This window comes from Actinoplanes sp. NPDC048796 (assembly GCF_040650035.1).
Lineage (GTDB): Bacteria > Actinomycetota > Actinomycetes > Mycobacteriales > Micromonosporaceae > Actinoplanes.
On sequence record NZ_JBEZGO010000003.1, the window covers coordinates 535,094 to 650,436 of the forward strand.

A 115,343-nucleotide genomic window follows, 5' to 3' on the forward strand; every position below is an offset into this window, starting at 1 on the left:
CGTCACCTGGCAGAAGAGCCGGCGCAGCAACCCCAGCGGCAACTGCGTCGAGGCTGCCGTTCTCTCGAACGGTGACGTGGCCATGCGCAACTCTCGGGACCCCGAGGGCCCGGCCCTGATCTACACCCCGGCCGAGATCGAGGCGTTCCTGGGCGGAGTTCGCGACGGCGACTTCGACAACCTGCTCGCCTGAGAACAGGTCAAAAAGACCAAAGACTAGAGGCGTACGAGACTGCAGCTCGTACGCCTCTAGTGTGAAACCCGAAAAAAGCCGTCAGGCCGGTCGGCCGATCTCGTGCAGCAGCTTGCCGAGGATCTCCGGCGTGTGGTTGGGCGGCTCGGCGTCGATGCAGACGCGCTCCATAGCCATCGCGTACTGGTCGACGTCCTCGCGCTTGTCCAGATAGATCGCGCTGGTCAGCTGCTCGACGTAGACGACGTCGGGCAGCTCCGGCTCGGGGAAGCGCAGGATCGCGAACGGCCCGCCCGCGGCCGCGTGACCGCCGGCGTGGAACGGAATGATCTGGAGCCGCACGTTCGGCTTCTTGGCCGCCTCGATCAGGAACTCGATCTGGGCCCGCATCACGTCGATGCCGCCGATCGGCCGGCGCAGCACCGCCTCGTCGATCACCGCCCAGAGCTGTGGCGCGTCGCCCGGCCGGTCGAGGATGGCCTGGCGCTGGCGACGGAGTTCGACCCGCCGGTCGATTTCCTCGGGCGTGACTCCCGCGTGGCCCAGCATGATGACGGCGCGGGCGTAGTCGGACGTCTGAAGCAGACCCGGAACGAACTGGATCTCGTATGTACGAATCAGCGTCGCCGCCGCCTCGAGGCCCAGATAGGACTGGAACCACCCGGGCATGACATCGCTGAACTGCTGCCACCAGCCGGGGTTGTTCGCCTGCCGCGCCAGCACGAGCAGCGATTCGCGCTCGGCGGCGTCCCTCACCCCGTACAGGGTCAGCAGGTCGTTGACGTCCCGCTCCTTGAAACTGACCCGGCCGAGCTCCATGCGACTGATCTTGGAGCCGGAGGCCCGGATCTCCCACCCGGCGTCCTCACGGGTGATCCCCTTGGCTTCGCGGAGCTTGCGCAACTGCGTGCCGAGCAGGATGCGCAGGACGGTAGGTCCGCCGGTCGGCGCCTCCTCCTGCTGCGTACCCGCGCTCACCTGACTCCTCGTCATAGCTGTGTGTGGGCTGCCGGCCGCAGTCCCCAAGCATCCTAAGGGGGAGATCTCCCCAGGCGAAACATCCCAAGCCTAATGCCCAGAGCATTCGCCCACTGCGGATGCACGTGCATCCGGCCTTGCGAACGCACCTGTCGGCGAGGATGATAGCTGACAGACACGCACCGATTGCTGACAGAGCGTGCTGAAAGTTCGGCTTCTCGGCCGATGCGGGGGTTCCAGGTGGTGATTACCACCCTGACGTCCGTGTCCCCGAGATCTGGGAGGGTCCACTCGATGTCCACGGCACCGACCGCTACCCCCACCATCGCCCCACCTCAGCGGGACCCGGCGGACGTCGCGCCCGCCGACAGCTACCACCCGTCCGACCGGGTGTGGGTCTACCGCGACGGCTGGCGCGCCGGAGTGATCGAGGCGGCCTCGCCTCGCGCGGTGACCGTCACCTACCGGCCCGGCGCCCACCTCGGCACCGGCGTCGACACGTTCACCGCCCCCTACGTGGCGGCTCGCTCGTCCGAGGACGCGGCGGTCGACCGCCGTCAGCCGTTCCCCGGCCGCGGCAGCCTGTACACCCAGTCCGGCCTTCCACTGCGCCACTCGGCCGCATGACCGGCGCGGTCACCGTGGCCGCGGTAGTCGGCCTGCTGAGTCTCCTGTCGGGCGTGTGGCTGGGCTGGCGCCTCCGCCAGACCAACAACCCGTGCCCCACATGCGGCGTCCCGCACGCCGCCACCACCTCCGGCGGTTCCTGAGCCGGCGGCACACTTCGAGCACTCGCCCGGCGGGCGAGTGCTCTTTCGTGTCACCCGACCGGGTCGATGTTGAAGTTGTCCCGGAAGACGTTGTCCGGGTCGTACTGCTTCTTCAGGGCCCGGAGCCGGGTGAGCGACTTCTCCGGCCACGCTTCGTGCACACGTTCGGGGCTCAGGTCGGTCTCGAACGAGAGATAGAGGCCCCGGAAGTGGGACGCCATCGCCGCCCATTTTTCGTCCAGTTTGTCCTTTGAGGACCCGAAAGCGACGACTGAGAAGTTAGCCGATCGGTGCGAATAGGCCGTGGCGTTCTCCGGTACGTCGGCGACCGCCCCACCGACCGAGCGCACCTGGAAGAAGTAGACGGTTCCCGAGGCCAGCAGGTCGGCCACCGCCTCGCAGAAGCCGGGCGTGAGGTGGTCGATGAGACCCGATCGGGCCACCGGCTCGCCCTGGCCCTCGTGGGTCGCGTCCGGCACGTTCATGACCCCGGCGTACGGCACCAACTGCACCTGCTGGTCGAGCAGCGGGGCGATCCGCGCGATCGGCGTGAACCGCTCGATGATGGTCTCCGGCTTCACGGCGTCCACCACCCCGTACACCTGGGCCAGCGATTGTCCCCGGCGCGGCGGTCCCATGATGAGGTTGGTCGTGACGTCGCGCGGCGCGGCCTCCATCGCCTCGCCCCACGCCCGCAGCAGCCCGGCCGGGTCCGACGCCTCGAACACGAACTGGCCGAAGCCGACATCACCGATCTCGTCCACCTGGAACTCGAAGGCGGTCACGATGCCGAAGTTGGCTCCGGCACCGCGTACGGCCCAGAAAAGCTCCTGATTCTCCTCGTCGCTGACCCGGACCCGGCTGCCGTCGGCGAGCACCATCTCCGCCGCCCGCACATGATCGATGGTCAGGCCGTGCTCGCGGGCCAGCCAGCCGATGCCACCGGCCGTGGCCAGGCCGCCCACCCCCACGCCGCCGTAGTCGCCACTGCTCAGCGCCCACCCGTGCGGCGCCAGCACCGCGGCCACGTCCTTCCAGCGGGCGCCGGCCTCGACCCGCACCAGGCGATGCTCGGCCGACAGGACGGTGATGTCGCGCATCGACGACAGGTCGATCACGATGCCACCGTCGTTCGTGGACCGTCCGCTGATGCCGTGCCCGCCGCTGCGTACCGCCAAGGGCACGTCCTGGTCACGGGCGAACGCCAGCGCCTCGACGACCTGCCCGGCGTCGCGCGGCTGGATCACCAGACCCGGCGAGCCGCCGCGCATGTAGGTGGAGCGCACCTTGGCGTACCCGAAATCGCCGGGCTCGACGGCCGAGAGCGAAGGCGGGAGACCGTCGTAGTCGATGTCGTCACGCCGCTGCGCGAGCACCGCGGCGCTGCGGACCGGCCCGGTCGTCACGCCGCCCCGGGCGCGTTCCCGGCCGACCGCCTCGCGCACCGCCGGGATCACCTCGGTCGCGAAGCGCTGCATCTCCTGCGGGTCGTCAGTGCCGAGGATGAAGGTCGCGATGCCGTTGTCCAGCGCCATCGGCACGAGCTCGCCGATCCACTCCTCCGGCGACTTCCCCGGCCCGCCGATGTTGAGCAGCCGCCGGATCTCCCGCGGATCACGACCGGCGCTTGTGGCCGCCTCGTCGATCAGCTCATTGCCGCGGGCGAGATCACCCGGCTTGAGGTACGAGAGGGACGGCAGCCAGCCGTCGGCCTTGGCACCCACCAGGCGCAACATCCGCGGTTTGTAGGCGCCCACCCAGATCGGCACCTCGTGCTCCGGCGCCGGCCCGCGCTTGGCCCCCGCCAGCTCGTAGTACGTACCGGCGTACCGCAAATGGTTGGTGTCGGCCTCGTTCCACAGCTCCCGGATGACGTCGATGGCCTCGCCGAGCTGCTCCACCGACTCGCCGGGCGACCGCCGGGGAAAGCCCATGGCCACCATCGCGTCCCAGAACGCTCCCGCGCCCAGGCCGAGGGCGAGCCGCCCGCCGGAGAGCAGGTCGAGGCTGGCGGCGGCGCGGGCCAGCACGGGCGCGGGCCGCATCGGCAGGTTGAGCACGTTGCCGGCCAGGTGGATGGTCTCCGTCTGAGCGGCCACCCAACTCAGCAGCGTCCACGTGTCCAGGAACGCCGGCTGGTACGGGTGGTCCTGGAACGTGACCAGGTCGAAGCCGAGCTGCTCACTGAGCTGCGCGCGAGCGACAGCGGCCCTGGGCGGATTGTTGACGGGCGTGATGAACGTCCCGAATTCGAGCGGGTGACCGTAATCCACATGTTGATCGTAGGTGTGCCGCGTGACGGAGCGTACGTTTTTGAGCACAGGGTGGTGGGTATCTATGCCGCCGTCCGGCATCCCCCCCGCGGAGGTGGTCTGGCGTGCTCGACCCCACTGACAAGGCCGCCTTCGACGGCATGGTGACCCAGCTGCGCGAGGTCGACCCGCGCTTCTGCCGGCGCGTGGACCGGATGAGCCGGCCCAAGCGCCGGCTCAAGACGGCCCTCGCGATTCTGTTGTGGACGGTGGCGCCGCTGTGCATCGTCTATGGCGGCTGGACCGGCCTGCTCCTGGCCGTCCTGGCCGTCGGCTACGGGACGTACCTGTTCAACCGGCGCAACGGCACCTCACCGGCGCCGATGTGGTGGACGGCGCCGCGGAAGCACGCTTAGCGCCACTTCTCCCCGGTAAGCCGCTCGTACACCTCGATGTACCTGTTACGGGTCGCTTCGACCACCTCGTCCGGAATTTCCGGACCGGGTTCGGTACGGTCCCAGTCCGTGTTGTGGGTGGCCCAGTCCCGCAGGAACTGCTTGTCGAGGTAGCGCTGCGTCCCACCCGGCTTCCACTCGTCGGCCGACCAGAACCGCGCGGCGTCCGGCGTGAGCAGTTCGTCGGCCAGCTTCAGCGACCCGTCCTTCGCGACCCCAAGCTCGATCTTGGTGTCCGCGATGATGATCCCCTTGGCCGCGGCGATCTCCGACCCCCGCCGGTACACCTCGAGCGTGATCCGCTTGAGCTCGGCGGCCCGCTCGGCGCCAAGCTTCGCCTCGACATCGGCGTACGTCATGAACTCGTCGTGCCCCTGCCCCGGCGGCACCTTGGTGGTGGGCGTGTAGATGGGCTCGGGCAGCTGAGACCCCTCGATGAGCCCCGGCGGCAGCTCAACACCGGAGACGGCGCCGTCCCGCTCGTACTCCTTGAGCCCCGACCCGGCGAGATAACCACGGGCGATGCACTCCACCATGACCATGTCGAGCCGCTCACACCGCACGGCCCGCCCGGCCCACTCAGCGGGCACATCGGTGGCGGAGATGATGTGGTTGGGCACGACATCAGCGAGCTGCTCAAACCACCAGAGCGACAGCTGGGTGAGGATCTTCCCCTTGTCCGGGATGGCGGTAGGCAGCACAACGTCATAAATCGAGATCCGGTCCGACGCCACCAGGAGGATGTCCTCCCCATCGGCATAGATCTCCCGGATCTTCCCCGAGTGCAACAGCTCCACGTGCTCCCCTTAGCCAAGACGGTGTGCCCTGCTCACGCTATCCGACCCAGTGAGGCCCCGATTGGCGACTGGGCGTCGGTCCGTGATCGTGCAAACTGTCGCGGTGCCAGACGAGCTCCCCGCGGGACTGTACGAGACGGTAGTCACCGATTCCCTTCTGACCGCACTTCAGGACCTAGACCCTCAACTCGTCAAGACAAAGGGACTTCGGCCCGCCGATGCCTCCGACCGCATTGCGCAGTTGATCGCGCGCCAGGTCCTCCGCGCCCTCGACACGGTGGGCCAGGACGAGCGCGTCGCGGTCGGGGTCGAGGTGGCGCAGTTGCTCACCGACGCGCTGAACGGTCGGCTACCGAAGGCCAACGTGAAGGCCGATCGGGCGACGGCTCCGGGGCAGGTGCTCACTGCCGTCGCGGAGTGGCGGCCGGATCGCTCGGAGCATGTACCGGCGTCACCGCTGATCCCTCTCCTCGACACCACCCTGCTGACCAACTCGCGAGGCGAGCCGACAGTGGGCAGCCAGGTGCTGCGCGAAATCGAGTCGGCCGACGCCATCGACGTCGTGATGGCGTTCGTCCGCAAGAGCGGCATCCGGCCCCTGCTGCCGTCTCTGCGTCGGCACACCGAGCGTGGTCGTCGGCTGCGAGTCCTCACCACCACCTACACCGGGTCAACCGAGGCGGCGGCACTGGACGAACTCGCCGACCTCGGCGCCGACATTCGCATCTCGTACGACACGACCACCACCCGCTTGCACGCGAAGGCCTGGCTGTTCCACCGGGACAGTAGCTTCAGCACCGCTTATGTCGGCTCCTCCAACCTCACCCATTCCGCGCAGACCGCCGGCATGGAGTGGAACGTTCGGGTATCGGCCGCCCGCAACCTCGACGTGATCGACAAGATCAGGGCGGTCTTCGACAGCTACTGGGCGAGCGCGGACTTCATTCCGTACGCCAAAGAGCAGTTCCAACGGTCGCTCGACCGGATGCGCCAATCCGACAAGGGCGACCAGTTCACCCTCAGCCCGGTCGAGATTCGCCTCGAACCGTTCCAGGAGCGCCTGCTGGAACTCGTTGAGCTGTCCCGAACGAACGGGCACCACCGCAATCTGCTCGTCTCGGCCACCGGCACCGGCAAGACCGTGATGGCCGCGATCGACTACGCCCGGCTCCGCCCGCGGTTGCCTCGGGCTCGGCTTCTCTTCGTCGCCCACCGCCAGGAGATCCTGAGCAAGAGTCGCGCCACCTTCCGGCACGCGTTGCGCGATCACGCCTTCGGCGAGTTGTGGGTGGGCAACGACCGGCCGAGCGCCTTCGACCACGTCTTCGCCTCGATCCAGAACCTCACCGAGAAACGCCTGGAGGTACTGGCCGAGGATCACTTCGACGTGATCATCGTCGATGAGTTCCACCATGCGGCGGCGCCGTCGTATGCGGCTCTGCTCGACAAGCTCAAGCCGCGGGAGCTGCTCGGCCTGACCGCCACCCCGGAACGGACCGACGGCCTACCGATTCTGCACTGGTTCGGCGACCGGATCGCGGCCGAGTTGCGCCTGTGGGACGCCATCGAACAGCACCGGCTCGCGCCCTTCATGTATTACGGCATCCATGACGGCATCGATCTGACCGACGTCCCGTGGCGGCGAGGGCAGGGTTACGACACCGAAGCGCTCACCGAGAAGTACATCGCCAACGGCTCCTGGGCTCGCCTGGTCTTCCAGCAGCTCGTCGACCACGTTGATGACGTCGCCACGGTCCGTTGCCTGGGCTTCTGCGTCAGCGTCGCGCATGCCCAGCACATGGCCGCGCAGTTCAAGGAAATCGGCCTTCGGGCGGTGGCCGTTTCCGGGAACACGCCAGCCGACGAGAGGGCGAAGGCGCTCACCGACTTGGAAGCCGGCAAGATCCAGGTCGTCTTCTCGGTGGACCTCTTCAATGAGGGCGTCGACATCCCGCTGGTGGACACGCTGCTGATGCTGCGGCCCACCGACAGTGCCACCCTGTTCCTGCAACAGCTCGGCCGCGGACTGCGCCTCGCTCCGGGGAAGAACTTCTGCACGGTGCTCGACTTCGTGGGGCAACACCGACGCGAATTCCGCTTCGACCGACGCTATCGGGCCCTTCTCGGCGGCACTCGTCTGGATCTTGAGCACGCCATCGAAGAGGGCTTCCCTTTCCTACCGCCCGGCTGTCACATGGAACTCGACAAGGTCGCGCAGGACATCGTGCTGCGGAATGTTCGCGAGGCGGTGCCGTCCAAGTGGCCGGCCAAGGTACAAGAACTGCGGGCCCTGCACCACGCCGGCGGTGAGGTCTCGCTCGCGCGCTACCTGCGCGAAACGGGCCTCGAGTTGCAGGACGTCTATGCCAGCAACCACACCTGGTCCGAGATGCTGGAGAACGCGGGTCTTCCGGTCCAGCCGGCCGGACCGCACGAGCAGCCGCTGCGCCGAGCCATTGGCCGCATGCTGCACGTGGACGACCGCAAGCGGTTGGACGGCTACCTCCCGTTCCTGGAGGAACGGCCCGAGGTAAGCACGATGAGCACGGCGGAGCGTCGACTGCTGCGCATGCTCGTCGCGAACCTCAGCAACCAGGTGCTGACCAAACACCAGTCCATGCAAGAGGCCGTGAACCTGGTTTGGGACCATCCCCAGGTGCTGGCCGAGGCCCGGGAACTGATAACCACGTTGCACGACGCGCCGGCCCACCTGTCCTACGACGCCCTGCCCGAGGTTCCGCTCCAAGTTCATAGCCGCTACACGCGCATCGAGATGCTGGCGGCGGTGCGGGATGACGCCGTCGCCAAGACCCCGGAGTGGCGTGAAGGGGTCTATGACGCCGCGGCGATCGGCGCCGATCTGCTGGCCTTCACCCTCGACAAGACCAGCGGGGATTTCTCGCCCACCACGCGCTACCGCGATTACGCGATCAGCCCGGAATTGATCCACTGGGAAAGTCAGTCGCTGACGTCGGCGGACAGTCCGACCGGCCGCCGCTATCAGCGGCATGCCTCGATGGACCGGCACATCCTGCTTTTCGCCCGCGAGAACACCGACGAGCGTGCGTTCTGGTTCCTGGGCCCTGCCACTTACGTCAGTCATGAGGGCGAGCGTCCGATGGCGGTGACCTGGAAGCTGGACATTCCCCTCTCCGGCGACCTGTTCGCGGCCTTCGCCGCAGCTGTCGCATAACGCAAGCGCCGCCCGGTCTCAGTTGCTGACCGGGCGGCGTTCGGAAGTGCTTAGGCGGGCTGCTCCGCCGGGCGGCGGAAGAGGACCAGGGACGGGGACAGGGTGTAGCCCTTGACTCGGATCAGGGCTACCGCGCCGGCCACCGCCGCGACTGTGGTTACGGCGCCGGCCAGGAGCAGGGACTCTCGGGGGCCGATCGTGTCGCAGAGCCAGCCCACCGCCGGGGCGCCGACCATGCCCGAGAGCGAGGACACCAGGCCCAGGGTGGCCAGGACTCGGCCTCGCATGTCCTCTCGGGTGTCGAGCTGGACTCGGGTCGAGACGACCGTGTCGAAGATGACGGCGCCGGCGGCGATGGGGAGGATCAGGGCGGCGAAGCCGAGCACGTTCGGGGCCAGGCCGGAGCAGAACTGCAGGACGCTGATGAAGAAGCCGGTGGCCAGGAGGACCCGCAGGGTGGAGCGGCCACTGCCGGCCAGGAGCAGGCCGCCGGCCACGGCGCCTACCGCGAAAACGGTCGAAAGGAAGCCGTACGAGCCGGACGAGCCGGACAGCGGGCCGGCGACCATGGCGGCCATCGAGACCTGGTAGTTGCGGCCCAGGGAGCCCAGGATGAAGGACAGGGCCAGGACGATGAGCACGGCGGGCTGGGACAGGACGTAGCGGAAGCCGGCCACGATGCCGCGCGCGGAGGCGGGGGCGACCGTCAAGGTGCGCATTTCGCCCGTACGCATCAGGCACAGCGCGCCGACGACCGCGAGGTACGACGCCGCGTTGATGGCGAACAGGGCCGACGGGCCGGTGATGCCGACCAGGACGCCGCCCAGGGCCATGCCGCCGATGCGGCCGGCCGAGCTGAGGACCGAGCCCAGGGCCAGGGCCGAGCCCAGCGACTCGGCGGGGACCAGGGCCGAGCCGAAGCGGCCCAGCATCGGGCCCTCGAAGGAGCTGATCACGCCGGAGAGCAGGGCCACGGCGTAGATGGTCCAGTTGGCGTGGCCGAACAGCAGGGCCACGGCCAGGAGGGCTCGCACCATCTGAAACGCCATCAGGAACGGGCGGGCCGGCAGGCGGTCGGCCAGGGCGCCACCCCAGCTGCCCAGCAGCAGCACGGGCAGGGCCTGCAGCATGACGACCAGGCCCATGGTGGCGGCCGAGCCGGTCGCGGACAGGATGAGCCAATTCAGCCCGAGCACCTGCATCCACGTGCCGCCCACCGAGACCAGGTCGGCAGCGGCCCAGAGACGGTAATTGCGCACTCGCAGCAGCGCGAACATCGGAGCCAAAGCGGCGGCACCTCCACAGGAAAGCGGCGCCGTCCCTCGGCGCCGCCTGCCTGTTCGGGAAGTGACCCCCGACCGCTTCGGCCTAATCGAGCCGCACTACCAACACGCAACCAGCGGAGTTGTAAACCCGGAGACTTCAGAGGTACGCGGTCACGGCCACCGCCGAAACCTGTTAGAACCCGCCCCAGCGACGGGGCAGCTGCAACGAAGGCTCCTCACCGGCCTCCGGCCGGTTCGTCACTCAGGGCGCAAGAACCGTCAAACGGTTCTTCGACACCGCAAAGACCCGCCCGTCCTTCACGATCTGAAACCCCTCCACGGTGCCGACCTGCGCCCCGGTCGCCGCGCTCAACACCGCCCCGCCGGTGTAGATCAGGCCGCCGGCCCGTACCGGCTGGCCGGCGACCGCGGGCAGCTGCCGCCACCACACCCGCCGGCCGGTGCTCATGTCGAGGGCTTCGACAGTGCGTTCGGCCGATCGGTACACGCGGCGGCCGTCGGTAGCGATCAGCGCGCTCTGCTTGCCCTCGGCCGTCCACAGCTGGGCGCCGTCGGAGGCGCGGACGGCCGTCAGCGCCGTACCGTCCGAAACGAGGAACCGGTCGGCCGCGGGGGTGGCGCTCTCGGCGTACCAAATGCGATTTTTGGTCCAGGACGCGACGCCCGAGGTGATCGTGACCGCCGTGGTCGTCTTGCCCTTGACCAGCAGCAAGCGGCCGTTCGCGGAGACCCCGGAGGCCTCGTAGAGGGCCTTGCGCCACACCTCACGGCCGTCCGTGGCGCGGTAGGCGACGGTCACCTGCTCGTCCGAGGGTGAACCGCCGGAGATCACGACCACGCCCTTGTCGACGACGAACGAGGCCACCGGCACCGGCGACGCGATCCGCCAGCGCACCCGCCCGGTCGCCACGTCGAGGCCCACGATCCGCCCGTTGGGGTCGCTCATCGACTGGCAGTCGGTGTTCGCGGCGACCAGCACGCCACCGGAGATCGCCATCGACGGGGTGCTCGAGTCATCCGGGTCGTCCCAGTCGAACCGCCAGGCGAGGCGCCCGGTCATCGCCCGATAGGACGAGATGCCCCTCTCGTCCGTGGCGATGACCGAGCCGTCGCCGCCGCCGCTGATCAGGGGCGCCGACGGGCCGCCGCACGCGCCCCCCTTCTCGCGCAGCGCGACCGACCACCGCGGGGCGAGCCCGCCGACGGTGCCGGCGTTGACGACGGATTCGCCCGGGTTGTAGAAGCTGTCCTCGGCGTCGTAGCCGGCGTGGTCCCAGCCGGCCGGGCCGGGCGCCGCAAGAGTCAGCGCCAGAAGCAAAGATGAACAAAAAGGACTAAACACCCAGACAACGTACGCGAAAAGGCGGCCCCGCCAGGCCGCCTTCCGGTTTCACGCTACTACCCGTTCATCAACTTGAGCATCTGCTGAATCTCGCCCTGCCGGGACTGCTTGACCCGCTCGCCGAACTTCTTGGCCTCGGCGTTCTGGCCGCCGGTGGCCTCGATCTTCGACATCTCCATCGCCTGGTGCTGATGAGCCAGGAAGAGGTTGAGGAACGCGGTGTCGAACTCGGACGCCTTCACCGTGCCCAGCGCCTTGATCTCCGCCGCACCCGTGCCGGGCAGGCCGCCGTGGTCGGCGTGCAAGCTGGCCGCGGTGTCGGCGGTGGTCTTGGCGCCCCAGCCGGCGAGCCACGACTGGATCATCGCGAGCTCGTCCTTCTCGGTGGCCTGGATGGCTTGGGCCAGCGTGCGCAGCTCGGGGTTCTGGGCCCGCTTGACGGCGGTCGAGGTCATCTCGAGCCCCTGCTTCTGGTGGTAGGCCAGCATCTGCAGGAACATCACATCGGTCTCGTTGTGCTCGTCGCCGGCCTTGATCTCGGCGACCGCCACGGCTTCACTCGTGGGCGCCGCCTTGCTTTCCGGCGCGGCCTTCTTGTCCGTTCCGCAGGCGCCGAGCAGCAGCGGCGCGACCAGGGCGGCGACGATCAGGCGGCGCTTCACAGCGGGAGCCAGAGGGCGAGGGTGTAGATCGACGGCTCCCAGCTGACGATCGACGTGTGCGACTGGCGGGTCTGGTAGCGCGTGCCCTTGTAGGTCACGACGTCACCCGTCTTGTAGGACACGCCGGGGGCCCACGCGGCCCCGCCGGCCGCCGGCGGAGCGGTCGTAGCGGTCGCCGTGGGAGCGGTCGTTCCGGGAGCGGTCGTCGGTGCCTTGGTAGGCGTGGTCGCAGTAGGCGCAGTTGTCGGGGCGCTGGTGGTGGGCGCCGTTGTCGGTGCCGTCGTGGGCGTCGATGAGGACGACCCGCCGATGTTCAGGTCCACGCAGTTGTAGAAGGCGTTCGCGGTGTCGGCGATGTTCCACACGGCGAGGACCTTCTGCCGGCCCGGGAACTTGGACAGGTCGACGGTGTGATTGACGACCGCCGCCGGCTGCGCGCCGCCGTCGTCGAACGTGGCGACCTTCGTCCCGCCGATGAAGTAGTCCCAGGTCGAGGTCTTGTGGCGCGCCGTCAGGACCCAGCTGAAGTTGACCGAGGAGCCGACGGCCTTGGCCGGCCAGTTCCGTGACTCGTCGGACAGCACCGAGAACTGGGACACCCCGCCATCGCACGACTTCAAGCCCTTCGGTCCCTCGACGGACTGGGGCTCGAACTGGATCTGCCCGCAGTTCGACACCGCCCCCGACGCGCACAGCGCCTGACGGCTGGGCGGCGAGGACACGTATCCGTGGGCCAGGGCGGGCGAGGCGACCGTCAGAGTCGCACCCGCCGTCATACCGAGGGCCAGCAGTGGGTAGGCGATCTTCCTGCGCATGTCAGCTCTCTCCGTCGAGGTCGTCCCGGCATTTACCGGCGGAACGCTATGAGGAGCTGCCATAACGGAGCCTTAAAGGCACCGGAAAGGATCATGAAACCGACACCCCGGCATCTGAGGCGCAGGAATCGATGGACATCGACGGCTAGTCGGATCGAGGACAGAGTCGGGCGGATGACAGCACTACCGTGAGTACGCATCACATTCACGGAGAGGAATGGTCGGTGTGCCAATCGCGGTGAGTCTCCAGGTTCCGTCCGTCCAAACGAATGCGATCAAGGACGGCGCGAAATACGGTGCGCCGATGACTACGAGCGCCAACTCCGTCATCGCCGCGATCGATGTCCGCCGTCCGGGCTTGAAACTCGCCAAGAAGCACTCGCTGATGTTCTTCGTCCAGGGCCACCACATCGCCCATTTCGACAGTCCGCTGTTCGACGAACCCATCACCGCCACCGACCGGGGTGTCTCAGTTCCCGATGCCGACGGCAGCCCGGCCGAGCAGCCGGACAGCGAGGGCCCGCTCAACACCATCGGCTACGTCATCGAGCGCTACAGCGCTCTGTCCCCGGCCGACCTTCGCACCCTCATCCAGTCATCGCAGCCGTGGCAGGCCGCGACCAAGCCGGGAGGCGGCGGGCGCATCGACCTGGACATCCTGCGTGACTGGTTCCGCCGCGACGACGAAACCAACGACCCCGACGACGAACGGCCCAACCAGGCCGAACGTGCCCAGGCCAACGAACTCTGGAAGACCCACAAGGCGCAGCAAGCCTCCTGACCTGCGAGGGAGCGGTATGGCCGAACCATATGGCCCGTGGCGGCTCGACGACTTCGAATCGAAGTTTGACGAGTGGAGTCGGACCGTTCCGCTCCCCGGCAAGGTTTACGCCGACATCGAAAGGTGGATCACTACTCGCACTGACCGCCCACGAGGCGACGCCGTCTTGGTCGACGGTGAGGAAGACGTATGGCTGGCCCCAGTGGCCTACCTCCCCGATCTGGACAGCGGTCTGCAGCGGGTCGTATGCGCCTATCGAATCATCGAGGTCGAGCATCGGATCGTGTGCGAGCTATTCGCGGTCCTGCCGACTTCGATCGGCGCGGAGGCGGACATGTGAGCAGCCACTGGGAGTTGAAAGAGTTCAAGGTGCTGTTTCCTCGCTGGCGTGACCTCAGCCAACCGAAACCTCCCGCCCACGTGGTGAAGCGCGTCGACATCTGGTGGCGTGGCCTCGAGTTCTCCCCTGATCGCCCGCGCGCTGACCGGGTCAGCCCGGACAGAGACCACGTCGGCAACCTGTGGTGGACATGGGTTCCGAACGGCGACTGGACTGATGAACAGAAACGCCGGTTCCGGGTCGTCTGCTATCTGCGAGTCTTCGAGAAGGATGATCCGCGGCAGATCGTCTGCGAAAAGTTCGAGACATGCGAGGCCGTATCGCCGCCGGCAGGAACCGTCGCCTGAGCACAGCCGCTGGTCAGCGAGGTACCGCGTGCCACCGAAAGACACACCCGGAATTGCCGCTTAGGGGACGAGGCGCCGGCCCCGATCGGGCGCCTGGAGGAAGATACCGACCCGGGCGCCGCCGAGCGGGCTGCGGGAGACCACGAGCTGACCGCCGACCTCCTCGGCTGCCCGTCGCACGATGTCCAGGCCCAGCCCGGTCGAGCCGGCCCCGCTCACCCCGCGCTGCACCGACCGTGACGGGTTGGCGATGCCCGGGCCGGCGTCGTCGACCAGCAGCCCGGCCGCCGAGACGCTGACCCGGAAGGCGGTGCCGTCCGGGGTGTGCGAGAAGACGTTGCCGAGGATCGCGTCGACCACGCCGATCAGCTCGCTGCGCGGGATCGTCACCATGACCGGCTCGTCGCCGCCGACCACCTCCCACGGCCGCTCCTGGTCCTCGGCCAGCACCGACCAGAAGGCGAGCCGGTCGGCCAGCACCTCGACCAGGTCGGTCTGTTCGCGGCCGCGCGCCTCCACCCCGAGCCGAGCTCCCTTGATGATCGCCTCAAGCTCCTCGTCCAACAGGTCGCAGGCCTGGCGCATGCGCTCGCCGATCGGGCCGGGCGGCATCGCTTCCGCGTCGAGGCGGAGCGCCGTCAACGGCGTACGCAATCGGTGTGAAAGATCCGCCGCCAGCTCGCGTTCCTTGTCCATGAGGCTGCGCAGGTCGTCGGCCATCGCGTTGAAGGCGGTGGCCGCCTCGCGCAGCTCCGGCGGACCGTCCGGCTCGACCCGGGTGCCGAGCTCGCCGCCACCGAGCCGCCGGGCCGAACCGGCCAGCTCCCGGGTCGCCCGCACCAGCCGGCTGCCGAGCCGGTCGGCCAGCAACGTCGAGCCCGCGACCAGCGCGATGGCCAGCCCGCCGAGCACGACCCAGGCCATCCAGACACCGCGGCGCATCTCGGAGTCGGGCACGTAGACCTCGACCACCACCGTGCGGCCGTCGGTGAGCACGGTCGGCTGGAGATAGGCCACGCCGTCCGGGGCCGGCGCGAGAACGGACTTCCGGTCCTGGGCGACGATCGAGATCTGCGCGTCCGACAGGTGGGAGAAGCCGATCGCCGCGACATCGGGCAGATGGACGGCCATCCGGCCGGCGCCGCCGGCCGTCGTGCTGGCCACCGCGTTGGTCAGCAACGTCGGGTCGGCGTCCACGCCGAGCACGGTGACCAGCGACGTCGCCTGCTGACGGGCGTCACTGACCGCCCGGTCGTGCGCGATCTGCTGAACGGCCACGGCCAGTGGCACGAGGAACGCCAGCGCGACCATCGAGGTGATGGCCAGGGCGAGCCGGTTGAGCGCCCACCTCATCGCGGATCGACCATCATCACGCCCACCCCGCGCACAGTGTGCAGGAAGCGCGGCTTGGCCGCGGTCTCGCCCAGCTTGCGGCGCAGCCAGGAGATGTGGACGTCGATCGTCTGCTCCTCGCCGATCCGGGCCTGGTTCCAGACCTCGTTCATCAGCTCCCGCCGGCTGATCACCTGCCCGACCCGCTCGGCCAGGTAGGCCAGCACGTCGAACTCGCGCCGGGTCAGCTGCAACGGCTGCCCGCCCAGCTCGGCCCGGCGCTGCCGCGGGTTGATCACCAGGTCGCCCACGGTGATCGCGCTCGGCTGCTCCTCGGCCTGGGTGCGGGCCCGGCGCAGCACGGCGGCGATCCGGGCCAGGATGTGCCCGCCCGAGAACGGCTTGGTCACGTAGTCGTCGGCGCCCGCGCTGAGCAGCTGGATGATGTCGGCCTCGGAGCGCCGGGCGGTCGCCACGATCACCGGCACGTCGGAGACCGACCGCATCATCCGCAACGCGTCGGTGCCGTCGATGTCGGGCAGGCCGAGATCGAGAATGACCAGGTCAGGACGCTCGTCGGTGACAATCTTGAGAGCATCGGTGGCCCGCCCGACCGGCCGTACGACGTGCCCCGCATCGGTCAGGGCCCGGGACAGCGCGGCCGTGATGATGCGGTCGTCCTCGACCAGCAGGATCAGCGCCATGGCGTACACCATAGGGGCAGGTGCGATTATGGTCGCCGTGCGATCTTCGGAGTGGACACCGATCGTGGGCTGGCTCGCCGCCACCGCCACAAGCATCGTGCTGGCCTCGGTGGCCCTGCTCCCGGTCCTGCGGACCACGGCGCCCGAGGACAGCGCGCTGGCCGCCCTGCCCGCAGCCGACGCGAGCAGCTTTCCGGCGCCGCTGCCCAGCGTGACCACACCTTCGCCGGCCGCCCCGTCGGCGGTCTCTCCGAGCACGGCCACGACCACGACGACGACCCGGCCGCGCCCGACAAAAACGACGAAGCCGACGGCCAAGCCGACGACCACCCCGCCGAAGACGACTACCACCACGACGACGCCCCCGACCACGACGGAGGACGGCTGGACGGTGACGACCGGCGCCGACGGCGTACGAACGTACGTCCGCTCCTTCAAGGTCGAAGGCGGTCAGGCCGTCATCCGGATGACCTCCGACGGCGTCGTCTCGCTGGTGACCGCGACCCCGGCCGACGGCTGGGCCGTCCAGAAGGTCCAGGACTCACCGGGAAACCTGGCCGTCTACTTCAACGAGACGAACCACAGCTTCATCATCCACGCCACGTGGTGGGACGACCGCCCGTTCGTCGAGGTCAGCGAAATCGGGTCTTAGCAGGGCATTTGTTGATTACGTGATCGCGTCGAGGGTAAGTGGGCTCCGAGACTGAAGGGAGCTCACTGATGACGACGCATACCGAGCAACAGCCCACCGCGCAGCTGGTCAGCCAGCTGAGCGAACAGGTGTCGACGCTCGTTCGGGACGAGTTGACGCTCGCCCGGATGGAGATGGTGGAGAAGGGCAAACGGGCCGGCACGGGCGCGGGACTGCTCGGCGGGGCCGGAGTCATAGCGCTGTACGGGGTGGGTGCCCTGCTGGTGACCATCGGCGCGCTGTTGGCGCTGGTCATGCCGGTCTGGGCGGCCGCGCTGATCGTGACCGTGGTGCTGTTCGGGGCGGCCGGGGTGGCCGCGCTGATCGGCAAGAAGCAGGTGCAGCAGGCGCTGCCGCCGGAGCCGAAGGCGGCCATGGAGAGCGGCAAGCGCGACGTCGAGGCGGTCAAGGAAGCGATCCGGGAGGGGCGGCACGCATGAGCGACACCAGGTCACGTGACGAGGTGAAGCGGGAGATCGCCGAGACGCGGGCGGAGCTGGCCGAGACGGCGGCCGCCCTGGCCGCCAAGGCCGACGTCAAAGCGCAGGCCAAGCGGGTCGCCGCCGAGAAGACCGAGCAGGTGAAGCAGGCCGCGGTCCGCGCCAAGGAGGCCGCCGCGGCGAAAGCGGGCGACGTGAAGCAGGCCGCCGCGGCGAAAGCCGACGACGTGAAGCAGGCCGCCGCGGCGAAAGCCGACGACGTGAAGCAGGCCGCCGCGGCGAAAGCTGACGACGTGAAGCAGGTAGCGGCGTCGACCGCCGGTGACGTGAAGGCCAAAGCGGCCGATGTGAAGGCCAAGGCCGCCGACGTCAAGCAGGCCGCCGCTGACAAGACTCAGCAGGTCAAGAGCGCGGCGATCGAGAAGACGCAGGAGATCAAGGGTGGCGACGCCGGCGGGGAGGGGCATCCGAAGCATGCCGCTCCCGCGACCGGCGTCGCGCACATCAAACAAACCACGGCGGAGACCGCAGCCCGTGTCGCCGAGGCCGCCGCCGAGACTAAGGAACAACTCACCACCCGTGAGCCGGGCAGTCGCCCGATCCCGCGCGCGGTGATCGCCGGGGTGGCCCTGGCGATCGCGGCGGCGGCGGGCACGATCGTGCGAGCCCGCCGCCGCAAGTAACGGCTAGGGAACCGCGTCCTGGGGGAAGTGCTCGAGCAGAGCCTCCTCCAGGACGCCGTTCATCATCCGGGCGTACGTCCCGGTCAGATGGAATCGATTGCGGTAAACCGTGACGTTTCCGATCACGGGGGTGCAGATCCTCGTGCAGAGCCAGGGCAGCACCGACACGTAGCCGGCGCCCGCCTCGCGCGCGGCCAGCGCCTCGGCCGCGTTCCAGACGCGGGCGGTCGCCGCCGTCCGGCTCGTGGCGCAGGCCGAGATGTCGGCGACGTTGGCGCTGAGGCACTCGGGGCCGCTCTGATCCAGTACGGGCGTGTCGCCGAGCACGACCACCTGGGCGGCCGACCGTCGCAGCGTGCGCAGGGTCGTGGCCAGGCCCGTCTGCCACTGTCCGGGCGTGACCAGCACGCCCCGGCCCCGCTTCTGCGAGAAGCTTCCGCTTGTCACGATCACCAGCTCCGGCCGTACCGAAGCAATCCTGGAAGCCACGAACGACCGGAACCGATCGCACTCGGCGAAAGGCCGGCTCTCCTGCTGGTTCCAGAAGGTGATGGCCGGGGCCGGACAGGCCGGCTTGCCGAACAGCTGAAGTCGCCAGTGCCGCCGTTCCGCGATTTCCGACAAGGCGGGCAGCCACATCCCGGCGTGCGAGTCGCCGTAGAGCACGACGTCGGTGGCGGCGGCCCGGTCACCGAACACGCACGGCTCGATCCGGTCCGCCGTGGGGCCGGCCTCGCACTTGTCATTGTCGAAGCCCAGGTCGGTCGGGGCCGTGGCCAGCGCCGGCGTGAGGTCGGCCGGCAGCGCGCGCAGGGCCGGCGCCTCGCGGACGGCGGCGAGCACGTGCGACAGCGCGATCCGCGGCGCGGGCGCCTCGGCCTGCCGCGGGCGGGGCGGCGGCGCGCCCGTACACCCGGCCAGAAGCACCACGGCGAGGGCGAGGATCGGCAGACGGTCAGTCCTGGACATGCGGGGCCGGCGCTCCTAGTCGAGGTTGGTACTCGTCACCCCGCCCGGTGTCGGCGGCCGGCGACGTGGACGTCTTCCACCCCGCCACCGCGAGCGGCGCCGCGACCAGCAGGAGGGCCAGGGCCAGGCTGAGCAGGTGCGAGCGCTTGAGGCGCCGGCTGCGGCGGATCGGGTCTTCGACGCAGAAGTACGTGACCACGGCCAGCGCCACGCTGAGCAGCACGAGCACGGCCCGCGTGCGCGCGGGCAGCGGCTCGCCGGCAGCCTGCTCGGCGATGATCAGGACCGGCCAGTGCCACAGATAGAGCGAATACGACAGCCGCCCCAGGAACATCATCGGGCGGCCGCCGAGCAGCGCGTCCCCGCGACCCGCGAGGACGAGGACCGTCGCTCCCACCGGCAGCACCGCGGCGTACCCCGGGAAAGCAGTTCGCTCGTCGAAGGTCAGAGCGGCGATCACGATGAGCGCGACACCGACAGCGGCCATCGAACCGGCGATCCGGTACGGAATGTGGCGCAGGCGCGGCGCGGCCAGCCCGAGCAGGCAACCGGCGGCGAGTTCCCACAAGCGGGTCACCGGCGAGAAGAAGGCCCAAGGGCCGGACTGCCCGATTGAGTACGCGAGGGAGAGCACCGCCGCGCCGACGAGCCAGTACGGAAGGGCCCACCGGAAGCCGAGCCAGAGCAGGAGTACGAGGGCCACCGGCCAGACCAGGTAGAACTGCTCCTCGACGGCCAGCGACCAGAAGTGCTGCACGGGAGACGGCGCGGACTGGGACGCGAGATAGTCGACGCCCCGGCTCGCGAAGCGGAAGTTCGAGGCGAAGAGGGCGGCCCAGGTGGCGTCCTCGGCGATCTCGTCGCCACGCAGGAAGCCGAGCCGGTGGTAGCCGGCGAGAACGACGGTGACCAGCACCAATCCGGCCGCCGGAAGCAGGCGCCGGCACCGCCGGGCGTAGAAGCCGACGAGCGAGATCCGCCCGGTCTCGGCGAGTTCACGCAGCATCAGCGAGGTGATCAGAAAACCGGAGATCACGAAGAAGACGTCGACACCGATGAAGCCACCACCGACGCCGGGCACGCCGGCGTGGAAGAGGACGACGAGGGCGACGGCGACCGCACGGAGGCCTTCGATGTCGGGCCGGAAAGACGTCGACCCGGCGGCCGCGGGGGCCGCCGGGTGGCTCACGCCGGTTCTGGTCTCCATCATCGGAGATGAGATTAGGGCGGCGAAACGGGCAAACGGCGCTTTTAATGACGAAACAGCTCGTTATGCGGAGCTTTCTCCGAACCGCCGACATTGCCGCCCCAGAGCTGCTACTAGGGTGTCGATCATGGCTGACGTCGAGGTGTTTCCGCTGGGTGAGGTGTCGGTGGCGCACGAGCCGGCCACCCCGGGCGAGGTGGTGGCGGGAAAGCCGACGCTGGGCACCACACCGATCACGACGCTCGGGGACACGGGCGTGGAGATCGGCATCTGGGAGATGAGCACGGGCGCGGTCCGCGACATCGAGGTGGACGAGGTGTTCGTCGTGCTCGAAGGGGCGGCGACGATCTCGGTCGAGGGGGCGGCGCCGGTCGCGGTCAAGCCCGGGGACCTGGTGCGGCTCAGCGCGGGCACGGCAACAGTGTGGGAAGTGACGTCGCCACTGCGGAAGTTGTACGTCGCCTAGCTCGTACCGCGACCCGGTGCGTCAGACGTAGGCGCAGCCGCTGGCGGGGGTGCCGGTCAGGGCGATCATGTCGTTCAGCTTGTCGCGGGCCTGGGTCAGTTCGGCGATCTGGGCGTCGATGCGGTCCCGTTCGGCGGCCAGGCGGGCTCGAGACTCCGGGGTGCTGACCTTGGCGTCTACGCACGGCAGCAGGTCGGCGATGGTTTTGCTGGTCAGGCCGGCCGAGTACAAATGCTGAATCAACTGGACGCGGTCGACCGCGGGCTCGGCGTAGTGCCGTTGGCCGCTCGGGCTTCGGCTGGACAGCAGCAGGCCCTGTTCCTCGTAGTAGCGCAGCGCGCGAACACTCACGCTCGCGCGCTGGGCAAGTTCACCGATTCGCACAGTGACTCCCATCGCCGTTCTTGCCTCTGACGTCAACGTCAGGTTCCAGCTCAACCATAGTAGGTAAACGGGGCAGTCGCCCTGGCCACGGGCGAACGTCGGTCTCGTCACGCAGGCACCGAAGCGAGGGACAAGCCGGACTCGTCGATCGCTTCGCGTCCGCGCCGCGGCGAGGTGGCGGGGGCGATCGTCACCGCGCTGTCGGCTTTGTCGGGGTTCGCTTCTGACGGGGCGGGCGCTTACGCGGCGCCGAGGCGCCGCATGGAACGTGACCAACGCCGCGCCTCGAAAATCACCGGCGGCTACGAAGCCCCGGAGGTCCCGCTGGTAACCGTCGTGCGAGCTGCGCTCGACGGTGTCGAGGAGAACCGGCTCGAGGTAGTCGTCGACGGCCGGCGCGCCCACCTCAAGGGCCGGCAAGGGAACGGACGGCCGGCCGACTGTCCATGCGAGACAGATAGCGCCGATCTGAGCATGGGCCTCTCCCATGTAACACACTGAAACAAATCGGGAAATGTTTCTGATACACGCAGTCAAGCGTGTCACTGTGATAGATGTCAATGTCTATGCTGCGGGTATGAGAGCGGGCCCGACCGTGCGGGACATCGCGGCCCACGCCGGTGTCTCCATCGCCACCGTCTCCCGGGTCCTCAACGACCAGGAGCATGTCGCGCCCGAGACCCGTGACCTCGTGCACCGGGCCGTCGAGCAGCTGGGCGGGCGTGGGCCGCGACGGCGTCCGGCCCGGGCCGGGGCCGTCTTCGTGCGCTGCCCCTACCTGCTCACCGACTACTTCGGACTCATCGTCTCCTCCATTGCCGAGACGCTCGATCTGCACGGTCGTCAGCTTGTGCTCAACGCCGGCGAGGCCGCCCAGCACAGTGAGGTTCTGCCCTCTCTCGCCGGTCGGCCCGGCGTCGGTGGCGCCATCGTCGTGCTGCCGCCGGAGCCCGGCGCGGAGCTGGTCGCCCTTCAGGCCGCCGGTTTCCCCTTTGTTGTCGTCGACCCGCGCGAGGCCGTTCCCCGCGACATCGCCGCCGTGTCGGCGGCCCACTTCGCCGGGGCCCGCAGCCTCACCGAACATCTGACCCGGCTCGGTCATCGCCGGATCGGCCTGCTCGCCGGTCCGGACAACTGGCTGGCCAGCAGCGCTCGGCGGGCCGGACACGTGTCCGCGCTGGCCGACGCCGGGGTGCTGCCCGACCCGGCTCTCGTCGTGCCCGGCGAGCCGACCGTCCAGTTCGGCTACGACGCCGCCCGTCATCTGCTCGACCGGCCCGATCGGCCCACCGCGCTGCTCGGCTTCAACGACAAGGTCGCCTCGGGAGCTCTCGCCGCTGCCGCCGGCTGCGGGCTCCGGGTCCCTGACGATCTGTCGATCGCCGGGTTCGACGACATCGACCTGGCTCAGGCCACCAGCCCGATGCTCACCACCGTGCGCCAGCCGCTGGCCGAGATGGGGCGGATCGCGGTCGGTCTTCTCGTACGGCTTCTCGACCGGCACCGGCTCGACGCGCTGCACGTCGAGCTGGCCACCGAGCTTGTCATTCGTGACTCGACCGGCCCGGTTCCCGCTGCTGCGGCGGGTCGCTGATCGCGCCCCACTGTGGAAGGGGCGGCGACGCCTCCAGGGCCCGGGGAGCCGGGACGACGGCCTCGGACGGCTCGGGCAACGGTTCCGCGGGCAGTGGTGTCATCGACACGCGGGGCAGCGTGACGATCGCCGGGTCGACCTCGACGGCCTGCACGACGGAGCCCGTTCCCTCGTTCTTGACGAGCACCATCGCGTACTCGGGAAGGTCCTGAAGCACGCGCGGCTCGATCGTGTACTCGTAGACCCTTTCGGCCGACGACGCGTCGTTCCAGTTCGTGCCCCGGGCGGTCGACTCGGTCTGGCTCCAGTTGCGGCTCTTGCTCCAGTTCGTGCTGCTGAAGCGGCGCAGGTGACGGCCGCCGAGGCGGGATCCGCGTTCGCCGCCCTTGCTCTCGCTTTCGCCGTACGTGTCGGCCAGGGTGTGGGTCTCCTCGCCGCCCAGCGAGCGGGTGAGCCGGCTCAGCACGAACTTGTGCCCGCGCCCGACGAACTCGGCCGCCTGCTGTGCCTCCTGGTGGTTGCCGAGGCGCATCAGCGCCACCTCGCCGCCGCCGATGGTGCGCAGCGAGTCGGCCCGCAGGTGGGCGAAGAACAGGACCAGCCGGATGCCGCGCCGCTCGCAGAGGGTGCTGAGCCGTTCCAGCGCCCGGTGGTGGATCTCGTCGGCGCCGAGCAGGATCAGCGAGCCGATCGGCGGCTCGGCGCGGCGCACCTGGCGGCCCAGCCACTGCACGGTCAGGTCTTTGAGCAGCTCGTTCTGGGCCTGGCCGCCCTCACCGCCGGCCACCAGGCAGGTGAGGTCGGCGACGCCCTCCGCGGCGCCGGCCGAGCCCATCTCCTCCAGGGGGTGCAGGAAGGCCTCGATCCGGCGGACGCGCGCCGGGTCGAACTGCAGGCTGAGCAACTGCTCGCGCTCCGACGGGGTGATCAGAGGCGAGGCGGGCCGGCCGGCGAGCACGCGCAGCGCGGCCAGCAGGCGGCCCATGGTCAGCCGGGGCGCGAGGATGGTGCTGACCTCGGTCAGCAGCAGCGCGTCCTGCGAGCGTTCGGCCCGGTTGCCCTCGGGCGCGTCGCCGTACATGGCCTCGACCAGGCCGTCGACCAGTTCGGCCGGGGTGAGGCCGGCGACCAGGTCGAACTCGGCCAGTTGCTCGGGCAGCACCAGCTCGCGTACCGAACGGTTGGTCGTCTCGGCCAGCCGGATCAGCTCGCCGCTGAGCGCCTCGCCGGTGAAGTCGGCCAGCACCATCCGGCCGCGGGTGGCCAGCAGCGACCCGCCGAAGACGGTGAGCACGGCCTCCCAGCCGTACATCGTGCCGCCGATGATGTCGACCCGGCGGGTGCCGGGTGACGGGCTGGCCGCCGACCATTCCGTACGGGCGTCGACCGCCTGCTGTTGCTGTTGGTCGTGCCACTGGCGGCGGCTGTCCCAGGCGGCGTGGTCACGCGCGTACTCGTCCTGGGCCTTCTGCCGTGCGGTCGCGACGGCCTTGCGGGCCCAGCCCGGCATGAGGGCGGCGATCACGGCCCCGGCGATGCCGGCCACGAAGGCGAGACCGGCGAACAGGAACACCACGGTCCGGGCGCTGTCGCTGTCGTCGCGCGCGAGGACGCCGCCGCAGCAGCCGATCAGCACCGCGAGCAGGAGTCCGGCGCCGATCGAGATCAGGACCCGCCGGGTCGTGCCGCGTTCCGCGCGGGCCAGCCGCTCGCCCAGCTCGGGCGGCAGCGGCGCGGGCTGCGGCGGTGGCTCGGTGAAGCGGCGCCGGTAGAGGTTACGGTCGCTGAAGAGCCACCCGAGACGCTCACCCTCGGTGGCCAGCCGGGGCAGCGGATCAACGTTCGTCATCTCACCATCCGCAGACGTGTGGTCGCTCGAATCAGTCAACCAGAGAAGAAGATGTACCCATGAAGTGGCTATTACTTCTCCTCCTCCTGATGATCGTTGCCGCCGTCGCCGCGCGGGTGCTGCTCAAACGGGCGGCCCAGGATTCCGGGGCGGCCATGCGACGGCGTTGCGTGCGGTGCCACGGCACCGGCTGGGTCGGCGGTGGTCCGCAACGGACGCTCGACTTCGACGGCCAGGGCTTTCGTGACGAGCACACCCCGGCGACCATGTGCGACGCCTGCGGCGGCACCGGTTTCGCCGGAAGTTGACGTACGCCGTAAGGCCGCACCCAGCAGGCCGAAACCCACCACCAGGACCGCCGGGCCGAGAACCCCCAACGGCACGAGCGGAAGCGCGAAGAAACCGGCGAACCCCGCCCCGACCAGAACCGGAACCCACCAGCGGACCAGACCGTCGCGCGCCGCGCCGACGGCGACCGCGATCAGCCCGAGCAGCGACAACACCATCCCGGGCAGCGCCCAGCCCAGCGTGAACAGCGGATAGCCGTCGGTCAGCGCCATGGCCCGGTCGGCGACCGGGTCGCCGAGCGCCTGCCGCGCCGCCAGGTCGGTGTAGTCGCCGAGCATCAGGGCGCTGAAATTGATCAGCGCGAGCACGGTGACGAAGGCCGCCGCCCGGGTGAACCGGGCGCCCCGCTCGGCCACCGCGATGACCGCCGGCACGAACAGCACCCACGCCAGATGCAGGAAGAACGCACTGGCCTGAGCCAGCGCCGGATGCTCGGCGAGGGCGTCGGCGGGCGGCACGGTCGCCATACCGACCGCGAACGACAGCGGGGCGGCGACCAGGCAGATCAGTCCGGCCCGGCGCGGGAACGACGTCTCGGAGCGCGCGAGCATCCGGCGGGCGGCCAGGCCGTACGCGACGACGAGCAGCACCGGGCCGGTCAGGCAGAGCGGCACCGGGGAGATCGCGAAGAGCAGGTAGAGCGCCGTGCCGGCCAGCGCCAGCCCCGCCGTCCACCAGTTGATCACCCGCGCCCGGGCCGCGGCCAGCGGCACCACGATCAGCGAGAGGGCCCAGCCCAGGATGCCGGGCACCTGCCAGCCCCACTGGGCCCAGGCGTAGGAACCGATCCGGTCGTCGTAGGCGGCCAGTTGGGCGTCGGTCAGCCCGGGCTGCTGTTCCAAGGCGAGCAGCCCGACGTCGAAGGCCATCAGACCCGAGAACGTCACCAGGCCGAGCAGCGTGGCCACCCAGCCGATCGCGGCCAGCACCGAGCCGCGTCCCCTGATCCGCAGCAGCAGCCCGATGAACCCGACCGCCAGCAGCACCCACGCCCAGTGCAGCAGGACCGCGTGCCACAGGGTCGCGTCCGGGTGCTGCCGGTAGACGCCGTACTGCTCGTCCTCGCCGAGCGCCGGGTCGACACCGGTCGCCACCGCGAGCGCGACCGGTGCCAGCACCAGGCACGCCGCTGTCGCCTTACGCCACATCGCTTTCTCCCCCTCTGTCGTCTGAGGAGGGACGCTACGAACGGCGGGCCGCGCGGTAACCCGTACCCAGAAGGAACTCGGGTCCGCCGCGTGGGGGACGGGTTGTCATCCTCGCGGCGGGTTCGGCACCGGCCGTGGCGGCCGTAGCGTCGACGCATGATCCTGCGCCGGCTGCGGCCGATGGACGCCGTGGTGGCCGGCGGCTTCGTGGCGTTCGCCCTGGCCGAGGAGTACTTCATCCGGATGCCCGGATGGTGGTGGCCGTGGCTGCTGGGCCTGTTCGCGGTGCTGATTCTCGTACGCCGGCTGTTTCCCCTGCTGACGATGCTGCCGCACGTGATCGGGCCGCTGCCGCTCTTCTACGAGCCGGCGACCATCGCGGGCGAGGCGACGGTCAACTTCCGGCTCTGGCAGCTGGTCGCCGAGATGATCGCCGCGTACACGGTGGGCCGCTGCGTGCCGCCGACCGGCCGCGACCGGCGCGGCCTGATCGGTGCCGGGCTCATGGCGGCGACGTTCGCCGTCTACCTCGTCTCCGATCCCGGCGACCCGATGGCCGCGATCTTCTTTCCCTTGGCGCCGTACGCCCTGGGGGTCGTCCTCGCGGTGCAGGCGCGCCGCACCGCCGACGCCGCGTCGGCCCGTGCGGCCGTCCGCGAACAGCTGGCCCGCGAGGCGGTCATGGAGGAACGGGTCCGCATCGCCCGGGAGCTGCACGACATGGTGGCCCACAGCGTGACGGTCATGGTGATCCAGGCCGGCGTGGTGCGGCGCCGCCTCGACGCCGGCCTGCCGGTGGACCGGGAACTGCTGCACACGATCGAGTCGTCCGGCCGGGACGCGGTCGGCGAGCTGCGCCGCACGCTGGGACTGTTGCGCGGCGAGGGCGCCGAGAACGCGGAGCCGCCGGCCGGCCTGGACCGGCTCGACGAGCTGGTCGCACAGGTGCGCGAGGCGGGCCTGACGGTGACGGTGAGACGGGAGGGGGAACCGGTGCCGATCCCGCCGGCGATCGACATGTCGGCCTACCGGATCGTGCAGGAGGCGCTGACCAACGTGCTGCGCCACGCGGGCCCGTCGCCGGTGACCGTGACCGTCTCCTTCCACCCGGACGGCCTGCACCTCGCCATCGTCGACGACGGCATCCGGGTCGCGCCGGCCGCGGCGGGGCACGGCCTGATCGGCATGCGGGAACGGGCCGCGCTGTTCGGCGGGGAGCTGAGCGCCGGGCCGCGGACGGCGGGTGGGTTCGCGGTGACCTGCCGGCTTCCGCTGCCGGTGGTGGCCCGGCGATGAGCATCACCGTGGTGATCGCCGACGACCAGCGGATGGTCCGGGCCGGGCTGCGCATGGTGATCGAGACCGAGCCGGACATGACAGTGGTGGGTGAGGCGGGCGACGGGGCCGAGGCGGTCGCGCTGGCCCGGCGGATCCGGCCCGACGTCGTCCTCATGGACATCGCCATGCCCCGGCAGGACGGGCTCGCCGCGACAAGCACACTGCTCGCGGCGCCCCAACCGCCTCGAGTGATCATGTTGACGACGTTCGACACCGACGAGAACCTCTACCGGGCGCTGCGGGCCGGTGCGAGCGGCTTCCTGCTCAAGGTCTCCTCCCCCGAGCACCTGATCACGGCGATCCGGGTCGTCGCGGGCGGCGAGGCCCTGCTCGACCCGGCGGTCACCACCCGGGTCATCTCGGCCTTCGCCGCGCAGCCGGGGCCGCGGGCGCCGGCCCAGCTCGACGGGCTCACGCCCCGCGAGGCCGAGGTGCTGCGGCTGGTGGCCCGGGGCCACTCGAACGCCGAGATCGCGGCCGCGCTCGCGGTCGGCGAGGCGACCGTGAAGACGCACGTGGCCCGGGTGCTGATGAAGCTCGGGCTGCGCGACCGCGTCCAGGCCGTCGTCTTCGCCTACGAGTCCGGGATAGTCCGGGCCGGCGGCCACGGCTGAGAACAATCCTCAGACCGGCCGGCCGGCGGCCGATCATCACACCATGCTTGCTGCGGACTCCTCGGTCGCCGGCTCCGGCGCCCTGCGGGCGACCTCGCTGGCCTTCGTCGAAGTCGACCGCGCCGGGGTGATCCGCGAGTGGAACCCGGCCGCGGAACGCCTCTTCGGCTGGTCCCGGCCCGAGGCGCTGGGCCGGTCGCTGGCCGACACCATCGTGCCGGCGCCGCTGCGGGCCGCGCACGCCGCCGGTTTCGCCCGGCGCCTGGTCGCGGGCGACGACGCCTGGCCGGGCATCCAGGTGCAGGTTCCGGCCTGCCACCGGGACGGCTCCGACCTGCTCGTCTCCATGGTGATCAACGCCGTCGACGACGGCTACTGCGCGTTCCTGTCCGACCGGACCGAGTGGCACCACGCCCAGCAGCAACTCCAGCGCACCACCACGCTGGTCAGCTCGATCCTCGAGCACACCTCGGCCATGATCTCGGCCAAGGACCTGGACGGGCGCTTCCTGTTCGTCAACGGGACGTACGAGCGCGTCTTCGGTCTTTCCGCCCCCGACCTGGTGGGCCGGCTCGACACCGACGTGCTGCCCGACGCCGTGGCGCTCGTCTGCCGCCGCCGCAACCAGCGGGTCGCGGCCACCGGCGAGGCGGTCACCGGCCTCGAGGAGGTGCCGTTCGGCGACGAGATCCGGCAGTACGTGGTCACCCGGTTCCCGCTGACCGACCCCGACGGATCGGTGTACGGGGTGTGCGCCATCGCCATCGACGACAGCGAACGCCGTCGCAGCGAGGCCGCCCTCGGCGAGAGCGAGCGCCGCTTTCGCGCGACCGTCAACCACGCGCCCGGCATGCTGTTCCAGTTCCAGGTCGCCCCCGGCGGCGGCGAGTCGTTCACCTTCGTCTCCGAGGGCTGCCGGGAGATCTACGGCCTCGACCCGCGCGCCGTGATGATCGACCCGTCGCTGATCACCGACATCATCGCCGAGGAGGACCGGGAGTCGTTCGTCCGCAGCGTGACCGAGACCGTGCTGACCCTTCAGCCGTGGCGGTGGCAGGGCAGCGTGATCCGCCACGACGGCGAACGGCGCTGGCTGCACGCGAACGCCCGCCCGCACCGCCGGGCCGACGGGACGACGGTCTGCGACGGCATGGTGGTCGACCGCACCGGGGACCGCCGCACCGAGATGGAGCTCGACGAACTCACCCGGCGCCTGGCCGTCGGCCGCTTCACGGTGACCACCGGCCTGGACGGCCGGCTCCTGGTCGTCGAGTCGACCGGCGAGGATCCTTTGTCGTACGACGGCATGGAAGCGGCCTGGGCCGAAGCGCTCGCCGGTCTCCCGGCCGACGCCGACCTGCCCGAGCACGGACTCTGGATCCGCCTGCGCCCGCGCGTCGCCCAGGGCCGCCTCCTGATCGACGGCACGTGCTTCCCGCTGGCCGCCCGGTGAGCGCTGCCCCCGCGTTGAACGCCGCCCACGCGTTGAACGCCGCCCACCCCGCGACGGCCGGCCACGCGATGAGCGAGGCCCACGAGGCGACGGCCGGGGGCGCGGTCAACGGCGTACGGCTGCCTCGCAAGCTTGGTGAGACCGCGGTGCCGATGGAGCCGGTGCCCGCCGGCACGCCGCTGGCCGAGATCGTGGCTCTGCTGCGCGACGACCCGGACCGCCCGGGTGTGCTGATCGACTCCCCGACCGGGCCGCGGCTGCTGAGCCGCAGCTCGCGGACGCTGCACGATCCCCTCGTGCTGCCCGCCGGGACCGACGTCGACCTGGCCGCCGAGGCCGCCCTGGCCCGCCCCGACGGCGAACGCGACGAACCGGTGGTGGTCCGCTGGCCCGACGACCGCTACGGCGTCGCGCCGGTGGTCGGCCTGCTCACGGCCATGGCCGGCCGCTACGCCCGGATGTCGCGGGCCGACCATCTCACCGGTCTGCCCAACCGCGCCACCCTGCTGGCCGAGGGGCGGCAACGGCTGGCCGCCGGGACGCTGGCCGCCGTCGTACACCTGGGCCTGGACCGGTTCCACGAAGTCAACGACATGCTCGGCCGGGACGGCGCCGACGCGCTGCTGCAGCGGGTCGCGGCCGCGCTGCGCGGCGCCTGCCGGCCGCAGGACCTGATCGCCCGGTACGAGGGCGACCAGTTCGTGGTGCTGCTGGCCCACCCCTCACCGGCGCCCGACCTGGCCCGGCTCGGCCGGCGGCTCACCGACGCCATCCGCGGCCCGCACACGATCGACGGCGTGCCGGTCAGCCTGGAGGCCAGTGTCGGCGTCGCCGACGCCGGCCACGGTGACATCTCCGTGGTGGGCCGCCGCGCCGCGGCGGCCATGCACAGCGCCAAGAAGGACCGCATCGGCGCCGTCCGGTGGACCGAGGACCTCGGTCTCGGCCAGCGCGCCGACCTGCGCCAGCTCACCGAGCTGCGGGCCGGCATCCGGGCCGGGCATCTGCTGTTGCAGTACCAGCCGCTGCACGGCGCGGGGTGCCGCACCGCCCGCGGCGCCGAGGCGCTGGTGCGCTGGCAGCACCCGCAGCGGGGCATGCTGCCGCCCGGCGTCTTCCTGCCCGACGCCGAACGCTCCGACGTAATCCTCGAGCTGACCGACTGGGTGCTGGCCGAGGCCATCCACCAGGCCGGCCTCTGGCACCGCCAGGGCCGGGGCCTGCCCGTGTCGGTGAACCTGTCCGCCGCGTACCTGGCTCAGGACCGGGCCGTGCCGACGATCCTGGCCCTGCTGCGCCTGGAAGGGCTGCCGGCGTCGCTGCTCACCGTGGAGATCACCGAGACGGCGGTGCTGACCCGGCCCGATCAGGCGGCGGCACGGCTGGCCGAGATCAGGGCGGCCGGCATCCGGGTCGCCATCGACGACTTCGGCACCGGGTACACGTCACTCGGGTTGCTGCCGGAACTGCCGATCGACGAGCTGAAGATCGACCGGTCGTTCGTGACCCGCATGCACGACTCGAAGCCGCACGCGGTGATCATCGATTCGGTGATCGCCATCGCCCGCGCGCTCAGCCTGACCGTGGTCGCCGAGGGCGTCGAGGACGAGCCGACCGCGGCCGCGCTGGCCGAAGCCGGCGTGGACCTTCTGCAGGGCTTCCACTTGGGACGGCCCGGACCGGCCGAGAGAGTTCATCCGATTTCTCGACTATCGCCGGTCCACACCCGGCAGTAACCTTTCCCTCCGGAGAACAACGGGTAACGAAGGGTCCGCGATGACCGCTGCTACGGTCGACGTCGAAACCAGCCCCGACGGCACGCTCGTCATCCAGCCCCACGGCGCTCTCGACGCCGAGGACGCGGTCGAGCTGCGCCGCACCCTGGTCCACGCCGTGCGCCACGTGCGGCCCCTGCGGCTCGTCCTCGACCTGCACGATGTTCCCGACATCGATCCGATCAACCTGGGCACCCTGGTCGCCACCTGCTTCCTCGGCGACGACCATCAGGTAGCGGTCTTCCTCGACCACACCAGCCCCGCCCTCGCCGACCGGCTCAGCGCGGCCGGCGTGGCCCATCACCGCCTGCGCGACGTGGGGGTCAGCCCAGCCGGTCGGGAGCGCCCAGCGGCGTGAACTCGAAGATGTCCGGCCAGGCCGGGGCGTAGAGCACGTCGTCGTCCCGCCGCTCGCACAGGCCGGTGGCCTCGAGCATCTGCCGGACGCCACCCCGCGCGTCGGTGACCTCGAAGCCGTGCCCGCCGCGCAGCGCCTTGGTGTAGCCCATGAGCAGGACCTCGATGCACTCGCTGCCGATCTCGTCGACGCCGGCCAGATCGACCACGACCCGGCCACGGCGCTTACGGGCGAACGCATCCCACAGCCACCGCCGCAGCTCACGGTGGGCCGCCTTGTCGAAAGAGCCGCTCAGGTGCAGGTACGTGGTGTTGCCGGCCTTGTCGGTGTCTCTCTCGATGGCACAGCGGAGGTCCGTCATGCACCCGGTGTACCCGCCCCAGGTAACCGCCCGCCGAATACCACGAGACCGTTCGGCGGTGCGATCCCAACCAGGCCGTTCACGGGGCGAAGCGGTAACCCATCGCCGGCTCGGTCAGCAGGTGGCGGGGGCGGGCCGGGTCGGTTTCCAGCTTGCGGCGCAGGCGGGCCATGTACTGGCGCAGGTAGTTGGTCTCGGTGCCGTACTGCGGGCCCCACACCCGCTGGAGCAGGTGGTACTGGCTGAGCAGCTTGCCGGGGTGGCGGGCCAGGTGTTCCAGCAGTTCCCATTCGCGCGGGGTCAGGCGTACCTCGTGGTCGCCGCCGGTCACGGTTCGGGTGGAGAAGTCCACGGTGTGGGCGCCGATGGTGATCACCGGGCCGGCCTCGTCGCCGGGCTGGGCGCGCCGGGTCACCGCGCGCATTCGGGCCAGCAGCTCGTCCACGCCGAACGGCTTGGTGATGTAGTCGTCGGCGCCGGCGTCCAGGGCCGCCACCTTGTCGGCGCTGCCGGCCCGGCCGGAGAGCACGATGATCGGTACGCCGGTCCAGCCTCGCAGGCCGCGGATCACCTCCACGCCCTCCATGTCGGGCAGGCCCAGGTCGAGGACCACCAGGTCCGGGCGGTGGTGGGCGGCGGCGTGCAGGGCCGAGGCGCCGTCGGGTGCGGTCTCCACCTCGTACCGCCGGGCCTTGAGGTTGATGCGCAGCGCCCGCACGATCTGCGGTTCGTCGTCGACCACGAGTACGCGGGTCATGAGCTCACCGGCAGGGAAAGGACCATGGTGAGGCCACCTCCAGGGGTCTCTTCGGGGGTGAGGCTGCCGCCCATCGCCTCGGTGAGGCCGCGGGACAGGGCCAGGCCGAGCCCGACGCCGGTGTGGTTGTCCCGGTCGCCGAGGCGCTGGAAGGGCAGGAAGACGTCGTTCCAGCGGTCCCGGGGGATGCCGGGTCCGTGGTCGATGACGCGGAGTTCGAGGGTGTCGCCGTACCGGCTCACGGTGATCACCGGCGGGTGCTCGGGCGGGCTGTAGCGCAGGGCGTTGGCGACCACGTTGACCAGCACGCGTTCGAGCAGGCCGGGGTCGGCCCGTACGGGCGGCACGTCGTCCGGGATGTGCAGGGTGACCCGGCGGCCGTCGGGGCCGAGGTCGTCCAGCGCGCGCGGGATGACCTCCTCGGCACCGACGTCGACGGTGCTGACGCCGAGCGCGCCGGCCTGGAGGCGGCTCATGTCGAGCAGGTTGGCCACCAGGCGGTCCAGCCGGTCCAGCGACTCGTCGGCGGTGACCAGCAGCTCGTGCCGGTCGTCCTCGTCGAAGTGGACCTCGTCGCTGAGCAGGCCCGCCACCGACGCCTTGGCCGAGGCCAGCGGGGTGCGCAGGTCGTGGCTGACCGCGGCCAGCAGCGCGGTCCGCATCCGGTCGGCCTCGGCCAGCGGTTTCGCCGCGGCCGCCTCGGCGCTGAGCCGTTCCTGGCGCAGCGCCACCGCGGCCTGGGCGGCGAACGCCTCGACCAGACGACGGTCGGAGGCCTCCAGCGGATGGCCTTTGAGCAGCATCGTGACGTGTTCGTCGGCCCGCACCTCGACGTCCGCCTCGGCCGAGCGGGTGCAGACCGGCGTGCCCACCTCGGCCGCCGGCTCGCCGTCGCTGAGCAGGGTCACCGAGTCGAAGCCGAACGTCTCGCGGACCCGTTCCAGCAGGGCCATCATCGGCCGCTCGCCACGGACCACGCTGCCGGCCACGGTGGACAGGATCTGGGCGTCGGCCGAGGCGGACGCGGCCTGCCGGGTCTTGCGGGCCGCGGTGTCGACCACCCAGCTCACCGCGAGCGCCACCACCACGAAGATGCCGAGAGCGAGCAGGTTGTCCCGCTCGGCGATGGTGAATTTCTTCAACGGCGGGGTGAAGAACCAGTTCAGGATCAGGGATCCGGCGACCGCGGCGAGCAGGGCGGGCCAGAGGCCGCCGATCAGCGAGACACCGATGACGGCGGCCAGGAAGAGCAGGATGTCGTTGGTCAGCGACAGGGACGGGCCGATGGTGAGCAGTACGGTCAGCGCGGGCAGCCCGGTCAGGACGGCGGCGAAACCCGCGATCTGCCGGGCCGGCGACAAGGCGACCGGCACGCGGGCCCGCCGGCGGCCCTGAGCGGCGCGCTCGTGCGACACCAGGTGCACGTCGATCGAGCCGGACTGGGCGATCGTGGTGGCGCCCACGCCGGAGGAGAAGATCTGGGCGAACCGTCCCCGGCTGCTGGCGCCCAGCACGATCTGGGTGGCGTTGACCGCCCCGGCGAACTCGAGCAGGGCCTGTGGCACGTCCGACCCGGCGACCTGGTGGTACGTGCCGCCCAGGGTCTCCACGAGCAGGCGCTGCTTGGCCAGCCGGGCCGGGTCGGCGCCGGCCAGCCCGTCGTTGCGGGTGACGTGGACGGCGAGCAGGTCGGTGCCCTTGTTGCGGGCGGCGATGCGGGCCGCCCGCCGGATCAGGGTGTCGCCCTCGGGGCCGCCGGTCAGCGCCACCACCACCCGCTCGCGGGTCTCCCAGGTCTTGTCGATGCCGTGCTCGGCGCGGTACTGGCCGAGCTGGTCGTCGACCTTGTCGGCCAGCCAGAGCAGGGCCAGTTCGCGCAGCGCGGTCAGGTTGCCGGTGCGGAAGTAGTTGCCGAGGGCCGCGTCGACCTTCTCGGGCTGGTAGATGTTGCCGTGCGCCATCCGCCGGCGCAGCGCCTCGGGCGTCATGTCGACCAGCTCGACCTGCTCGGCCGCGCGGACCACGGCGTCCGGCACGGTCTCCCGCTGCTCGACGCCGGTGATCTGGGCGACCACGTCGTTGAGCGATTCCAGATGCTGCACGTTGACGGTGGTCAGCACGCTGATGCCGGCGTCGAGCAGGGCCCGCACGTCCTGCCATCGCTTGGTGTGGGCCGAGCCGGGCACGTTGGTGTGCGCGTACTCGTCCACGACGGCCAGTTCGGGCTGGCGGGCCAGCACCGCGTCGAGGTCCAGCTCGGTGAACTCGGCGCCGCGGTAGGTGACCCGCTTGCGCGGGATCACGTCGAGGTCGCCGATCATCGCCGCGGTGTGCTTGCGGCCGTGCGTCTCGACCAGCGCGACCACGACGTCGGTGCCGCGCTCGGCCCGGCGGTGGGCCTCCTCGAGCATGGCGTAGGTCTTGCCGACGCCGGGCGCGGCGCCGAGATAGATCCGCAGTTCTCCACGCGCCATGGCGCCGCGCCTCCCCTCTCTACTTTCCGTCCAGGGCCAGGTTGAGCTCCAGGACGTTGACGGCCGGCTCGCCCAGGAAGCCCAGGGCGCGGCCCTCGGTGTGCTCCTCGATGAGCTTGTGCACCCGGACCGGCGACAGGTTGCGCTCGCGGGCGATGCGGGGCGCCTGCAGGTTCGCGTAGGCCACGCTGATGTCCGGGTCGAGGCCGCTGCCGCTGGCCGTGACGGCGTCGGCCGGGACGACCGGGTGGGCCGGGGCGTCGCCGCGGATCGGGGTGACGACGCCGCCCTCGGCCACGTAGTCCTGGCCGTCCTCGGCCGGCTCGACCGTGACGCCGTGGTAGGTGGCGACGAACGGCGTGCCGGTCTGGTTGACCGAGACGGCGCGGGTGACCGGGCCGGTCAGGCCGTCGCGGTAGAAGACGGCGAGTACGGCGCCGACACCGTCGGCGGTGCAGTACGGCCGGCTGCCGTCGACGTTCTCCAGCTTGCCGATGGCCAGACTGCGCGCGCAGACCTGGGTGAGGAGGCTCTTCGCATCAGCCGTGTCGACCACGCTCTCCGGGCCGAGGTTGCTGGCCGCGGTGGCCGTGGGGTCGTACCCGTCGGCGCCGGCCGCCGAGGGTCGGCTCTGGAAGTACTTCGGGACGGGGTTGCCGTCGGCGTCGGTGAACGACTGGCCGATGAGCGTGCTTCCGGCGCTCGTCAGAGAGCCGTTCGCTTTGCCGGAGAGGCCGGGCAGGTGCCCGACGGCAACGAAGGCCAGGGGGTACGCGAGTCCGAGGAGGACCGTGAGGACGAGCAGCGCGCGCAGCGCCGCGATGTGCTGTGAAAGCCAGGCAGGGAGTCGCATCTTGTCAGATCCCGGGGATGAACTGGATGAGGAGGTCGATGAGCTTGATGCCGAGGAACGGCACGATGACGCCGCCCAGGCCGTAGATCCACAGGTTGCGGCGCAGCAGCGCGCTCGCGCTCGACGGCCGGTAGCGCACGCCGCGCAGGGCCAGCGGGATCAGCGCCACGATGACCAGCGCGTTGAAGATGACCGCGGACAGGATGGCCGAGCCCGGCGAGTGCAGCCGCATGATGTTGAGGGCGTCGAGGCCCGGGTACACCGCCGCGAAGATCGCCGGGATGATCGCGAAGTACTTGGCGATGTCGTTGGCGATCGAGAACGTGGTCAGCGCGCCGCGGGTGATGAGCAGCTGCTTGCCGATCTCGACGATCTCGATGAGCTTGGTCGGGTCGGAGTCGAGGTCGACCATGTTGCCGGCCTCCTTCGCGGCCGACGTGCCGGTGTTCATGGCCACGCCGACGTCCGCCTGGGCCAGCGCGGGGGCGTCGTTGGTGCCGTCGCCGGTCATCGCGACCAGGCGGCCGCCCTCCTGCTCCTTCTTGATCAGCGCGAGCTTGTCCTCGGGCGTCGCCTCGGCCAGGAAGTCGTCGACGCCGGCCTCGGCGGCGATCGCGGCCGCGGTCCGCGGGTTGTCGCCCGTGATCATCACGGTCCGGATGCCCATCTTGCGCATCTCGTCGAAGCGGGCCCGCATGCCCGATTTCACGACGTCCTTGAGGTGGATGACGCCGAGGATCCGGTCCTTCTCGGCCACCACCAGCGGGGTGCCGCCGGAGGCGCTGATCCCGTCGACGATCTCGCTCACCTCGTCCGAGGAGTGCCCGACCCACTTGATCACGGCACCGGCGGCGCCCTTACGAATCTGCCGATTTCCGATGTCCACACCGCTCATCCGGGTCTGCGCGGTGAACGGCACGAACGTCGCGTCGGTCATCAGACCGGGCTCGCGCTCGCGCAGGCCGAAGTCGTTCTTGGCCAGGACGACGATCGAGCGGCCCTCCGGTGTCTCGTCGGCCAGGCTGGACAGCTGCGCGGCGTCGGCCAGTTCCCGCGCGGTGACCCCGTCGACCGGGACGAACTCGGACGCCTGGCGGTTGCCCAGGGTGATCGTGCCGGTCTTGTCGAGCAGCAGCGTGTTGACGTCGCCGGCCGCCTCGACCGCGCGGCCCGACATGGCCAGCACGTTGCGCTGCACCAGGCGGTCCATGCCGGCGATGCCGATGGCCGAGAGCAGCGCGCCGATCGTGGTCGGGATCAGGCAGACGATCAGCGAGACCAGCACGATGCCGGTGACACCGTGCGCGTTGATCGCGATGGTGTCCGGCGCCGCCGCCTGGTACGCCTTCGAGAAGATGGCCAGCGGCTGCAGCGTCACCACCGACAGCAGGAAGATGATGGTGAGCGCGGCCAGCAGGATGTTGAGCGCGATCTCGTTCGGCGTCTTCTGCCGGTTCGCGCCCTCGACCAGGGCGATCATCCGGTCGACGAAGCTCTCGCCCGGCTTCTGGGTGATCCGGACGACGATCCGGTCGGAGAGCACCTTGGTGCCGCCGGTGACGGCCGAGCGGTCGCCGCCCGACTCGCGGATCACCGGGGCCGACTCGCCGGTGATGGCCGACTCGTCGACGCTGGCGATGCCCTCGATGACGTCGCCGTCACCGGGGATCACCTGGCCGGCCTCGACCACCACGACGTCGCCCTGCTTGAGCTCGGTGGCCGCGATCTCACGGCCGTCTTTCAGGTAGGCGACGGTGTCCTGCTTGGCCGCGCGCAGGGCGGCCGCCTGCGCCTTGCCCCGGCCCTCGGCCACCGCCTCGGCCAGGTTGGCGAACACGACGGTCAGCCACAGCCAGACCGTGATGATCCAGGCCAGCACGCTGGGATCGGTGATGGCCAGAACGGTGGTGAAGACCGAGCCGACCTCGACGATGAACATGACCGGGTTGCGCCAGAGCGCGCGCGGATCGAGCTTGGCCAGCGCCTGCGGCAAGGAGCGCCACAACTGATTCGGGTCGAGCAGCCCACCGCGTACTGACGAAGGGGAAGGGGTTTTCGGAGGAGAGGCGAGCAAGGTCATGAGAGGCCCTCCGCGATGGGACCGAGAGCGAGAGCGGGCAGGAAGGTCAGCGCGACCAGCACGATCGTGACGCCGACGACCAGACCGACGAACAGGGGTTGGTGGGTGGGCAGGGTGCCCTCGGACTCCGGCACCGGCTTCTGCCGGGCCAGCGAGCCGGCCAGGGCCAGCACCAGGATGATCGGCAGGAAGCGGCCGAGCAGCATGGCCAGGCCGAGCGCGGTGTCCCACCACGGGGTGTTGACCGTGATGCCGGCGAAGGCGGAGCCGTTGTTGTTGCCGGCGCTCGTGAAGGCGTACAGGACCTCGGAAAGCCCGTGGGGTCCGGTGTTGAGCGCCGTGGAGTTGTTGCCGGTGGCGAACGCGGCCGCCGTGCCGATCAGCACGATCGCCGGCGTGACCAGGAAGTACAGCGACGCCAGCTTCATCTCGCGGGCACCGATCTTCTTACCGACGTATTCCGGCGTACGGCCGACCATGAGACCCGCCACGAAGACCGTGATCGTGGCCAGGATGAGCAGGCCGTACAGGCCGGCGCCGACACCGCCGGGGGCCACCTCGCCGAGCATCATGTTGACCAGCGGCATCATGCCGCCGAACGAGGTGTACGAGTCGAGGAACGAGTTCACCGCGCCGGTCGAGGTCAGCGTCGTGACCGCGCCGAACGCGGCCGAGTCGGGCACGCCGAACCGGACGTCCTTGCCCTCCATGGCGGCGCCCGCCGCCTGCGGGACCGTGCCGCCGCCGTGCACCTCGAAGCCGACGGTGAGCGCGATCGAGGCGATCGCCAGCACCGCCATGACGGCGACGATCGCGTAGCCCTGCCGGTTCTGGCCGACCATCCGGCCGAACACCCGGGGCATGGCGAACGGGATGCACAGGATCAGGAACAGCTGGATCCAGTTGGTCCAGGTGGCCGGGTTCTCGAACGGGTGGGCCGAGTTGGTGTTGTAGAAGCCGCCGCCGTTGGTGCCGAGCAGCTTGATGGCCTCCTGCGAGGCGACCGGGCCGCCGGTGATGTGCTGGGTGGCGCCGGTCAGCGTGGTGACGTCGGTGCCGCCGGACAGGTTCTGCACCACGCCGGCGATCATGAAGACCAGGGTGGCCAGTGCGGCGATCGGCAGCAGCACGCGCAACGTGATCCGGGTCAGGTCGACCCAGAAGTTGCCCAGGGCGTTCGTCCGGCGGGCGGCGAAGCCGCGGATCAGCGCGACCGCGACCGAGATGCCGACACCGGCCGAGACGAAGTTCTGCACCGACAGGCCGGCCATCTGAGCGAGGTGACCCATTGTCGACTCGCCGGAGTAGGCCTGCCAGTTGGTGTTGGTCACGAAGCTGACCGCGGTGTTCCAGGCGATGTGCGTGGGCACACCGTCGAAGCCGAGCGACAGCCAGATCCTGTCCTGCACCCGCAGGAACAGGTAGAGGAACAGGATCGAGACGGCCGAGAACGCGAGCACGCTGCGGGCGTAGACGCCCCAGGTCTGCTCGGTGTTGGGGTCGACGCCGACCAGGCGGTAGATGCCGCGCTCGACGACGCTGCTCTTGCGACCGGAGACGACCCGGTACAGGTGATCACCCAGTGGCCGGTACGCCGCGGCGACCGCGAGCACCAGCGTGATGACGAAAAGCCAGCCGGCCATCAGAACTTCTCCGGAAACAACAGGGCCGCCACGAGGAACCCGGCCAGGGCGACGGCGACGATGAGGCCGATGACGTTGACGGCGGTCACGAGCGTTCGACCGCCTTGATCAGCACGGTCAGCGCCGCGAACAGCACGACCGTGAGAACGACGAACCCGAGATCAGCCACGGGGTGACTCCTTGGACATGAGGGCTTAGGTGGTACGCGGTGAAGCGAACCGCGCCGGGAACCCCTCGTCATCGGCGTTGACGCGTTGCGTACGGCCGCCGGGGGTTTCTTCACGCGTTTTTGACGCGGCTGCGACCGGGGCCACAAAGAATCAGGGGGTCGCTCTCTGAGGTGGAGTTGTTTACGCTGCGTTCACCTGGGATCGATGCACTCCGATCAAAGGAGATCTCGAGATGCGCGAGCTGTTACCCCTGCTGGGCCACGGCCGGGACGCGAAGACCTGCCTCTACCGGTGCGGGAACGCGTGCGACCACCCCGCGCCCAACCAATCCGACAATGCGTATTTGGGCGACATCATCGACGCGGCGGTGAGCCGGCGCGGGTTGCTGGCCGCCGGTGGAGTCGGTGCGCTGGTGCTCGGCGTGGACGTATCGCCGGCGACCGCGGCCCCCGCGGCCCCTGCGGCGGCGGCCCCCACACCCGGGGGCGCCCTGACCTTCAAGCCCATTCCGCCCAACGAGCTCGACACCTTCATCGTGCCGAACGGATACGACCACGCGGTGGTCATCCGCTGGGGCGACCCGATCGTCGCCGGGGCGCCGGGCCTCGACGTCCATCACCAGACCGGCGAGACGCAGTCGAAGCAGTTCGGCTTCAACAACGACTTCCTCGGCGTGCTGCCCTTCCCCGGCCGCGACGACCGCGCCCTGCTGGTGTCGAACCACGAGTACACCAACGAGGAGCTGATGTTCCCCGGCTTCACCACCCAGGAGGCGCTCACCGTCGACCAGGTCCGGGCCGCGATGGCCGCGCACGGCATGTCGGTGGTCGAGCTGGAACGGGTCGGCGACACCGGGCAGTGGCGGCCGGTCCGGTCGAAGCGGCGCCCGTACAACAAGCGGATCACCATGCTGGCCACCGAGTTCCGGGCCGACGGGCCGGCGGCCGGCTCGCCGCTGCTGCGGACCGCGGCCGACCCGGCCGGGACCACGATCATCGGCACGCTCAACAACTGCGCCGGCGGGGTCACGCCGTGGGGCACGGTGCTGTCCGGCGAGGAGAACTTCAACCAGTACTTCGTGGGCGGCGACGCCGTTCCGGCGGCCGACAAGCCGTACCTCAATCGCTACGGCATTCTCACCACCGCGCGCTACCCGTCCGGATCGCGCCGCTGGGAGCGGGCGCAGGAACGCTTCGACCTGGCCAAGCACCCGCACGAGGCGAACCGGTTCGGCTGGATCGTCGAGGTCGACCCGTTCGACCCGGGCGCGAAGCCCCGCAAGCACACGGCGATGGGCCGCTTCAAGCACGAGGGCGCCAACGTCATCGTGGCCAAGTCCGGCCATGTCGTGGCCTACATGGGCGACGACGAGCGGTTCGAATACCTCTACAAGTTCGTCTCGGCCGGCAAGTACCGCAAGAACGACCGGCGGCACAACCTGACCCTGCTCGAATCGGGGACGCTGTACGTCGCCCAGCTCAGCGGGGACAGCCCGGCGGCCGAGATCGACGGCACCGGGAAGCTGCCCTCGGACGGCGCGTTCGACGGCACCGGTAGATGGATCAAGCTGGTTTCGGGCACCACCTCGTACGTACCGGGAATGACAGCGATCGAGGTGTTGACTTTCGCCCGTCTCGCCGGGGACGCGGTGAAGGCGACCAAGATGGACCGGCCCGAGGACGTCCAGCCCAGCCTGAAGACCGGCAAGATCTACGCCGCTCTCACCAACAACACCAACCGCGGCGTGGGTACGTATCCCGGTGTCGACGAGGCGAATCCGCGCGTGGCCAACAAGCACGGCCAGATCTTCGAGATCACCGAGGACGGCGGCGACCACACCGGGACCACCTTCACCTGGTCGCTGCCGATCGTCTGCGGCGACCCGGCCGACCCGTCCACCTACTTCGCCGGCTTCGACAAGACGAAGGTCTCGCCGATCTCCTGCCCCGACAACGTCGCCTTCGACAGCACCGGGAACCTGTGGATCGCCACCGACGGCAACGCGCTGGGCAGCAACGACGGGCTGTTCGCGACGCCGATCGAGGGCCCGTCGCGCGGGCACCTCAAGCAGTTCCTGACGGTACCGCCGGGCGCCGAGACGTGCGGCCCGTTCATCACCGGCGACGACCGGTCGGTCTTCGTCGCGGTACAGCACCCGGGTGAGGTCACCGGCGGCACGATCGACAACCCGGCATCGACCTGGCCCGATGGCGACTTCGCCAAACCGGCGGTCGTCGTCACCTGGCACCTCGATAACAGAGCTATCGGTAGTTAAGACGTTTACGCCGCGTTCACCCCGGACCGGTAGTCCGGGGTGAACGCCCTCTCCTACGTTTCGGGCAGCTCACCTATCGAGGAGATGAGATGCCTGATATTCGCCGTCGGTTGCTACCCCTGCTGGGGCACAGCGGCGGGAGCCGGGACGCCATGACGTGCCTCTACCGGTGCGGCAACGCGTGCGACCACCCGGCCCCGAACGAATCGGCCAACCAGTACCTCGGCGACGTCGTCAGCTCGGCCCTGAGCCGGCGGGGACTGCTCGCGGCCGGCGGCGCCGGCGCCCTCGTACTCGGCCTCAGCTCCAGCCCGGCAGTCGCGGCGGCCCCGGCAAGCGCCGCGCCTCTCGCTCATGGAAACCACGGCGGCGGCGTCAAGGCAGGGCCGCTGACCTTCAAGGCCATCCCGCCCAACCAGCTCGACACCCTGATCGTGCCCAACGGCTACGACTCGTCGGTCGTCATCCGCTGGGGCGACCCGGTCGTGCCCGGCGCCCCCGCGTTCGACCTGGCCCACCAGACGGCCAAGGCCCAGTCGAAGCAGTTCGGATACAACAACGACTTCGTCGGCGTCATCCCGATCGACGACGACCGGGCCCTGCTCGTGGTCAACCACGAGTACACCAACGAGGAGCTGATGTTCCCGGGCTTCACCAGCCTGGACGCGCTCTCGGTGGAGCAACTGAAGGTCGCCATCGCGGCGCACGGCCTCTCCGTGGTCGAGATCGAGCGGGTCGGCCACACCGGCCAGTGGCAGCCGGTCCGATCGAAGCGGCTGCGCTACAACCGCCGCATCACGGCCCTGGAGACCCCGTTCCGGCTCACCGGCCCGGCCGCCGGCACGCCGGCCCTGCGCACGGCCGCCGACCCGAAGGGCTACACGGTCATCGGCACGCTGAACAACTGCGCCGGTGGGGTCACGCCGTGGGGCACGGTGCTGTCCGGCGAGGAGAACTTCAACCAGTACTTCGTCGGCGGCGACGCGGTGCCCGAGGCCGACAAGGCGAAGCTCAACCGGTACGGCATCACCACCACCGCCCGCTACCCGAGCGGCTCCCGCAAATGGGACCGGGCTCAGGAGCGCTTCGACCTGGCCAAGCACCCGAACGAGGCGAACCGCTTCGGCTGGATCGTCGAGGTGGACCCGTTCAACCCGGACGCGCCGCCGCGCAAGCACACCGCGATGGGCCGGTTCAAGCACGAGGGCGCCAACGTCATCGTGGCGCGCTCGGGACACGTCGTGGCGTACATGGGCGACGACGAACGCTTCGACTACCTGTACAAGTTCGTATCCGCCGGCAAGTACAAGAAGAACGACCGGCGGCACAACCTGACGCTGCTCGAGTCGGGCACGCTCTACGTCGCCAAGGTGACCGGCGACAGCCCCGCCGGGGAGATCACCGCGCCGTTCGACGGCACCGGCACCTGGATCAAGCTGGTCTCGGGGAACACCTCGTACGTGCCCGGCATGACCGCGGCCGAGGTGCTGACCTTCACCCGCCTGGCCGGTGACAAGGTCGGCGCGACCAAGATGGACCGTCCCGAGGACGTCCAGCCCAGCCTCAAGACCGGCAAGATCTACGCGGCGATGACGAACAACACCAACCGGGGCGTCGGCTCGAACCCCGGCGTGGACGAGGCGAACCCGCGCGTGGCGAACAAGCACGGCCACATCTTCGAGCTGGTCGAATCCGGCAACGACCACACCGGCACCAGCTTCACGTGGTCGCTGCCGATCGTCTGCGGCGACCCGGCCGCCGCCGACACGTACTTCGGCGGATACGACAAGACGAAGGTCTCGCCGATCTCCTGCCCCGACAACGTGGCCTTCGACAGCGCCGGCAACCTGTGGATCTCGACGGACGGCAACGCGCTGGGCACCAACGACGGGCTGTTCGCGACCCCGATCGAGGGTGCTGAGCGGGGCGCCCTGAAGCAGTTCCTGACTGTGCCGCGCGGCGCCGAGACGTGCGGCCCGTTCATCACGGGCGACGACCGCTCGGTCTTCGTCGCGGTCCAGCACCCGGGCGAGATCAGCGGCGCCACCGTTGACAAGCCCGCCTCCACCTGGCCCGACGGCGACTACGCCAAGCCCGGCGTCGTCGTGACGTGGCGCCTCGACGGCGGCCCGGTCGGCAGCTGACGCCCGCCCCTCCCAAGGCACGCGACGCCACCGGCCCGGTGGCGTCGCGTCTTCATGCGGTCAGCGCTCGCCGCCCGAGTAGCGCACCACCTCGGTGACCAGGTGGGCGGTCGCGTCGTCGGTCAGGGCGTAGTACACCTGCCGCCCGCGGCGACGACGCCGGATCAGACGCGCGTCGAGCAGGAACCGCAGGTGGTGGGCGACCGCGGTGGGGTCGGCGGGCACGGCGGCGGCGATCTCGGGAGGACCGAGCTCGCCGCCACGCAGCAACACCAGGATCCGCAGCCGGTGTTCGTACGCCATCCCGCGCAGAACGGTCACCGCCCGCTCGAGAACGTCATCGTTCACGCCCGGCCCGGTCATGCGGCGGCCATTCCTCTCAGCGGGCGGGCGAGAAGCGAAGAGACGGCCAGGAGCAGGGTCGCGGTGAGAGCGATGCTCGCGCCCGCGGCGACGTTCCAGAGGTACGAGGCGTAAAGACCGCCCAGGCCACTCGCCACGGCGAACGCCACCGCCAAGGCCGTGATCACGGGCAGGCGCGCCGACCACAGGCGAGCCGCGGCGGCGGGGGCGACGATCAGGGCGACGGCCAGGATCGTCCCGACCGCGGGGACGATCGTGACCACGACCGCCTCGACGGTCAGCAGGAGTACGACGTCCCAGGCACCGACGGCCAGGCCGGCCGCCCGGGCGCCGCCGGGGTCGAAGCCCGCGAACGTCAACGGCCGGGCGCAGACCGCCAGCAGGGCCGCCACCGCCACCAGCATCGCCGCCGTGATCAGAATGTCCTGGTTGTTCACAGTGAGGATGGAGCCGACCAGCAGCGCCGACAGATCGCGGCTGAAGCCGCTCTGGGTAGCGATCAGTCCCGCACCCAGCGCGAAACCGGCCGAAAGCACCACCCCGGTGGCGGCCGCCGCGTTCTGGCCCGGCCGGCGGCTCAGGGCAGCCACACCCAGCGCCACCACCGCACCGGCCACGATGCCGCCGGCGAAGACGTTCACACCGATCAAAGACGCGGCCACGACGCCGGGAAAGGTGGCGTGGGTGAGCGCCATCGTGAAGAACGACAATCGGCGCACCACCACCTGCACGCCGATCAGGCCGGCCAGCGCCCCGGCCAGAACCACCTCGGCGATCGCCCGGTGCAGCGCGTCATCCCACCAGCTCACGCGGTGGCTCCCGCAGCGTGGACGGCATCGCATGGCGCTGAAACAGCGGGCGGCGCGTCATCCCACCAGCTCATGGGGTGAGTCCTTTCGGGTGGGCGGTGTCGCGCCGCGCGAAAGCGAGCGTCCGCGCGTGGGCAAGAAGCGGCGCAACGGCAGCAACAGGAGATAAGCCGCCACCAGCAGGAGGACGACGGCCGAGGCCGAGGTCAGGGCGATGCCGTGGTCGACCGACGCCGTCCAGCTGATCCACAGGCCGCCGTAGCCGGCCAGCAGGATCAGGACCGTGCCGATCACCGCCATCGCCGCCAGCCTCGCGGTGATCAGGCGGGCCGCCGCGGCCGGGATGATCAGCAGGGCGACGACCAGGATGGTGCCGACCGCTCGGACCGCCGCTACCACGACCAGCGCCACGATCACGTTGAGCCACAGGTCGAGCCAGAAGAGGCGATAGCCGGCCGCCGCCGCCGCGGCCGGGTCGAAGGTACGGAACAGCAGGGGCCGGGCCGCGATCGCCAGCATGGCCAGGATCACCGCCGCCAGCACCGCCGTCTCCACGATCTGGCGCGGCGTCACCGTCAGCAGGCGTCCGAACAAAAAGGACGTCAGGTCCGAGGTGTACGACGATTCGCGCGACACCAGCACCACGCCGATCGAGAACATCGCGGTCAGCACCACGGCCGTGGACGCGTCGTCGGAGAGCGCCCCGCTTCGCGTCAGCAGGGTCAGTACCACCGCGGTGAGCAGCCCCGCCACCAGGGCGCCGACGACCAGGCCCTCCACGCCGCCGGCCAGGAAGCCGATCACCACGCCGGGGAAGACCGTGTGGGTGAGCGCGTCCGAGACGAACGAGAGCCGGCGGGCGAACACGAACACGCCGACCGGGCCGCAGATCAGCGCCAGCAGCGCCAGCTCGGCCATCGCCCGGGCCATGAACGGCACAGTGAGGATCACGGCTCCACCAGGACCGTGCGGCCGTCCGGCAGGTCGATCGCGTGTCCGCCGTACGCCGAACGCAATTGATCCGCCGTCAGCACCTCGCCGGGCGGGCCGAAGGCCCATTGCCGGCCGTTGATCAGGCAGACCAGGTCGGCCACGTCGCGGGCCAGGGCGAGGTCGTGGGTGCTCAGCATCAGGGCCGTGCCGCCCTTCGTGAGTTCTCGCAAAACAGTCAGGATCGCCTCCTGACTGACCACGTCGACGCCGTTGAAGGGCTCGTCGAGCAGCAGCAGTTCGGGTTCGGCGGCCAGCGCGCGGGCCAGCAGCACCCGCTGCCGCTGACCGCCGGAGAGCAGCCCGAACCGGCGGCCGGCCTCGCCGGCCAGCCCGACCCGGTCCAGGGCATCCCGGGCGGCCCGCCGGTCGGCCGCCCGGGTGGGCCGCCACCAGCCGATCCGGCGGTAGCGGCCCATCAGCACGACCTGCGCGGCGGTGACCGGGAAGTCCGGGTCGAGGTCACCGACCTGCGGTACGTAGCCGCACCTGACGCGCGCCTGGCCCGGCGCGTCGCCGAACACTTGGGCCGTGCCGGCGAGCACTTCGGTGAGCCCCAGTACCGCCTTGATCAGGGTCGACTTGCCGGCGCCGTTGGGACCGGCCAGGGCGAGGCACTGCCCGGCCTCCAGCGACAGATCCACGTGGGTGAGGACCGGGGTGCCGCGGTAGCCGACGCTCGTGTCGGTGAAGCGGAGGACCATCTCAGCCGGCCAGCGCGTCCACGATGACCTTGGTGTTGTGCTCCTCGGCGCCGAGGTAGGTGCCGGTGGGCGTGCCCTGCTCGCCGAGGCTGTCGCCGTAAAGGGCGTCCTCGCCGCCGATCACCTTGACGCCGGCCTGCTGGGCGATCGCCTCGGCCGACTTCGGCGGGAGCGAGCTCTCGGTGAAGATGGCCTTGGTGCCGGTTGCCTTGATCTTGGCCACCAGGTCGGTGAGCTGCTGCGCGGAGAGCTCGGCCGACGTGTCCAGGCTGGGGATGACCGAGCCGACGAACTGCAGCTTGTAGCGGGCCACGTAGTAGCCGAAGGCGTCGTGATTGGTGACCAGCTTGCGGTCGGCCGCGGGCAGCTTGGCGAACGCCGCCTCGTTGTCGGCGTCCAGTTTGTCGAGCTTGGCGGAGTACGAGGTCAGGTTCTTGGCGTACGAGTCCGCGTCCTCCGGATCGGCCGCCGCGAGCGCCTTCTCGATGGTGGTAACCATGAGTTTGGCATTACGAGGGTCGTGCCAGATGTGCGGATCGTGCTCCTCACCCTCGGCATGCGCCTGTTCGCCCTCTTCCTCGTGGCCGCCCTCGCGCAGGGTGACGCCCTGGCTCGAGTCCACGACGGTGCCCTTGAACCCGGCCGAGGCGATGGTCTGGTCGAGCCACGACTCGAGGCCGACGCCGTTCTTGACGACGACCTTGGCCTCGCCGATGGCCTTGATGTCGGCCGGCGTCGGCTCGTACTCGTGCGGGTCCACATTGGGCTTGATGATCTGAGTGACGGTGACGTCGTCCCCGCCGATGTTGCGGACGAAGTCGGCCACCTCGGGGGTCGTCGCGACCACGGCGAGGGCGGAGCTGTCCGGCGCGGCCGCCGCTCCGTCGTCGGAGCCGCAGCCGGCCAGCGAGATCAGTGCCGCCGAGACAGCGAGAATTCCCAGTGCTTTCACGCTGCGAAACGGTAATCGTTTTCAACAATTATCGTCTAATGGCAAGATGCGGATGTCGCCACACGTCGATCAGACGGTGAACGTGAAGTACTGGTACGCCCCGTAGGTCGGGTAGTTGACGGTGTCGCCGGAGGTGCCGGTCAGGTAGGCCGCGCGAACCCGGTAGCGGACGCCGGCCGGGTGGGCGCCGGTCAGCGTGAAAACCGACTTGCCGGCCGAGGTCAGCGGCACGTCGAGCACCCGCCAGGTCTTCCAGGCGCCGCCCGAGGCCACCTCGAAGATCAAACGCTGCTTGCGCTTGGGGTACGGGGTCATGGTCGTGACGAAGTACGGGTGCACCGTCTTGCGGTAGTAGCGGTAGGACACCGTGCCGATCTTGGCGGTTTTGTACTGCCGTGACCCCTGAAGGGCGACCGCCACCTTCGTGTTGAGCACCGCGCCGGCCGTGGCCGGCAGGTACTTGGCGTCGCCGGCGAACTTGACCTGCACGGTGGTGGTCCGGGTCAGCTTCAGCGAGGCGGTGAGCGCCCCCTTGGCGTCGACGGTGGTCTTGCGGAGCAGGCGGGCGGGCTCGGTGCCGTACGGGTCGGCCCAGATCTCGACGACCCGGTTGGTCGCGGTGGCGCCGAGGCGGGCGGTGACCGTCACCGTCGTCCCGTACGCGCTGACCGTGCCGGCCGGGCTGAGGGTGAGCGACGGGCGGACCCGGACGACCGGCGGCGGCGCCGTGGTCGGAACCGTCTGCTCGGGGCCGTCGAGCACCCAGAGGCGCCACTCGGCCTTGTAGTTGTAGCCGAAGGTGAAGACGCGCTTCCCGCCCGGCTCCCAGACGACCTTTCCGGTCTGGTCGGGGACCGGCTTGTTCTCCGGCGCCGTGTTCGGCAGCTGAAACTCCTGGTCGGCGGTCTCCGAACCGGCCGGGTAGAGGGCCACGTCGGTCGTGCCGTCGCTGTTGTTGTAGCCGATCGCGATCCGGCCGTCGGTGTTGACGTCGATCGACGACGGGGTGCAGATCGTGTTGTCGTACCCGGCGACGCGCGCGTACGGGCTGGCGACCGGCGCCCGCCAGATCGGGCAGCCGACCCCGAAGCCGATCAGCGAGGCGCCGTCCGCGGTGACGGCGGCGTCCCGGACGAACGTGGCACTGGAGCTGGAGTTGGCCGTCAGCCTCTCCTTCGCCCCCGACACGTCGTAGACGGCGACCGCGCCGCCGGTCACGGCGTTGTTGGAGACGTCGGCCACGACCAGCGTGCCCGGGGCGCCCGGGGCGGTGAGCAGCTTCGGCGCGTCGTGGAACGCGGTGCGCTCGGCCGTGGCGTCGTGGAACGCCACCGAACCGCCGGCGACGTCGAAGGAGCCGAAGTTGCCTACGTAGCCGTTGTCGGCCGAGCCGTCGTAGCCGAACCACACCCGGCCGCCGGCCAGCGCCAGCGTGCGCGGGTACACCGTCGCGCCCAGCTCGTAGCGGCCGGTCTCGGCCAGCGTCTCGGAGTTGAGGGCGACGATCGCGTGCGCCTCGGCCACCGCCGCGTACAGCGTCCCCGAGTCGGCCGAGAGCGCGAGCCCGTCGACGCCCGGCAGTGCGGTCTTCGTCGTCTCGACCTTGCCCGCGTACGTGGTCCGCACGAGCTGCCCGGTGTTCTGGTCGCTGATCAGCAGCCGCTGACGCGTGGTGTCGACGGCGACGTCACTCACGATCGAGACCGGCAGCAGCGCGCCGCCGCCCAGCTCGGTGGAGGCCGAGGCGTCCAGGGTGCCCACGGCGACCGCGGCCGCGGCGGTGCCCAGGACCGTCACCGCGGTGAGGGCAGCACGAAGTTTGCGCATGAGGGTGCAACCTACGGCAGGTGATCAAATTTGGGCAGCCAGAGCGGCATGGCGGCCGTCGCGCCAGATGAGGCCGGCCTCGGCGAAGCCGGCGTCACGGGCGGCGGTCAGGTGCCATGAGACGTCGCCCGCGAAGTTGGCGGGAACGCGATCACGGAAGACGTCGGCCCGGGCGGCCATCAGGGGCCCGAACTCCTGAGCCTGGGACAGATCGTTCCACCACCGCACCCAGGCCATCTCGGCGGCGGCCTCGCCCGGGGCCGGGTCCATCGCCCGCATCACCGAGGGGAGGCCGTCGTCGGGCATGAGGTCGGCCACCACGAGCAGGCCGCCGGGAGCCAGCACGCGGCGGCACCGGCGGTAGAGGGCGCGGATCGCCGCCGGCGGCAGGTAGTGCACCGTCATCACCGAGGTGACCAGGTCGTGGCCGCCGCCGGCGTGCGCGGCCCACGACGCCGAGTCGAGGTCGGCTTCGATCACCGAGACGCCGGCCGCGCGGGCCAGCGAGAGCAGGACCGGGTCGAGGTCGACCATGGCGACGTCGCAGCCGGGCCAGCGGGCCGCCATGCGCTCGGCCAGCACGCCCGGCCCGCCGCCGAGGTCGAGGCAGCGCCGCGGAGAGCCGCCGCGGACCGCCTCGACCGTGGCGGCGATGGCCGACTCGAGGCCGGCCAGGCCGGGCACGAAGCCGGTCATCACCTCGTCCCACGTGCTGCGCCAGCGATCGGAGTGGAGCGCGGTCGACGGCATGGGACCCATCCTCGGCAGCTAACGGAAACGACACCCATTTCTATCAAACGGATGCCCCGTCAGCGGTCAAGCGCCGCCAGCGCGTCCAGCAGGCGGTCCACCTCCTCGACGGCGGTGTACGCGTGCAGACTCACCCGTACCGAAGAGGTCTTCTCGCCTTGCTCTCCTTGACAGTGACCGTCCGCGCGGACCAGAAGCCCCTCGCTCTCGAGGATGAAGCCCAGGTCGTTGGAGGAGATCTCACGGTGGCGAAATGTCACGATCCCCTGTCGGCGCTGCACCGGCGAGGCCGCCGTCAGGCTGGCCTGACACCCGAGCACTTCGTAGCAGGAGAGGCGGTCGAGGCCGTCGGTGAGCCGCGCGCCCAGGGCCCGGCTCCAGCGCGCGATGCGATCGAGGCCGGTCCGGTCGAGCCAGTCCATCGCGGCGGCCAGGCTCACGATGCCGCTCGTGTTCGGCGAACCCCGCCACCCGGCGGGCTGGAAGGCGGGGCCGCGCTTGTTGGCCGCCCAGACGGCACCGATGCCGGGCAGGGCCATCGCCTTGTGCCCGGAGAAGACGACGAAGTCGACGTCGAGCGGCGCCACCGACAGCGGCAGGTGACCGAATCCCTGAGCGGCGTCGAGGCAGATCGCCACCGACGGGCCCACCGCCCGGCGCAGGCGGTCGATGTTCATGTCGTTGCCGTAGACGTGGTGCACGTGAGTCGCGGCGATCAGCCGGGTCCGCGGGCCGATCATCCGGCGCAACCGGTCGAGGTCGTAGTCGTGCGCCTCGTCGTACGGCATAGCCCGGACGCCGACCCGCGAACCGGTAGCCGCCTCCAGCCAGGGCACGATGTTCGCGCTGTGATCGGCGAACGGCACGATGATCTCGTCACCGTCGCGCAGCTGAGGGGCCAGCCAGTCGCGGGCGACCGCCCGCAGGCCCTCGGTCGTCCCGCTGACGAAATGAACACCCGACTCATCGGATGAGTCGCCGAGGAACGCTCGCAGTTGACGGCCGGCGGCGGTGATCCGATCCGTGGTGCGGTTGGCCCACGGATAGGTGCCGCGGGCCGCGTTCGCGTTGCCGGTGGTCAGATAGTCCATCACCGCGTCCAGGACGGCCCGCGGTTTCTGCGAGGTCGCCGCACTGTCCAGGTAGGCCACCCCGGGATGAGCCAGGAGCTGCGGGAACTGGGCTCGCACCCCAGCGTGCCAGGGCAGCAGCTCGCGGATGGTTTCGGTGTCGCGTGACCGGATGCCGAGCATCAGTCACGCACCAGGGTGGCGCCGGCATCGCGCCAGGCGATGACACCGCCGGCCAGCGAGCGTGCGTACGGATGCCCCATCCGGGTCAGCAGTGCGGCGTACCGGGCCGACTTCTCGCCGACCGGGCAGACCAGCAGCACCGGCTGCCGCTGGCTGAACGGCAGTCCACCGTGGAGCAGTTCATCGAACACCTCGTCGACGATGTTGATCGAGCCGGCGATGTGCTGGGCCTGAAACGCGTACGGGCTGCGCAGGTCGACCACGAGGCCCGGCCAGCGCTGCGCCTCGGGCACGTCGATGGCCGGCGCGGCCGCCACCTCGGCCGCGGACAGCGAACGGTGGTCGTTGCGGCGGGCCGGCCGGCCGAACAGGGTGGGCCGCCGTTCCCGCAGGTAGCTGAGGTAGCTCTCCATCCGGTCGCAGACGATGAAGACGGCGGTGCGGCGCTCGGTCAACGACGAGTCGAGCGCTCTCAGATGGCGTACGGCCCCTTGATAGGCCCCGCCGCCGGTCGGCCCGGCAGGCGTGCCGCAGCGCCGGATCAGCGTGAGCATCCCGTCGATGGCCTCGTCGGCGCTGATCGTCTCGAGGCCGTCGTACACGTCGGGGTCGAACAGCCCCACCTCGTGCACCTCGTCGATCGTGCGAATGCCGGGGATGAAGTCGCTCTTGCGCGCGACCAGACCGATCACCCGTACGTCGGGATCGTGCTGCCGCAGCGCGCGGGCGACCCCGGTGGACGAGCCGGCCGTGCCCACGCAGGCGATGAAGTAGTCGGGGGCGCGGCCGTCCAGATCCTTCACGATCTCGGCGCCGGTGCCGGCGAAGTGGGCCTCGATGTTGTTGTCGTTGAAGTACTGGTCGGTGTGCACGTAGCCGCTGCCGTCGGCCGCGAGCGCCTGGTGCATGCGGGTCAGCGGGTCCTCGGTGTCGGCCGGGTCGAGGCATTCGGCCTGGCCCGGCAGTTCCTCGATCTCGGCCCCGAGCAGCAGCAGGAGATCTTTGACCTCCGGCACCTTCATCCGGTTGGTGATGCTCTTGAACGGCAGGCCGTGCAGGCCGGCCAGCATCGCGAGCGCCTTGGCCGTGTTGCCGCTGGAGAGCTCGACCACCGTGTCACCGCGCCGGACGGCGCCGTCCAGCAGGGGGCGGAGCATGGCCAGGGCGGCCCGGTCCTTGAGCGAGCCGAACGGGTTGAGCAGCTCCATCTTGGCGTACAGGTCGATGTGGCGAAGGCCGTGGACGGCCGGATCGACGCGTACCAGCGGGGTGTTGCCGATCGCCTCGGTCATGTCGTCGAGTCTCATGATTCCTCCGCGCGCGGGTGGACGGGCCAGTACTGCTCGTCGAGGCACCAGCGCCAGGCACCGCCGTCGCGGTAGACCGCCACCTTGCGGCCGATCGGCTGGTGCAGTGCCTGGGTGGCGCTGAAGTCCATGAAGTAGCCGGCGGTGTTCACGAAGGCCAGCAGGTCGCCGGGGCGGGGCGTGACCGGGAGGAACACCTGGCGACGGGTGATCAGGTCGGCTTCGAGGCAGAGGTTGCCGAGCAGATAGAAGGCTCCGGGCGGGCCTGGTTCGCCGGCACTGACGACCAGTGGATCCATCAGGACGCCGTGTTCCTCCAGGCTCACATCGCGGGCGTTGCAGTCGAGCCGCACCAGCGAGTCGCGCACGTCGAGCACCCGGGCCAGCACCAGGCCGCACTGGTCGAGCAGGGCCCGGCCGGGCTCGATGTCCAGCTCGTACATGGTGTCGAGCAACAGCGAACCGAGCGGGCGGCGCAGGGCCGGCGCGGGGGCGCCGAGGAGCTGGTCGAGATATCCGGCGCCGGAGACCGGCCGGTACGAGGGGTAGAGCCCCAGCACGCCGCGCAGCGTGCCGCCCTCGTTGCGCAGACCGTAGCCGTGCCCGTTCCAGGTCATCGGTTCGCGCCGGCCGAGGACGGCCTGGGCCAGCTCGGACGTGTACCGCTCCCACTGCGCGCCGTCGGCCAGGTAGTTGACGCCGAACCCGCCGCCGATGTCGACCGAGCGCACCTCCAGCCCGCGGGCCCGGCACTCCTCGAGGGCGGCCAGGCAGCCCTCGAGGGCGATCGCCTTCTCCGGCCACCCGATGGTGTCGAGGTGGTAGGCGACACCGACCGGCTCCAGCTCCTCGCGGTGCTTCTCCAGCAGGTCGAGCACGTCGCCGAGATCGCCGGCGGGCACGCCGAAGCGGCTGCGCCGGCTGATCACCTGGACGCCCTGCGAGGCGAACCCGGAGAGCCGGACCATCACCCGTACCCGCCGAAGCCGGTGCTCGGCGACCATGGCGGCCAGGTCGGTGAGCTCGCCGAGCGAGTCGGCGTTCACGATCACGCCGGTGCGCGCGGCCAGCCAGAGGAACTCCCGGTTCTTCGGGCCCGTGGCCATGATCCGTTCGGGCCCGAATCCGGCGCCGAGAGCGTGCTGCAATTCGGCCAGCGAGGCCACGTCGACGCCGGCCTCGGTGGCGGCCAGCCGGCGGAGCAGGGCGGCCGACCTGTTCGCCTTGTGCGCGAAGTAGACGCGGCCGCGCAACCGATGGTCGCGATAGGACTCGCGAAAAGCGTCGACATTCGCTTCGAGCAGGTCGGGCAGGACGATGTTGAGTGGTGATCCGAGCCCATCCACCAACTGCCTCAACAGCTCACCCTCGTCGAGAACGGATCGGGCGACGGGTTCGATTCTGGGGGTCAGATAGAGCGGATTCAGATCGGGCACAATGGCGACCTCCCGCTTGGCGGTTTTCCCAACCTAACCGATGATCGGAAGTCTTTCTATACCCGCAGTGATGAGTCAATCACTCATTCTTGTTTGCGCATGAATAAACTGAATTTGTCAATCCCTCTGTCGTTGATTGAGCACTGACATAAGCAATTGCGCATGTATCGGGGCCGCTAATCTTGCGCCGTGACCGGCCGACACGCGCACTCACCCGATCAGCTTCCCGGGGCGTCCCGGCGGGTCATCGTGGCCCTGCTCATCCCGGCCGCGATCGCCACCGGAATCGCGATGATCGTGCTCTGGCCGGCCCGCCCGGCGCCTCCGGCGGCCGAGAACAATCGCGTCGGGGCACGGTCACGGCGGTCGACGGCCAGGCGACGGTACGCCTCGACGACGGCCGCGAAATCACGGCGGAAGGCGCCGGGAATGTGCGCGCCGGCGACGACGTGGTTCTGCTGCACACGCCGAACGCGGTGCCGGGCGGCACCGATTACGCAATCGTCGACCGCCAGCGGAGCACGCCGATGATCTGGCTGCTCGCCCTCACGGCCGCGGTGATCCTGGCCTTCGGCCGATGGCGCGGGCTCCGGTCGCTCGCCGGCCTGGCCGTCAGCTTCGCGGTCCTGCTGCTCTTCATCATCCCGGCCATCCTCGACGGCTCGCCGCCGCTGCTGGTCGCCGTCGTCGGCGCCGCGGCCATCATGTTCGCCGCGCTCTATCTGACACACGGCGTCAGCACGCACACGTCGGTCGCCGTCGCGGGCACGCTGGCCAGCCTGGTCCTCACCGGCCTGCTCGGCGCCGGGTTCACCGCCGCCCTGCACCTGACCGGCGTCGCCACCGACGACGACGCGTTCCTGTCGGCCACGCTGGGCGGCATCGACATGCGCGGCCTGCTGCTGGCCGGGATCGTCATCGGCGCCCTTGGCGTGCTCGACGACGTCACGGTCACCCAGGCCGTGACGGTGGCCGAGATGTCCGCGAGCTCGTCCGGATGGCCGCTCTACCGGGCGGCGATCCGCGTCGGGCGGGCGCACGTCGGATCGGCGGTGAACACCATCGTTCTCGCGTACGCGGGCGCCTCGCTCCCGCTGTTGCTGCTGTTCTCCACCAGCACGCAGCCGGCCGGCGACCTGCTGACCGGCGAGCTCCTGGCCCAGGAGATCCTGCGCAGCGCGGTCGGCACGATCGGCCTGGTCGCCTCGGTGCCGCTCACCACGGCCCTCGCCGTCCTGGCGGCCGACCGCAGCCATCGCTTCACCTAGATGTCTTGCCGCGGCGCCGAGGCTCGCCCCAGGTGGCCAATTCCCGGAAAAAGACAGCGCTTCTGACGGCCGGCTCCCTGATCAGCGCGACACCGGCGGCGACCCGATCCGGGCGACGTCCCCACGATGACCAAGCTGATCGACGACGGGGCCGACGGCCCGATGACCGACTATCCCGACCGACTGCGCACGGTCCTCGCCGGAAAGGGGCTTCGGACTTCCTCGACCCACCCGGAGAACACCCTGCCGGCCTTCGCGCGTTCGCTGGCCCATCCGGCGATCTCGACGCTGGAGCTCGACACCGGTGTCACCCAGGACGGCCAGCTGGTGGTGCCGCATGACCGGGCGGTCAACGGCTCGCACTGCGCCGACGACCCCGCCGTCATGCGACGCGTGATCGATGTCGGCGTGGACGGGATCAGCAGCGACGACCCGGATCGGCTGATCAAGATGGCGATCGGCAACGGGTTGCGCTGAGATCGAGCCATGCGGAAACGAATTCTCGGCAACGGCCTGGAGGTCTCGGCGATCGGTTTCGGCGCGATGGGGATGAGCCAGGGCTACGGCTCGTCCCCGGACCGCGCCAAGATGATCACTCTGCTCCGGCGGGCGGTGGAGCGTGGCGTCACCCTTTTCGACACCGCTGAGGTCTACGGGCCGTACGTCAATGAAGAGCTGGTCGGCGAGGCGCTCGAGCCGGTGCGGGACCAGGTCGTGATCGCCACCAAGTTCGGCTTCGCGATCGGCGCTGACGGGGTGGACAGCCGCCCGGCGCACATCCGGGAGGTGGCCGAGGCGTCGCTCCGGCGGCTCCGGGTCGACACGATCGACCTGTTCTACCAGCACCGCGTCGACCCGTCGGTGCCGATCGAGGACGTGGCGGGCGCCGTCAAAGAGCTGATCGCGGAGGGCAAGGTACGGCATTTCGGCATGTCCGAGGCCGCGGCCGCGACGATCCGCCGTGCGCACGCGGTGCAGCCGGTGACCGCTCTGCAGAGTGAGTATTCGCTGTGGTGGCGGCGGCCGGAGACCGAGGTGTTCCCGACCCTGGAGGAGTTGGGCATCGGTTTCGTGCCGTTCAGCCCGCTCGGCCGCGGCTTCCTCACCGGCAAGATCGACGCCAGCACGTCGTTCGATCAATCGGACATGCGGCTCTCGCTTCCGCGTTTCTCGGCCGAGGCCCGCGCGGCCAACCAGGCGCTGGTCGACCAGCTCGGCGCGATCGCCGCCGGCAAGGGGGCGACGCCCGCGCAGATCGCGCTGGCCTGGCTCCTCGCCCAGAAGCCGTGGATCGTCCCGATCCCGGGCACCCGGCGGTTGGAGCGCCTGGAGGAGAACCTGGGCGGCGCGACCGTGGAGCTCACCGAGGGCGACCTCGAGGAGATCGAGGCCGCCCTGGCGAGGGTGGCGGTCGTGGGTGACCGCTACACCGAGAGCGCGGAGCGCAAGACGAACCTTTAGCGGTCGCTGATCAGCAGGCCGGGCACGACGGTCCGCCCGGTCCGGAACTCCGTGTAGGCCCATTGCTCGACGTCCGGCTGCGGGCCGACCGGGGTCAGCGTGACCTGGCCGTTCCCGCCGCGCTCGACCTGAGCCGGCGTGTTGATGGTGGCGTTGTGCCGGTCACCGCGCTGCGGGACGACGGTCACGCCGAGCTGGTAGGGAATCTCCGGCGTGTACGTCGACTGGGCGTGCACATAGGCCGTGTAGACGCCCGGCGGCGGGAAGAACCGTGCGATCCGCTCGTTGCTGTGCCAGAAGGCCCAGCTCCGCTCGACCAGTTTGCCGTCCTTGTAGAGGTAGAGGTCGAGGTTGATGTTCGGGTCGTCGGACGCGGTCTGCACGATGAGGCCGGCCGCACCGGGCGGCACGACGATCTTCGTGCCCTGCGTTCCGACCCCGCCGGGCGCGAAGGAGCCGCCGCTGACCGTCGTGCTGAGCTTCTTGCCGGCCCACTTGACCGGGGTATATCCGGTGGTACGGCCGGTCAGCGGACCGGTGAAGCCGGGCTCCAGGGATCCCTGGCCGAGTCCGCCCGTGCGGCCGAACTCGAGGCCGGTGTCGTCGTACGGCCGCGGCGTGAAGCCCCACGGCCGGGCGGCGACGGTGAGCCGCACGCGGTGCTTGTCACCGCGCAGGACCAGCGATCCCGTCGAGTAGCGGTCCCAGGTCGCGCTGCCCCGGGCCAGCGTGATGGTGACCGCAGCGGTCGCTCCCGGCCGTACCGTGAACGTGCGCGGGCTGATGGAGACGTCCATACCGGACAGGCCGTCGACGCCGGCCCGATAGGTCTCCGTACGGCCGCTGACGTTGGTGAATTTCCGGACGAGCCGCACCGGGTGCAGGCCGTCGTACTCGCGCAGCGCGATCGACGGCAGGTTGAGCTCCTTGCCGTCGGGCGCGGCGGCCGCGGCGAAGGCGGTCAGGGAGTCGGCGGACGGCTCGACCACCAGACCCGGATCCGAGGCCTTGGCGACCGCCGGCAGCCCGGAACCTTGCTGCAAGGGGCTGGTCGTGGCCTTGGTGTCACCCGCGGTGGTCCGCAGCGCGGAGGCCACCGCGCCGGGCGACCATCCCGGGTGCCGGGCCCGCAGCAGTGCGGCCATGCCGGCCACGTGCGGGGCCGCCATCGAGGTGCCGGAGTACGCGTCGAACAGCCGCCCGCCGGCCATCGGCGACACCGCCGCGACGACGTCGACGCCGTCCGCGACGAGATCCGGCTTCTGCAGTCCGGTGTGCACCTGGTCCGGTCCGTACGAGGAGAGTCCGGCCACGCTGGGCAGTCCGGCCAGGCTCGACCCGTCGCCGCCGGTCACCAGCGCCGCCGTGCCGTCGTCGCGGTGCGCCCACAGGTAGTTGAAGATCTGCCCGGCCTGCTCGGTGCTCCACAGGTAGACCGTGGGGAAGTCGTAGATGACGTTGAGCCGCGCGTTGCCGTTGGTCTGGAAGAGCACGACGCCCACGCCGCCCTTGGCCTTGACCTCCTCGACCGCCCCGGTCGCGCTGTCGAAGTCGCAGGCCACGATCTTGCCCTTGATCTTGGCCGCGTCGAGGCTGCCGCCGAGGCAGAACTGGGCGCCGTCCTCGACCGAGCCGGCCCGGTCGGCGAAGACGATCGGGGTCCGCTGCCGCGAGGGCAGCACGTCCATCGACGTACCGACGATCTTCGTGCCGTCGCCGAGGCGAACGGTCGCCTCGTTGGCCCGCTCGACCGCCGCGCCGACCGTGGTCACCCACGGCTCGGCGTTGCTGATCATGCCGGACCAGCCGTCGTTGCCGGCCGAGGCGGACACGAAGACCCCGGCCAGGTACGCGTTGAGGAACGCGTTCCCGATCGGGCTGTTGGCCTGGTAGTCGCCCATCGCGTTGCCGATGGAGTAGTTGATGACGTCCACGCCGTCGGCCACCGCGGCGTCGATCGCGGCGATGATGTCGGCGTCGGTGCCGGAGCCGCCCCACAGCGCCTTGTAGACGGCGATCTGCGCGTCCGGTGCCACCCCGGAGATCGGGCCGAGGTCACGCCCGAGCACCATCGCGTGCTTGACCGGCAGGCCCGCCGCGGTCGAGGCGGTGTGCGTGCCGTGTCCCTGCATGTCGCGGGCCGAGAGCACTTCGCCGTCGGGCAGCGATCCGGCCATGGCCAGCCAGCCGTCGGCGAAGTAGCGGGCGCCCACGATCTTGCCGTTGCACGCGGACGCCGGGAAGCCCTCGCCCACCTGGCAGGTGCCGTGCCATCCCTTCGGCGCGGGCATGGTCGCCGCGAACGACGCGCTCTCCGGCCAGATGCCGGTGTCGATCACGCCGACGACGACGCCGGAGCTCTTGCCGGGTTTCGCCGTGGGCGTGGCGGCCGCCGTCTTGCCGGTTCCGCCGAGGGACGCGGCCTCGGCCTTGACCATCTGCGCCTTGCTGACGGCGGCGACGCGCGGGTCCTTGGCCAGCGCGGTCGCCTGGGCTCCGGTCAGCTTCGCGGTGAAGCCGTTGAAGGCGGTCGTGTAGGTCTGCCGCGCGGTCACCCCGAGGTCGCCCAGCACGTCGCGCTGCGCCTCGCCGAGGTGCTTGCGATATCTCTCGGCCGCGGCCGAGTGGGGCTCGAGGTCCTGCCCGGCCGCCGGCCGGGTCGGGGCCAGACCGTCGACCCCTCCGGTGTACGACGTGACGGGCGCCTCCCGGAGACGGACCACGTACTGGCCGTCGGTGAGGGCGGCGGTCGCCGCGCCCGGGCGGAGGGCGGCACCGCCGGTGAGCGTCGCCGGGGTCCGTCCGTCGCGCAGAAGGCCGAGGTCGGGCAGGGGTGTGCCCGGTGCCGCCGCCCGCGCGGGCCCACCGAGACCGGTCACGGTCAGGGTGAGGGAAACGGTGAGCGCGGTCAGCGCTCTGAGGCTCGTGGCCACGAGTCTCCTTTCTCGGATGAGAGAGAAGGGTGTTGATGTGGCCGACAGTCCACTCTGAACCGGTTAAGCCCAGATACCTGGATCATTACGATTGCTTCACGCCGCACCGCATCGACCGAACGGTCCAGTACCGACCACCTGTGCCGGTACTGGCGCCATCGGTTCGGCCACAGTTGATCCACAGATGACGATCGTGTGCCTTACGCTTCGCGTACATAGACCACGGGGGTCCTCAATATGCACAAGGTTCGAGCCGTCCTGACGGCCGTGGCGGTCGCCTGCACCGCCGCCGTCACCGTCACCTCAGCCGCCAGTCCGGCCCTGGCCGGCCCGCCCGCCCTCAGCGGCGGCGTCGTCCTGCCGATCGACAATCCCAGCCGGGTCGTCGTCGATCCGATCCACAAGCGGGTGCTGGTCACCGACCCGAAAGCCGGCGAGGCGCTCTGGCTGTCCTACTTCGGCGGGGTGCAGAACCGCTACACCCTCGCTCCGGGCATCGAGGGCATCGCGCTCACGCCCGACTTCTCGACCGCGTACTTCGCCTCGTCGGGCTACTACAACTCGATCAGCGAATACGACATGGCGACCGGGTCCAACGAGGGCATCCATGTCCTCGACCCGTCACTGCGCGTGCGCACCGTCGCGGTGGCCGGCGGCCTCGTGTGGTTCGGTTACGACACCAAGGGCAAGGACTCGCCCGGCGGCTTCGGGTCGCTCGACCCGGCCACCGACAAGGTGACGCTGCACGACCTCCCGGCCGCCGTGCACGGCGCCCCCGAGCTGATCACCTCACCCGGCGCCCCGGACACCCTGGTCGTGGCCGACGTCTCCGGCAACGCCGAGACCAGCGGTAACCTCGCCGTCCTGGACGTGACCGGCGCCGGCCCGGCCGTCACGAGCAAGGGCAAGTTCAGCGACGGCCTGCTGCACGGGGTCGAAGTCTCGGCCGACGGCTCCACGCTGATCGGCTACGGATACGGCTGCCTGGTCTGGAAGGCGCCGATCGCCGACCCCGCCAAGCGGGCCCAGGCCTTCCACAACGGCTTCTGCGACACGGAGACGTCCGACGTCAACACCGACGGCCGGGTCGCCCTCGGATACAGCAACACCAACGGCACGACCGACGTGGCGATCTCGCCGGCCGGCTCCGAGCTTCCGGCCGAGCAGTTCCTGGCCCCGAACACCGACCGGGTCACGCACGTCACCTGGGAACCGGGCGGCGACCGGCTCTTCGTCCTCAGCCGCGGCGCCGACGCGGGCAACTCCGAGGTGCGGTTCTGGCCCCTCCACGGATCTCAGCCGAAATACACGACGCTGACCGCGACGGCTCCGGCGACCACTCCCGTGGGCGTGCCCCTGAAGATCACCGGCACCGTCGGCGTGCCCAGTGCCCCGGTCCGGCTCTACCGCACGGACGCGACCGCGCCCGGCAAGACCGAGGTCGACTTCGTTCAGGCCGACGCGGCCGGCCGCTTCACTCTGACCGACCGGCCCGACGCGGGCACGGTCAAGTACACCGTCTCGTACGCCGGCGACGACACGTACGCGCCGATCTCGACCACGCGCTCGGTCGTGGTGTCCCGCAACGCCACGGCGCTGTCGCTGAGCCCCAACAACACGGTGAACAACTACGGCTCCACGGTCACGGTGACCGCGCGCCTGGGCAAGACGTACTCCAACCGGACGCTGGAGATCTGGGCCGACCCGTACGGCACCGAGCCGCTTCGGCTGGTGCGCAAGACCGTGACGGACGCCAAGGGCAACCTGACCGCCAAGCTCAAGCTGACCCGCACCACCGCCGTGCAGGTCAAGTTCGCCGGTGACGCCCAGTACGCTCCGGCGTCGGCCCGCTCGGTGCTCAACACCCGGGCCGCCGTGAGCCTGCAGCCGTCGCGGCAGTACCGGACGGCCAAGGTCGGCTCGGTGACCTACCGCTTCTTCCGCAAGAAGGTGCACCCGTACTTCCTGACCACCATGACCCCGTACCCGGGCCGCAAGCAGCGGTTGACCCTCGAGGTCTACTCCGGCGGCAAGTGGAAGGCCTGGCGCGTGCTCAACCTGCCGCTCAACGCGGCCGGAAAGTCGGCCTTCACGCTGACCGGCACCCACGCCGTCGGCGCCAAGTACCGGGCCCGCACCGGCTATGTCACCAAGACCTCCGGTGACACGGTCAACTACACCAACTACAGCCCGTACTACTACTTCACCTTCACGAAGTGACGCGCATGAACAAGATCAGAGCAACCCTGACGGCGGCTGTGGTCGCCGGTACCGCCGCGGTCACCGTCGTCGGCGGCACCGGCCCGGCGGCCGCGGCGGCCGCACCCGTCGCTCTCGGCCCGGGCGCCTACGTGCCGATCAACGGCGTCGGTGACGTCGCCGTCGACCCGGTACGCAAGCGGGTCCTGGTCACCGACGCCACTACCAGCTCGCTGAACTCGCTGTCGTACTTCGGTGGCGTGCAGAAGACCGTGGCGGCCGGATGGAACGCCGGCGCGGTGACGCTCTCACCCGACTATTCGACCGTCTACGTCGCGTCGCCGGACGAGCACAAGATCACCGCCTTCGACGCGGCCACCCTGAGCACCAAGCGCACGTACGACCTGGGCGGCGAGGTGTGGACGCGCCACCTCGCCTTCACCAGCGGCAAGATCTGGTTCGCCTACGACGGCGGCATGGGCTCGCTCGACCCGGCCACCGGCGAGACGACCCTCTACGACCTCGACAACGACGCCTGGGTCGACCCGCTGCTGATCACCGCCAAGGGCGCACCGGGGACCCTGGTCGTCGCCAACGCCTGGCGCTACTCCGTTGGCAACGGCGACCTGTTCGTCTACGACGTGTCGAGCGGCGAGGCGGTCCTGAAGACCAAGGGCCGGTTCGGTGACGGCACGCTGCGCGATGCCGCGCTCACCCCGGACGGGTCGACGCTGATCGGCTTCGGCAACGAGTGCCCGATCTGGAAGGCGCCGGTCACCGACCCGGAGAAGCGCACCACGATCTACGACAACGGCATCTGCCGCCCCGACTCGATCGACATCAACGACGACGGACGGGTCGCGATCGGGTACGGCAACACGAACGGCGCGACCGATCTCGCGGTCTTCACCCCCGGCTCGCAGGCACCGGCCGAGCAGTACACGACCGATCCCGGCGAGGAGATCTGGTGGCCCGCCTGGGAGCCGGGCGGCAACCGGCTGTTCGGGGTCGGCAACCTCGGCAAGGACTGGCGCTTCCACGCGGTCCACGGCTCGGCGCCGGTCCGGTCCACGATCACGATCAGCGCACCGGCGATCGCCGCCCCCGGCCGTCCCGTCCAGGTCACCGGCAAGGTCAGCCAGCCCGGTGCGCGCGTCGAGCTCATCGTCGACGCGAACGCGCCCACCGACGTCTTCCACGCCGACACGGCCGTCGCCAACGCGTCCGGGCAGTTCACCCTGACCGACACCCGGCCCGAGACCGGCACGTACACCTATACCGTCGTCTACGCCGGAACCGACACGATCGCTCCGGCGTCGGCGAGGACGAGCATCACGGCGCAGAACACTCCCGAGCTCATGCTGCGGCCCAACAACACGGTCAGCAACTACGGCGCGACGGTCACCGTGACCGCGCACCTCGGCAAGACGTTCACCAACCGGGCGGTGCAGATCTGGGCCGACCCGTACGGCAGTGAGCCCGCCCGGCTGCTGCGGTGGACGAACGTCGACGCCAAGGGCAACCTGACGGCCTCGCTGAAACTGACCCGGACCACGGCGGTGCAGGTCAAGTTCCTCGGCGACAACCTGTACGCCGCGACGTCGGCCCGCTCGGTGCTCAACACCCGGGCCGCTGTCAGCCTTCTGCCGTCACGGCAGTACAAGGCCGCCAAGATCGGCTCGGTGCCCTACCGCTTCTACCGCAGGAACGTGCACCCGTACTTCCTGACCACCATGACCCCGTACCCGGGCCGCAAGCAGCGGTTGACCCTCGAGGTCTACTCCGGCGGCAAGTGGAAGGCCTGGCGCGTCCTCTACCTGCCGCTCAACGCGGCCGGAAAGTCGGCCTTCACGCTGACCGGCACCCACGCCGTCGGCGCCAAGTACCGGGCCCGCGCGGGCTACGTCACCACGTCGTCGGGTGACACGGTCAACTACACCAACTACAGCCCGTACTACTACTTCACCTTCACGAAGTAGCGGCCCAGGGGCCTTCAGGGTCGAGCCGCCGGAGCACCGCGAGGAGCTCCGGCGGCTCGACCCTCTCCGTCATGGTGGACAGTTCCGTCCAGGGCACCCACGCGTGCCGGTCGAGGTCGTTCTGTTCGTAATCCAGCAGGCCGTCACGGCGTACCACCGGCTCGTCGGCGGTGAAATGGGCCAGGAACCACTGCTCGGGCCCCCGATAGCGGCGGCCCTTCCACCGGGTGTCGCGGTGGACGTCGAGGCCGGGGCCGTCGACCTCGACCGTCAGGCCGGTCTCCTCCAGCAGTTCCCGCCGCGCCGTCTCGGCCGGCGTCTCACCCGGCTCGATGCCGCCGCCGGGCGGTTCCCACAGGTACGAGCCGTCGTACGGGTCCCGCCAGCGCATCAAAAGGATCCGGCCGCCCGCGTCGACACAGACGACGCGAGCGGCCGGACGGAACGGCGCTATCTCCACACAGGGGACGTTACTTGGTGACCTTCGCCGTGAAGGTCCTCGGCGCGGAGGAGTTGCCGGCCTTGTCGGCCGCCCAGTAGGTGACCTTCAGGGTTCCCTTCGCGACGCCCTTGACGCCGACGCTCCAGACGGCGCCCGCGCTCAGCGTGGTGTCGGTGAGCACCTTGGCCTTGGCCGCGGCCTGCGACTGCGACGCCGCCTTGACCCACTTGGCGCCGTTGAAGTAGTACCACTTGCCCGAGCGCTGCTGGATCAGCTTCGCCTGCACCTTGGCCACGCCCAGGCCCCGGTCGGCGGCGCGGCCGGAGACCTTGCCCCACGACGACGCCCGCTCGGCGTGATGCGGCGCGGTCAGGGTGGCCGACGGGGCGACCTTGTCGACAGTGACCTTGACCGAACCGGCCGTCACCGTGGTGCCGGTGCCCGCCACGTTCCACGGCGTGACCGTCACCTTGAAGGCGCCGCCCTTGGCGTAGGTGTGCCTCAGGACCGCGCCCTTGGCGGAGACGGTGGCCGTGGCCCCGTCGCCCCAGGCGACGACCAGCTTGGTCGCGCCGTTCACCGGGCCGACGGCGAGCGACGCCGACTGCCTGACCCAGATCGACGACGGCGCGAGCACCGTCCGGACCGGGGGTTGCGCCGACGCCCGGACCGTGGGAGCGCCCATGAACGTGGCCGCGGCGCTGTTGCCCGCCTCGTCCGTCAGCGCCACCGACACCGTGTACGTGCCGGCCTTGGCGTACCTGTGGGTCGCGGTCGTCGTGCCGGCGGCCAGGGTCTGCGGCACGCTGCCGTCGCCCCAGGTGACCACCCGCTTGATCGCGGACACGGCGCTGACGTCGTCGCTGAGCGCGATCTGGGTCAGCGTCGCCGACTGGCCGGCCCAGAGGGCGACGGCCGCCCCGTTGAGCGCGAACCGGCCGGTGGGCGCGGTCGCGTCGAGCACGCCCGCGGTGGAGCGCGGCTTCGGGTCGGCGGTGATCGGCGTGTACTTGGCGAAGTAGTTGACCAGCATGGTCAGGTCGTTGTCGCCGGTGGTCACCTTGTCGTCGCCCTTGCCGAGGGTGGCGAAGTTGTCGCCGCCCGCCGCCAGGAACGAGTTGCTGGTGACCCGGTACTCGCCGAGCGGGTCGAGGGTGACGCCGTTGAGCTTGAGGCTCGAGGCGATGATCCGCGAGTTCTGCGGCTTGTTCACGTCGTAGGAGTAGGTGAGCCCCTTCGACGAGCCCAGGTGCAGCACCGGGCGGGACGCCCCGGCCGGCTGCCACTGCTCCTCCAGCACCTGCTTGATCTCGGCGCCGGTGAGCGTCTGGGTCACCACGTCGTTGGCGAACGGCTGGACCGAGAACGCGTTGGCGTACGTGACCGTGCCGTCGGTGCCGTACTTGAGGTCCGCCCGCAGGCCGCCCGGGTTCATGAAGGCGATCTGCGCGCCGCCCCGGCCGGGAGCGCTGGTCTGGTCGAGCTGGACGTCGGCGATGAAGTTGCCCAGCACCGACTCGGCGCCACGGTCCTCGGCGCCGGCCGCCGTGTAGGCCCGGTTGATGTCCGCGGTGATCTTGCCGAGCGGCTGCTTGCCGAGCTCCTCGGCGGTCGCCTTGGCCTTGGTCACGATCTCCGCGACCGCGGCGTCGGCCGGGTAGCCGGTGACGTTGAGCAGCTCGGCCGTCGACTTGGTGACCGACTTGGTGGCCGGGTCGTAGGTCAGCACGGCCTTGCCGAGCTTGAGGCCGTAGTCCTCGGCCTGGATGACCGGACGGGTCCGGTCGGTGCCGGGAACCGGAACCTCGAAGGCGTACGGCTGGTGGGTGTGGCCGCTGAAGATGACGTCGATGTTCGCGTCGACCTTGGTGAAGTTCCCGAACACCGGGTCGTTCTGCAGCGCCTGGGCCGAGCCGATGTTGGCGGTGGCCGCGCCCTCGTGGGCGAGCAGCACCAGCACGTCGGCCTCGCCGTTGGCCTCGTTGCCGTCGGAGAGCTGCTTGGCCAGGGTGTTGGCCTCGGCGACCGGGTCGTGGAACTCGACGCCGGCGATGCCGTCCGGGCTGACCAGCGACCTGGTCTGCTCGGTGACGACGCCGATGTAGCCGACCTTGACGCCGCCGACCGTCTGCACGCTGTAGCCGGGCAGGACCCGCTGGCCGCCCTTGTAGACGTTCGCGGCCAGGTACGGGAACTGCGCCCGGTCCTCGACGCGGCCCAGCAGGTCGGCCAGGCCCTTGTCGAACTCGTGGTTGCCGACCGCCGAGACGGCCAGGCCGCCCGCGTTCAGCGCGTCGATCGTCGGGTTGTCGCCGTCGATGGCCGAGATGAAGGTGGACGCGCCGATGTTGTCACCGGCCGAGACCCACGCGGTGTTCGGGTTCTGCGCGCGCAGGGCGTTGACCATCCCGACCAGCTGGGCGGCGCCGCCGTTGCCGGCGGTCGGCTGCTCGAGCCGGCCGTGGAAGTCGTTAACGCTCAGCAGCTGGAGGTCGACCGGACCCTGCGTGGTCTTCAGGCCGATGACCACGGGGTCGTGGTCGCTGGCCCGATAGGGGTCCGGCGCGTAGAACGGCGCGTAGCCGTCGTACTCGTACGCGAAGGACTCACCCGAGTTGATGTTCCAGATGTCCACGCCGGTGACCCGCTTGGCCAGCGACGGCGTCGCGAGAGCGTGGTCGAGCGAGCCGGACTCGCCGCTGAAGACGTACGAGTTCTTGTCCGGAGCGAACGTGGAGTGCAGGTCGCTGTAGCCCGCGTCGTACAGGGCCCGCATCGGGTCCTCTTGCGTGTACGCGTTGAAGTCGCCCAGCAGCAGCACCTCGTCGCTGCCGCTGGAGGTCTTCAGCCCGTCGACGAACGTGGCCAGCGCCTTCGCCTGCCGGACCCGGTCGCCGTTGTACGCGCCCTGCCCGTCCCCGGTGTCGACGTTGTCGCCGGTCGGCGCGACCGACGCGCTCTTCGACTTGAGGTGGTTGGCGACCACGGTGAAGGTCGTCGACCCGGCCGTGAAGGTCTGCGCGATCGGCTCGCGGGCGTTGGCCCACACCGTCTCGTCGCTCAGCGACCGGGACGGGCCCTTGGCCGCCACCTTGGCCGGCTTGAAGATGATGGCCGTGGTGATGAAGTCCTGCTCGGCCGCGCCCGGCAGCTCGGCCGGCGAGCGCACGTAGTCCCACGTGCCCGCGCCGTCGGCCTCGTTCAGGGCGCCGACCAGGGTCTTGAGCGCCTTCTGGGGGTCGTTCGGCTCGAAGCGGACCGAGTTCTCGATCTCCATGAGCGCGACCACGTCGGCGTCGAGCGAGGTGATCGCCGAGACGATCTTGGCCTGCTGCTTGGCCAGCGCCGCCGCGTCGGTGGCGCCGCGGGCCTCGCCACCGAAGTGGACGAAGTAGTTCAGGACGTTGAAGCTGGCGACCTTGAGGTCGCCGCCGACGGCGGCCGGGGCGCTGGTCCGCGGGTTCGTGTCCTTGAACGTGGTGCGCGACGCCGCCGATGTGTCCGCGTCGACCGGGGTGGTCGGCTGGAGGCGCCAGTCGTTGAGGCTGTAGCCGAGCACGGCCGGCCCGAACTTCTCGACGGTGTCGCCGACCCGGACCGGGTCGTTCTTGGCGAGGTACGGCGGCGCGAGGCCGGCGCTCGACAGGTTGGTGCTCTTGCCGTCGTCGAGCAGGATCCGGGCGGCCTTGTTGCCGGCCTTCACCTTGGCGGCGGCGTCGGTGCCGGGCCGGGCCACGTCGGTCGGCACGCGGGCCGCCTCGTCGCCGGCGGCCAGGACGACCTCGCCGTACCGGTTGGTGTTGTAGACGTCGGAGACGGTGAAGGCGCCGACCGGGGCGACCAGCATGCCCTCGACCGACTCGCGGGCCGCGTCGTCCAGCGGGAGGCTCAGCGCGACCGGGGCCGGCAGCGGCGCGTTGCTCGCGCAGACCTGCACGTCGGCCTTGGCCGCGGTGGTGATCTCGGTGAGCCCGTTGAACTCGCTGACCGTGCCGGTGACCCGCACCAGGTCGCCGACGGCGACGGACGGGTGGACCGCGGTGTTGGTCGTGAAGTAGGCGAAGATCGCGTCCGAGGCGGTGCCCGCCTTGACCGCGCGGTCGCCGCCGCTGCCGGCCGTCTGGACGTAGACGCCGTTGTAGCCGCCGGTGCGGTGGTCGGCGGTGACGACACCCTCGACGGTGACCTTGGTGCCGGCCAGCTCGGAGGCCGTGCCGGTGCCCTGCACCTCGGCGATCTTGTTGGTGACCGCTGTGGTGCAGCCGGGCTGCGGCTCCTCCGGCTCCTGCGGCGTGGTCCCGTTCACGGTGCCGAACGAGCTGGTGGCCGGCCCCTGCCACGTGCCGTCGATCTTCTGCAGCGACTGGCCGACCGGGGTCGACGTGGTCTCGGCGACGCCGAGGTCGACGCTGGTCTGGCCGGCGGCCGGGCCGCCGGCCGCGGTCATCGTGCCCTCGTACGAGAGGAACTCGGCGACCGATCCGTCCGGCTTGACCAGGGCGACGCCGTCGGGGGCGCCGTTCTGGAGGCCGTCGGTGGGGTAGTTCTGGACGACCACGCCGGCCGCCGGGACGGCGCCGCTGAGCGTGGCGGTGTTGTAGACGGCGTTGTTGGCGCCGTTGTAGAGGGCGAGCTGCCAGCCGCTCAGGTCGAATCCGGCCGGAGCCTGGATCTCGATGGCCTCGCCGCTGTCGGTGCCGGCGTTGTCATAGTGGATCTCACTGATGTACGGCGTCACGTCGGCCGCGACGGCCGGTCCGGCCATCGTCAGGCCGAGCGCGGTGACGAGGCCGGTGGCGGCCACGCCGTGTCTATATCGACGCATAGAGATATGTCCTCCGATGGACGTTGATCCGTCGGAGATTATGGATCTCGAATGACGTTCAATTCTCTTTCAGGTAACGAATAGGCATTCCCGCAGGTAAAAGCATGGCCCCGCCTCGCCATGCGACGAAACGGGGCCTCGCTCTTCTTAACGATCCTTAATGGATCAGAACGGGCGGTTCGACAGCTCCCTCGCCGCTCTCGTTCTTCGCGATCCGCTTCTTCGGGAGGAAGGCGATCGGGATCAGCGTGGCCACGGTGAGAAGGAAGCCGACCCAGAACGTGGTGGCGAACGAGTCGGCCGCCCACTGCAGGCCCCGCTGAAGGATTTCCGGCGGCAGCGGGATCTTGGCGCCCTGCTGCACGGCGATGGCCGCACCGGCCTCGGTGATCGGCTCGCCGTTGTTCGGGTTGGTCAGGCCGGGGATCTCGGCCGAGCCGTTGAGCTGGCTGGTCAGGATCACCGACATGATCGCGGTACCGATCGAGCCGCCGATCTGCTGAAGGATGTTCACCAGCGTGGACCCGCGGGCCACCTCGGAGTGCGACAGCGTCCGCAGCGCCGACGTCATGATCGGCATCATGGTGCCGCCCATGCCGAGGCCCATCACGAACAGCGAGCCGCACAGCAGCACGTACGACGTGTCGGTGCCGACCTGGGTGAAGGTGAAGAAGCCGGCGGCGATCAGGGCCATCGCGAACGGGACAGTACGGCCCACCGGCACCTTGTCGGCCAGCATGCCGGCGATCGGCATGGTCAGCATCGCGCCCAGGCCCTGCGGCGCCATCAGCAGACCGGCGTTCAGCGTCGACTCACCGCGGACCTGCAGGAAGTAGCTCGGGAAGAGCAGACCGGCGCCCATGAACGCGATGACGAAGACGAACAGCGAGATGGTCGCGATCGTCAGGCTGCGGTTGCGGAACAGCCGCAGGTCGAGCAGCGGGTGGCGCGGCTTGAACGAGTAGAGGACGAAGCTGATCACCAGGAGCGCGCCGACGAGCATGGGCACCCACACCTTGGCGGCCGTGACGGTTCCGGTCTCCGGGAGCGACGAGACGCCGTACAGGAAAAGTGCCAGACCCGGCGACAGCATGAGCATGCCGACGAAGTCGAAGGACTCCGACGGGTGCGGCTCGTCCTTGGGCAGCACGACGAACGCGTAGACCAGCGCGATCGCGCCGATCGGGATGTTGATCAGGAAGACCCAGTGCCAGCTGGCCACGTCGATCAGCCAGCCGCCGAGGATCGGGCCGCCGATCGGGCCGAGCAGCATCGGAACGCCGAGCACGGCCATGAGCCGCCCGATCCGGTCCGGACCGGCCGCCCGCGTCATGATCGTCATGCCGATCGGCATGAGCATGCCGCCGCCGAGACCCTGCAGCACGCGGTAGCCGACCAGCTGCTCGATCGACCCGGCGGTCGCGCAGAGCGCCGAGCCGAGCGTGAACAGCAGCAGCGCCATCATGTAGAGCCGCTTGGTGCCGAACCGGTCGGCGGCCCAGCCGCTGAGCGGGATCACGGTGGCCAGGGCCAGCGTGTACCCCGTCATGGTCCACGCGACCTCGGCGTACGTCGCGTCGAACTCGGTCTGGAAGGTGGGCAGGGCGACGCTGACCACGGTGATGTCGAGAATCGACATGATCGCGCCGAGGACCACGACCCCGGCGATCTTCAACACATGAGCGTCAAGCTTGTTGGGTGGCGCGGCGGCTTGCTCTGTCACGGAAAACTCCAGGGTTGGCTTCCGGCATCAACGCGCTCGCAGGTCAGAAGGGCCGCGCGCGCTCAGCAGACGGCGATAGTTGCATTACACACCGATCAGCCGCATCAGGTTTTCAGCTTGTCAGTCTTCTGCCAGTCACCTGCGCGGGTGGCTGAGGAGCAGCGAAAACATCCCAGCTCAACGCATTGATCAACCTGAGAGCCGTGTCGAACGTCACTATCGGTGAGCCGCGGTCCCGGCGCCGGAAGAACCACCGGCGCAGGGTCTCTGGCGCGGGCCCTGGGCTGAGCCACGGGAACGATCGGGCGACCGTTCCCGCCGCTTCCGCCGAGTCAGATCAGCACTTCTGCCAGGCGACGTGGTACGTGGTCTCGATGTTGCCGTCGGTCGAGTCCATGGTCAGGAAACTGGTCGCCTTGGGGCTGGACCAGCCTCGATTGACCCGCAGCTCGGTGTTGATGTTCAGGTAGCGCTCCTCGCCGCACGGCAGGAACGACAGCGACTGGATGCCCACGCTGTCGCTGCGGACCCAGTCACCGTCGGCCGGCCCGGTGAAGTCGTGTTTGATGCGAGTGGACTGTCGCTCGCCCTGGAAGTAATAGTTCGCGCTCTCCGAACCGGTGGCGCCCTTCTCCAGGTGGACGTATCCGCGGTAGTCGGCGCTGGCGATGGCGTACGTGTACCCCTGTGGCACATGCACATCGAGGGCCAGCTGACAGTTCTTGCGGAAATCGGTGGGCTTGGTGTCCGGGCCCACCTGCGCGGTGAATTCGCTGTACGTGACGGTGAACGCTTTGCTGTCCGGCGACACCGTCACCTCGGCGCTGCCGAGGGGGCAGCCGGAGCCGTTGGCGGCCGCCACGTCGATGACCATGTCGTCGGCCGGGCCCGGCGCGGGCGCGGCGTGGGCGGGGGCGCCGGTCGCCACGAGCGAGGCGAGCAGGGTGGCTCCGGTGGTGAGTGCCTTCAGCATGCTGATCCTTCCCGAGTTTGCAGTGTTCCTTTTGCACGTTTGTGCAGGTGGAGGAGCAGCGAGGTGAAACAGCCACTTTCCGGCCGACCGGCCGAGGAGGTGGCCGCCCGTTCGGTTGACCCCGAAATGATCACCTCTCCACCACGGTGTGAATCCGCGTCGGCCGAACGGCCCCCGGGCGATCGGCTGACCAGTCTTGACCTGCGCGTTTGCGCTCCGCAGGTCGTCGCGCTTGACAGGCTCTTCGTAGCGACAGATGTCGCAAAGCTCACATAACGGCTGTCGCGCGGGTCTCTCCGAAGTGCACCGCCGACACGACGAACTCCCACGGGGAAAGGACCACCATGCTGAAGGCACTCACCACCGGAGCCCTCCTGTTCGCCTCTCTGACCGCGAGCGCGGCGGCGGCTCAGGCCGCACCGGCGCCGATCCCGAGCGACGACATGGTCATCGACGTAGCGGCCGCGAACGGCTCCGGTTGCCCCTGGGGCAGCGCCGACGTGACCGTCTCGCCCGACAACAAGGCGTTCACCGTCACGTACAGCCAATTCACCGCACAGACCGGCGCCGGCACCAAACCGACCGACTTCCGCAAGAACTGCCAGCTGGCCTTGAACGTGCACGTTCCGCAGGGCTACACGTACGCCATCGCCGGGGCCGACTACCGCGGTTTCGCCCACCTGGAGAAGGGCGCCTCGGGTACGCAGAGCGCGAACTACTACTTCCAGGGCGAACGACAGTCCACGCGCATCCGCCACAACTTCACCGGGCCGGCCGACGGTGACTGGGTCCGCAGCGACAGCGTCGGTATCCAGTCGTTGTCGTTCCTGCGGTGCGGTGACCAGCGCTACCTCAACGTCAACACCGAGCTGCGGGTGAGCCGGGGCTGGTCCAGCCCCAAGACGACCAGTTTCCTGACCATGGACTCGACCGACGGCAACATCGAGACCGTCTACCGCGTCGCCTGGAAGAAGTGCTGATCGACTCGTACGCCCGGTCGGTCGCCCTCCGCGCCGGCCGGGCTCCCCGGCCCGTCAGCCCTTGATGCAGCAGCCCTTGCAGACTTTCGGCTTGGGCAGGGTGAAGGCCAGGCAGCAGGTCTTGCGCTGAACCTCGAGCTCGCCGCCGGGGCCGGGAACCAGGTCGATCAGGCCGTCGACGCCCAGCGCGCGGTGCAGCCGCGCGATGTTGTCGGCGGACGGGCCCGGGATGACGTCGGCCGAGCGGAGGATGCCCTGGGCGACGCCGGAGCTCAGCGAGCCGAGCAGGGTGCGCTTGCCGAGGCGGACCCGGCCGTGGATGGCGTCCAGCAGCGGGGTCAGGTGGCTGTCGAGCAGCGAGGCCCGCAGCTCGGCCAGCAGGGCTTCCTCGTCCGCCACGACGTGGACGCCGGGGAGGCCGGCGATGGCGATCGGGTCGCCCGGCAGGACCGCGACGGGCGTGTCGGCGCGCAGGCCGAGGGTCACCAGCGGGCGTGCGTCGTTGAAGTGCACGAGGACGTTGTCGCCGGTGAGCAGCGGAACGCGGCGGGCGGAAGCCCAGCCGAGCACGGCCGGCAGCGCCAGCCAGTACGTGTACGCCTTCCAGGCCAGGGCCGCGGCGGCGTGCGGCTGGGCGTTCCAGCGGCGGCGGGCCGAGTCGAGGAGGGTGTCGAGATTTTCGGTGGCGAGAGTGGCGGCGGGAGTCCAGCCGGCCGGGTCGGTGACGACCAGATCGGGGGCGAGGCCGGGGATCTCGGTGCTCGTGCCGAACATGGCACGAAGGGTCGCGGTGACCGGAGCGAGGGGCCGGGGGACGGTGACGGAGCGTGTCACTCGGTGCAGGGCCGTCGTCACTGTGCGCTGCCCGCCGGCGGCGACGAGAGAGGAGCTGTCACCGCATTCACCTCGCTAAATCGAGTGGGCACCCCAGGGTCGAAACGACCCCGTCATGACGACCCACCGTACACCTCTAAGGGTAGCCTAACCAAGCCGAACTTTCGGACTAATACCCACAGCAAGGGTGGCCTAACGTTCGGCACCCATGTTGCCGGATTCGTCAAGATATCTGTCGGCAACGCGCTAGTAGCGCGATGCGGACACGCGCGGCGGCGACACTGAAATTCTCGTCGCGAAGGGGACATCGATGATGACCACCTCGCCCGTCGAGCGGGCCGCTGACCAATTCGTTACGGCGTTGGCGCACTGGCGGGTCGAGCGCGGGATGAGCAAGAAGCAACTCGCCGCGCGCATGGGGTTCGACCCCTCGTACGTGAGCCACGTGGAGGGGCGCCGACATAAGCCCACCGAGGACTTCGCCCGGCGTGCCGAGGCGGTCCTCGGTGCGGGCGGCGCCATCTGGGAACGCTTCCAGGAGTACGACCAGCTGCGCCACGCGCGCAGCACGGCGCTCCACCGCGATCCGCCCGTGCCCGTGCAGTGGCTCCCGCCCGGCACCGGCCTGATCGTGGAGCGCGAGGTCGCCGAGCTCACGTACGTGGACGGCACCTACCGCTGCCGCGTGCGCCGCGCGCTCTACAACGCGGGCTCCGAGCCGGTCACGCGGTACCTGGTGAAGATCGCCGTGGACCGCTATCCCAACGACCCCACCGGCTCCAACCGGCACCACCGCGAGCACCCGCTCTCGTTCGACGAGATGGCCCTGGTGGCCTGCGCCGGCGAGGGCGACGCGATCGAGCCGATGCAGTGGCGGGTCAAGCTCGACCGGGACGCGTCCAAGGAGGTCTGGCTGCTGTTCGCCAACGAGCGCGGCCAGTTCGCCCTCTACCCGGGCGAGCGCACCACGATCGAGTACGCGTACACGGTCGGCGTCGAGAAGTGGGGTCAGTGGTTCCAGCGGGCGGTTCGGCTGCCCACCCGGCGGCTGACCGTGCGGCTCGACTTCCCGGTGGCGTTCGACCCCCAGGTGTGGGGCGTCGAGACGTCGCTGGCGGCCGAGGTGCCGGTGCGGACCCCGATGGAACGGCACGACGAGGGCGAGCGGGCGGTCTTCGAGTGGTCGACCGACGCGCCACAGCTCAACGCCCGCTACCGGCTGGAGTGGCGGTTCCGGGGCGCGAACGCGCCGTCATACCCGGCCGTGGCCCCGGGCAACACCGGCAACGGCCACCGCCCGGCCCGCGACATCGGCATCGTGCAGCGCGGGTCGGAGCTGCTGCGGCAGCGGGCCCGGCACTTCCAGCTGCCCCGCGAGGAGGTCGAGGCGCACGAGACGGTCGACGCGCTGCTGAGCGCGCTGACCCGGCTCGAGCAGGTGCACGACTTCTCCAAGGGGGTCGGGCTGTCGGCGCCGCAGATCGGGCGTTCGGTGGCGGTCGCTGTCGTACGCCCGGGCGACGGCACGCCGGAACCGGTGGTGCTGATCAATCCGCGGGTGGTCGGCGAGACGACGGAACGCGACGAGCAGTACGAGGGATGTCTCTCGTTCTTCGACTACCGCGGGCTGGTCAAGCGGCCGCTGCGGATCGACGTCGAGCACGCCCGCTACGACGGCACCCGGGTGATCACCACGTTCGAGCGGGCGATGGCCCGGCTCGTAGCCCACGAGATCGACCACCTGGAGGGCCGGCTCTACGTCGACCGGATGAACGCCGAGTCCAACCTGGTGCCCGACTATCAGCGGCCATGGGCCTACTAGGCCATCTCCGAGAAGCTGTCGTACTTGATGCGGATCGAGGGGACCTGCTGCTCGGCCAGGGTCTTGAGGGTGGCCTTGACCATCGGGCCCGAGCCGGAGACGAAGAAGTCGTGCTCGTTCCACGGTCCGTACCGGGCCACGACGTCGGAGATCTGGCCCTGCTCGCCGGGGAAGGTCGGGTCGTCGCTGCACGCGGTCACCACCGAGAGCCAGGGATAGCGGGCGGCGAGCCGGTTGAGGTCGGGCAGGTCGTAGAGGTCCTCGCGGTTGCGCGCCCCGAAGAAGACGTGCACCCAGCGGGTCCGGTTGTATCGGGTCAGCTCCTCGAGCAGTGACTTGATCGGGGCGAGCCCGGTGCCGCCGGCGATGAAGACGGTGTCGCGGGTCGAGCGGCGGTCCAGGGTCATCGAGCCCATCGGCGCGGCCAGCCGGATCATGTCGCCGACCTCCAGCCGCCGGACGAGCGCGCTGGAGACCCAGCCGGCGCCCACGGCCCGTACGTGGAACTCGATCGTGTTGTCCCGGCGGGGCGCGTTCGCCACGGAGTAGGTGCGCCACAGCCGGGGCTGTATTCGGGGGCATTCGACACTGACGTACTGGCCGGCCCGGAACTCCAGCGGCTGCAGGGGCTGGACCGTGAAGACGGCGATGTCCTGCGCCCGGCGCTCGTGCGCCACCACCTCGGCGTACCAGTAAGGGGGGTTGGTGTCGGCCTCGGCGCCGCTGAGCATCTTCGAGGCGATGACCGCGTACGCGTCCGCCCACGCCTGGTCGTACTCGACGCTCCAGCTCTCACCGGCGTACTGCCGCATCGCCTCGATCAAAGCCCCGCCCACCACCTCGTAGTGCTCCGGTTCCACGTGGAACTTGCGGTGATCGCGGCCCAGGCCGCGCAGGTACGAATCGAACTTCTCCGGATCCTCGAGCGTCTGCACCGCGGTGACGATCGCGTTGAGAAGCCGGGAGCGCTGCATGTCCATGTGGACCGGAAAGAGATCCCTCAGCTCCGGGTGCGACAGGAACATCCGCGCGTAGAAGTAACCGGCGACCTTTTCCTGATGCTCCTCGATGAGGCTCCAGCTCTCCTTGAGCATTCGTCCGAGGTCTCCCATGGATTCAGGGTGGTCACAACAGTCGGATAGGCGACGCACGGAACGTGCGACTCATCTCCATTCACGCCGTGACCCTTGACCCGATAAGTCCGTTTAGGTGGTGCCTGGGACCATCGAACGAGTGAGTAGTTTTATCGCGTGACCCTTGATCAGCGGGCCGGCCGCAAGCTCCTGACCGGCGAGATCATCATCGTTCTGCTGCTGTCGCTGGGCCAGAGCGCGGTGTACGCCGTGGTGTCGCTCATCGCGAAGCTGACCGCCGGCAAGCCGCTGTCGTCCCAGGCGGCCGTGCTGAACGCGTCACAGTCGGCCCGGCCCTACCTCGACCTGACGTACCAGCTGCTGGGGATCTTCTTCGACCTGATTCCGGTCGCGCTGGCGCTGTATCTCCTGCTTCGGGACCATATTGCCGTACGCCGGACGCTCGGCCTGGGCTTCGACCGGCCGGCCTTCGACACCGGCTGGGGTTTCGGGCTGGCCGCCCTGATCGGCATCCCCGGCCTCGGCCTGGTCTACGTGGCCTCGGCGCTCGGCCTGAACGCGCAGATCGTGCCGGCCGCGCTGCAGCCCGTGTGGTGGGCCGTGCCGGTGCTGATCCTGTCGGCCGCCCAGAACGCCATCCTCGAAGAGGTCATCGTCGTCGGCTACCTGATGACCCGGCTCCGGCAGCTCCAGTTCTCCACGGTCTGGATCGTGGTCTGCTCGGCGGTGCTCCGCGGCTCGTACCACCTGTATCAGGGTTTCGGCGCCTTCGTCGGCAACGCGGTCATGGGCGTGATCTTCGCGTTGTTCTTCCTGCGCTTCAAACGGGTGATGCCGCTGATCGTCGCCCACACCCTGCTGGACGTGGTCGCGTTCGTCGGCTACACCCTGCTCCCCGACTCCTGGCTCAACTGGATCTAGCCGACTTGAAGTACTTGGCGGCCCGCGCCGCCGTCGCCTGAGCCGAAGAGGTGGTGGCCAGGAACGCGGCCAGCAGACTCGTACCCGGAAAGCGGCGATTCACGACCTTCACGGCCGCCCAGGCCGCCGTCTGAGCCGTGAGCATTCGCGCCAGACGCCAGAGCGGTTCTTTCGAGTCGTACGCGGGCCGGCGCGCCTCGGCCAGCGCGTCAACCGCCTCGGCCCGCGAGGCGTGCACCCGCCCGATCACGAGCAGATCAACCGCCCGCTCCTCATCCGTCGGATCCAGCCCGTGCGCCGCCGCGATGTGCAACGCCAGCTCGGCGTCGGTGAGCGCGGCCGCCCCGAGCAGAGCCACCGGCGCGTACGACCCGGCGACAGCCCCCAGAATCCCGGTCACACTGCCCCACCGCGTGAACTGCCGCGTAGCCAGCCGAACGAGAGCGTCGGTCCCCGCCGCCGGATAGGCCTCCCGGGTGCGCGCGGCCCACTCCTTCGCCCGGGGCCCCAGCGTCTGAACGGCCGCAATGGCCAGAAGTTCCGGCGCCCGAGCCGGATCGGCGATAAGCCCCGCCCACGGATCGGTCCGCTCAACCTTCGCCTGCCGTACGGGGTAAGCCACCTCACTACCCGCCACGACGGCCGCACCCTCAATCGGCGAAGCCACCACGGCCGGCTCCCGCGCCGGCGTTTCAGCCTCACTCCGCGGGACCGCGGTCTCGGCCTCAGTCCCGCCCGGAACAGGGCTGGCCGGCTCCTTCCACACGGTGGCTGCCGGCGCCTCCCGCCCAAACTCGGCAACCGACACAGTCGGCTCCTGCGGAATCAGCTCCTCCTGCACATGCTGACCCGACGCAGCCTTCCCCCGGTTGCGCACACCACCACCAGTCGCCGCCGTCTTCGCAGCCCGGCTCCGACGCGCTCGCGGCGGCCCAGCCTTCGAACCCACCGCGTCCACCGCCCCCGGCCCATCGGCCGAACCCGCTGCTTCCACCTTCTCAGCCGAGCCCACTCCCGCCGCCTGCGCATCCCCGGCTTCTACAGCTCGCGCATCCCCGGCTTCCTCAGCCTTGGAATCCTTGGCTTCCCCTGCTGCCGGCTCCTGTACCCGCACCCCGGCGCCCGCAGCCTTGAGCTCCTCCGCCGGAGCCTCGTCCACCACCGTGGGCGTCTCCGCTGAAACCGCGCCCGCCTCGGGCTTCTCCGCTGAAACGGCGCCCGCCTCGGGCTTCTCCGCTGAAGCCGCGCCCGCCGTCGCCGCCAAGGCCCCACTCGCCTCGGCCGCATTCGCGGTCCTATCGTTCGAGATCGGCGCCGCCTGCGACCGGCCAGGCGCCTGACGCGGCTTGCGTGGTGTGGCCTTGCGCACGGTCTGCTGGCCCTCGGCCGCAGGCTCATCGCGCGGAGCAGTCACGCGCTTACCCCTCGTACGAGAAGCGCCCTTAGCCGGCGGCCGACCCGCCCCCTCAGCCGGCGCAGACCCCCCAGACGGGTGATCTTCGGCACTGGGAGGCTGGAAGGTAACCGGCGGCGCCGCCTTGGCCGCCTTACGAGGAGCCCGAGCCACAGGCTTCTCCGGCGCCCCCGGTTCCCCGGTCGCACTGAACGAGGGCCGCGGGCTACGCGCTCGCGGCGACCGGCGAGGCTCACTGGGCGGGTTCTCCTCCATGCCGTGGGAGCCTAGCCCCAACGAGCACATTTCACCTGTTGACAACCTCTACGACCCACCCGGCGTGGCCCGCTTTGTGCGCCCCCACACCGGTCCGGTATTCTCAGGCGTCGGTAGCCCTACGGCTACCGGGGAGACTTCGCCTAGTCTGGTCTATGGCGCCGCACTGCTAATGCGGTTTGGGTTAACCGCCCATCCCGGGTTCGAATCCCGGAGTCTCCGCGTGTGAGGCCGGTGTGTATGCTGGTCGAGCACCAAGGCAAGCGCCCGTAGCTCAATGGATAGAGCATCTGACTACGGATCAGAAGGTTAGGGGTTCGAGTCCCTTCGGGCGCACAAGATTGAGATGGGTCTGAACTGCGGAAACGCGGGTCAGGCCCATTTTGCTGTCCGGCCTGTGCGGACGATGGGTGGCGTGTGGGTGACACATGGGGGTCGTCACCGTCCGTGACGGTGCGGGTGTTTGCGGGCTCGTGACCTGCGGCGGCGGCTCTTCTGATCAGGCTTATCGGCCGGGGTGGTGTGTTTTTCGACGCGCCCCGCGGGCCGATTCTTCGCCGCCTTCTCCTTAATCCGTTTCCGGGTGTGCCGGGCCGCCGCGAGGACCAACGCGGCAGTCGCGTCCGCGCAACGGCGCTGGGAATCGGGCAGCACGCTGGTGTAGGTGTCTGCGGTGACCACGATGCTGGAATGCCCGAGCAGATCCTGCAGCGTCTTCAAGTCGGCGCCGGCCTCATGCGCGAGGGACGCGGCGCCGTGCCGCAGGTCGTGCAACCGGACCGGGGGCAGCCCGGCCCGCTCGGTGAGTTTCCGGAATCGGGTGGTGGCGTAGTTCGGGTTGATCGGCAGGCCGTCCTTACGGCTGAACACATAGCCGGAGTCGATCCAGATCTTGTCGGCAGCGTGCCGGCGATCGCGGTGGTTGAGCTGCCGACTGCGGTGCGCGCGCAAGATGCTGACGGTGTGCTTATCCAGAGCGACGGCCCGGTGCCCGGCGGCGGTCTTGGGGTCGCCTTCGACGACGGTGTAGCCGGCGGTGGTGCGCTGCCGCTCAACGACCAGTAGCCCGCGGTCGAGGTCGACGGCCGCCCATTTGAGGCCGCAGAGCTCACCGCGGCGCAGACCACGCAGCGCGGCCAGCCACCAGAACGCGAACAACGAATCCTCGACGTTGGCCTCCAAGAAGGTGGCGAGCTGTTTCGCAGTCCACACCGCAACCGCCGGGTGTTCCCCGGTGAGTTCCCACTGCTCGACGCGGCCGTCGGTCCAGACCTGGGCATGTGGGCGCCGGTAGCCGGCGATCTCGATGTGCCGGGCCGGGTTCGATGCGATCAGCTCTTCGCGGACGGCCAGGTTCAACGCGGCACGCAGGGTGGTGCGCAGATGGTTCAGTGCCGACGGTGACTGTGGCAATCCTTTGGCGTTGGTGGTCTGCGCGATCTCGGCGAACACCGCCCGCAGCAGCGGCCCGTCGAGATCACTGAGCCGGTAGTGGCCGAGGCGGGGAATGAGCACCAGCTCGACGTCGCGGGTGTAGGCCAGCCGGGTCGTCAGCCGGATCCGGGTCCGGGTGTCCAGCCAGTGCCGCAGCCACCGTTCCAGGGTCCAGCCGTCACCACAACGCCGTGCGGCGCTGTCGGCCAGGCAGTCCTCACGGGCTTGCCGAGCGGCGTTCTGGGTGCGAAAGCCGCCCCGGCGGATCCGCTCGGAGCGGCCATACAGGTTCGGCGCCGAGCACTGGAAGTACCAGGAACCATGCCCACGCTCAGGCAGTCTGGGGCAGGTCTGCTCCAGCCGCTTGCCCTGCTGGTTGCGGCATCCACACCGTTTGAAGGTTTTGTTTGTACTGGCCATCGCACTGCCCTCCACGACCGATCCGGTACATCGAGCGTGATGGGCGCGAGCGGAAGTATGACTCCCTCGGCGGAGTGACACTGCAGCTGGCGGCCGCTATGGCGCAGTTTGGTTTCCGTCACGGCTGACTATGCTCAGGCCGCCGTTGGGGCGGGTCGGGCACACCGTTGATGCCGGCCTCGATGCCGGTCTTGCAGTAGACGCGGGACAGGTAGGTGACCACGGGCCGGGCTGAGATCAGCAGTTGGTCGACGATGGCGCGGTTGCTCGGCTCCGGGCCGTAGAAGCGACTTGAGGAAATCGCTGCGAGATTCACCCGACCTTCATCGCACGCGCCCCGCGGTGGTGGGACTGGAGTGCACCAGACGATCTCTGTGATCGTGCTGTGTAGGCGCTGAGACTCCCCTGTCGTTCGCCAGGCCGACGAAAAACTGGCTGATCGGACCGGTCTTCTCCGTCAATCAGACCGGCCACGGCCTGTTCGTCTGTACCGCCGGGCTGCACCTGATCTGCACCCTTTTAAGGGTTATCTCCGGGTGTGGAAGGTCGGGCATGTCTAGTCGCGGATTGCGGTCGGTCAAGGCGTTCACTGGCAACGGTGGTGCGCCATCCCCGCGGTTGTATACGTCGGTTCTGATCAGCGTTCTCGCGCTGGTGGCCACCTTGCTCAGCGCGCCGGCGTACGCGGCGACCGCGCCGACGGTGACCAATCCAGGCAGCCAGTACAGCGGTCTGAACGTCGCGCTGAACAAGACGATGGCCGCGACCGGCGGCACCTCCCCGTACACGTGGTCGGCCACGAACCTGCCCGCCGGCCTGGCCATCAACACCACGACCGGAGTCATCTCCGGCACACCGACCACAGCGGGGGCGTACTCGGCGAAGGTCACCGCCACCGACGCCGCCCGGCTGGCCGGGACGACGTCGTTCACCTGGACCATCGGCACCGCGCCGGTGGTGGTCAACCCGGGCACCCGGGCGAGTATCAGGGGCACGTCGGTGTCGCAGGCGATGTCGGCCAGCGGCGCGAAGACCCCGTACACCTGGTCCGCGACCGCCCTGCCGGCGGGTCTGACGATCAACGCCTCCACCGGGGCGATCTCCGGCGCCCCGACGACGGCCGGTTCGTACAACACCACGATCACCGCCACCGACGCCAACAAGATCCCGGGGTACGCGTCGTTCGTCTGGGACGTCGCCGCGACCGCGGTTGCGGTCACCAACCCTGGCACCCAGCAGGGCACCGTCGGGCAGGCCGCCACCCTGACCTTCGCCGCCGCCGGCGGCACCGCCCCCTATACCTGGGCGGCGACCGGGCTGCCCGCCGGTTTGACTCTCAACACTACGACCGGTGTCGTGTCCGGCACCCCGACCGCGGTGGCCACCTCCGCGGTCAGCCTCACTCTGACCGACAAGGTGAACCGGACCGCGACGGCGTCGTTCAGCTGGGTCACCGCCACCGCACCGAGCATCAAGAACCCCGGCACGCAGACCGCCGCGGTCGGCTCCGGCGTCTCCACGACGATGACCGCGACCGGCGGCACCACCCCTTACACGTGGGCCGCGACCGGTCTGCCGGCTGGGCTGTCGATCAACGCGTCCACCGGTGTCATCTCCGGCACGCCCACAACCACGGGCACGTTCTCGGCCACCGCCACCGCCACCGACTCGGGCAAGCGGGTCGGCACCGTCGCCTTCTCGTGGACGGTCGCGGCCGCGCTAACCGTCGTCGCTCCCGGCAACCGGCAGGTCATCGCCGGGCAAGCCACCACACTGAGCATGACGGCCGCCGGCGGCGCCGCCCCCTACACCTGGACGGCCACCGGCCTGCCCGCCGGGCTGAGCATCAGAGACAGCGGCGTCATCTCCGGTACCGCCCAGCAGGCCGGCAGCGCCACGGTGACCGTCACCGCCAGCGACGCCGGCAACCGCACCGCCAGCGCCTCCTTCACCCTGACCGTGATCGCCGCCCTGGCCGCCACCGAGCTGGGCGAGCAGCACGCGACGACCGACACCGGCACCACGATCACGCTCAAGGCCACCGGCGGCACCGCCGCTTACTCCTGGAGCGTCACCGGCCTGCCCGCTGGGCTCACCGCCGCCACGAACGGCACCATCACCGGCACGCCGCAGAACCCGGGCAGTTCCACGGTGACCGCCGTCGTCACCGACACCAGCGGGCAAAGCAGTACCACCCGCTTCACCCTTCAGGTCACCGGGCCGCTGACCGTCACCAACCCCGGCCCGCAAAACGGCAGCATCGACGACGACACCACCCTCACCCTGGCCGCGGCCGGCGGCACCAGTCCCTACACGTGGCGGGCGATCGGCCTGCCCGACGGGCTGAACCTGGACTCGAGCACCGGCGTCGTCGCCGGCACCCCGACCACCGCCGCCATCTGGTCGGCCACCATCACCGCCACCGACGCCCGAGGAAAAACCGACAGCCTGTCCTTCGACTGGACGATCACCAAGCCGGTCACCGTCGCGCGACCCGAGGTCCAGATCGGCGTCGCAAAGCAGAGCACCACCGTCGCGATGACCGCCACCGGCGGCACCGGCACCTACACCTGGACCGCCAAGAATCTGCCCGCCGGCCTGAGCATCAACGCCACCACCGGCAGCATCACCGGCACGATCACCACCGCCGGCACATTCACCGCCACGGTCACCGCCACGGATGCCGGCGGCCGCACCGGCAGCACCACAGCCACCTGGCGAGTACTCACCGCACCGGTCTCAGGTCCGGTGATGGAAGCCGGCGAGGTATCGACCGTAACCGACGACGGCGCGCTGTACGGGACCAGCGGTATCGCGCTGATCGGCGACTACGCCTACCTCAGCAAGGGCACCCAACTCGTCAAAGTCAACAAAACGTCTGGGGCCATCAGCGTTGTCGCCGGCGTCGCCGACACCAACAACTGCGTCAACGGCGCAACCGGTGACCAGGTCCACTTCGCCTCAAGCATTCATGTTCTCGGCACCGACGGCCGGTTCGTCTACGTCCTGGACTACTGCGGTGTCCGGCGCATCAACCCGGACAACGGCGCCACCGCCATTATCGGCGTTCCCCCCAACTACAACAGCGCAACCCTTGCCGGGCGGTGGCTTTACCTCAGCGCCGGCAACACCATCTGGCGCTACGACCTGACCGCCAGCAACGACTGGGTCTCTGCTGACACCGGGCTAACGCTCTCCAGCCGGACCAGCGCCATCGCCGCCGACGACACCTACGTCTACCAGCCCGACGGCAACGGCAGCCTCTACCGGATCAACCCCACTACCGGCGCCAACACCCTGATCAGCAGAACCCTGATCCGCAACGATGTCTCGGCTTTGACCTCCGTCGGGGACTATCTCTACGCCGCCTTTAAGGCGCCCGCCACACCCGGCACCGGCACGACGATCATCCGGATCGACAAGAACGACGGCAGCACCCGGCTGATCTCGCCCAACGGCATCGGCACCACCGCCCTGGCCGGCGTCACCGGCATCGCCAGCGACGGCACCAAGCTGTACCTCGCTGACAGCGGCCCCGAAGGTAACTGGCTTAAGACGCTGACCCCGGTCACCGCCCCTACTCCGGCTCCGCCGGCGTCGACGCCGGTCATGGAAGCCGGCTCGGTCACCACCGTGACCGACGACGGCGCGCTGTACGGGACGAGCGGTGTCGCCGTGATCGACGACTACGCCTACCTGAACAAAGGCACCCAACTCGTCAAAGTCAACAAACGGTCTGGGGACATCAGCGTTGTCGCGGGTGTCGCCAACACCAGCGACTGTGCCGACGGCGTCACCGGTGATCGGGTTCACTTCGATGCCCGGTACGGCGCTCAAGTACTCGGCTCGGACGGCCGATTCGTCTACGTCTATGACTACTGCGGTGTGCGCCGCGTCAACCCTGACACCGGCGCCACCATCACATTGAATGCAACCCCGGGCGGTTACGGAACCGTGGCCGGACGGTGGCTTTACCTCGCCGCCGGCACCACCATCTGGCGTTACGACCTGACCGCCGGCAATGGCTGGGCCTCCGCCTACACCGGGCTGACGCTGCCCGGCGGAATCAGCGCCATCGCCGCCGACGACACTTACGTCTACCAGCCCGACGGCGCCGGCAGCCTTTACCGGATCAACCCGACCACCGGCGCCCATACCCTGATCAGCAGCACTCTGATCCTTGCCCCTGTCACGGCTTTGACCTCCGTCGGGGACTACCTCTACGCCGCCTATGAGGCGCCCAGCACACCCGACACCGGCATGACGATCATCCGGATCGACAAGAAGGACGGCAGCAGCCGGCTGATCTCGCCCAGCGGCATCGGCACCACTGCCCTGGCCGGCGTCACCGGCATCGCCAGCGACGGCACCAAGCTCTACCTCGCCGACCGCGGCCCGGAAGGCACCTGGCTCAAAGCCCTCACCCCGATCGCCGCCCCCACCCCAGCCCCAGCACCGTCAGGCCCGGTCATGGAAGCCGGCTCGGTCACCACCGTGACCGACGATGGGGCGCTGGAGTGGGCCAGCGGGGTCGCGGTGATTGGCGGCTACGCCTACCTGAACAAAGGCACCCAACTCGTCAAAGTCAATAAGAGCTCCGGTGCAGTAGACGTCGTCACTGGTGTCGATGGCACCGCCGACTGCGCCGACGGCGCCACTGCTGACCGAGTCCACTTAGACCCACGCCGGCACGGCATTCGAGTAATCGGCACCGACGGGCGGTTCGTGTACCTGTTGGACAACTGCGGTGTCCGCCGCATCAACCCCGGTAACGGCGCCACCACCACCCTCCACGGAACCCCCGCCAACACCGGCTTCGGAACCGTAACCGGTCGATGGGTCTACGTCAGCGCCGGCGAAACCATTTGGCGCTACGACCTGCTCTCCGGTACCCGGTTCACCGCCGTGTCCACCGGCATCGCCCCCTACGGCGCGAACGGCGCCATCGCCGCCGACGACACCTACATCTACGCCTTCGACAGCAACGGCTACCTCTACCGGGTCAACCCGAACACCGGCGGCAACACCGTGATCACCAACTCGCTGGTCAAAGACACCTTCTATGCCGTGGTCTCCGCCGGCGACTACCTCTACGCCTCCTACAACACGCAAAGGAGCGGCTGGGCCGCTGCCACCACGATCATCCGAATCAGCAAGAACGACGGGAGCACCGCCTTCATCGCCGGTTCTGACCTGGTAGGACACGTCGACGGGCTCTACGGCAACGCCAGCTTCGAAGGCATCAACGGTCTGGCCTCCGATGGAAAGTTCTTGTTCGCCATGGACGGCCCATGGCTGCGGAAGGTCACCAAGGCGAAGATCCCGGTCGCTGCGGGTGGGCCGAGCCTGCCGGGCGAGACCATCGGCGGCGTCAACATGTCCGAGGTCGCCTATTGCAACTCCTGCTGGGGCGACCCGGTGCAAACCGACACCGGCGCGCTCGTCGAGCCAGCCACTGACCTGAACGTCAATGACCACGGCGGCACGTTCGCGATGTCGCGCAGCTACAGCTCCGAGGCGGCCGGCGCCAAGAGCGTGCTCGGCTACGGCTGGGCCTGGCCGTTCGGCATGAACGTCGTCCAGCCGGCCGCGAATACGGTCACGGTCAACCAGGAGAACGGCAGCACGGCGACGTTCACGCTGCAAGACGACGGCACCTACAAGGCGGCTCCCCGGGTGCTGGCCACCCTCGTCAAGAACAGCGACGGCACCTGGACGTTCACCCGCAAGAAGCAAGTCACCATGGTCTTCAACGCCGACGGGCACATCGTGCGGCAGGTAGGCCGCAACGGCCGCGCGGTGACCTACACCTACAACTCGGACGGGCAGCTCACCGCGGTCACGCTGGCTTCCGGGCGGGCGCTGACGTTCACCTACGACAGCGCCGGCTATCTCGAGACGGCGACGACCCCGTCCGGCGCCCGGGTGCTCTACACCCAGGACACCGCCGGCAACCTCACCTCGGTCACCGACCCCGAAGGAGCCGTCACCCGCTACGGCTACGACAGCGATCACCTGCTGACCACCATGACCAACCAGCGCGGCGCTGTCACCACCAACGTGTACGACGCCGACGGCCGAGTGGTGAAACAGACCCAGCCCCTCGACCAGGTGTGGCAGTTCGCCTACGAGGACGGCGATGCCGTGGGCACTTCCACGGTGACGGTCACCAAGCCGGGCGGCGCCAAGATCCTCGAGCAGTACGTCGACGGGCAGCTGCACTCCCAGACCCAGGCCTACGGCACCGACCAGGCGGCCACCACCACCTGGGAGTACAACTCGACCACCTCCCAGGCAATCCGCATCACCGGCCCGGACGGGCAGGCCGACGAGTACACCTACGACGCTGACGGCAACACGCTGACGCACACCGACCCGCTGCACCGCACCACGACCTGGACATACAACACCGACGGCGACCAGCTCTCCGAGCGGGCGCCAGATGGCAACACGACGCGCTCGACCTACGACGCCGGCGGCAACCTGCTCACCACCACCACGGCCACCGGCAAGGTGACCCGGCTGACCTACAACGCCGACAACACCCTCGCCTCGCGCACCACCGCCCAGGGCCGCAGCACCGCCTACGGTTACGACACCAACGGTGACCTGCTGACCGTGACCGACCCTATGCACCGGGTCATGTCCTACGGCTACGACCCCGACGGCCGCGTACGCACGGTCAAGAACGGCCTGGGTAAGACCGTCAGCACCACCCAGTTCGACAACACCGGCCGGATCACCTCGGTCACCGACGCTCTCAACAACGTCACCGGCTACACCTACTACGCCGACGGCACGCCGTACTCGACCAGCGACCCGCAGACCGGGCTCAAGAGCTACACCGAGTACGACCTCGCCGGCCGGATCATCAAAACCACCGACGCCAACGGCGCCCACACCGGCTACGCCTACAACGCAGCCGGACTGCTCGACACGGTCACCGACCCCAACGGCAACACCGTCGCCTACACCTACGACACGCTCGGCGACAAACTGACCGAGACCACCAGCGCGGGCACCACCACCTACCGCTACGACGCGGCCGGGCGGCTGCTGTCCACCACCAGCCCGGCCGGCAACACCACCACGACCGAATACGACGCGGCCGGCCAGATCACCAAGACGATCGACGCCAAGCAGAAGACCACGACCTACGCCTACGACGCCGCCGGCCGGCTCGCCACCCTCATCGACCCCGCCCAGCGCACCACCGCAACCACCTACACCGCCGACGGACGCCCGGCGACGATCACCAACCCCGACAACTCCACCATCGAGTACGCCTACTACGACGACGGCGGCCTCAAGTCCGTCACCAACCCCGACAAGGGCATCACCAGCTACACCTACAACGACGCCGGCCAGACCGCCTCCCGCACCCAGCCCGGCGCCATCACCACCACCTACGGCTACGACGCCACCGGCCAACCGACCACCACCACGCAAAACGACGGCTCCACCACCACCCGCGTCTACGACGCCGCCGGCCGCGTCAGCGACCTCACCTACAGCGACCCCAACACCGCCGCAGCGCACTACACGTACGACAAGAGCGGCCGCCGGACCAGCATGACCGACGGCACCGGAACCACCAGCTACACCTACGACAACACCGGCCGGCTCACCAGCACCCGCGACGGCGCCGGCAACACCGTCGGATACACCTACGACGCCGGCGGCCGCCTGACGACCCTGACCTACCCCGGCGGGCAAACCGTCACCTACACATACGACGGCGCCAACCGCATGACCTCAGCCCAAGACTGGGCCGGCAACCTCACCACGTTCGGCTGGACCAAGGACAGCGAACAGAACCTCGAGACGACCCCGAACGGCGTAACCAGCAACACCGGCTACGACCCCAACGGCGCCGTCACCAGCATCGACATCGCCAACGACTCCACCCAGGTGGGCCGCTTCACCTACACCTACGACGACGCCGGCCAGCTCACGGCCAGCGACAGCCCCATCGGCTCGCAGACCTACACCTACGACGCGCTCGGCCAGGTCGGCACCATCACCACCGCCACCGGCAGCGGCGCCAGCGGCAGCTACGGCGTCACCGCCAACGGCCTGCTCAAATCCCTGCCCGACGGCACCACCAACACCTACAACGCCGCCCAACAGCTCACCGGCACCACAAAGGCAACCGGCTCCGCGATCAGCTACGGCTACGACAAGCGGGGCAACCGGACCAGCAGCACCACCGCCGGCTCGACGAACACCAGTTACACCTTCGACCAGGCGAACCGGCTCACCGGCACGCAAGACACCAAGTCGAAGATCGGTTACACCTACAACGGCGACGGGCTGCGCACCAGCCGGACCCTCAACGGCAGCACCAGCACCTTCGTCTGGGCGACTAACGGCGGCATGCCGGTACTACTCGACGACGGCGCACACCGCTACCTGTACGGGCCCAATCTCACCCCATACGCCCAGGCCAGCCGCGACGGCACCACCGAATACCTGCACACCGACAACCTTGGCTCCGTCCGCCTCATCACCAACGCCGCTGGTACCACCGTGGGCACCAACACCTACGACACCTACGGCAACCGCACCCAGCACACAGGAACCGCCGACAGCGCCATCGGCTACACCGGCAACTGGACCGACCCCACCACCGGTGTCATCCACCTCCGCGCCCGCGACTACGACCCCACCACCGGCCAATTCCTGTCCATCGACCCCGCCGTCGACACCACCCTGCAGCCCTACGCCTACGCCGAGAACAACCCCCTGCAAAACACCGACCCCACCGGCCAATGCCCGTTCTGCATCAGCGCCGCCATCGGCGCCGTAGCCGGCGGCCTGATCGGCGGTGCCACCTACGCCCTGCAACACCATAACGACGACAACTTCAGCTGGGGCGGCGTTGCCAAGGCAGCCGGCAAGGGCGCCCTCGTCGGCGCCGCAGCCGGCCTGCTAATGCCAGCAGCCGGAACCTTGGTCGCCGGAGCATTCGAACTCACAGGGGCCGCCGCCACCGCAACATCCGTCGCCGTCAACGCCGCCGTCGGAGCCGGCTTCACCTGGGTCGTAAACACCCTCGAATGCCGACCCACCACACCGTTGAACCTACTACTCGGCGCCGCCGCAGGCGGAGCCTCAAGCGGCCTACGCGGCTTCCGAGGTGGGGCTCGGACAAGCTCAGGCGCGGAATCAGCAGCAGCCGGCGCTGCACTCAACAGAGACCTTCGGGCAGCCGAACTCGCCAATCCGGTCATAGAGAGTCTCAGGAAGACCGGAAGCCTGCCTTCGAACTACATTACGAAGGACGAAGCCCTGGCTGCGGGCTGGAAGCCCGGCAAAGCCCTCAATAACAAGGTCCCAGGTGGCCAAATCGGCGGAGACGTATACCGTAATGACGACAACCTTCTCCCGTCGGCACCCGGCCGCATCTGGCATGAGGCAGATATCGGTGTTAACAACATGATGAGCAGGAAGACGCAAGGCAACCGACTACTCTACTCAAACGACGGGCTGGCATATGTTACGCCGGACCACTACGACTCCTTCTATCAAATTCCTAACTGGAAGTAGCCATGTTGGTCGAAATCAAAGGCACCGACATTCAGACGGTCCAGGACCTACACAGAACTCTGGCTCAACAGCTCGACTTCGGCACCGACGGCTGGAACATGGACGCGCTTCGAGACCGTCTAATGTACGATATTGAGCGCCCCATTCATCTAGTCTGGAACGATTCGGAAGTCAGCCGAGCACGCTTGGGTGAACCGACCTTCACTGCCGTTGCGAACATCTTTCGCGAAACACAGGAACAGGACGAGCGCTACGGCTGGGGCGAACGTTTTACCTTCGAAATGAAATAGAGAGTCGGATTGACTCATCCCTGAGGAGAGGCTCCGGCGCGTGCGCGCCGGAGCCTACGAGTCAGATGCTCTCGCCCGCGTCGTGGCAGCGCGGTCGCGTTGGCGGCCCGTGTCTCCTCTGAACTTGGATTTGAACATCGCGCGCAGTCACGCCGTCGTTCGTGCACCGGCCCAGACGGGTAACACGACTGGGCCGGCAACGCGGCGGTCGGCTACTAACTAGTGCCCTGACCAAGAACGTTTGAGGTGTTGGGGTCAAGCTGCGCGGGTGGCGGGTTGGCCCCAGCGTCGTTGGCGTTCGCTGCGGATGCGGGCGCGTTCACGGCGTTGGGCGGCCAGGACGTCGGGGTGGCGGGCGTTGGCGTTGCGCCAGCGCAGATAGTTGTGCAGGTGGCGAGTCATCGCGGGATGGTGCGGGTGGTCCGAGCCGGCGATGACGAAGGTGCGTAGCGGTCCGAACTGGGCCTCGATCGGGTTCGCCCAGGACGCGTAGGTCGGGGTGAAACACAACTCGACTTTGTTGCGGGCCGCCCAGGCCCGGATTTGCTTGCCCTTGTGCGCGGAGAGGTTGTCCAGGATGACGTAGATCGGCGCGCCGTCCGGGCGGGTCCGGCGGATCGACTTGAGCGCGGCCAGGGTGTTCGCGGCGCCCTTGCGCCGCCGGACGACACCCCAGAGCTGATCGTCACCGACTGAGTAGCAGCCGTGGAACTGCCGGACACCGTGCAGCTTGTGATAGTTCGCCGGCAACCTGCGCGGGTGGCCTTTGGGCGCCCAGCCAGCACCGGCCTGCGGGCGGATGACCAGGGGCCCGAACTCGTCGAAAGCGAACACCCGTTGCGGGAACCGGCTGCTCACGTACTCGATCCGGGCGAGCTTCGCCTCGCGGTCGGGATCGTTGGACTCTTTCCACGTCTTGGTCCGCTGGAACGTGATGCCGTGTTTGATCAGTAGCAGTCGCAGCCGTTCCCGCCCGATCAAGATCGGGCGGGCGGCCTGCCAGGTGAGGTAGTCGGCGAGCTTGCGCACGCTCCACCGGGTGAACGGCCGCCCCAGACTTTCGGGGCGGGTGTTGGCCGTCGTGATGACGAACTGTTCGTCGTCAGGACTGATCAGGCGGGGACGGCCACCCGCCCACCGAGGGTCCAGGCTGGCCATCCCCATCTCGTTGAACCGGTGGATGACCTGCCGGATCGTGTCCTCGTCAGCCTGCACGAGCCGGGCGATCGCCGGCACCGTGTTCCCACCGGCCGAAGCGAGCACGACCATCGCCCGCTGTAATCGAATCGGTGAGCCGGTGCCCCGGCGAGTAATGCGCAGCAGCGTCTGACCTTCCTGGTCACTGAGTCGCCGCACCCGTACTGGATCTGCCACCACCACAGCCTGACCGCCACAACGACGCCCAGCCATCAGCTCGCACGGCGTGTCCTCCAACACCGTGAACGTTCTTGGTCAGGGCACTAGCCGCTACGGCAGCGGCGCCGGGCCTACCGACCGGGGTCCGGCACGTGGCCTTCGACCGCCTTTCGCGAACGATGATCCTCCGACCCACGCCGCGAACCAGCAAGACACTCTCCGGCTGACGAAAGCCAACGATGGTGATCCGCCCGGCGATCGCCTGTCACCTCTGCGGTTGTAACAGCGATAGCTGTCGGTCACATCGGTGCGCGAACGCCGCCTTGACCTGCACTATTACGGCCACTCTTACGCAGAGTGATTCACGGGCACGGTGATCGGTGGGTGATCGGATGTCGACGACCGATTCAGCACGGGCGCGGCTAAACCAGCACGGCCGAATCAAGACCCAAGGCGAGGCCGGCGCCTCCGAGAAGCACTCAGCCGGGACCTGCGCAAACTCAGAAGCCCTCTGAAGTGCGGAAACGACTTCGGACCGACCTCGAACAGACCAGTCACGCAGTGTACTCATGACTACTAGTCATTTGACTACGGATCAGAAGGTTAGGGGTTCGAGTCCCTTCGGGCGCACTTCTTGAAAATGCCGTGACCTGCGAAAACGCGGGCCACGGCATTTTTGTTTCCCATTGAATGTCGGCTGGAATCCCGTTATTTGGGACGTGGTGATCCTGTGGCGATCGGTTGTTCCGGATTGGCCTGTCAGTCCTGGTGCTGACCAGGCTTTTGCGTCCGGGCGCGTCCAGAGTCGTGTCGGCGGCCTGTCGGTCGTGCCACATGATCGGCGGCCAGGTAAGGGCGCTTGAGCTGCGGCGTTGCCTGGTGAGCTGGACCATGAGGCGATCGCGCTCGGCGGCGTCGCAAGCGGTCGAAGCGCGTCCGATTCGGAGTTGCCGAATTCATTGAGCGGCACCTTTACTCGGTGCCGGGTGATCCCACGGGTGATCCGCCGTTTCGGACGCGGATTCGCCCTGGATGCCGGCGTCTCGTGGTAGGCCATCAATCGCACTTGATCTATGCCGTGGTCCACGCGATGGTTCGTGCACCAGCCGGGGCTGAGCTGACCGGCTGGCACCGTGGCGGATGGGTCGTAGGCAGGCCTTCGCTGTGGCAGCGCCGCCGGGCTCCTCGTTACGGGGAGTCCGGCGCGTGGCACCGCCCGGGAGTGAGTGTTAGTTGGTCGGGGCGGTGTTGCTGGTTCGGAGTCGATACGTAGACCACTTCGCCGTCCAGGCCGCGAGGTCATGCATCCAGGCTGCGGTTGATCTGGCCGACTTGGACGCCCACTTCTCCGCGTTCTTCGTCGCGAAGTAATCCAGGACCCCTGGATCCGCCGATTGCCATGCGGGGTGGCGTGCCAGCCACTGTTCGGCTTGCTCCGGCGTGTGGCCGGCGCTGATCAGCCACGGCGTGAGCATGGCCAGCTCAACCCACGGTGCTGCCTTGGCTGCCATCGCCCAGTCGACGATCTGCAGGCCATGCGGCGTGACGATCAGGTTGGCCGGGCAAAGGTCGGTGTGAACGAGCGTGTCGCCGTTCATCGTCGAGTGCTCGAACCCGAGCCGCGCCTTCGGGCTGAACAACGGCACATCGGGTGTCGGCGTCTCACCGAGCACCGTCAGTGCCTCACCGAGAAGATCGAGGTCGGGGCTTCCCGGTGACAGATCGGCGTGCGGGCCTTCGCAGTGCTCGTAGCCCACCACCAGCCAGTCGGCAGCCTCGAAATGCCACAGGACCGCAGGCGAGAGAGGCCCGCTGATGGCCTCACTCACCCGCAGCTCGAAGCGCAGTGACCGGACACCGAAATCTGTGCTGGCTGCCTTGACGAACACCCGACCGTTGGTTCCGGTGACGGTTGCGGCTATCTCCGCGTGGTCACCGGTGGTGGCGGGTGTGACGTGAGTTCCGCCGACGCGGTCGGCTATCTCTGTCGTGACGGCCTCGGGCAACGCGGTCCAGTCGATGCGCATCGATCAGGTAGCCCTTTCAGATCCCCGGGTTCGGCGGGCAGCAGGACTTCGCCTCGCCGTCCCAGAACTCGGGGTCGACGTAGTAGCCGGTCGCCTTGAGCGCCTGGTGGGTGTACTCCATCGAGGAGCCGTCAGCCATGCCCTCGGTCAGGATCGGCACGTGGTGCACGAATCCTCCCGCGATCTGCTGGCAGGCGGCTTGGTACGGCTCGGTGTGTTGCAGCGACACGTGCCAGGCCGCGTCGACCGGTTCGGTCGGGACGACGCGGTAAGACCGGCCGTCCGGCAGCAGCCGGCCGAAGTCGGGGTCGTGCTGCGAGTCGGCGTGTGCCTTGAGCATGAGCAGCATCGGTCCGACGGCCCGTCGGGCGTAGGTCTTGGTGACCTCCTGACGGGCGGCGAAGAACTCGGCGAGCTTGTCGAAGGTCGCCGGGTCGACGAGGGCTTGCGGATCCTTGTCGGCTTGGACCGGTAACGCGGTCGTGAGGGTCATGACTCCTCCTTGGGGGTGTATGGATCGCCGGCGCCGGGTGCGCCGGTGAATCCCGGATCAACGGGTCTTCGGGTGCTGGCTGGTGTGGCTTGGTGCGTGGGAGATGTAGTCGACGTTCGGTTCGGCGCGCGCCGCCTGGAGCAGCTCGGCGGCCAGGGCGCTGATGTCGGCGCCGTTCAGCCAGTCCGTGAGCAGATCGCGTGCCTCGGCGACCTGCTCCGCGAAGGCGGCGGAGTCGACGACGCTGGCGGGCGCGATAACGCGGGGTGGAGGTGAGTGCGGCCTCTCAAGTCAGCGCTGTTGTTACGAGGTGTGCAGCGGCTGGGGGATGCTGCCTGAACGGATCAGGGGTTCGACCTGGCTGAAGAGAGTTGTCAGTTGATCCGTGTGGTCGGGATTGAGGAAGCCCTGATCCAGGCCGCAGGCGCGAACGACTCGGCGGAGCTGGTGGACCTGGTCGTCGGTCGCCGCTTCTCGGCATGCATGGTGGGCCAGGGCGTCGCGTGCTGCATATCCGTCTTCGGTGGCGTGTAGCAGTACGCGGGCGATGAGCACTTGTGCTTGGGGTTCGTGGCGGCCGAGCGCGTCGATCAGGCTGAGCCCCAGCCGGGTCCAGAAGACGGCGAGACCTTCCCCTGGTGGCTGTTGGTGGTAGGTGGTGTCGACCTGTTTGTGGTCGACGGCGGTGCAGAGCAGGTCGAGGCAGTTGGTGACGGCGTTTTCCCACGGCTGGCCGGGGGTGGTGTCGTGCAGCAGGGTCGTGGCTTCGGTGGTGCGGCCGGCGAGGATGTGGGCGATGACGGCGATCTGCCGGCCGTCGAGCATCCGTTGACCGATGCCGCGGTGGTGAGCCAGGCGTTCGCGGGCCTCGTCCCATCGGTGGGCGGAGGCGAGGGCGTGGGCGCCGGTGCCGAGCAGGACTTTCCAGGCCCATTCGCGGAGCTCGCGGTGACTTTCCTGGGTATAGGTGAGGTCGGCGGTGGCGATGGTGAGGCCGTCGATGGTGATGGTCGCGCGGTTGGTGACTGCTTGATAGAGGGCTTCCAGCATCTCCCATGCGGTGGTTCCGTCGCCGGCGCGGATGCGCAGGCGTGCCAGGTTCACCACCGGTTCGAGGGCGAAGCGGCCGGGGTGGCGGCCGGTCAGGGCCAGTCGGGCGAGTCGATGGCACCAGCGTCGGGCGAGGTCGTGGTCACCGCAGTCTGAGGCGAGCAGGGCGGCTTGGTTGAAGACGTAGGTGGCGTCGGCGAGGTTGCCCGTGGCGATGGCGGACGCGGCAAGGGCGTGCAAGCTGGTCATACGGTCGGCTAGCGGGATGCAGGCAGGTCGGGGGCGCGCGATCAGGGGGAACCGCTGCGCGGTGGTGGTGTCCATCAGCCGGCCGCCGTTGCGGTGAGCGCGGTGTGGGATCCGAAGGTGATGTCGCGGGCGGTGGCGGCGAGGGCGGCTTGCTCGTGTTCAGGTATGCCGCGCCGGTTCCACATGAAGATCACGTGGTGGGTGAGGACGTCCCGGAGCCCGCGGCGCAGTTGTCCGCTGTCGTGGATGCGCCGCAGCGCGGCGCCGGTGGTGGTGAAGGCGTCGAGCCAGGTTCTTTGCTCGGCGAGCGGGGCTTCGCCAGTGTGGGTGAGGCTGGCCGGATCGACGGTGAGCAACTGCTGGACGGCGTCGCGGAGGGCGTCGAGGTGGGAGGGGTCGGCGAGGTTCCGATGGTCGGCGACGCGGGCCCAGACGTCGCCTTGTTCGTACCAGTCGAGGCCGGCGGCGCGCATCATCGCGGTGCACAGCAAGATCGACAGCTCGCGGGTGCGTCGCGGTTGAGTGGCTGTTCGAGGCAGTAGATGGCGGCTGTCGAGGTGCCAGAGTCGGTGCGCCAAGCGCATAGCGCGCGGGCCGCCGAAGGCGGTGGTCTCCGGTTCATAGATGACCGCGGTCACGTTGGCCAGATGGCCCTGAAGGCGCAGGTCGTCGAGGCGGTCGCGGACCTGGTTGGTGTGGATATCTCGGGGCAGGGTGGGCAGGTAACGCAGCCGCCATTGATGGCCTTTGCGGATGATGAACCATGCGTTGATCAGCTGGTCGGCTTCCGCCTCGGTGAGGATGGGCCAAAGGTGGGTGCCCGCGATCTGCTCGGCGAGGGCCGGGTCGGGGAATTGCAGGCTGGCTTGCTGCCACGGGGACGTGTTCACGGTGACCTCCGGCAATGGGAGTGGGTTAGGCGAGCAGGAGGTACGCGTCCCAGTTGGTGAGGCAGGCGCCGGTGTGGGCCGTGTGCAGGGCGAGTGCTGCTCCGGCGGTGCCGTCCATCAGTTCCGGTGTGTCCGGTGGTGCGACGGCAAGCTGCCGGGCCAAGGCGTCGGCGATTTCGGGGATGGCGGTGGTCAGTTGCGTGGCCAGGTGCGGGTTGGTGCTGGAGGTGGTGGTGCGCCAGGCGGCTTGCAGCAGGCCGGCCTTGCCGTGGCACAGGCCCGGTTCGGGCAGTGGGGCTTGCTGGTGTGGATCGGTTAGGGCGGTCACCATCGCGGCCTCGGCGCGGCGGGATCGGACGGCGTCGTCGAGGGCGAGGCCGGCGAGTTGCTGGGCGCGGGCGGTACCCGCCGTGCCGTAGCACCAGGACGGTCGGTGCGGTGTGGCCGCTACCTGGCCGTCGGTGATGTAGGCGGGCCACCAGGAGGTGCCGGTGACGTCGTCAGTCTGGCGGTGCTGGTCGAACCACGCGCAGAGCCGGGCGAGCGCGTCGAGGATGCCGGGTGGCCGCTGGTCGGCGAGTATGGCCAGGGCTAGCAGTGCGGTGACGGCGCTCATGCCGTGGGCGATGCCGAGGTTGCCGTGCCCGTTCGGGAAGCGGTCGTGTGGGGTGCCGCCGAGGCCCGCGTTGAGCCACCACGGCGGCCGCCCGGCCGTGTCGCTCCGGGCTGCGGTGAGCCGGATCAGGTAGTTGAGGACTTCGTGGGTGATCGGCTGGTCGGGGTGGTGGCGCAGGTGGTAGACGCCGAGCCCTGTCAGGCCGTGGATGAGGTCGAACTCGCGCATGGTCAGCGGCGTTTCGGCGGCGATGCGGGCGTGAGCGGTGGCCAGTCGGTGGCGGGTCAGGATGATGGTCTGCTCGTGGAGAGCCGCTACCGCCCGTTGGTAGCCGCCGAGGCTGGTGGAGGCGTTGTGCAGCAGCATGGCTAGGGCGGGCGCGCCGGCGAACAGGTTGGCGGCGGTGCCGGTGCTGACCGGTCCTGCCGCTGCGGCGCGGATCCAACGGTGGGCGAGAGCTTCGTCGCCGTGCCCGGATACGGCCCGTTCCAGGTGCAGCAGGGCGATGCCGGCGGCGCCGCCGGCCAGCGATTGCGGATGGGTCCGGCCGTCCTCAGAGGTGCCGATGACGGCGGGATCACTCAACTGGTCGGCGATGGCGGCGACGGTGGCACCGAGGTTTGTCCCGGCGGTAACAGTGGTGGTCATGACCGGCTCCCGGCTCGGGCGGCCCAGCTCAGCGCGGCAGCGCGAGCAAGGTGCAGGCAGACGGCTTCCGCGGCCCGGTCGGGGCCGGCGACGCGGGTGTGATGCAGGTGCAGCAGGTCGGGAAGCAGAGTGGCCGCTTCGATGCCGGCACCGTGCAGGGCCTTGCGGTACTCGGTCAGTGCGGCGGCCCGCGACTGCCAGCACGTCAGAACCGCTTTGCCGGACGGGGTCGCGGCCATCGTGGCTCGTACCGGGTTGGCGAGCTGCACGGTCTGGTCGTAGACGGCGCGGGCCGGCGCCGGTCGCTGGGTACGGACATGCTCGGTCAGCCAGTGCCGGGCGTCGTCTGGGCCGTCGAGCAGCACGGTGGCGATGTCGAGCATGCTGGCCGCGGTCATCGCCTGCCGTGCTGGCCCGTCTCGGTGGGCGGTGGCGGTCAGTTGTGCCTGCACTGCGGCGGAGTCGGCGGCGAAGACCTGCTCCGCCGCTGGGTAGGCGTCGAGGCCGCCGAAGCGGCTCACCTCGTGGAAGTCGGTGTCCCACTGTGCTCGGCCGCTCAGCCGCTGCTCGCGTAGCCGCCGCACCCACTGGTGCACACGCGCCGGGTCGACGTTGGTGAGGCGTAACCGCAGGTGAGGGTCGGGATCGTGGTACCGCTGGAACCACCACGGCCCTAAGACATGGTCGACGAGAGTGGGCAGATGCTCGGTGAGGATCCGGTCCTGCTGGTCGAGGCTGGCGTACACCTTCAGGTAGGTGTGGGGGCCACCGGGCAGCACGCCGTGACGGCGAACGTCGACGACCGCCCCGAGGCGCGGCGCCGGCACAGGTCCGGTTGTCGTGGCCAGTGGGATGACGATCTCGTGGGCCCGTTCGCCGATCCAGCCAGCACCGTCGGGTGCTTGGCGTAGCACGGCGACGTGGTGGCGGGTGAGGTAGTCGCGCAGCAGCACTCGGTGGGCGGGCAGTCGCAGGTCGATGACCAGGCATTGGTCGCCGCTGCCGACTGACACTGCCGTGGGGCAGCCGGTGGTCTCGCGCCATTGGGAGAGTTCGCGGTCCCACGTGTCGTAGTCGGCCGTGGCTGTGGGCAGGTCGTCCTCGGTCAACCGCCAGCGAGCTGCGCTGAGCACCGTACGGCCGTAGCGCACCGCGGGCAGGAACGGCAGGTCGTGGGCTGCCGGGCCCCACTCGAACGGATGGCAGGGGGTGGACAGGGCGGTCGATGCCTCCGCCAGGAACCGCACGACGGGCAGCATCTGCCGGTCCGGAGCCGCCGCGGTCATCGGCACAGGCTGTACCGGCCGCCGCTGCGACAGGCTGATCAGGTAGAGCCGGGTCGGGTCGGCGGTGACGGCGATGTCGTCCAGCGGAATCCGTCGCGGATCGTCGCCGGTGTGGCACTCGGCAACGGGGATCAGGAACGGCAGGACGTGCGGTGCGCGGGCCACGTCCATGCTGATCGTGTAGCGGGTGGGCGCCGCGAGTTGCGCGATCAGTGCTCCGTCGACGATCGGCGGCGTGCCAGCGGCGTACGCGGCTGCCATCCGGATCTGGTCGGCGGGATCCAGCAGGTCCATGACGCGTCCGGTGCTGGTGCCCGCGTTGCGGGAGACCCGTACCACCGACAGCGTGAACCGGCCTGCCCGGATGTCTCGTAGATCGTGCGCGTGGACACGCACCGTCAGTTCGGTGGTGTTCTGCACCGTCTCCGGCCGCTCGGGAGCCAAGGCGTCCAACTGCCGGTCGTCCAGGACGATCTCGCGTTGCCGGGTCAGGGCGGCACGTTGTGCCAGCGCGATCAGCGCACGGTCCCGGTCGGTTACGACCGGTGCAGGTGCCGGCTCGGCGCCCTCGAAGCCGGCCGGGTAGCCGAGTCCGAGAACCGGGTCGACGGCGTCGAGCACCGGAACGAGCGCGTACGGGCCGAAGCGTTCGAGGAACCGGCGGTGCCAGCCTGCCCAACCCGTCGGCGCCGGGACAGCCAGCCGAGTCAGCGCGGCCGCGGCCCGGCACGCTTCGGCAGGCACCTCCGGTGGCACGGTGACGTCGGCGTCCAGGCGCAGGTCGACGCCGACCGCTGGTTCGGCGTCGATCGTCGCGGCCGTCGTGATGATCTCGCGTCGGTGGGCTCCGGCCTCGACCTCGTTGGCGGCGGTGTCGTGCCGGTGCTTCTGTTCGGCGAGCCGACCCAGTGTCTGCCGGAGACCGTCTGAGTCCATGTGCTGTCCAGGGTTGGGCTTGGCGGCAGGAAGCTGTTGCAGGGCGGTGACCAGGACGGCGAGGGGATCGGTGGTTGTCATCGACGGCCGGAGGCTGGTCACCAGCAGGTGCTGTTGCACCAGTTGGGTGATCAATCGGTCGGCGGCTGCCGGTTCGGCGGCGCACCCGGTGACGACAGCGGCGCACAGATCCGTCCACCGGATCGGCCGGGCCGCGGCGGTCACCGCAGCACGGACGGCGCCGGTGGCGCGAACCCGAACATGTTGCGGTGCTCCGGTAGCGGACGTGCTGGCACGGTGCTCCAGCCACAGTTCACCGCCGTGTTCGACGAGCAGATCGTTGACCCGCAGCCACAGGTGTGGCCGGATCGTCGGGTCGATCTCCAGCCGTGTCAGCACACCGGCGAGCCAGGGCATCCGGATCCGGGCCACCGGCCGATGGGCAGTGCCGACCCGAACGTCCCCGGAAGCGCCGACACGGGCCGCGGCGATGCCGGCGAACAATCCGTACGGGGTGGCGCGGGTCGTCGCCCGTAGCAGGTAGCGCATCACCGCAAGGACCACGCGGCGGGCATCACGGTCCGTCGCCTGCCCAGCCAGTACGGCAGTGACCCGCCGGGCCAGGTCCGGGCTCGCGTGTCGTAAGGCTGCTGCGAATCCGGGGATCTGCCAAGTGTGGCTCAGCCACTGCGGCCACGAACCGGCCGCGTCCGGGCTGGTCAGGTCAGGCCACGTATCGGCCTGGTCCGACGTGCAGACGGCCGCACGGAGCAGCAGCGCGTCGTCCAAACTTCGATACACGGCGTCTCCCAGCCCGGTGGTCGGATAGAGCGGGGCAGGGGTGCCCGGTGGGGGGCCTGTCAGCTGGCCGGGCACCCCCTGAGTGGGGTGAAGCGGTGAGCTGGGTCAGCAGCTCGTGCAGGCGGACTGACAGGTACTGCCGCAGCCGTCGTTGGTCATCTTGATGATGTGGTCGACGGTGTCGCCGGCCTCGATGAACGTGATGTCCAGGTCCTCGATGCCGGTGTCCGCCAGCGGGGTCTCGGCCGCCGGGGCAACGGTGCTGCGCTCCACGGTGGGTGCCGTCATGACAACCTCCTTGAATCAGGGAGTGGTTCTCCCGGCCGGCTGGCCGGAAGCTTCTCTTCTAGGACCAGCTGATCGCGAGCGTTCCGTGACGTTTCGTGGACCGCCAGCCGGTCAGGTCGCTGATGTCGCTGCCGGTCGGGTAGTAGACGATGTTGGCGGCGCCGCGGCGCAAGTGGTCGGTGCCCCAGTCCTGGATCAGGGTGAGCAGCTGTCGGCCGACCGTCTCGGCGTCAGGCCCGTGGGCGCGTACTCCGGCTTCGTATCCGCTGGTGAACGTGTCGTTGGCGCGTTTGATCCGGTAGGCGAAGCTGCCGCCTCGCACGAGAGCAGGAATCCCGTGCCGCACCGCGGGGTCGACCACACCGTCGTCGACGGCCTTCTGCGCGGCGTGCATCATCACCATCCCGGACCCGCCGGTGGTCAGCTGGAACAGGGCGAGCTCGTCGGGCATGGCGAACGCAGTACCGGCCCAGAGTTCGACGGCCGGGGTGTGCAACGCCTCGCGCAACAGCGCCACGTCGAAGTCGTGCTTTTGCTGAGATTCGAGGCGCAGGCCGATGTCCTCGGTGACGCGTACCAGCTCCTCGCTGACCGCTCCGTCACCCTGCATCGGCACGAAAGCGCCGAGACGGTAGCTACTGGCGGTCAGGTTCTGGCCGGTGCGGTCGAACGCGATCAGCCGGGTGATGCCCGCGAACCTGAGCGGAACGACGATCCGGCCGCTGTCGGTGAGTTGCTCCAGCCACGAGCCGGGGATGTCCCAGGCGCCTACCGTCACCACAATCCGGTCGTACGGGGCATGCTCGGCAACGCCATGCTCGGCGTCGGCTTGCACGACGCTGACCCGCTCGTAGCCGGCCCGCGCGAGGCAATCCTTCGCCCGCTGCACCACACCTGGGTCGATGTCGACGGTCGTCACGTGCCCGCCCGGTCCGACGAGTTCTGCGATCAACGCCGCGTTGTAACCCCCGGAGCCGATCTCCAGAACGCTCATGCCCGGCTCGATGCCGGCCATCTCCAGCATGATCGCCTGGATGTGCGGCGCCGACACGACGCTGGACTCGGTGCCGTCGGCAAACAGCACCGCCTCAAGGGTCGCGTCGGTGTCGTACACCCGCGTCAGATCCTTCTCGTGCGGCGCGAACAGGTGACGAGGCACCGCCGACAAAGCGGCCGCCACCGGCTCGGAACTCAGGAGGCCTTGCTCCCGCAGCGAATCCACCATGGCGGTGCGTAGCGCAGCGGGATCGTTCTCGTGGGTAACCGTCATGAGTAACTCCCATTCCTGTTGTGGAGCGATGTACGAAGGCCGTTCGCGTCCTGCCGGCCATGCGGCTAATCCCGGCGCGTTGGTCCAGCTGATGAAACGCTCGTACAGGTCCGGTGGTGGCCCGCTCGCCGCGGCTGCCCAGTCCTCGATCGCCTCGATCAAGTACGAGGCGAGAAGGACCGACAAGCCGTGCGGGAAACTCCGGTACTGGTCGGCGAGTTCGACCTTGGCGAGGGCACACGGCCACGGCTCGCCACACACCCTGCAATCCCACGCAGGTCGTTCACCCTGATGCACCGTACGAGGAATCAGCATGGTCGAGATCGCCCCGCCCGGTACTCCTGCGCCGGGGTGAGCGCACCGGCGTGACCGACCTGGAGCAGCGGCATAGTCGGATCCGCCCATCGCGGCACCCGCGGGGCGTGATCACCGGTAACGGGCAGATCCCGACACTCCTGCCGCTGTCGGTTGGCTTCGATCCGTACCTCCAAGCAAGGCCACGGCAGGCCGCAAAAGCAGCGCGACCGACCCAGGATCCGCCACCACGGCCGCGTTCGTCGCGTATGCATAGTGCCTCCTGATCCACTGGTCGCCGGAGAACATCAGGGGTCCTTCGGGTGCGGTGCAGGCCGGCGTTGCTGCGCCAGACCGGAACCCCGTAAGCCCTTGAAGCTTCGCCGCCCACGGCCGAACCGTGCTATGCCGCACTGTGCATAGCGCTATGCGTCGCCGGGATAGCCGATATCACGAGTGCCTGGTGATGCCTGCCGTACGCAGCGGCGAGGGGAGGTCTTTGGCTCCCGTGCGGGCATGGTGGTGGAGCCGAGACGAGCGAGCGAGTGGACGGTTCACGGAGAACAGGTCGTCGACGACACCCGTCGTGCGGTGCTGAGCATCGCCGACGTGGAGCTACCTGATGGTGTGCGGTTCGAGCAGTACGTTCTGCGCGTGCCGAGCGCCACCATGGTCGTAGTTCTCGACGGCGAGCAGCGTGTTCTGATGCTGTGGCGCCATCGATTCATCCTGAACCGCTGGGTCTGGGAACTGCCCGGCGGTTACCTCGACCCGGCTGAGGAGCCGGTGACCTGCGCTGCCCGGGAGGTCGAGGAGGAGACGGGCTGGCGTCCCCGCAGTATGGAGAAGCTGATCAGCTTCCAGCCCATGGTCGGCACCATCGACCAGGAGAACGCTATCTACCTTGCTCGAGGCGCGGACTTCACCGGCGCAGCCCCCGACATCAACGAGGCCGAGAGCATCGGCTGGATCCACCTCGACGAAGTCCAGCAGTACATCAACGACGGCATGATCGTCGGCGCTGGCTCCATATCCGGCCTACTGTCAGTGCTCTTGCTGAGAGCGACCGGCAACCTCTAAAAACATGCTCGCCTGCGATGAAAGCCCCGGCAGAAGTTCTGGCTGGCGGGGCCGTAACCAGAGGATGCGCTACACGCCAAGTGCCTGAAGATGATCGGCGAATGACTTGACCAGGCTGTCCAGGACAGCCTCACCCTTGGCCGCTGTGCCCTCCGAAGGGCGACCGATCACACCGTGCTCGGTGTACGCGGCCATGCCGTCGACCAGGAGGAACGGCCGGTCGTCAGCGGCATGATCCAGTGATGACGCACCGTTGCGCACGGCTGCGGGAAGGACCGCGGACAGTATCGACAACTCGAGCTCGCCGGCGTGCATGTCCTCGTGGTCATCGGTGACCAGGCCGGCTGCCTTGCGCGCTGTCCTCCACTCGCCGTGCGACGGAAACAGCGTCATTGACTTGGCGTGAGCCGTGTTCGCCGTCTGGACGACGTTGCTGAGGAAGTAGTTGCCGCCGTGCCCGTTGACGATGGCCAGCTTCCGGATGCCCTGCCTGGACAGCGATTCCACGACATCCCCGATGATCGCCGTTACCGTCGTGTGGGTCAGGCTCACGGTCCCGGGCCACGCAGCATGTTCCTGAGAGCAGGACATCGTTATCGGCGGCAGGACCAGGACGTTGTACACCGCCGCGAGACGGTTCGCGATCGCCACGGGCACGATGGTGTCCGTCGCGAGCGGCAGGTACGGGCCGTGCTGCTCGAAACTACCGATAGGCAGTACCGCGATGGCCGGACGCCGCTCACGAACGTCCGCCGTGGTGGTCAATGGGATCAAGTCCATGGCGTCGATACTGGCATTGCGCCCATGACGCTCGCCCGGTAGCGGGTCAGGAAGGTATCCACAACAGCACTGCCGCGGCTCGGCCGTAGCGCGACCGCCGCCGGCGCCAGGGCCTTCACAATGCGTGTCGATCCTGTGCGGTCGGCGATATCGAGCGCTCGAAGTCCGTCAGCGGCGCTCTGCTCCGGGTGGTCGACCATCCGGCATTCGGCAAGGTAGGCGGTCCACATGCCGACGTCGATGACTTCTGACGGCTGGCCCACGCTCAGGAGCTCCTCGAATCGAGCACGAGCTTCACGGTGTTCGCCGAGCAGATAAAGGCAGCGTGCGCGAGCCGCGTCGATGTAGCGAGCGTCGCAGTGGCGCGCCATTTCATCATCGGGAGCCCGCAACGGCTCGTCCGCCAGGCTTTGAGCTGTTGCGAGGATGGTCAAGCCTTCGTCACTGCCGGCCAGCGCCAGCCCTTCCGACAGCCGGGTCAGGCACAGCGACTTGGTTTTCGGCGGAATAAGATCGTGGTTCTTCAGCGCCCGCCGTGACAGCGATACCGCGGTCATGGCATCGCCGCTGTCGACGGCGTGCTGGCTACGGCGCATGACAACGTACGCCTCGAGGACCGGGTCGCGGGCTTGCTCGGCTCGTCGGTGCGCCCGTTCCAGCCACCCCTCCGATCCGGGGAATCCGCCGTTGGCGCAGATCCAACTCATGAACTCCGACCAGCGGGCGTCCGCCACGGCCACCCCTGCCTCCAGCTCCGGGCGGCGCCGCCAGAGTTCTTCCAGGCTGCGGATCTGTTGGGCGGCGAGCTGGTTGAGCACCGGCCAGCTGATCACAGCGGCCATGCCGGTGAGGTTGTTGAGCTGGGTGAGCCATGCTCCGGCAAGAAGCTCCACCACCTCCGCCTCGGCGGTGGCCCCATGTTCCTGCCGTAGTGCCAGCTCTTCATCTGCTGATGTGCCGGGCGGTGCTGACGTCGCGTTACGTTCAAGACCTGCCGGTACTGCCACTGCCATGACGGCCCTCGCTGCGGAATCATGCCGGTCGTTGTTGGACCACCCATGCGAATCAGGGTCGACGAACCACAGGAGGTGCGCCGGGACGCCAAGCAGCCGCGCCCAGAACCGCAGCAGACCGAGATTCAGCTCCGCAGGGCCCGTCTCGATTCTGCAGATCTGGCTCTGCGACTTCAGCGCCCACGACCCTACGATTTCCTGCGAGATGGGTATTCCATGCGCCGGATGATTCCGGTAGGCCGCAATCAGCCTGCCCATGTGATGGTCCGCAGCCGCCGCCCTGATCGGCGGATGATCCCAGAACTCGGCAGGTACGGACGGAGGCCGCTCGCGGAGCGTCACGAGTCGGCGTGCGCAAATCTGGCAATAGCGCTCTTGATGGTCACGGGCCAACGGCGTGTGGCACCGTCGGCACCGCCGGTGACTTACGGGCATCGTTGGCCCTTTCGTCTGTCCCGCTGACCGTGCGAATCCCGAAAGCGACGGCCGAGCGTATCCATCAGCGTCAGGTCTGAGGCGGTCAAGGTTACGCGGGAGCACCAGTGAATTGGGCTACGTGACACAGCGGATCACGAACAACCTGGACACGGCGGCCGCCCTGCTGCGTTCCTGGCGATTCGCACCCGAACGGCCACGGCTGGCCCAGCCCTCTGGGTCGGCCGTGGGCCGTCGAATCTTCTCTATGCGGCTTCGCGGGGGATCAGGTTAGCGGCGGCGTCGGCGTTGGGCCGGCGTAGGTCGAGGATGACGGAGGTGTAGGTGTCGGAGGTGAGGCCGATGGTGGAGTGGCCGAGGACTTCCTGGATCTCTTTCATGTCGGCGCCGCCGTGGCGCAGGTAGGTGGCGGCGCAGTGCCGCAAATCGTGTAGGCGTACGGGTGGTAGGCCGCTGGCTTTGACGAGGTAGTCGAAGCGTCCGCTGATGGCTTGTGGGTGCCAGGGTTGGCCGTTGGGGCGTACGAAGAACAGCCCGGTGTCCGGCCAGGTGTCGCCGCTGACCTGTTGCCAGCGGTTGCGCATGTCGAGGTAGGCGGTGAGCCCGGCGACGGTGGTCGGGCCGAGGGGGATGATCCGGTCTCCTGCTTCGCTTTTCACTTCGCGGGTGACGGGGGTGTAGCCGACGGAGGTGATCTGCTGGACGACGCTGAGGTACGCCTCGTCCAAGTCGACGTCGAAGTCGCGGAGGCCGATGGCTTCGCCGCGGCGTAGGCCGCGGTGCAGGATCAGCTCGAAAAGTGGGTAGAGCACGGCGTCGTGTTTCTGGGCGTAGTCGAGGAACTGTCCGGCCTGCTCGGGGCGCCACACCATCACCGGGCTGGACCGCCGTCCCGTGGCCTTCCACTGCTCGACCGCCTTGGGCGTCCAGACGCGCGCCTTCGGGCGTGCAACAGGTTCGAGTTCGATACTCAGGGCCGGGTTGTGGGGGATGAGCCGGGAGCGGCGTACGGCGTCGTTGAGGGCCGCCCGCAGCGTGGCGTACAGCCGAACCATGCTGGTGGGGCCCATCGGTCGGACCCCTCGAACCGAGGCACGTACGGCGGGGTCGTCGCTGGCCCGCGCGGTGCGGATCTGGGCGTTGCGCTGGTCGAGGGCGGCGAACATGGCCTGGATGTGGCTGGTCCGCAAGTTCTGCAGCGGGATGTCCCCGAGGTGCGGGATGAGCCGGCGGCGGATGTGGTCGCCGTACGACAGGAGGGTGTTCGGTGACAGGCCGCGTCGTCCGGCGAGCCATTCGGTGAGGTACTGGCCCGTGGTGGTCGGCACGTTGGCGGGGACTCCGGCGTGCACGCGGGCGGAGACGGTGTCGAGGCTGGGTAGGGGGTTGCCGTTCTTGCAGGCCTGGAGCATGTCGCCGATCTGGACGGCGAGGCCGGTGTCGTCGCCGGCGAGGGCGAGCAGCGAGCGGGCGTGGTCGAGTTCGGTGCGGGTGGTGTCCCGGTCGTCGAAGCCGCTGCGGCGTAGCACCCGGCGTGTCTGCCGTGGTGCGGTCGGGAGTTCGAGTTGGTAGCCCCAGGTGCCGTGGGTGGTGCTCCACGAGCCACCGGAGCGTCGCAGTTTCGGGCAGCCGCTGTTGAGTCGTTTCCCGGTGACGGCGTCTTTGCAGCCACATCGTTTGGTGATGGATCCTTCGCTGATCACGGTTCTCCCTGTGTCGCGTGGTCGTGGACGGCGGTCGTTCTGATTGCGCCGTGGTGATCCACGCTCGACTGCGCCGAGGAGGTCAAGTCGCCGCGGGCGGGGAGGCCGAGAGCGGCGAGGATGCCGGCGATCGGGACGCGGTAGCGGCTGCCGGCGCGGATGACCGGCGCCGGAAATTGGTCGGTGCGGGCGAGGTCGTAGGCCAGGGACTGGCCGAGCCCGAAGATCCGGGCGGCGGTGGGTAGGTCGGTGACGGCGCCCAGGGCGCGGATGCGCTCCTCGGTCCACACATCGTCAGGGTGGCCGGGCGCGGTGTTCGGGGTGGCGTTCATGATGAGAGTGCTCCTGTCGCAAGAGACGGGCCGACGCCGGGCGCGTTCTCGCCGCCCGCTGGCCTGGGCGGGATGCGCTGGCACTCTCAAACCGGCATTTGTCAGCTCCGGCGAACACTCTGCGGTCTAACAGGTTCCTGACAGCGCCTGACGAAAGTCTGACAGTGCAGCTCAGCGCCTTGATCGGCTGCGGACGCCGAGACGGACAGCGCAGATGAACATCGACTTGCGGAATGCGCTGTCAGTCGGTTGTGTACAACCGACTGACAGCTCGGCCGGTCCTGCTGAGGCGTCATGGCGAATCCTGTCGGAATACCTGCTGAGTTGCACTGTCAGAGGTTTTTGGCGGCTTGTCAGAAACCTGTTAGACCGCAGAGTGTTCGTCTGAGCTGACAAACCCCGTTTTGAGGATGACGTCGCTGGCACGCGTGGCGCAGAGGCGGCCAGCCGACCGCTGCTTGCTCCGGTATACCGAAGGCCGCACTCTCGGCCCCCGCAGCACACCCCGGGCCGCAAGGACCGACGCCGCCCTTACCCGCGGCCAACGAAGACAGTGGCACCCGCGGCTCTACCGCCATCCATGCCGTGCCCGCCGGTTTTCGCCAGCACCAGGCCCGACCGCGCAGAGGTTCCGGCCGGCTGCCAGCACCTCTCGAAGATCGAGGAGATTTCTGTTGCAGTCCTTTCCACTCGCCACCGACGACGGTTCGGCCGTCCGTGTGGACGTCAGCTCTGCCGTCAGTGTTGACGTCAGTCTTCAACCGGACCCCCGGACCGACCCCACACCCGCCTCACAGCGCAGGTCAGGGCGGCTGCCTCCGCCGGGGACGTGTGCACCGACAGACCCTGCAATCGTCCGGGTCTCCCCGGGGGTACGCCATTGGATGATCCCGTCCTGCGGGTGCAGTCCCAGCTCACCGTCCGCGACCGGATCCTGCTGGGCTGGCTCTACGACCACGGCGTGCTCACCACACCCCAGCTGGCCAGGGCCCTGTTCCCGTCGCTCGACTTCTGCCAGCGCCGGTTACGCACCCTCTACCAACTGCGTCTGACCGCCCGCTTCCGGCCGCAGCGCGCCGACGGCGGCTCGTACCCGTACCACTGGCTCATCGACCAGCTCGGCGCTGAAGTCGTCGCCGCGGCCCGCGACGAACGGCCGCCGCGCCGCGACCACGCACGCCTTGAACGCCGCCGCTGGACCTCCACCCGCACTCTCGACCACCGGCTCGGCGTCAACCAGTTCTTCACCGACCTCGCCGGCCACGCCCGCACCCACCCCGGCGCCGAACTCCAGCAGTGGCTACCAGAAGCCGTCTGCCAACGAGCCGGCACCTTCGTCACCGATGACGACCCGGCGCTGCTTCGCGCGTACGAGCCATCGGTACGCCCAGACGGGTACGGGCTCTGGGTCGAGGACGGCCACGAGTTGCCGTTCTTCCTCGAGTACGACACCGGCACCGAACCACTTGGCGTCCTGACGGCCAAGGTCGTCGGCTACGCGAGGCTCTTCGCCGCTCTCGGCCGGTCCTGGCCGGTCCTGTTCTGGCTGCACTCCGCCGCCCGGCAACGTAACCTCCGGCAGCGCTTCAAAGACCTACCCGACCTGTTGCGCGTCGCCACTGGCACTCGCGAAGACTCGCCTGTCCCGCCTGCCAGGTCTGGACCAGCGTGGGATCGAGCGAGCGCTGCCGACTGTCAGGTCTCTGATCAGGAACGCTCGCCGGGTCAGGGCTCTGGCGCGCTTGGATCGCAGCAGTCCCGACAAACTCCATTTGCGAAAGGCCACCCAAGGTCGCTCCGGCGGCAGCCAGCACGGCGAAGGCCACCGCTATCGGAGCCTGCTGGTCGTGTGGTACCTACTATCCGCACTGCGCCACGAGCACTGGCTGTTGTTGCATCACTACTTAGGGTGCACCATTGAGTGACAAGCGTGGATGGTCAGCGAAGGGTGCGCCGTGCTCTACATGCCCATACTCAAGGGCCGGGAAGGCGAACTCAAAGCCATCGACCACCTGCCAGAAGCGCTGGCGGCGAAGGTGATGCCGATTTTCGAGGTGCCGCCCACGAGCGGGGATCCGATCAAGGACGCCCACAGCTTCGCCGAGAAGGCCCGTGACGTAATACCGCGGGGTATGGCCGCGGCGGTCGACGCTCGTTACCTGGATGACCCGGACGGAGCCTGGCGAGGACCGCTGCAAGCTATCGCCGACGATTTCGCCGACTGGTGTGTCCCCATCCGGCCGGTTCTCCATCTGAACGATTCCGAGCGCCGGTTGGCGGAGGCTCAACAGGCTGCGGAGATGCATGATGGGCAGGTTGTCATCCGGCTCGGCGGTGACATCGCCGATCCTGATGAAGATGAAGCCGAAGCGTCGCTGGCCAAGCTCTGCCGGCGAGCGGGGACGACTATCGAGAAGTCAGCACTCGTTCTTGACTTCTTCGACGTGCGCTCCGAACGCGACATCGGCAGAGTCGAAGCGCTGGCACGGAAGTGCCTGGTCTGGGCCCGGCGCTATCCGTGGGAATCCATCACGGTGGCTTCAGGGGCAATGCCGGAATCGATCGGTGACCTTCCGTACAACATCGCGACCCCCATACCCAGACGCGACCTGGCTCTCTGGAGGCGCCTCCAAGAACCTGACATCGTCTTCGGGGACTACGGCATCGCCCATCCCAAGATGAACGTCAAGGGATGGCCTCCGCCTCCGAACCTTCGGTACACCGACGAGGAAGTGTGGTGGGTGTATCGATGGGCGCGAGACGGCAACGGCCACAAGGGCATGTACGACCTCTGCGCATCGCTGGTGGCGGCAGATCACTGGCCGGCAGAAGGCGCCGCGTACTCCTGGGGTGATGCCGAGATCGCGCAACGAGCTTCCATGGCCGGCGGCCCCGGGAACGCAACAAGCTGGCGAGCCTGGGGCACGGCACACCACCTGGCCCACGTGCTAAAGATGCTCGAAGATTCGCATGGCGAACTCGGAGGCTGACTTCTCCTGCCCTGCCGAACGTCGTCCCGTCAGGTTTGTCACCGCCAAACGTGAGACAGAGCCTCTGGTTACGGCCGCGTTGCTGCGGCTCCGCGGTTATCCATCGCGAGCTCAGCATGAGTCGCCGGCTACTTGACTTCGGCCCCCGGACGCCGACGGGCTACGGATCTCCGGCGTGGTTCGGCGACGACTGCATCAACGACATCGGTCAGTCGAACCTCGGGCACCGTCGCCTGCCAGTGGTCTGTCGGAGACCACAGGGTGGTGTCGAGGACCAGTTCCCAGGTGTCCTCAATAATCCGTTTCAACTGCGGTGGCTTGGGTTCATGCCACTTCCAATCGGTGAACTTTCTGATTGCTTCGAAGGTCTGGTCCACCTCCGTATCGGTAGTGCTGGGCGTGTGCACCGGGATGTCGTTGAGAACAAGGTTCCAGGTATCGAAATGGCTCAGCAAGACCCCGTGCCGCCGGATGAGGGCGGTGACGAGCACGCTGCCGGGTTTCTCGCGGGCAGCGCATCGCACGTCAGCAAGCAGGTTGCGGCGGGTGGTTCGTGCCCAGAACCAGATGGGTCAGCCGTCCCCCAGTCCTCGACGTGCAGCTGCCCGGCGGATCCACTGATACGAGGCCACGAAGAAGGGGTCGATCAGGTCCTCACGACCGGTCAGGACGCCGTCGGTGGCGAGGGTCTTCCAGGCCTCCGGGGACAGCACCGAGTACAGGGTCAGTGTGGCGTGCCGGATGTCGCATGCCAGGCGGCCGGGCGCGACAGCCGTGTCGACGGTCGCGATTCGAGGAAGCGTGGTGCCTGGGCCGGCTACGGGCATAGGTACTCCGAGGGGTGATGATCAGTGGGGACGTGCGGCTTGCGGTTTCACCCGCGTGTCATGGCCACTCATCGACGTATGACTGTGGCTGTGGTAGTTCCACAGCTTGAGCCGCCCGAGTGCCGGCTGCAGGTGCCGGTGGAGAACAGGCTGGCCGGTGCCGTTAGGCGGGGCTGGCCCGGTGACGGCGTCGCTGAGATTACCTAGGAGGACAGCGGCGGTTCCATCGGGCCGATGGAATGCTTCTCGGCTGCCTGATTGGCCGATGGGGCATTGGCTGCAGTGATGAATTCGGCGCCCGACGCGTGATCTTCGTGGCCGGTTGTCCGGTTCGCGGACAGGTTTTGTCAGACCCCGTTCTTACGGTCTGGTCCGTGTCATCGCAGGTCGAGACATACCTGTTCCCGACAGGTTCGGTCGTCGCCCTGGTGATGGCCGAGATGAACCTCCTGTGTCGCGGTCATGCGGCGCCTGTCATGAGGAGAACGACATCAGCGAACAGAACCTCGAGGTCCGGTTGACCGCTTTGGAAGCACACGCGTTCCGGACCAACTGCCGCATTCGAGACCTTGAAGCCCTCGTGGCCGAACTCGCCGGTGCCGACACCGGTCGGGCAGCCGTTGCCGCTCGGCCGGCGACGGTCGATCAGCGGTTGGACCGGATCGAGGAGACGCTGGAGAAGTTGCGCCGGTGGAAGACGCTTCTTCCGAAGCTGGAGTACGAGAAGGCCAAGACCGCGGCCGGCGCGGATGGACTCACCGTCGCCGAATGGGTGTCACGGGCGATCGTGGAACAGGCGCGGCAGGAGGCGGTCCGTGACGGGCAGCGCGACGGCGCACGGATGGAGGCGGTTCCCATCGCCCCGGCCGTGCACAGGGCCCTCACCGCGCAGGCGGAGGCCGAGATGCTGAAGCCATGGGCTTTGGCGGCCAAGTACATCCGAGACGGTGTCGAAGCGACCGCTGCTCACGCTGAGACTCCGGGTGTCGACCCGCTCGACTGAGCCGGCGGCGGTTGGTCGTCTTCGTGTCCTCCGGGCGCGGAGGCGGCCTCGACCCGCAACGAGGGCGTGCATGATGACCTCGCCGCGATCAGTAAGCACCGCCGAGCTCGGCACGGAGACCACCGCCGGCGCCTGGTTGTCGTTCCTGCCGCTGGTCCCCGATCGGACGCCGACACCGCAGCGTGGTTGTCATCGCCTACCCGCGACCTGATCGGACGTCGCCCTCTGTCCGTGCCGGCTGGAGCGACATCGCGCACCCCCGTCATCCCGGGCGAATCGAAACGTTCACGTCGTGCCCCCGCCGTCCGATCGACGAGTGAGGCCAAACGACGAAGCCAGAGATAAGAGGATCGCATGGGCGGACTACAGACCGGTGGCGGTACCAGTGCCGTGGCGGCGTCGGCGCATGCCGGTTGCGAGCGCTTCCGGTTGACCGATCCGTTCATCATCGGCGAGAACCGCCGGGCTTTGGCCGTCCGTCTCGGTGAACCTGACACGGGCGCGGGTATCCCGCAGGCCCGGTGGATCCGGGCGATGACGTTCGAGAAGCTCGTCCGCGACGATCGTTTCGCCGCGGAGCTGGTCACCACCACCGTCGGGCAGCTCGGGCTGGCGCGCCCGACGGCGGTGCGCCGCAGGGCGTGCCGAGCCGATGCGGCCACGACGGCTACCGAACTGGCCACCGCTCACCGGCAGGCGATGAACGCGGGAGAGGCCACCATGCTGGTCGGGCTCGCCGTGCCATACCTTGACCTCGAACACGTTGCCGACGCCAGCCACATCCTCCCCGACTTCGCGGTCGTCTGCCCCCGCCCCGGCGGCGACCGGATCGACGGATCGTGGCTGATCATGGGGGACGCGAAGGACTACGAACGGGTCCGCTCCCGCATCGACGACAGCCGGATGCTCAAGGGCTTCCTGCAGGTCGCGCTCGGCGCCGAGTCCGCCGCCGCGTGGAGCGCGCTGCCCGACGGCATGCGGGTGCACGACCACGGCACACTCGCTGTTCCCCGCAACGCGTTCCTGCGCCCGCAGGCCGTCGTGGAACGTTTGGACGATCACCGCGCCGAGGTCCGGGCCCGCGCGCAGGAGCGTCTTGCGGCCCGATCCGCCGACGGCGACGGCGACGGCACGCCGAGGCCGACGGATCTCACGGACTACGTCGCCCACCTCGAAGCGACCTTCGACCCCGGCAGTTGTACGACATGCAACCTGTTCACCTACTGCCGCGCCGAGCTGCGGGCCTCCGACACCCCGAGGTCCCTGCTCATCGAGATCGGCGTGAAACCGGCCCAGCGCAACGCGGTCGAGCCGCTGGTCACCGGCACCGCAGCGACCGGCCGGGTACCGCACACCACGCTTGCGCAGGTCACCGCCACCGTCACCGGCATGCCGCAATGGCACCACCGGCCCCGTACCGATCCCTGCGGGCTGCACGGGACCGTGAA

93 protein-coding genes and 2 tRNA genes (1 of these 95 cut by a window edge) are annotated in these 115,343 nt (G+C 69.3%); 38 read left to right on the forward strand and 57 right to left on the reverse strand.

The window, feature by feature from the left end:
- Positions 1-193, forward strand: a 193-nt coding sequence (locus tag AB0C26_RS16230) for a DUF397 domain-containing protein (RefSeq protein WP_360247420.1), incomplete at its 5' end; no start/stop codon positions are given.
- 81 nt (positions 194-274) lie between these two features.
- On the opposite strand, the gene AB0C26_RS16235 is transcribed toward AB0C26_RS16230, so the two are convergent.
- Positions 275-1,171, reverse strand: a complete 897-nt coding sequence (locus AB0C26_RS16235) for a helix-turn-helix transcriptional regulator (RefSeq protein WP_360247422.1) — start codon at positions 1,169-1,171, stop codon at positions 275-277.
- A 294-nt stretch (positions 1,172-1,465) separates the two neighbouring features.
- Here AB0C26_RS16235 and AB0C26_RS16240 point away from each other — a divergent pair, with 294 nt between their 5' ends.
- Together AB0C26_RS16240 and AB0C26_RS16245 are read left to right on the forward strand one after the other, a co-directional pair.
- Positions 1,466-1,798, forward strand: coding sequence for a hypothetical protein (locus tag AB0C26_RS16240; protein WP_360247424.1), 333 nt, complete (start codon positions 1,466-1,468; stop codon positions 1,796-1,798).
- Entirely contained in the window at positions 1,795-1,941 is a 147-nt protein-coding gene (locus tag AB0C26_RS16245; protein WP_360247426.1) for a hypothetical protein, read from the forward strand. The genes AB0C26_RS16240 and AB0C26_RS16245 overlap by 4 nt, the downstream gene beginning before the upstream one ends.
- Before the next feature lie 50 nt (positions 1,942-1,991).
- On the opposite strand, the gene AB0C26_RS16250 is transcribed toward AB0C26_RS16245, so the two are convergent.
- A complete protein-coding gene (locus AB0C26_RS16250; RefSeq protein WP_360247428.1) occupies positions 1,992-4,214 on the reverse strand; it encodes an LLM class flavin-dependent oxidoreductase in 2,223 nt (740 codons plus the stop codon).
- A 104-nt stretch (positions 4,215-4,318) separates the two neighbouring features.
- Here AB0C26_RS16250 and AB0C26_RS16255 point away from each other — a divergent pair, with 104 nt between their 5' ends.
- Positions 4,319-4,609 (forward strand): DUF3040 domain-containing protein, encoded by a 291-nt coding sequence (locus AB0C26_RS16255; RefSeq protein WP_360247430.1) that lies wholly within the window; start codon positions 4,319-4,321, stop codon positions 4,607-4,609.
- Here the strand turns inward: AB0C26_RS16255 and AB0C26_RS16260 are convergent.
- On the reverse strand, positions 4,606-5,445 hold the full coding sequence (locus tag AB0C26_RS16260; RefSeq protein WP_360247432.1) for a phosphoribosylaminoimidazolesuccinocarboxamide synthase: 840 nt from the start codon (positions 5,443-5,445) through the stop codon (positions 4,606-4,608). The two genes, AB0C26_RS16255 and AB0C26_RS16260, sit on opposite strands and share 4 nt — an antisense overlap.
- A 103-nt stretch (positions 5,446-5,548) precedes the next feature.
- Here AB0C26_RS16260 and AB0C26_RS16265 point away from each other — a divergent pair, with 103 nt between their 5' ends.
- Positions 5,549-8,638 carry a DUF3427 domain-containing protein gene (locus AB0C26_RS16265; RefSeq protein WP_360247434.1) on the forward strand — a complete coding sequence of 1,030 codons (3,090 nt, stop codon included), beginning with the start codon at positions 5,549-5,551 and terminating at the stop codon, positions 8,636-8,638.
- 50 nt (positions 8,639-8,688) lie between these two features.
- Here the strand turns inward: AB0C26_RS16265 and AB0C26_RS16270 are convergent, their stop codons facing one another.
- The 4 genes from AB0C26_RS16270 to AB0C26_RS16285 all read right to left on the reverse strand — a co-directional run bounded on the left by AB0C26_RS16270 (position 8,689) and on the right by AB0C26_RS16285 (position 12,743).
- Entirely contained in the window at positions 8,689-9,915 is a 1,227-nt protein-coding gene (locus AB0C26_RS16270) for an MFS transporter (RefSeq protein WP_360248277.1), read from the reverse strand.
- 250 nt (positions 9,916-10,165) lie between these two features.
- Positions 10,166-11,242, reverse strand: coding sequence for a PQQ-binding-like beta-propeller repeat protein (locus AB0C26_RS16275; protein ID WP_360247436.1), 1,077 nt, complete (start codon positions 11,240-11,242; stop codon positions 10,166-10,168).
- Positions 11,243-11,322: 80 nt separating this feature from the next.
- A complete protein-coding gene (locus AB0C26_RS16280) occupies positions 11,323-11,928 on the reverse strand; it encodes a DUF305 domain-containing protein (RefSeq protein ID WP_360247438.1) in 606 nt (201 codons plus the stop codon).
- The gene (locus AB0C26_RS16285; RefSeq protein WP_360247439.1) at positions 11,925-12,743 is read right to left on the reverse strand and encodes a lytic polysaccharide monooxygenase; all 819 of its coding nucleotides are present in this window, start codon (positions 12,741-12,743) and stop codon (positions 11,925-11,927) included. The genes AB0C26_RS16280 and AB0C26_RS16285 overlap by 4 nt, the downstream gene beginning before the upstream one ends.
- Positions 12,744-12,969: 226 nt before the next feature.
- On the opposite strand from AB0C26_RS16285, the gene AB0C26_RS16290 reads away from it, so the two are divergent.
- The 3 genes from AB0C26_RS16290 to AB0C26_RS16300 are packed head-to-tail and all read left to right on the forward strand — an operon-like array spanning position 12,970 to position 14,211.
- Entirely contained in the window at positions 12,970-13,524 is a 555-nt protein-coding gene (locus tag AB0C26_RS16290; RefSeq protein ID WP_360247441.1) for a hypothetical protein, read from the forward strand.
- 16 nt (positions 13,525-13,540) lie between these two features.
- On the forward strand, positions 13,541-13,864 hold the full coding sequence (locus tag AB0C26_RS16295) for a hypothetical protein (protein WP_360247443.1): 324 nt from the start codon (positions 13,541-13,543) through the stop codon (positions 13,862-13,864).
- Complete coding sequence (locus AB0C26_RS16300; protein WP_360247445.1) at positions 13,861-14,211, forward strand: hypothetical protein; 351 nt, start codon at positions 13,861-13,863, stop codon at positions 14,209-14,211. Before AB0C26_RS16295 ends, AB0C26_RS16300 begins: the two co-directional genes overlap by 4 nt.
- 60 nt (positions 14,212-14,271) lie before the next feature.
- Here AB0C26_RS16300 and AB0C26_RS16305 read toward each other — a convergent pair whose 3' ends face one another.
- Positions 14,272-15,564, reverse strand: a complete 1,293-nt coding sequence (locus AB0C26_RS16305; RefSeq protein WP_360247447.1) for a HAMP domain-containing sensor histidine kinase — start codon at positions 15,562-15,564, stop codon at positions 14,272-14,274.
- The gene (locus AB0C26_RS16310) at positions 15,561-16,247 is read right to left on the reverse strand and encodes a response regulator transcription factor (protein WP_360247449.1); all 687 of its coding nucleotides are present in this window, start codon (positions 16,245-16,247) and stop codon (positions 15,561-15,563) included. The genes AB0C26_RS16305 and AB0C26_RS16310 overlap by 4 nt, the downstream gene beginning before the upstream one ends.
- Positions 16,248-16,275: 28 nt before the next feature.
- Between AB0C26_RS16310 and AB0C26_RS16315 the strand changes: the two genes are divergently transcribed.
- The 3 genes from AB0C26_RS16315 to AB0C26_RS16325 all read left to right on the forward strand — a co-directional run bounded on the left by AB0C26_RS16315 (position 16,276) and on the right by AB0C26_RS16325 (position 18,061).
- Positions 16,276-16,899: a DNA mismatch repair protein MutL gene (locus tag AB0C26_RS16315; RefSeq protein ID WP_360247451.1), complete on the forward strand. Its 624-nt coding sequence runs from the start codon at positions 16,276-16,278 to the stop codon at positions 16,897-16,899.
- Positions 16,900-16,967: 68 nt separating this feature from the next.
- Complete coding sequence (locus AB0C26_RS16320) at positions 16,968-17,378, forward strand: phage holin family protein (RefSeq protein ID WP_360247453.1); 411 nt, start codon at positions 16,968-16,970, stop codon at positions 17,376-17,378.
- Complete coding sequence (locus AB0C26_RS16325) at positions 17,375-18,061, forward strand: DUF3618 domain-containing protein (RefSeq protein WP_360247455.1); 687 nt, start codon at positions 17,375-17,377, stop codon at positions 18,059-18,061. The genes AB0C26_RS16320 and AB0C26_RS16325 overlap by 4 nt, the downstream gene beginning before the upstream one ends.
- 3 nt (positions 18,062-18,064) lie before the next feature.
- On the opposite strand, the gene AB0C26_RS16330 is transcribed toward AB0C26_RS16325, so the two are convergent.
- Entirely contained in the window at positions 18,065-19,030 is a 966-nt protein-coding gene (locus AB0C26_RS16330) for an SGNH hydrolase domain-containing protein (protein WP_360247457.1), read from the reverse strand.
- Positions 19,017-20,240, reverse strand: coding sequence for an acyltransferase (locus tag AB0C26_RS16335; RefSeq protein ID WP_360247459.1), 1,224 nt, complete (start codon positions 20,238-20,240; stop codon positions 19,017-19,019). Before AB0C26_RS16335 ends, AB0C26_RS16330 begins: the two co-directional genes overlap by 14 nt.
- Before the next feature lie 124 nt (positions 20,241-20,364).
- On the opposite strand from AB0C26_RS16335, the gene AB0C26_RS16340 reads away from it, so the two are divergent.
- Complete coding sequence (locus AB0C26_RS16340) at positions 20,365-20,703, forward strand: cupin domain-containing protein (protein ID WP_360247461.1); 339 nt, start codon at positions 20,365-20,367, stop codon at positions 20,701-20,703.
- Between the two features lie 21 nt (positions 20,704-20,724).
- Here AB0C26_RS16340 and AB0C26_RS16345 read toward each other — a convergent pair whose 3' ends face one another.
- The gene (locus AB0C26_RS16345) at positions 20,725-21,087 is read right to left on the reverse strand and encodes a MerR family transcriptional regulator (protein WP_360247463.1); all 363 of its coding nucleotides are present in this window, start codon (positions 21,085-21,087) and stop codon (positions 20,725-20,727) included.
- Between the two features lie 261 nt (positions 21,088-21,348).
- Between AB0C26_RS16345 and AB0C26_RS16350 the strand changes: the two genes are divergently transcribed.
- Together AB0C26_RS16350 and AB0C26_RS16355 are read left to right on the forward strand one after the other, a co-directional pair.
- The gene (locus tag AB0C26_RS16350) at positions 21,349-21,588 is read left to right on the forward strand and encodes a hypothetical protein (protein WP_360247465.1); all 240 of its coding nucleotides are present in this window, start codon (positions 21,349-21,351) and stop codon (positions 21,586-21,588) included.
- A 76-nt stretch (positions 21,589-21,664) separates the two neighbouring features.
- A complete protein-coding gene (locus AB0C26_RS16355; RefSeq protein WP_360247467.1) occupies positions 21,665-22,681 on the forward strand; it encodes a substrate-binding domain-containing protein in 1,017 nt (338 codons plus the stop codon).
- Here the strand turns inward: AB0C26_RS16355 and AB0C26_RS16360 are convergent.
- Entirely contained in the window at positions 22,632-24,530 is a 1,899-nt protein-coding gene (locus tag AB0C26_RS16360; protein ID WP_360247469.1) for a hypothetical protein, read from the reverse strand. The genes AB0C26_RS16355 and AB0C26_RS16360 overlap by 50 nt on opposite strands.
- Positions 24,531-24,601: 71 nt before the next feature.
- Entirely contained in the window at positions 24,602-26,026 is a 1,425-nt protein-coding gene (locus AB0C26_RS16365) for a hypothetical protein (RefSeq protein ID WP_360247471.1), read from the reverse strand.
- 156 nt (positions 26,027-26,182) lie between these two features.
- On the opposite strand from AB0C26_RS16365, the gene AB0C26_RS16370 reads away from it, so the two are divergent.
- The 5 genes from AB0C26_RS16370 to AB0C26_RS16390 are packed head-to-tail and all read left to right on the forward strand — an operon-like array spanning position 26,183 to position 31,564.
- The gene (locus AB0C26_RS16370) at positions 26,183-27,322 is read left to right on the forward strand and encodes a sensor histidine kinase (RefSeq protein ID WP_360247473.1); all 1,140 of its coding nucleotides are present in this window, start codon (positions 26,183-26,185) and stop codon (positions 27,320-27,322) included.
- Positions 27,319-27,978, forward strand: coding sequence for a response regulator transcription factor (locus AB0C26_RS16375; RefSeq protein ID WP_360247475.1), 660 nt, complete (start codon positions 27,319-27,321; stop codon positions 27,976-27,978). The genes AB0C26_RS16370 and AB0C26_RS16375 overlap by 4 nt, the downstream gene beginning before the upstream one ends.
- A 43-nt stretch (positions 27,979-28,021) precedes the next feature.
- Complete coding sequence (locus tag AB0C26_RS16380; protein ID WP_360247477.1) at positions 28,022-29,431, forward strand: PAS domain S-box protein; 1,410 nt, start codon at positions 28,022-28,024, stop codon at positions 29,429-29,431.
- A complete protein-coding gene (locus AB0C26_RS16385) occupies positions 29,428-31,167 on the forward strand; it encodes a bifunctional diguanylate cyclase/phosphodiesterase (RefSeq protein WP_360247479.1) in 1,740 nt (579 codons plus the stop codon). The genes AB0C26_RS16380 and AB0C26_RS16385 overlap by 4 nt, the downstream gene beginning before the upstream one ends.
- Before the next feature lie 40 nt (positions 31,168-31,207).
- Positions 31,208-31,564 carry an STAS domain-containing protein gene (locus AB0C26_RS16390; RefSeq protein ID WP_360247481.1) on the forward strand — a complete coding sequence of 119 codons (357 nt, stop codon included), beginning with the start codon at positions 31,208-31,210 and terminating at the stop codon, positions 31,562-31,564.
- Here the strand turns inward: AB0C26_RS16390 and AB0C26_RS16395 are convergent.
- The 7 genes from AB0C26_RS16395 to kdpF all read right to left on the reverse strand — a co-directional run bounded on the left by AB0C26_RS16395 (position 31,530) and on the right by kdpF (position 39,821).
- A complete protein-coding gene (locus AB0C26_RS16395) occupies positions 31,530-31,925 on the reverse strand; it encodes an STAS domain-containing protein (RefSeq protein ID WP_360247483.1) in 396 nt (131 codons plus the stop codon). The two genes, AB0C26_RS16390 and AB0C26_RS16395, sit on opposite strands and share 35 nt — an antisense overlap.
- 79 nt (positions 31,926-32,004) lie before the next feature.
- Positions 32,005-32,682, reverse strand: a complete 678-nt coding sequence (locus AB0C26_RS16400) for a response regulator (RefSeq protein WP_360247485.1) — start codon at positions 32,680-32,682, stop codon at positions 32,005-32,007.
- Entirely contained in the window at positions 32,679-35,156 is a 2,478-nt protein-coding gene (locus tag AB0C26_RS16405) for a DUF4118 domain-containing protein (protein WP_360247487.1), read from the reverse strand. The genes AB0C26_RS16400 and AB0C26_RS16405 overlap by 4 nt, the downstream gene beginning before the upstream one ends.
- Before the next feature lie 19 nt (positions 35,157-35,175).
- Positions 35,176-36,009 (reverse strand): potassium-transporting ATPase subunit C, encoded by an 834-nt coding sequence (locus tag AB0C26_RS16410; protein WP_360247489.1) that lies wholly within the window; start codon positions 36,007-36,009, stop codon positions 35,176-35,178.
- 4 nt (positions 36,010-36,013) lie between these two features.
- A complete protein-coding gene (gene kdpB, locus AB0C26_RS16415; RefSeq protein ID WP_360247491.1) occupies positions 36,014-38,089 on the reverse strand; it encodes a potassium-transporting ATPase subunit KdpB in 2,076 nt (691 codons plus the stop codon).
- A complete protein-coding gene (gene kdpA, locus AB0C26_RS16420; RefSeq protein ID WP_360247493.1) occupies positions 38,086-39,732 on the reverse strand; it encodes a potassium-transporting ATPase subunit KdpA in 1,647 nt (548 codons plus the stop codon). Before kdpA ends, kdpB begins: the two co-directional genes overlap by 4 nt.
- Entirely contained in the window at positions 39,732-39,821 is a 90-nt protein-coding gene (kdpF, locus tag AB0C26_RS16425) for a K(+)-transporting ATPase subunit F (RefSeq protein WP_360247495.1), read from the reverse strand. The genes kdpA and kdpF overlap by 1 nt, the downstream gene beginning before the upstream one ends.
- Positions 39,822-40,134: 313 nt before the next feature.
- On the opposite strand from kdpF, the gene AB0C26_RS16430 reads away from it, so the two are divergent.
- Both AB0C26_RS16430 and AB0C26_RS16435 read left to right on the forward strand, forming a co-directional pair.
- A complete protein-coding gene (locus AB0C26_RS16430; protein WP_360247497.1) occupies positions 40,135-42,177 on the forward strand; it encodes a PhoX family phosphatase in 2,043 nt (680 codons plus the stop codon).
- 89 nt (positions 42,178-42,266) lie between these two features.
- A complete protein-coding gene (locus AB0C26_RS16435; protein ID WP_360247499.1) occupies positions 42,267-44,321 on the forward strand; it encodes a PhoX family phosphatase in 2,055 nt (684 codons plus the stop codon).
- A gap of 60 nt (positions 44,322-44,381) precedes the next feature.
- Here AB0C26_RS16435 and AB0C26_RS16440 read toward each other — a convergent pair whose 3' ends face one another.
- The 11 genes from AB0C26_RS16440 to AB0C26_RS16490 form a co-directional block, all read right to left on the reverse strand.
- Positions 44,382-44,669: a metalloregulator ArsR/SmtB family transcription factor gene (locus AB0C26_RS16440; RefSeq protein ID WP_360247501.1), complete on the reverse strand. Its 288-nt coding sequence runs from the start codon at positions 44,667-44,669 to the stop codon at positions 44,382-44,384.
- 11 nt (positions 44,670-44,680) lie between these two features.
- Positions 44,681-45,493, reverse strand: a complete 813-nt coding sequence (locus AB0C26_RS16445; RefSeq protein ID WP_360247503.1) for a metal ABC transporter permease — start codon at positions 45,491-45,493, stop codon at positions 44,681-44,683.
- Positions 45,494-45,550: 57 nt separating this feature from the next.
- Positions 45,551-46,444, reverse strand: coding sequence for a metal ABC transporter permease (locus AB0C26_RS16450; RefSeq protein ID WP_360247505.1), 894 nt, complete (start codon positions 46,442-46,444; stop codon positions 45,551-45,553).
- A complete protein-coding gene (locus AB0C26_RS16455; protein WP_360247507.1) occupies positions 46,441-47,187 on the reverse strand; it encodes a metal ABC transporter ATP-binding protein in 747 nt (248 codons plus the stop codon). The genes AB0C26_RS16450 and AB0C26_RS16455 overlap by 4 nt, the downstream gene beginning before the upstream one ends.
- A gap of 1 nt (position 47,188) precedes the next feature.
- On the reverse strand, positions 47,189-48,139 hold the full coding sequence (locus tag AB0C26_RS16460; protein ID WP_360247509.1) for a metal ABC transporter substrate-binding protein: 951 nt from the start codon (positions 48,137-48,139) through the stop codon (positions 47,189-47,191).
- Between the two features lie 69 nt (positions 48,140-48,208).
- The gene (locus AB0C26_RS16465) at positions 48,209-49,966 is read right to left on the reverse strand and encodes a hypothetical protein (protein ID WP_360247511.1); all 1,758 of its coding nucleotides are present in this window, start codon (positions 49,964-49,966) and stop codon (positions 48,209-48,211) included.
- Positions 49,967-49,990: 24 nt separating this feature from the next.
- Positions 49,991-50,716 carry a class I SAM-dependent methyltransferase gene (locus AB0C26_RS16470; protein WP_360247513.1) on the reverse strand — a complete coding sequence of 242 codons (726 nt, stop codon included), beginning with the start codon at positions 50,714-50,716 and terminating at the stop codon, positions 49,991-49,993.
- Between the two features lie 59 nt (positions 50,717-50,775).
- Positions 50,776-51,969, reverse strand: coding sequence for an aminotransferase class V-fold PLP-dependent enzyme (locus tag AB0C26_RS16475; protein WP_360247515.1), 1,194 nt, complete (start codon positions 51,967-51,969; stop codon positions 50,776-50,778).
- Positions 51,969-53,276, reverse strand: coding sequence for a pyridoxal-phosphate dependent enzyme (locus AB0C26_RS16480; RefSeq protein WP_360247517.1), 1,308 nt, complete (start codon positions 53,274-53,276; stop codon positions 51,969-51,971). Before AB0C26_RS16480 ends, AB0C26_RS16475 begins: the two co-directional genes overlap by 1 nt.
- Positions 53,273-54,712: a Y4yA family PLP-dependent enzyme gene (locus AB0C26_RS16485; RefSeq protein WP_360247519.1), complete on the reverse strand. Its 1,440-nt coding sequence runs from the start codon at positions 54,710-54,712 to the stop codon at positions 53,273-53,275. Before AB0C26_RS16485 ends, AB0C26_RS16480 begins: the two co-directional genes overlap by 4 nt.
- Positions 54,713-54,930: 218 nt before the next feature.
- Positions 54,931-55,176: a hypothetical protein gene (locus AB0C26_RS16490; RefSeq protein ID WP_360247521.1), complete on the reverse strand. Its 246-nt coding sequence runs from the start codon at positions 55,174-55,176 to the stop codon at positions 54,931-54,933.
- Here AB0C26_RS16490 and AB0C26_RS16495 point away from each other — a divergent pair.
- The 3 genes from AB0C26_RS16495 (at position 55,144) to AB0C26_RS16505 (ending at position 57,441) form a co-directional block, all read left to right on the forward strand.
- Positions 55,144-55,980, forward strand: coding sequence for a YibE/F family protein (locus tag AB0C26_RS16495; protein ID WP_360247523.1), 837 nt, complete (start codon positions 55,144-55,146; stop codon positions 55,978-55,980). The genes AB0C26_RS16490 and AB0C26_RS16495 overlap by 33 nt on opposite strands.
- A 126-nt stretch (positions 55,981-56,106) precedes the next feature.
- Positions 56,107-56,457 (forward strand): glycerophosphodiester phosphodiesterase family protein, encoded by a 351-nt coding sequence (locus tag AB0C26_RS16500; RefSeq protein WP_360247525.1) that lies wholly within the window; start codon positions 56,107-56,109, stop codon positions 56,455-56,457.
- 9 nt (positions 56,458-56,466) lie between these two features.
- Complete coding sequence (locus tag AB0C26_RS16505; protein WP_360247527.1) at positions 56,467-57,441, forward strand: aldo/keto reductase; 975 nt, start codon at positions 56,467-56,469, stop codon at positions 57,439-57,441.
- On the opposite strand, the gene AB0C26_RS16510 is transcribed toward AB0C26_RS16505, so the two are convergent.
- On the reverse strand, positions 57,438-60,374 hold the full coding sequence (locus tag AB0C26_RS16510) for a S8 family serine peptidase (RefSeq protein WP_360247529.1): 2,937 nt from the start codon (positions 60,372-60,374) through the stop codon (positions 57,438-57,440). The two genes, AB0C26_RS16505 and AB0C26_RS16510, sit on opposite strands and share 4 nt — an antisense overlap.
- Positions 60,375-60,611: 237 nt before the next feature.
- On the opposite strand from AB0C26_RS16510, the gene AB0C26_RS16515 reads away from it, so the two are divergent.
- The gene (locus AB0C26_RS16515) at positions 60,612-62,594 is read left to right on the forward strand and encodes a hypothetical protein (RefSeq protein WP_360247531.1); all 1,983 of its coding nucleotides are present in this window, start codon (positions 60,612-60,614) and stop codon (positions 62,592-62,594) included.
- 5 nt (positions 62,595-62,599) lie between these two features.
- Positions 62,600-64,552, forward strand: coding sequence for a hypothetical protein (locus AB0C26_RS16520; RefSeq protein ID WP_360247533.1), 1,953 nt, complete (start codon positions 62,600-62,602; stop codon positions 64,550-64,552).
- Here AB0C26_RS16520 and AB0C26_RS16525 read toward each other — a convergent pair.
- The 4 genes from AB0C26_RS16525 to AB0C26_RS16540 form a co-directional block, all read right to left on the reverse strand.
- Complete coding sequence (locus AB0C26_RS16525; RefSeq protein WP_360248279.1) at positions 64,542-65,006, reverse strand: NUDIX domain-containing protein; 465 nt, start codon at positions 65,004-65,006, stop codon at positions 64,542-64,544. The genes AB0C26_RS16520 and AB0C26_RS16525 overlap by 11 nt on opposite strands.
- A 16-nt stretch (positions 65,007-65,022) precedes the next feature.
- The gene (locus AB0C26_RS16530) at positions 65,023-69,798 is read right to left on the reverse strand and encodes an ExeM/NucH family extracellular endonuclease (RefSeq protein WP_360247535.1); all 4,776 of its coding nucleotides are present in this window, start codon (positions 69,796-69,798) and stop codon (positions 65,023-65,025) included.
- Positions 69,799-69,976: 178 nt separating this feature from the next.
- The gene (locus AB0C26_RS16535) at positions 69,977-71,542 is read right to left on the reverse strand and encodes a DHA2 family efflux MFS transporter permease subunit (protein WP_360247537.1); all 1,566 of its coding nucleotides are present in this window, start codon (positions 71,540-71,542) and stop codon (positions 69,977-69,979) included.
- Between the two features lie 337 nt (positions 71,543-71,879).
- On the reverse strand, positions 71,880-72,515 hold the full coding sequence (locus AB0C26_RS16540) for a DUF4360 domain-containing protein (RefSeq protein WP_360247539.1): 636 nt from the start codon (positions 72,513-72,515) through the stop codon (positions 71,880-71,882).
- A 344-nt stretch (positions 72,516-72,859) separates the two neighbouring features.
- Here AB0C26_RS16540 and AB0C26_RS16545 point away from each other — a divergent pair, with 344 nt between their 5' ends.
- The gene (locus AB0C26_RS16545) at positions 72,860-73,495 is read left to right on the forward strand and encodes a DUF4360 domain-containing protein (RefSeq protein WP_360247541.1); all 636 of its coding nucleotides are present in this window, start codon (positions 72,860-72,862) and stop codon (positions 73,493-73,495) included.
- A gap of 54 nt (positions 73,496-73,549) precedes the next feature.
- On the opposite strand, the gene AB0C26_RS16550 is transcribed toward AB0C26_RS16545, so the two are convergent.
- The gene (locus tag AB0C26_RS16550) at positions 73,550-74,269 is read right to left on the reverse strand and encodes a ferric iron reductase (protein WP_360247543.1); all 720 of its coding nucleotides are present in this window, start codon (positions 74,267-74,269) and stop codon (positions 73,550-73,552) included.
- Between the two features lie 373 nt (positions 74,270-74,642).
- On the opposite strand from AB0C26_RS16550, the gene AB0C26_RS16555 reads away from it, so the two are divergent.
- A complete protein-coding gene (locus tag AB0C26_RS16555; protein ID WP_360248281.1) occupies positions 74,643-76,151 on the forward strand; it encodes a peptide deformylase in 1,509 nt (502 codons plus the stop codon).
- Here AB0C26_RS16555 and AB0C26_RS16560 read toward each other — a convergent pair.
- On the reverse strand, positions 76,148-77,263 hold the full coding sequence (locus tag AB0C26_RS16560; protein WP_360247545.1) for a globin domain-containing protein: 1,116 nt from the start codon (positions 77,261-77,263) through the stop codon (positions 76,148-76,150). The genes AB0C26_RS16555 and AB0C26_RS16560 overlap by 4 nt on opposite strands.
- A 138-nt stretch (positions 77,264-77,401) precedes the next feature.
- Between AB0C26_RS16560 and AB0C26_RS16565 the strand changes: the two genes are divergently transcribed.
- A complete protein-coding gene (locus AB0C26_RS16565; RefSeq protein WP_360247547.1) occupies positions 77,402-78,166 on the forward strand; it encodes a CPBP family intramembrane glutamic endopeptidase in 765 nt (254 codons plus the stop codon).
- Here AB0C26_RS16565 and AB0C26_RS16570 read toward each other — a convergent pair.
- Complete coding sequence (locus AB0C26_RS16570; protein ID WP_360247549.1) at positions 78,153-79,580, reverse strand: hypothetical protein; 1,428 nt, start codon at positions 79,578-79,580, stop codon at positions 78,153-78,155. The two genes, AB0C26_RS16565 and AB0C26_RS16570, sit on opposite strands and share 14 nt — an antisense overlap.
- A gap of 387 nt (positions 79,581-79,967) precedes the next feature.
- On the opposite strand from AB0C26_RS16570, the gene AB0C26_RS16575 reads away from it, so the two are divergent.
- Positions 79,968-80,057: transfer RNA gene (locus AB0C26_RS16575), tRNA-Ser, on the forward strand.
- A gap of 41 nt (positions 80,058-80,098) precedes the next feature.
- Positions 80,099-80,171, forward strand: a tRNA-Arg gene (locus tag AB0C26_RS16580).
- Positions 80,172-80,273: 102 nt separating this feature from the next.
- On the opposite strand, the gene AB0C26_RS16585 is transcribed toward AB0C26_RS16580, so the two are convergent.
- Both AB0C26_RS16585 and AB0C26_RS16590 read right to left on the reverse strand, forming a co-directional pair.
- Entirely contained in the window at positions 80,274-81,704 is a 1,431-nt protein-coding gene (locus tag AB0C26_RS16585) for a tyrosine-type recombinase/integrase (protein ID WP_360247551.1), read from the reverse strand.
- Between the two features lie 103 nt (positions 81,705-81,807).
- Positions 81,808-82,005: a hypothetical protein gene (locus AB0C26_RS16590; RefSeq protein WP_360247553.1), complete on the reverse strand. Its 198-nt coding sequence runs from the start codon at positions 82,003-82,005 to the stop codon at positions 81,808-81,810.
- A 302-nt stretch (positions 82,006-82,307) separates the two neighbouring features.
- On the opposite strand from AB0C26_RS16590, the gene AB0C26_RS16595 reads away from it, so the two are divergent.
- The gene (locus tag AB0C26_RS16595) at positions 82,308-91,238 is read left to right on the forward strand and encodes a putative Ig domain-containing protein (RefSeq protein ID WP_360247555.1); all 8,931 of its coding nucleotides are present in this window, start codon (positions 82,308-82,310) and stop codon (positions 91,236-91,238) included.
- Positions 91,239-91,240: 2 nt separating this feature from the next.
- A complete protein-coding gene (locus tag AB0C26_RS16600) occupies positions 91,241-91,528 on the forward strand; it encodes a barstar family protein (RefSeq protein WP_360247557.1) in 288 nt (95 codons plus the stop codon).
- Positions 91,529-91,783: 255 nt separating this feature from the next.
- Here the strand turns inward: AB0C26_RS16600 and AB0C26_RS16605 are convergent, their stop codons facing one another.
- The 9 genes from AB0C26_RS16605 to fxlM all read right to left on the reverse strand — a co-directional run bounded on the left by AB0C26_RS16605 (position 91,784) and on the right by fxlM (position 103,753).
- On the reverse strand, positions 91,784-92,902 hold the full coding sequence (locus tag AB0C26_RS16605) for an IS630 family transposase (protein ID WP_360248283.1): 1,119 nt from the start codon (positions 92,900-92,902) through the stop codon (positions 91,784-91,786).
- Between the two features lie 1,211 nt (positions 92,903-94,113).
- On the reverse strand, positions 94,114-94,911 hold the full coding sequence (locus tag AB0C26_RS16610) for a phosphotransferase (RefSeq protein ID WP_360247559.1): 798 nt from the start codon (positions 94,909-94,911) through the stop codon (positions 94,114-94,116).
- Positions 94,912-94,927: 16 nt separating this feature from the next.
- A complete protein-coding gene (locus AB0C26_RS16615) occupies positions 94,928-95,404 on the reverse strand; it encodes a hypothetical protein (RefSeq protein ID WP_360247561.1) in 477 nt (158 codons plus the stop codon).
- 303 nt (positions 95,405-95,707) lie between these two features.
- Positions 95,708-96,778, reverse strand: coding sequence for a hypothetical protein (locus AB0C26_RS16620; RefSeq protein ID WP_360247563.1), 1,071 nt, complete (start codon positions 96,776-96,778; stop codon positions 95,708-95,710).
- The gene (locus AB0C26_RS16625; protein WP_360247565.1) at positions 96,778-97,593 is read right to left on the reverse strand and encodes a thiopeptide-type bacteriocin biosynthesis protein; all 816 of its coding nucleotides are present in this window, start codon (positions 97,591-97,593) and stop codon (positions 96,778-96,780) included. The genes AB0C26_RS16620 and AB0C26_RS16625 overlap by 1 nt, the downstream gene beginning before the upstream one ends.
- 25 nt (positions 97,594-97,618) lie before the next feature.
- Positions 97,619-98,857, reverse strand: coding sequence for a lanthionine synthetase C family protein (locus AB0C26_RS16630; RefSeq protein ID WP_360247567.1), 1,239 nt, complete (start codon positions 98,855-98,857; stop codon positions 97,619-97,621).
- Complete coding sequence (locus AB0C26_RS16635; RefSeq protein WP_360247569.1) at positions 98,854-101,880, reverse strand: lantibiotic dehydratase; 3,027 nt, start codon at positions 101,878-101,880, stop codon at positions 98,854-98,856. Before AB0C26_RS16635 ends, AB0C26_RS16630 begins: the two co-directional genes overlap by 4 nt.
- A 105-nt stretch (positions 101,881-101,985) precedes the next feature.
- Positions 101,986-102,168: an FxLD family lanthipeptide gene (locus AB0C26_RS16640; protein WP_317789530.1), complete on the reverse strand. Its 183-nt coding sequence runs from the start codon at positions 102,166-102,168 to the stop codon at positions 101,986-101,988.
- A gap of 58 nt (positions 102,169-102,226) precedes the next feature.
- Positions 102,227-103,753: a methyltransferase, FxLD system gene (gene fxlM / locus AB0C26_RS16645; protein WP_360247571.1), complete on the reverse strand. Its 1,527-nt coding sequence runs from the start codon at positions 103,751-103,753 to the stop codon at positions 102,227-102,229.
- Positions 103,754-104,248: 495 nt separating this feature from the next.
- On the opposite strand from fxlM, the gene AB0C26_RS16650 reads away from it, so the two are divergent.
- Positions 104,249-104,812 carry an NUDIX hydrolase gene (locus AB0C26_RS16650; RefSeq protein ID WP_360247573.1) on the forward strand — a complete coding sequence of 188 codons (564 nt, stop codon included), beginning with the start codon at positions 104,249-104,251 and terminating at the stop codon, positions 104,810-104,812.
- A 69-nt stretch (positions 104,813-104,881) separates the two neighbouring features.
- On the opposite strand, the gene AB0C26_RS16655 is transcribed toward AB0C26_RS16650, so the two are convergent.
- The 4 genes from AB0C26_RS16655 to AB0C26_RS16670 all read right to left on the reverse strand — a co-directional run bounded on the left by AB0C26_RS16655 (position 104,882) and on the right by AB0C26_RS16670 (position 109,075).
- Positions 104,882-105,592, reverse strand: a complete 711-nt coding sequence (locus AB0C26_RS16655; RefSeq protein WP_360247575.1) for a creatininase family protein — start codon at positions 105,590-105,592, stop codon at positions 104,882-104,884.
- Entirely contained in the window at positions 105,583-106,863 is a 1,281-nt protein-coding gene (locus tag AB0C26_RS16660) for a hypothetical protein (protein WP_360247577.1), read from the reverse strand. Before AB0C26_RS16660 ends, AB0C26_RS16655 begins: the two co-directional genes overlap by 10 nt.
- Before the next feature lie 422 nt (positions 106,864-107,285).
- Positions 107,286-108,743, reverse strand: coding sequence for a tyrosine-type recombinase/integrase (locus tag AB0C26_RS16665; protein WP_360247579.1), 1,458 nt, complete (start codon positions 108,741-108,743; stop codon positions 107,286-107,288).
- On the reverse strand, positions 108,740-109,075 hold the full coding sequence (locus AB0C26_RS16670) for a DNA-binding protein (protein WP_360247581.1): 336 nt from the start codon (positions 109,073-109,075) through the stop codon (positions 108,740-108,742). The genes AB0C26_RS16665 and AB0C26_RS16670 overlap by 4 nt, the downstream gene beginning before the upstream one ends.
- 880 nt (positions 109,076-109,955) lie before the next feature.
- On the opposite strand from AB0C26_RS16670, the gene AB0C26_RS16675 reads away from it, so the two are divergent.
- Both AB0C26_RS16675 and AB0C26_RS16680 read left to right on the forward strand, forming a co-directional pair.
- The gene (locus AB0C26_RS16675) at positions 109,956-110,996 is read left to right on the forward strand and encodes a replication-relaxation family protein (RefSeq protein WP_360247583.1); all 1,041 of its coding nucleotides are present in this window, start codon (positions 109,956-109,958) and stop codon (positions 110,994-110,996) included.
- A gap of 43 nt (positions 110,997-111,039) precedes the next feature.
- A complete protein-coding gene (locus AB0C26_RS16680) occupies positions 111,040-112,065 on the forward strand; it encodes a beta family protein (RefSeq protein WP_360248285.1) in 1,026 nt (341 codons plus the stop codon).
- A gap of 128 nt (positions 112,066-112,193) precedes the next feature.
- Here the strand turns inward: AB0C26_RS16680 and AB0C26_RS16685 are convergent, their stop codons facing one another.
- Together AB0C26_RS16685 and AB0C26_RS16690 are read right to left on the reverse strand one after the other, a co-directional pair.
- Positions 112,194-112,634, reverse strand: coding sequence for a DUF3841 domain-containing protein (locus AB0C26_RS16685; RefSeq protein ID WP_360248287.1), 441 nt, complete (start codon positions 112,632-112,634; stop codon positions 112,194-112,196).
- 3 nt (positions 112,635-112,637) lie between these two features.
- On the reverse strand, positions 112,638-112,892 hold the full coding sequence (locus AB0C26_RS16690) for a hypothetical protein (RefSeq protein ID WP_360247585.1): 255 nt from the start codon (positions 112,890-112,892) through the stop codon (positions 112,638-112,640).
- A gap of 580 nt (positions 112,893-113,472) precedes the next feature.
- Between AB0C26_RS16690 and AB0C26_RS16695 the strand changes: the two genes are divergently transcribed.
- Both AB0C26_RS16695 and AB0C26_RS16700 read left to right on the forward strand, forming a co-directional pair.
- Positions 113,473-113,895 carry a hypothetical protein gene (locus tag AB0C26_RS16695; RefSeq protein WP_360247587.1) on the forward strand — a complete coding sequence of 141 codons (423 nt, stop codon included), beginning with the start codon at positions 113,473-113,475 and terminating at the stop codon, positions 113,893-113,895.
- Between the two features lie 354 nt (positions 113,896-114,249).
- Positions 114,250-115,343, forward strand: partial view of a hypothetical protein gene (locus AB0C26_RS16700; RefSeq protein WP_360247589.1) — the start only. Its footprint extends 1,579 nt past the window's final position; the window shows 1,094 of its 2,673 coding nt (coding positions 1-1,094); the start codon lies at positions 114,250-114,252; its stop codon lies off the right edge, out of view.

What these genes read in the sequence shown, in the direction of transcription:
- AB0C26_RS16240 (WP_360247424.1), top strand. Translation starts at nt 1,466, where the DNA reads ATGTCCACGGCACCGACCGCTACCCCCACCATCGCCCCACCTCAGCGG.
- AB0C26_RS16245 (WP_360247426.1), top strand. Translation starts at nt 1,795, where the DNA reads ATGACCGGCGCGGTCACCGTGGCCGCGGTAGTCGGCCTGCTGAGTCTC.
- AB0C26_RS16270 (WP_360248277.1), bottom strand. Translation starts at nt 9,915, where the DNA reads ATGTTCGCGCTGCTGCGAGTGCGCAATTACCGTCTCTGGGCCGCTGCC.
- AB0C26_RS16285 (WP_360247439.1), bottom strand. Translation starts at nt 12,743, where the DNA reads ATGCGCAGGAAGATCGCCTACCCACTGCTGGCCCTCGGTATGACGGCG.
- AB0C26_RS16295 (WP_360247443.1), top strand. Translation starts at nt 13,541, where the DNA reads ATGGCCGAACCATATGGCCCGTGGCGGCTCGACGACTTCGAATCGAAG.
- AB0C26_RS16305 (WP_360247447.1), bottom strand. Translation starts at nt 15,564, where the DNA reads ATGAGGTGGGCGCTCAACCGGCTCGCCCTGGCCATCACCTCGATGGTC.
- AB0C26_RS16310 (WP_360247449.1), bottom strand. Translation starts at nt 16,247, where the DNA reads ATGGCGCTGATCCTGCTGGTCGAGGACGACCGCATCATCACGGCCGCG.
- AB0C26_RS16315 (WP_360247451.1), top strand. Translation starts at nt 16,276, where the DNA reads ATGGTCGCCGTGCGATCTTCGGAGTGGACACCGATCGTGGGCTGGCTC.
- AB0C26_RS16320 (WP_360247453.1), top strand. Translation starts at nt 16,968, where the DNA reads ATGACGACGCATACCGAGCAACAGCCCACCGCGCAGCTGGTCAGCCAG.
- AB0C26_RS16325 (WP_360247455.1), top strand. Translation starts at nt 17,375, where the DNA reads ATGAGCGACACCAGGTCACGTGACGAGGTGAAGCGGGAGATCGCCGAG.
- AB0C26_RS16330 (WP_360247457.1), bottom strand. Translation starts at nt 19,030, where the DNA reads ATGTCCAGGACTGACCGTCTGCCGATCCTCGCCCTCGCCGTGGTGCTT.
- AB0C26_RS16335 (WP_360247459.1), bottom strand. Translation starts at nt 20,240, where the DNA reads ATGATGGAGACCAGAACCGGCGTGAGCCACCCGGCGGCCCCCGCGGCC.
- AB0C26_RS16340 (WP_360247461.1), top strand. Translation starts at nt 20,365, where the DNA reads ATGGCTGACGTCGAGGTGTTTCCGCTGGGTGAGGTGTCGGTGGCGCAC.
- AB0C26_RS16350 (WP_360247465.1), top strand. Translation starts at nt 21,349, where the DNA reads ATGGAACGTGACCAACGCCGCGCCTCGAAAATCACCGGCGGCTACGAA.
- AB0C26_RS16355 (WP_360247467.1), top strand. Translation starts at nt 21,665, where the DNA reads ATGAGAGCGGGCCCGACCGTGCGGGACATCGCGGCCCACGCCGGTGTC.
- AB0C26_RS16360 (WP_360247469.1), bottom strand. Translation starts at nt 24,530, where the DNA reads ATGACGAACGTTGATCCGCTGCCCCGGCTGGCCACCGAGGGTGAGCGT.
- AB0C26_RS16365 (WP_360247471.1), bottom strand. Translation starts at nt 26,026, where the DNA reads ATGTGGCGTAAGGCGACAGCGGCGTGCCTGGTGCTGGCACCGGTCGCG.
- AB0C26_RS16370 (WP_360247473.1), top strand. Translation starts at nt 26,183, where the DNA reads ATGATCCTGCGCCGGCTGCGGCCGATGGACGCCGTGGTGGCCGGCGGC.
- AB0C26_RS16375 (WP_360247475.1), top strand. Translation starts at nt 27,319, where the DNA reads ATGAGCATCACCGTGGTGATCGCCGACGACCAGCGGATGGTCCGGGCC.
- AB0C26_RS16380 (WP_360247477.1), top strand. Translation starts at nt 28,022, where the DNA reads ATGCTTGCTGCGGACTCCTCGGTCGCCGGCTCCGGCGCCCTGCGGGCG.
- AB0C26_RS16390 (WP_360247481.1), top strand. Translation starts at nt 31,208, where the DNA reads ATGACCGCTGCTACGGTCGACGTCGAAACCAGCCCCGACGGCACGCTC.
- AB0C26_RS16395 (WP_360247483.1), bottom strand. Translation starts at nt 31,925, where the DNA reads ATGACGGACCTCCGCTGTGCCATCGAGAGAGACACCGACAAGGCCGGC.
- AB0C26_RS16400 (WP_360247485.1), bottom strand. Translation starts at nt 32,682, where the DNA reads ATGACCCGCGTACTCGTGGTCGACGACGAACCGCAGATCGTGCGGGCG.
- AB0C26_RS16405 (WP_360247487.1), bottom strand. Translation starts at nt 35,156, where the DNA reads ATGGCGCGTGGAGAACTGCGGATCTATCTCGGCGCCGCGCCCGGCGTC.
- AB0C26_RS16410 (WP_360247489.1), bottom strand. Translation starts at nt 36,009, where the DNA reads ATGCGACTCCCTGCCTGGCTTTCACAGCACATCGCGGCGCTGCGCGCG.
- kdpB (WP_360247491.1), bottom strand. Translation starts at nt 38,089, where the DNA reads ATGACCTTGCTCGCCTCTCCTCCGAAAACCCCTTCCCCTTCGTCAGTA.
- kdpA (WP_360247493.1), bottom strand. Translation starts at nt 39,732, where the DNA reads ATGGCCGGCTGGCTTTTCGTCATCACGCTGGTGCTCGCGGTCGCCGCG.
- AB0C26_RS16430 (WP_360247497.1), top strand. Translation starts at nt 40,135, where the DNA reads ATGCGCGAGCTGTTACCCCTGCTGGGCCACGGCCGGGACGCGAAGACC.
- AB0C26_RS16435 (WP_360247499.1), top strand. Translation starts at nt 42,267, where the DNA reads ATGCCTGATATTCGCCGTCGGTTGCTACCCCTGCTGGGGCACAGCGGC.
- AB0C26_RS16455 (WP_360247507.1), bottom strand. Translation starts at nt 47,187, where the DNA reads ATGGTCCTCCGCTTCACCGACACGAGCGTCGGCTACCGCGGCACCCCG.
- AB0C26_RS16465 (WP_360247511.1), bottom strand. Translation starts at nt 49,966, where the DNA reads ATGCGCAAACTTCGTGCTGCCCTCACCGCGGTGACGGTCCTGGGCACC.
- AB0C26_RS16470 (WP_360247513.1), bottom strand. Translation starts at nt 50,716, where the DNA reads ATGCCGTCGACCGCGCTCCACTCCGATCGCTGGCGCAGCACGTGGGAC.
- AB0C26_RS16475 (WP_360247515.1), bottom strand. Translation starts at nt 51,969, where the DNA reads ATGCTCGGCATCCGGTCACGCGACACCGAAACCATCCGCGAGCTGCTG.
- AB0C26_RS16480 (WP_360247517.1), bottom strand. Translation starts at nt 53,276, where the DNA reads ATGAGACTCGACGACATGACCGAGGCGATCGGCAACACCCCGCTGGTA.
- AB0C26_RS16500 (WP_360247525.1), top strand. Translation starts at nt 56,107, where the DNA reads ATGACCAAGCTGATCGACGACGGGGCCGACGGCCCGATGACCGACTAT.
- AB0C26_RS16505 (WP_360247527.1), top strand. Translation starts at nt 56,467, where the DNA reads ATGCGGAAACGAATTCTCGGCAACGGCCTGGAGGTCTCGGCGATCGGT.
- AB0C26_RS16515 (WP_360247531.1), top strand. Translation starts at nt 60,612, where the DNA reads ATGCACAAGGTTCGAGCCGTCCTGACGGCCGTGGCGGTCGCCTGCACC.
- AB0C26_RS16520 (WP_360247533.1), top strand. Translation starts at nt 62,600, where the DNA reads ATGAACAAGATCAGAGCAACCCTGACGGCGGCTGTGGTCGCCGGTACC.
- AB0C26_RS16540 (WP_360247539.1), bottom strand. Translation starts at nt 72,515, where the DNA reads ATGCTGAAGGCACTCACCACCGGAGCCACCCTGCTCGCCTCGCTCGTG.
- AB0C26_RS16545 (WP_360247541.1), top strand. Translation starts at nt 72,860, where the DNA reads ATGCTGAAGGCACTCACCACCGGAGCCCTCCTGTTCGCCTCTCTGACC.
- AB0C26_RS16550 (WP_360247543.1), bottom strand. Translation starts at nt 74,269, where the DNA reads ATGTTCGGCACGAGCACCGAGATCCCCGGCCTCGCCCCCGATCTGGTC.
- AB0C26_RS16555 (WP_360248281.1), top strand. Translation starts at nt 74,643, where the DNA reads ATGACCACCTCGCCCGTCGAGCGGGCCGCTGACCAATTCGTTACGGCG.
- AB0C26_RS16560 (WP_360247545.1), bottom strand. Translation starts at nt 77,263, where the DNA reads ATGGGAGACCTCGGACGAATGCTCAAGGAGAGCTGGAGCCTCATCGAG.
- AB0C26_RS16600 (WP_360247557.1), top strand. Translation starts at nt 91,241, where the DNA reads ATGTTGGTCGAAATCAAAGGCACCGACATTCAGACGGTCCAGGACCTA.
- AB0C26_RS16610 (WP_360247559.1), bottom strand. Translation starts at nt 94,911, where the DNA reads ATGCGCATCGACTGGACCGCGTTGCCCGAGGCCGTCACGACAGAGATA.
- AB0C26_RS16615 (WP_360247561.1), bottom strand. Translation starts at nt 95,404, where the DNA reads ATGACCCTCACGACCGCGTTACCGGTCCAAGCCGACAAGGATCCGCAA.
- AB0C26_RS16620 (WP_360247563.1), bottom strand. Translation starts at nt 96,778, where the DNA reads ATGGACACCACCACCGCGCAGCGGTTCCCCCTGATCGCGCGCCCCCGA.
- AB0C26_RS16630 (WP_360247567.1), bottom strand. Translation starts at nt 98,857, where the DNA reads ATGACCACCACTGTTACCGCCGGGACAAACCTCGGTGCCACCGTCGCC.
- AB0C26_RS16640 (WP_317789530.1), bottom strand. Translation starts at nt 102,168, where the DNA reads ATGACGGCACCCACCGTGGAGCGCAGCACCGTTGCCCCGGCGGCCGAG.
- fxlM (WP_360247571.1), bottom strand. Translation starts at nt 103,753, where the DNA reads ATGCTGATTCCTCGTACGGTGCATCAGGGTGAACGACCTGCGTGGGAT.
- AB0C26_RS16650 (WP_360247573.1), top strand. Translation starts at nt 104,249, where the DNA reads ATGGTGGTGGAGCCGAGACGAGCGAGCGAGTGGACGGTTCACGGAGAA.
- AB0C26_RS16655 (WP_360247575.1), bottom strand. Translation starts at nt 105,592, where the DNA reads ATGGACTTGATCCCATTGACCACCACGGCGGACGTTCGTGAGCGGCGT.
- AB0C26_RS16660 (WP_360247577.1), bottom strand. Translation starts at nt 106,863, where the DNA reads ATGGGCAGGCTGATTGCGGCCTACCGGAATCATCCGGCGCATGGAATA.
- AB0C26_RS16670 (WP_360247581.1), bottom strand. Translation starts at nt 109,075, where the DNA reads ATGAACGCCACCCCGAACACCGCGCCCGGCCACCCTGACGATGTGTGG.
- AB0C26_RS16680 (WP_360248285.1), top strand. Translation starts at nt 111,040, where the DNA reads ATGCCCATACTCAAGGGCCGGGAAGGCGAACTCAAAGCCATCGACCAC.
- AB0C26_RS16690 (WP_360247585.1), bottom strand. Translation starts at nt 112,892, where the DNA reads ATGCCCGTAGCCGGCCCAGGCACCACGCTTCCTCGAATCGCGACCGTC.